General features: G+C 40.4%; 125 protein-coding genes, 2 pseudogenes and 3 riboswitches (1 of these 130 only partly in view). Of the genes and pseudogenes, 102 read left to right on the top strand and 25 right to left on the bottom strand.

The genetic code is table 11. The annotated features are described in order from the left end of the window. Positions 1–195: 195 nt before the first annotated feature. A complete protein-coding gene (locus G9U52_RS26395; RefSeq protein ID WP_166153641.1) occupies positions 196–1,554 on the top strand; it encodes a hypothetical protein in 1,359 nt (452 codons plus the stop codon). Between the two features lie 107 nt (positions 1,555–1,661). Next, entirely contained in the window at positions 1,662–3,134 is a 1,473-nt protein-coding gene (locus tag G9U52_RS26390) for a hypothetical protein (RefSeq protein ID WP_166153640.1), read from the top strand. Between the two features lie 722 nt (positions 3,135–3,856). Here G9U52_RS26390 and G9U52_RS26385 read toward each other — a convergent pair. Beyond that, on the bottom strand, positions 3,857–4,387 hold the full coding sequence (locus tag G9U52_RS26385) for a hypothetical protein (protein WP_166153639.1): 531 nt from the start codon (positions 4,385–4,387) through the stop codon (positions 3,857–3,859). A 282-nt stretch (positions 4,388–4,669) separates the two neighbouring features. On the opposite strand from G9U52_RS26385, the gene G9U52_RS26380 reads away from it, so the two are divergent. The 8 genes from G9U52_RS26380 (at position 4,670) to G9U52_RS26345 (ending at position 10,562) form a co-directional block, all read left to right on the top strand. Beyond that, positions 4,670–5,209: a hypothetical protein gene (locus G9U52_RS26380; protein WP_166153638.1), complete on the top strand. Its 540-nt coding sequence runs from the start codon at positions 4,670–4,672 to the stop codon at positions 5,207–5,209. A 535-nt stretch (positions 5,210–5,744) separates the two neighbouring features. After that, a complete protein-coding gene (locus G9U52_RS26375) occupies positions 5,745–6,215 on the top strand; it encodes a hypothetical protein (protein WP_166153637.1) in 471 nt (156 codons plus the stop codon). A 6-nt stretch (positions 6,216–6,221) separates the two neighbouring features. Beyond that, positions 6,222–6,392, top strand: coding sequence for a hypothetical protein (locus tag G9U52_RS26370; protein ID WP_166153636.1), 171 nt, complete (start codon positions 6,222–6,224; stop codon positions 6,390–6,392). Between the two features lie 366 nt (positions 6,393–6,758). Further along, a complete protein-coding gene (locus G9U52_RS26365; protein WP_166153635.1) occupies positions 6,759–7,085 on the top strand; it encodes a hypothetical protein in 327 nt (108 codons plus the stop codon). 215 nt (positions 7,086–7,300) lie between these two features. Continuing rightward, positions 7,301–7,993, top strand: coding sequence for a RadC family protein (gene radC / locus G9U52_RS26360; protein WP_243767565.1), 693 nt, complete (start codon positions 7,301–7,303; stop codon positions 7,991–7,993). A gap of 61 nt (positions 7,994–8,054) precedes the next feature. Further along, entirely contained in the window at positions 8,055–9,191 is a 1,137-nt protein-coding gene (locus G9U52_RS26355) for a GAF domain-containing protein (protein WP_166153634.1), read from the top strand. Between the two features lie 277 nt (positions 9,192–9,468). Next, a complete protein-coding gene (locus tag G9U52_RS26350; RefSeq protein ID WP_166153633.1) occupies positions 9,469–9,618 on the top strand; it encodes a hypothetical protein in 150 nt (49 codons plus the stop codon). A 440-nt stretch (positions 9,619–10,058) separates the two neighbouring features. Then, positions 10,059–10,562, top strand: coding sequence for a hypothetical protein (locus tag G9U52_RS26345; protein ID WP_166153632.1), 504 nt, complete (start codon positions 10,059–10,061; stop codon positions 10,560–10,562). Between the two features lie 6 nt (positions 10,563–10,568). Here the strand turns inward: G9U52_RS26345 and G9U52_RS26340 are convergent, their stop codons facing one another. Further along, positions 10,569–10,922: a hypothetical protein gene (locus tag G9U52_RS26340; RefSeq protein WP_166153631.1), complete on the bottom strand. Its 354-nt coding sequence runs from the start codon at positions 10,920–10,922 to the stop codon at positions 10,569–10,571. 466 nt (positions 10,923–11,388) lie between these two features. On the opposite strand from G9U52_RS26340, the gene G9U52_RS26335 reads away from it, so the two are divergent. Further along, positions 11,389–11,547, top strand: coding sequence for a hypothetical protein (locus G9U52_RS26335; RefSeq protein WP_166153630.1), 159 nt, complete (start codon positions 11,389–11,391; stop codon positions 11,545–11,547). Between the two features lie 53 nt (positions 11,548–11,600). Here the strand turns inward: G9U52_RS26335 and G9U52_RS26330 are convergent, their stop codons facing one another. Both G9U52_RS26330 and G9U52_RS26325 read right to left on the bottom strand, forming a co-directional pair. Then, entirely contained in the window at positions 11,601–12,050 is a 450-nt protein-coding gene (locus tag G9U52_RS26330) for a hypothetical protein (RefSeq protein ID WP_166153629.1), read from the bottom strand. Positions 12,051–12,228: 178 nt separating this feature from the next. Then, positions 12,229–12,636: a hypothetical protein gene (locus tag G9U52_RS26325; RefSeq protein ID WP_166153628.1), complete on the bottom strand. Its 408-nt coding sequence runs from the start codon at positions 12,634–12,636 to the stop codon at positions 12,229–12,231. A gap of 320 nt (positions 12,637–12,956) precedes the next feature. Here G9U52_RS26325 and G9U52_RS26320 point away from each other — a divergent pair, with 320 nt between their 5' ends. The 23 genes and pseudogenes from G9U52_RS26320 to trxA all read left to right on the top strand — a co-directional run bounded on the left by G9U52_RS26320 (position 12,957) and on the right by trxA (position 30,409). Next, complete coding sequence (locus G9U52_RS26320) at positions 12,957–13,121, top strand: hypothetical protein (RefSeq protein WP_207953207.1); 165 nt, start codon at positions 12,957–12,959, stop codon at positions 13,119–13,121. Positions 13,122–13,187: 66 nt separating this feature from the next. Beyond that, complete coding sequence (locus G9U52_RS26315) at positions 13,188–13,331, top strand: hypothetical protein (protein WP_166153626.1); 144 nt, start codon at positions 13,188–13,190, stop codon at positions 13,329–13,331. 608 nt (positions 13,332–13,939) lie between these two features. Then, positions 13,940–15,079, top strand: coding sequence for a DNA polymerase III subunit beta (gene dnaN, locus G9U52_RS26310; protein WP_166153625.1), 1,140 nt, complete (start codon positions 13,940–13,942; stop codon positions 15,077–15,079). A 56-nt stretch (positions 15,080–15,135) separates the two neighbouring features. Continuing rightward, positions 15,136–15,579 carry a DUF4258 domain-containing protein gene (locus tag G9U52_RS26305; protein ID WP_166153624.1) on the top strand — a complete coding sequence of 148 codons (444 nt, stop codon included), beginning with the start codon at positions 15,136–15,138 and terminating at the stop codon, positions 15,577–15,579. Positions 15,580–15,686: 107 nt separating this feature from the next. After that, positions 15,687–16,139, top strand: a complete 453-nt coding sequence (locus tag G9U52_RS26300; RefSeq protein ID WP_166153623.1) for a hypothetical protein — start codon at positions 15,687–15,689, stop codon at positions 16,137–16,139. Between the two features lie 69 nt (positions 16,140–16,208). Further along, on the top strand, positions 16,209–17,492 hold the full coding sequence (locus G9U52_RS26295) for a phosphoadenosine phosphosulfate reductase domain-containing protein (protein ID WP_207953206.1): 1,284 nt from the start codon (positions 16,209–16,211) through the stop codon (positions 17,490–17,492). Between the two features lie 45 nt (positions 17,493–17,537). Beyond that, positions 17,538–17,990: a hypothetical protein gene (locus G9U52_RS26290; RefSeq protein ID WP_166153431.1), complete on the top strand. Its 453-nt coding sequence runs from the start codon at positions 17,538–17,540 to the stop codon at positions 17,988–17,990. Between the two features lie 106 nt (positions 17,991–18,096). Beyond that, on the top strand, positions 18,097–19,032 hold the full coding sequence (locus tag G9U52_RS26285) for a hypothetical protein (protein WP_166153430.1): 936 nt from the start codon (positions 18,097–18,099) through the stop codon (positions 19,030–19,032). 240 nt (positions 19,033–19,272) lie between these two features. Further along, on the top strand, positions 19,273–20,649 hold the full coding sequence (locus tag G9U52_RS26280; protein ID WP_166153622.1) for a DUF3854 domain-containing protein: 1,377 nt from the start codon (positions 19,273–19,275) through the stop codon (positions 20,647–20,649). Between the two features lie 325 nt (positions 20,650–20,974). Then, positions 20,975–21,418, top strand: coding sequence for a single-stranded DNA-binding protein (ssb, locus tag G9U52_RS26275; RefSeq protein WP_166153621.1), 444 nt, complete (start codon positions 20,975–20,977; stop codon positions 21,416–21,418). A 141-nt stretch (positions 21,419–21,559) separates the two neighbouring features. After that, complete coding sequence (locus tag G9U52_RS26270; RefSeq protein ID WP_166153620.1) at positions 21,560–21,829, top strand: hypothetical protein; 270 nt, start codon at positions 21,560–21,562, stop codon at positions 21,827–21,829. Between the two features lie 88 nt (positions 21,830–21,917). Then, positions 21,918–22,292 (top strand): hypothetical protein, encoded by a 375-nt coding sequence (locus G9U52_RS26265; protein WP_166153619.1) that lies wholly within the window; start codon positions 21,918–21,920, stop codon positions 22,290–22,292. A 34-nt stretch (positions 22,293–22,326) separates the two neighbouring features. Further along, a complete protein-coding gene (locus tag G9U52_RS26260) occupies positions 22,327–22,605 on the top strand; it encodes a hypothetical protein (RefSeq protein ID WP_166153618.1) in 279 nt (92 codons plus the stop codon). Between the two features lie 273 nt (positions 22,606–22,878). Continuing rightward, a pseudogene (locus G9U52_RS41835) lies at positions 22,879–23,067 on the top strand (DNA cytosine methyltransferase); the annotation flags it as partial. Positions 23,068–23,172: 105 nt separating this feature from the next. Then, complete coding sequence (locus tag G9U52_RS26255; protein ID WP_243767574.1) at positions 23,173–24,618, top strand: DNA cytosine methyltransferase; 1,446 nt, start codon at positions 23,173–23,175, stop codon at positions 24,616–24,618. A gap of 86 nt (positions 24,619–24,704) precedes the next feature. Then, a complete protein-coding gene (locus G9U52_RS26250; RefSeq protein WP_166153617.1) occupies positions 24,705–24,857 on the top strand; it encodes a hypothetical protein in 153 nt (50 codons plus the stop codon). Positions 24,858–24,943: 86 nt separating this feature from the next. Continuing rightward, complete coding sequence (locus G9U52_RS26245; RefSeq protein ID WP_166153616.1) at positions 24,944–25,120, top strand: hypothetical protein; 177 nt, start codon at positions 24,944–24,946, stop codon at positions 25,118–25,120. A 205-nt stretch (positions 25,121–25,325) separates the two neighbouring features. Beyond that, entirely contained in the window at positions 25,326–25,946 is a 621-nt protein-coding gene (locus G9U52_RS26240; protein ID WP_166153615.1) for an NAD(P)/FAD-dependent oxidoreductase, read from the top strand. 90 nt (positions 25,947–26,036) lie between these two features. Next, entirely contained in the window at positions 26,037–26,885 is an 849-nt protein-coding gene (locus tag G9U52_RS26235) for a DUF8832 domain-containing protein (RefSeq protein WP_166153614.1), read from the top strand. Between the two features lie 98 nt (positions 26,886–26,983). Beyond that, positions 26,984–27,319 (top strand): metal-sensitive transcriptional regulator, encoded by a 336-nt coding sequence (locus G9U52_RS26230; RefSeq protein WP_166153613.1) that lies wholly within the window; start codon positions 26,984–26,986, stop codon positions 27,317–27,319. 25 nt (positions 27,320–27,344) lie between these two features. Beyond that, positions 27,345–27,545 carry a cation transporter gene (locus G9U52_RS26225; RefSeq protein WP_166153612.1) on the top strand — a complete coding sequence of 67 codons (201 nt, stop codon included), beginning with the start codon at positions 27,345–27,347 and terminating at the stop codon, positions 27,543–27,545. A gap of 93 nt (positions 27,546–27,638) precedes the next feature. Continuing rightward, on the top strand, positions 27,639–30,062 hold the full coding sequence (locus G9U52_RS26220; RefSeq protein ID WP_166153611.1) for a heavy metal translocating P-type ATPase: 2,424 nt from the start codon (positions 27,639–27,641) through the stop codon (positions 30,060–30,062). Between the two features lie 29 nt (positions 30,063–30,091). Continuing rightward, positions 30,092–30,409, top strand: coding sequence for a thioredoxin (gene trxA / locus G9U52_RS26215; RefSeq protein ID WP_166153610.1), 318 nt, complete (start codon positions 30,092–30,094; stop codon positions 30,407–30,409). Between the two features lie 332 nt (positions 30,410–30,741). Here the strand turns inward: trxA and G9U52_RS26210 are convergent, their stop codons facing one another. Both G9U52_RS26210 and G9U52_RS26205 read right to left on the bottom strand, forming a co-directional pair. Continuing rightward, positions 30,742–31,308: a C40 family peptidase gene (locus tag G9U52_RS26210; protein ID WP_166153609.1), complete on the bottom strand. Its 567-nt coding sequence runs from the start codon at positions 31,306–31,308 to the stop codon at positions 30,742–30,744. 705 nt (positions 31,309–32,013) lie between these two features. Further along, entirely contained in the window at positions 32,014–32,511 is a 498-nt protein-coding gene (locus tag G9U52_RS26205) for a hypothetical protein (RefSeq protein ID WP_166153608.1), read from the bottom strand. A gap of 405 nt (positions 32,512–32,916) precedes the next feature. Between G9U52_RS26205 and G9U52_RS26200 the strand changes: the two genes are divergently transcribed. Continuing rightward, positions 32,917–33,198, top strand: coding sequence for a hypothetical protein (locus tag G9U52_RS26200; protein ID WP_207953205.1), 282 nt, complete (start codon positions 32,917–32,919; stop codon positions 33,196–33,198). 270 nt (positions 33,199–33,468) lie between these two features. On the opposite strand, the gene G9U52_RS26195 is transcribed toward G9U52_RS26200, so the two are convergent. After that, positions 33,469–33,624: a hypothetical protein gene (locus tag G9U52_RS26195; RefSeq protein WP_166153606.1), complete on the bottom strand. Its 156-nt coding sequence runs from the start codon at positions 33,622–33,624 to the stop codon at positions 33,469–33,471. A gap of 393 nt (positions 33,625–34,017) precedes the next feature. Between G9U52_RS26195 and G9U52_RS26190 the strand changes: the two genes are divergently transcribed. After that, positions 34,018–34,203 carry a DUF2933 domain-containing protein gene (locus G9U52_RS26190; protein ID WP_166153605.1) on the top strand — a complete coding sequence of 62 codons (186 nt, stop codon included), beginning with the start codon at positions 34,018–34,020 and terminating at the stop codon, positions 34,201–34,203. A gap of 31 nt (positions 34,204–34,234) precedes the next feature. Here G9U52_RS26190 and G9U52_RS41830 read toward each other — a convergent pair whose 3' ends face one another. Next, a complete protein-coding gene (locus G9U52_RS41830) occupies positions 34,235–34,564 on the bottom strand; it encodes a four-helix bundle copper-binding protein (protein WP_166153678.1) in 330 nt (109 codons plus the stop codon). Positions 34,565–35,247: 683 nt separating this feature from the next. Here G9U52_RS41830 and G9U52_RS26180 point away from each other — a divergent pair. From G9U52_RS26180 to G9U52_RS26170, 3 genes are all read left to right on the top strand, one after another. Next, the gene (locus G9U52_RS26180; protein ID WP_166153604.1) at positions 35,248–35,907 is read left to right on the top strand and encodes a cytochrome c oxidase assembly protein; all 660 of its coding nucleotides are present in this window, start codon (positions 35,248–35,250) and stop codon (positions 35,905–35,907) included. A 255-nt stretch (positions 35,908–36,162) separates the two neighbouring features. Beyond that, positions 36,163–36,756, top strand: coding sequence for a TVP38/TMEM64 family protein (locus G9U52_RS26175; protein ID WP_166153603.1), 594 nt, complete (start codon positions 36,163–36,165; stop codon positions 36,754–36,756). Continuing rightward, on the top strand, positions 36,743–37,642 hold the full coding sequence (locus G9U52_RS26170; RefSeq protein ID WP_166153602.1) for a WD40/YVTN/BNR-like repeat-containing protein: 900 nt from the start codon (positions 36,743–36,745) through the stop codon (positions 37,640–37,642). Before G9U52_RS26175 ends, G9U52_RS26170 begins: the two co-directional genes overlap by 14 nt. A 31-nt stretch (positions 37,643–37,673) precedes the next feature. Here G9U52_RS26170 and G9U52_RS26165 read toward each other — a convergent pair whose 3' ends face one another. Beyond that, positions 37,674–38,516, bottom strand: coding sequence for a C39 family peptidase (locus G9U52_RS26165; RefSeq protein WP_166153601.1), 843 nt, complete (start codon positions 38,514–38,516; stop codon positions 37,674–37,676). A 76-nt stretch (positions 38,517–38,592) separates the two neighbouring features. Then, a complete protein-coding gene (locus G9U52_RS26160) occupies positions 38,593–40,269 on the bottom strand; it encodes a multicopper oxidase family protein (RefSeq protein WP_375790290.1) in 1,677 nt (558 codons plus the stop codon). A gap of 176 nt (positions 40,270–40,445) precedes the next feature. On the opposite strand from G9U52_RS26160, the gene G9U52_RS26155 reads away from it, so the two are divergent. The 11 genes and pseudogenes from G9U52_RS26155 (at position 40,446) to G9U52_RS26105 (ending at position 47,518) form a co-directional block, all read left to right on the top strand. Then, on the top strand, positions 40,446–40,880 hold the full coding sequence (locus tag G9U52_RS26155) for a BlaI/MecI/CopY family transcriptional regulator (protein ID WP_166153599.1): 435 nt from the start codon (positions 40,446–40,448) through the stop codon (positions 40,878–40,880). Next, positions 40,877–41,743: a M56 family metallopeptidase gene (locus G9U52_RS26150; protein WP_243767564.1), complete on the top strand. Its 867-nt coding sequence runs from the start codon at positions 40,877–40,879 to the stop codon at positions 41,741–41,743. Before G9U52_RS26155 ends, G9U52_RS26150 begins: the two co-directional genes overlap by 4 nt. A 58-nt stretch (positions 41,744–41,801) precedes the next feature. Next, positions 41,802–42,515, top strand: a complete 714-nt coding sequence (locus G9U52_RS26145; protein ID WP_166153598.1) for a cytochrome c biogenesis CcdA family protein — start codon at positions 41,802–41,804, stop codon at positions 42,513–42,515. Positions 42,516–42,526: 11 nt separating this feature from the next. Beyond that, entirely contained in the window at positions 42,527–43,267 is a 741-nt protein-coding gene (locus G9U52_RS26140; protein ID WP_166153597.1) for an urease accessory protein UreH domain-containing protein, read from the top strand. A 15-nt stretch (positions 43,268–43,282) separates the two neighbouring features. Beyond that, a complete protein-coding gene (locus G9U52_RS26135) occupies positions 43,283–43,795 on the top strand; it encodes a TlpA family protein disulfide reductase (protein WP_166153596.1) in 513 nt (170 codons plus the stop codon). 12 nt (positions 43,796–43,807) lie between these two features. Then, complete coding sequence (locus G9U52_RS26130) at positions 43,808–44,695, top strand: hypothetical protein (RefSeq protein WP_166153595.1); 888 nt, start codon at positions 43,808–43,810, stop codon at positions 44,693–44,695. Between the two features lie 113 nt (positions 44,696–44,808). After that, positions 44,809–45,600, top strand: coding sequence for a prolipoprotein diacylglyceryl transferase (gene lgt / locus G9U52_RS26125; protein WP_166153594.1), 792 nt, complete (start codon positions 44,809–44,811; stop codon positions 45,598–45,600). A 286-nt stretch (positions 45,601–45,886) separates the two neighbouring features. Then, a pseudogene (locus G9U52_RS26120) lies at positions 45,887–46,288 on the top strand (sensor histidine kinase); the annotation flags it as partial. Between the two features lie 186 nt (positions 46,289–46,474). Beyond that, positions 46,475–46,693: an ATP-binding protein gene (locus G9U52_RS26115; protein ID WP_311764930.1), complete on the top strand. Its 219-nt coding sequence runs from the start codon at positions 46,475–46,477 to the stop codon at positions 46,691–46,693. 91 nt (positions 46,694–46,784) lie between these two features. Next, entirely contained in the window at positions 46,785–47,000 is a 216-nt protein-coding gene (locus G9U52_RS26110) for a hypothetical protein (RefSeq protein ID WP_166153592.1), read from the top strand. Further along, complete coding sequence (locus G9U52_RS26105) at positions 46,997–47,518, top strand: DUF2269 domain-containing protein (RefSeq protein ID WP_207953203.1); 522 nt, start codon at positions 46,997–46,999, stop codon at positions 47,516–47,518. Before G9U52_RS26110 ends, G9U52_RS26105 begins: the two co-directional genes overlap by 4 nt. A gap of 506 nt (positions 47,519–48,024) precedes the next feature. Here the strand turns inward: G9U52_RS26105 and G9U52_RS40295 are convergent. The 3 genes from G9U52_RS40295 to G9U52_RS40285 are packed head-to-tail and all read right to left on the bottom strand — an operon-like array spanning position 48,025 to position 50,387. Then, complete coding sequence (locus G9U52_RS40295) at positions 48,025–48,585, bottom strand: metallophosphoesterase family protein (protein ID WP_243767563.1); 561 nt, start codon at positions 48,583–48,585, stop codon at positions 48,025–48,027. Further along, positions 48,548–49,696 carry a metallophosphoesterase gene (locus G9U52_RS41465; protein ID WP_311764929.1) on the bottom strand — a complete coding sequence of 383 codons (1,149 nt, stop codon included), beginning with the start codon at positions 49,694–49,696 and terminating at the stop codon, positions 48,548–48,550. Before G9U52_RS41465 ends, G9U52_RS40295 begins: the two co-directional genes overlap by 38 nt. A gap of 43 nt (positions 49,697–49,739) precedes the next feature. Then, on the bottom strand, positions 49,740–50,387 hold the full coding sequence (locus G9U52_RS40285; RefSeq protein WP_243767562.1) for a hypothetical protein: 648 nt from the start codon (positions 50,385–50,387) through the stop codon (positions 49,740–49,742). Positions 50,388–50,716: 329 nt separating this feature from the next. On the opposite strand from G9U52_RS40285, the gene G9U52_RS26095 reads away from it, so the two are divergent. Together G9U52_RS26095 and G9U52_RS26090 are read left to right on the top strand one after the other, a co-directional pair. Beyond that, positions 50,717–51,805 carry a C40 family peptidase gene (locus G9U52_RS26095; protein WP_243767561.1) on the top strand — a complete coding sequence of 363 codons (1,089 nt, stop codon included), beginning with the start codon at positions 50,717–50,719 and terminating at the stop codon, positions 51,803–51,805. A gap of 501 nt (positions 51,806–52,306) precedes the next feature. Continuing rightward, on the top strand, positions 52,307–53,608 hold the full coding sequence (locus G9U52_RS26090; protein ID WP_243767560.1) for a cell wall-binding repeat-containing protein: 1,302 nt from the start codon (positions 52,307–52,309) through the stop codon (positions 53,606–53,608). A gap of 136 nt (positions 53,609–53,744) precedes the next feature. Here G9U52_RS26090 and G9U52_RS26085 read toward each other — a convergent pair whose 3' ends face one another. After that, positions 53,745–54,653 carry a cupredoxin domain-containing protein gene (locus G9U52_RS26085; protein ID WP_166153591.1) on the bottom strand — a complete coding sequence of 303 codons (909 nt, stop codon included), beginning with the start codon at positions 54,651–54,653 and terminating at the stop codon, positions 53,745–53,747. Positions 54,654–54,835: 182 nt separating this feature from the next. Between G9U52_RS26085 and G9U52_RS26080 the strand changes: the two genes are divergently transcribed. The 6 genes from G9U52_RS26080 to G9U52_RS39400 all read left to right on the top strand — a co-directional run bounded on the left by G9U52_RS26080 (position 54,836) and on the right by G9U52_RS39400 (position 59,219). After that, on the top strand, positions 54,836–55,543 hold the full coding sequence (locus G9U52_RS26080; RefSeq protein WP_166153590.1) for a response regulator transcription factor: 708 nt from the start codon (positions 54,836–54,838) through the stop codon (positions 55,541–55,543). Beyond that, the gene (locus G9U52_RS26075; RefSeq protein WP_166153589.1) at positions 55,540–56,958 is read left to right on the top strand and encodes a sensor histidine kinase; all 1,419 of its coding nucleotides are present in this window, start codon (positions 55,540–55,542) and stop codon (positions 56,956–56,958) included. Before G9U52_RS26080 ends, G9U52_RS26075 begins: the two co-directional genes overlap by 4 nt. Further along, the gene (locus G9U52_RS26070) at positions 56,955–57,161 is read left to right on the top strand and encodes a hypothetical protein (RefSeq protein WP_166153588.1); all 207 of its coding nucleotides are present in this window, start codon (positions 56,955–56,957) and stop codon (positions 57,159–57,161) included. Before G9U52_RS26075 ends, G9U52_RS26070 begins: the two co-directional genes overlap by 4 nt. 21 nt (positions 57,162–57,182) lie before the next feature. Further along, a complete protein-coding gene (locus G9U52_RS26065) occupies positions 57,183–57,746 on the top strand; it encodes a hypothetical protein (RefSeq protein WP_166153587.1) in 564 nt (187 codons plus the stop codon). 305 nt (positions 57,747–58,051) lie between these two features. Then, positions 58,052–58,300, top strand: a complete 249-nt coding sequence (locus tag G9U52_RS26060; RefSeq protein ID WP_166153586.1) for an SHOCT domain-containing protein — start codon at positions 58,052–58,054, stop codon at positions 58,298–58,300. 526 nt (positions 58,301–58,826) lie between these two features. Continuing rightward, positions 58,827–59,219 (top strand): class I SAM-dependent methyltransferase, encoded by a 393-nt coding sequence (locus G9U52_RS39400; RefSeq protein WP_207953202.1) that lies wholly within the window; start codon positions 58,827–58,829, stop codon positions 59,217–59,219. Between the two features lie 607 nt (positions 59,220–59,826). On the opposite strand, the gene G9U52_RS26055 is transcribed toward G9U52_RS39400, so the two are convergent. Next, positions 59,827–60,033, bottom strand: a complete 207-nt coding sequence (locus tag G9U52_RS26055; RefSeq protein WP_207953201.1) for a hypothetical protein — start codon at positions 60,031–60,033, stop codon at positions 59,827–59,829. A gap of 110 nt (positions 60,034–60,143) precedes the next feature. On the opposite strand from G9U52_RS26055, the gene G9U52_RS26050 reads away from it, so the two are divergent. Continuing rightward, positions 60,144–60,575 (top strand): DUF2269 domain-containing protein, encoded by a 432-nt coding sequence (locus tag G9U52_RS26050; RefSeq protein ID WP_243767559.1) that lies wholly within the window; start codon positions 60,144–60,146, stop codon positions 60,573–60,575. A gap of 470 nt (positions 60,576–61,045) precedes the next feature. Here the strand turns inward: G9U52_RS26050 and G9U52_RS26045 are convergent, their stop codons facing one another. Beyond that, the gene (locus tag G9U52_RS26045) at positions 61,046–61,528 is read right to left on the bottom strand and encodes a C40 family peptidase (RefSeq protein ID WP_166153584.1); all 483 of its coding nucleotides are present in this window, start codon (positions 61,526–61,528) and stop codon (positions 61,046–61,048) included. Between the two features lie 5 nt (positions 61,529–61,533). Continuing rightward, a riboswitch (cyclic di-AMP (ydaO/yuaA leader) is annotated at positions 61,534–61,667 on the bottom strand. A 183-nt stretch (positions 61,668–61,850) separates the two neighbouring features. Between G9U52_RS26045 and G9U52_RS26040 the strand changes: the two genes are divergently transcribed. The 3 genes from G9U52_RS26040 (at position 61,851) to G9U52_RS39395 (ending at position 65,066) form a co-directional block, all read left to right on the top strand. Next, entirely contained in the window at positions 61,851–64,049 is a 2,199-nt protein-coding gene (locus tag G9U52_RS26040; protein ID WP_166153583.1) for a spermidine synthase family protein, read from the top strand. 316 nt (positions 64,050–64,365) lie between these two features. Beyond that, positions 64,366–64,737, top strand: coding sequence for an FAD:protein FMN transferase (locus tag G9U52_RS41825; RefSeq protein ID WP_166153582.1), 372 nt, complete (start codon positions 64,366–64,368; stop codon positions 64,735–64,737). Between the two features lie 173 nt (positions 64,738–64,910). Continuing rightward, positions 64,911–65,066 (top strand): hypothetical protein, encoded by a 156-nt coding sequence (locus G9U52_RS39395; RefSeq protein WP_207953200.1) that lies wholly within the window; start codon positions 64,911–64,913, stop codon positions 65,064–65,066. 778 nt (positions 65,067–65,844) lie between these two features. Here G9U52_RS39395 and G9U52_RS26030 read toward each other — a convergent pair. Together G9U52_RS26030 and G9U52_RS41820 are read right to left on the bottom strand one after the other, a co-directional pair. Continuing rightward, on the bottom strand, positions 65,845–66,705 hold the full coding sequence (locus G9U52_RS26030; RefSeq protein WP_207953199.1) for a C40 family peptidase: 861 nt from the start codon (positions 66,703–66,705) through the stop codon (positions 65,845–65,847). 28 nt (positions 66,706–66,733) lie between these two features. Next, positions 66,734–66,880, bottom strand: a riboswitch (cyclic di-AMP (ydaO/yuaA leader). Between the two features lie 413 nt (positions 66,881–67,293). Beyond that, on the bottom strand, positions 67,294–67,467 hold the full coding sequence (locus G9U52_RS41820) for a YwmB family TATA-box binding protein (protein WP_375790286.1): 174 nt from the start codon (positions 67,465–67,467) through the stop codon (positions 67,294–67,296). A gap of 1,702 nt (positions 67,468–69,169) precedes the next feature. Between G9U52_RS41820 and G9U52_RS39390 the strand changes: the two genes are divergently transcribed. Both G9U52_RS39390 and G9U52_RS41460 read left to right on the top strand, forming a co-directional pair. Further along, positions 69,170–69,313 (top strand): hypothetical protein, encoded by a 144-nt coding sequence (locus tag G9U52_RS39390; protein ID WP_207953198.1) that lies wholly within the window; start codon positions 69,170–69,172, stop codon positions 69,311–69,313. An 11-nt stretch (positions 69,314–69,324) separates the two neighbouring features. Then, positions 69,325–72,486: an FG-GAP repeat domain-containing protein gene (locus G9U52_RS41460; protein ID WP_166153579.1), complete on the top strand. Its 3,162-nt coding sequence runs from the start codon at positions 69,325–69,327 to the stop codon at positions 72,484–72,486. A gap of 986 nt (positions 72,487–73,472) precedes the next feature. Here G9U52_RS41460 and G9U52_RS41815 read toward each other — a convergent pair. The 3 genes from G9U52_RS41815 to G9U52_RS40270 form a co-directional block, all read right to left on the bottom strand. Next, entirely contained in the window at positions 73,473–73,553 is an 81-nt protein-coding gene (locus G9U52_RS41815) for a hypothetical protein (RefSeq protein WP_375790289.1), read from the bottom strand. Then, positions 73,550–73,735 carry a multicopper oxidase domain-containing protein gene (locus tag G9U52_RS40275; RefSeq protein ID WP_311764932.1) on the bottom strand — a complete coding sequence of 62 codons (186 nt, stop codon included), beginning with the start codon at positions 73,733–73,735 and terminating at the stop codon, positions 73,550–73,552. Before G9U52_RS40275 ends, G9U52_RS41815 begins: the two co-directional genes overlap by 4 nt. An 86-nt stretch (positions 73,736–73,821) precedes the next feature. Next, a complete protein-coding gene (locus tag G9U52_RS40270; RefSeq protein WP_243767558.1) occupies positions 73,822–74,241 on the bottom strand; it encodes a multicopper oxidase domain-containing protein in 420 nt (139 codons plus the stop codon). A 190-nt stretch (positions 74,242–74,431) separates the two neighbouring features. On the opposite strand from G9U52_RS40270, the gene pdaA reads away from it, so the two are divergent. From pdaA to G9U52_RS25895, 24 genes are all read left to right on the top strand, one after another. After that, on the top strand, positions 74,432–75,157 hold the full coding sequence (pdaA, locus tag G9U52_RS26010) for a delta-lactam-biosynthetic de-N-acetylase (RefSeq protein ID WP_243767571.1): 726 nt from the start codon (positions 74,432–74,434) through the stop codon (positions 75,155–75,157). A 544-nt stretch (positions 75,158–75,701) separates the two neighbouring features. Continuing rightward, positions 75,702–76,106 carry a hypothetical protein gene (locus tag G9U52_RS26005; RefSeq protein ID WP_166153577.1) on the top strand — a complete coding sequence of 135 codons (405 nt, stop codon included), beginning with the start codon at positions 75,702–75,704 and terminating at the stop codon, positions 76,104–76,106. Continuing rightward, positions 76,094–76,255 (top strand): hypothetical protein, encoded by a 162-nt coding sequence (locus G9U52_RS26000; protein WP_166153576.1) that lies wholly within the window; start codon positions 76,094–76,096, stop codon positions 76,253–76,255. Before G9U52_RS26005 ends, G9U52_RS26000 begins: the two co-directional genes overlap by 13 nt. A 680-nt stretch (positions 76,256–76,935) precedes the next feature. Further along, positions 76,936–78,780, top strand: a complete 1,845-nt coding sequence (locus G9U52_RS25995; protein ID WP_166153575.1) for a reverse transcriptase/maturase family protein — start codon at positions 76,936–76,938, stop codon at positions 78,778–78,780. Positions 78,781–78,881: 101 nt separating this feature from the next. Next, the gene (locus G9U52_RS25990; protein WP_207953197.1) at positions 78,882–79,805 is read left to right on the top strand and encodes a DUF6094 domain-containing protein; all 924 of its coding nucleotides are present in this window, start codon (positions 78,882–78,884) and stop codon (positions 79,803–79,805) included. A gap of 189 nt (positions 79,806–79,994) precedes the next feature. Next, a complete protein-coding gene (locus G9U52_RS25985; RefSeq protein ID WP_166153573.1) occupies positions 79,995–81,602 on the top strand; it encodes a hypothetical protein in 1,608 nt (535 codons plus the stop codon). A gap of 726 nt (positions 81,603–82,328) precedes the next feature. After that, positions 82,329–84,251 (top strand): reverse transcriptase domain-containing protein, encoded by a 1,923-nt coding sequence (locus tag G9U52_RS25980; RefSeq protein WP_166153572.1) that lies wholly within the window; start codon positions 82,329–82,331, stop codon positions 84,249–84,251. A 202-nt stretch (positions 84,252–84,453) separates the two neighbouring features. After that, on the top strand, positions 84,454–86,004 hold the full coding sequence (locus tag G9U52_RS25975; RefSeq protein WP_166153571.1) for a helicase-related protein: 1,551 nt from the start codon (positions 84,454–84,456) through the stop codon (positions 86,002–86,004). Between the two features lie 58 nt (positions 86,005–86,062). Further along, entirely contained in the window at positions 86,063–86,536 is a 474-nt protein-coding gene (locus tag G9U52_RS25970) for a hypothetical protein (protein WP_166153570.1), read from the top strand. Further along, positions 86,511–86,882, top strand: coding sequence for a hypothetical protein (locus tag G9U52_RS25965; RefSeq protein ID WP_166153569.1), 372 nt, complete (start codon positions 86,511–86,513; stop codon positions 86,880–86,882). The genes G9U52_RS25970 and G9U52_RS25965 overlap by 26 nt, the downstream gene beginning before the upstream one ends. 105 nt (positions 86,883–86,987) lie before the next feature. Continuing rightward, positions 86,988–87,806: a 5'-deoxynucleotidase gene (gene yfbR / locus G9U52_RS25960; RefSeq protein ID WP_166153568.1), complete on the top strand. Its 819-nt coding sequence runs from the start codon at positions 86,988–86,990 to the stop codon at positions 87,804–87,806. A 61-nt stretch (positions 87,807–87,867) separates the two neighbouring features. Beyond that, on the top strand, positions 87,868–88,644 hold the full coding sequence (locus tag G9U52_RS25955) for a hypothetical protein (protein WP_166153567.1): 777 nt from the start codon (positions 87,868–87,870) through the stop codon (positions 88,642–88,644). 273 nt (positions 88,645–88,917) lie between these two features. Then, complete coding sequence (locus tag G9U52_RS25950; RefSeq protein ID WP_166153566.1) at positions 88,918–89,298, top strand: hypothetical protein; 381 nt, start codon at positions 88,918–88,920, stop codon at positions 89,296–89,298. Further along, a complete protein-coding gene (locus G9U52_RS25945; protein ID WP_166153565.1) occupies positions 89,298–89,885 on the top strand; it encodes a hypothetical protein in 588 nt (195 codons plus the stop codon). Before G9U52_RS25950 ends, G9U52_RS25945 begins: the two co-directional genes overlap by 1 nt. Further along, positions 89,809–90,957 (top strand): hypothetical protein, encoded by a 1,149-nt coding sequence (locus G9U52_RS25940; protein ID WP_166153564.1) that lies wholly within the window; start codon positions 89,809–89,811, stop codon positions 90,955–90,957. The genes G9U52_RS25945 and G9U52_RS25940 overlap by 77 nt, the downstream gene beginning before the upstream one ends. A 14-nt stretch (positions 90,958–90,971) precedes the next feature. Continuing rightward, positions 90,972–91,607 carry a hypothetical protein gene (locus tag G9U52_RS25935; protein WP_166153563.1) on the top strand — a complete coding sequence of 212 codons (636 nt, stop codon included), beginning with the start codon at positions 90,972–90,974 and terminating at the stop codon, positions 91,605–91,607. Further along, positions 91,604–92,275 carry a Mov34/MPN/PAD-1 family protein gene (locus G9U52_RS25930; protein WP_166153562.1) on the top strand — a complete coding sequence of 224 codons (672 nt, stop codon included), beginning with the start codon at positions 91,604–91,606 and terminating at the stop codon, positions 92,273–92,275. The genes G9U52_RS25935 and G9U52_RS25930 overlap by 4 nt, the downstream gene beginning before the upstream one ends. 327 nt (positions 92,276–92,602) lie before the next feature. Further along, positions 92,603–93,472 carry a ThiF family adenylyltransferase gene (locus G9U52_RS25925; protein WP_166153561.1) on the top strand — a complete coding sequence of 290 codons (870 nt, stop codon included), beginning with the start codon at positions 92,603–92,605 and terminating at the stop codon, positions 93,470–93,472. Then, positions 93,465–93,779 (top strand): hypothetical protein, encoded by a 315-nt coding sequence (locus tag G9U52_RS25920; RefSeq protein ID WP_166153560.1) that lies wholly within the window; start codon positions 93,465–93,467, stop codon positions 93,777–93,779. The genes G9U52_RS25925 and G9U52_RS25920 overlap by 8 nt, the downstream gene beginning before the upstream one ends. Positions 93,780–93,882: 103 nt before the next feature. Next, positions 93,883–94,455 carry a YodL domain-containing protein gene (locus G9U52_RS25915; RefSeq protein ID WP_166153559.1) on the top strand — a complete coding sequence of 191 codons (573 nt, stop codon included), beginning with the start codon at positions 93,883–93,885 and terminating at the stop codon, positions 94,453–94,455. Between the two features lie 62 nt (positions 94,456–94,517). After that, the gene (locus G9U52_RS25910) at positions 94,518–94,751 is read left to right on the top strand and encodes a hypothetical protein (RefSeq protein ID WP_166153558.1); all 234 of its coding nucleotides are present in this window, start codon (positions 94,518–94,520) and stop codon (positions 94,749–94,751) included. A 24-nt stretch (positions 94,752–94,775) separates the two neighbouring features. Next, positions 94,776–95,498 carry a hypothetical protein gene (locus G9U52_RS25905; protein ID WP_166153557.1) on the top strand — a complete coding sequence of 241 codons (723 nt, stop codon included), beginning with the start codon at positions 94,776–94,778 and terminating at the stop codon, positions 95,496–95,498. Positions 95,499–95,528: 30 nt separating this feature from the next. Further along, positions 95,529–96,422, top strand: a complete 894-nt coding sequence (locus G9U52_RS25900) for a hypothetical protein (RefSeq protein WP_166153556.1) — start codon at positions 95,529–95,531, stop codon at positions 96,420–96,422. A 266-nt stretch (positions 96,423–96,688) separates the two neighbouring features. Next, positions 96,689–97,510 carry a DNA adenine methylase gene (locus tag G9U52_RS25895; RefSeq protein WP_166153555.1) on the top strand — a complete coding sequence of 274 codons (822 nt, stop codon included), beginning with the start codon at positions 96,689–96,691 and terminating at the stop codon, positions 97,508–97,510. Between the two features lie 268 nt (positions 97,511–97,778). Here the strand turns inward: G9U52_RS25895 and G9U52_RS25890 are convergent, their stop codons facing one another. Next, the gene (locus tag G9U52_RS25890; RefSeq protein WP_166153554.1) at positions 97,779–98,831 is read right to left on the bottom strand and encodes an NADPH-dependent FMN reductase family protein; all 1,053 of its coding nucleotides are present in this window, start codon (positions 98,829–98,831) and stop codon (positions 97,779–97,781) included. Positions 98,832–100,100: 1,269 nt separating this feature from the next. Next, positions 100,101–100,245: riboswitch (cyclic di-AMP (ydaO/yuaA leader) on the top strand. A 174-nt stretch (positions 100,246–100,419) separates the two neighbouring features. On the opposite strand from G9U52_RS25890, the gene G9U52_RS25885 reads away from it, so the two are divergent. The 13 genes from G9U52_RS25885 (at position 100,420) to G9U52_RS25825 (ending at position 111,180) form a co-directional block, all read left to right on the top strand. Beyond that, complete coding sequence (locus G9U52_RS25885; protein WP_166153673.1) at positions 100,420–101,514, top strand: N-acetyltransferase DgcN family protein; 1,095 nt, start codon at positions 100,420–100,422, stop codon at positions 101,512–101,514. Continuing rightward, the gene (locus G9U52_RS25880; protein WP_166153553.1) at positions 101,511–102,671 is read left to right on the top strand and encodes an alanine/ornithine racemase family PLP-dependent enzyme; all 1,161 of its coding nucleotides are present in this window, start codon (positions 101,511–101,513) and stop codon (positions 102,669–102,671) included. Before G9U52_RS25885 ends, G9U52_RS25880 begins: the two co-directional genes overlap by 4 nt. A 379-nt stretch (positions 102,672–103,050) precedes the next feature. Then, positions 103,051–103,668, top strand: a complete 618-nt coding sequence (locus G9U52_RS25875) for a GntR family transcriptional regulator (protein ID WP_166153552.1) — start codon at positions 103,051–103,053, stop codon at positions 103,666–103,668. A gap of 174 nt (positions 103,669–103,842) precedes the next feature. Next, the gene (gene ehuB / locus G9U52_RS25870; RefSeq protein ID WP_375790285.1) at positions 103,843–104,724 is read left to right on the top strand and encodes an ectoine/hydroxyectoine ABC transporter substrate-binding protein EhuB; all 882 of its coding nucleotides are present in this window, start codon (positions 103,843–103,845) and stop codon (positions 104,722–104,724) included. Between the two features lie 31 nt (positions 104,725–104,755). Beyond that, complete coding sequence (gene ehuC / locus G9U52_RS25865; RefSeq protein WP_311764927.1) at positions 104,756–105,418, top strand: ectoine/hydroxyectoine ABC transporter permease subunit EhuC; 663 nt, start codon at positions 104,756–104,758, stop codon at positions 105,416–105,418. Positions 105,419–105,421: 3 nt separating this feature from the next. After that, positions 105,422–106,075, top strand: coding sequence for an ectoine/hydroxyectoine ABC transporter permease subunit EhuD (gene ehuD / locus G9U52_RS25860; RefSeq protein ID WP_166153551.1), 654 nt, complete (start codon positions 105,422–105,424; stop codon positions 106,073–106,075). A 17-nt stretch (positions 106,076–106,092) separates the two neighbouring features. Beyond that, the gene (gene ehuA, locus G9U52_RS25855; RefSeq protein ID WP_166153550.1) at positions 106,093–106,929 is read left to right on the top strand and encodes an ectoine/hydroxyectoine ABC transporter ATP-binding protein EhuA; all 837 of its coding nucleotides are present in this window, start codon (positions 106,093–106,095) and stop codon (positions 106,927–106,929) included. Then, positions 106,926–107,462, top strand: a complete 537-nt coding sequence (ectA, locus tag G9U52_RS25850) for a diaminobutyrate acetyltransferase (protein ID WP_166153549.1) — start codon at positions 106,926–106,928, stop codon at positions 107,460–107,462. Before ehuA ends, ectA begins: the two co-directional genes overlap by 4 nt. After that, positions 107,459–108,754: a diaminobutyrate--2-oxoglutarate transaminase gene (gene ectB / locus G9U52_RS25845; protein WP_166153548.1), complete on the top strand. Its 1,296-nt coding sequence runs from the start codon at positions 107,459–107,461 to the stop codon at positions 108,752–108,754. Before ectA ends, ectB begins: the two co-directional genes overlap by 4 nt. Before the next feature lie 16 nt (positions 108,755–108,770). After that, positions 108,771–109,157 carry an ectoine synthase gene (locus tag G9U52_RS25840; protein ID WP_166153547.1) on the top strand — a complete coding sequence of 129 codons (387 nt, stop codon included), beginning with the start codon at positions 108,771–108,773 and terminating at the stop codon, positions 109,155–109,157. A 23-nt stretch (positions 109,158–109,180) separates the two neighbouring features. Then, positions 109,181–110,059 (top strand): ectoine hydroxylase, encoded by an 879-nt coding sequence (gene thpD, locus G9U52_RS25835; protein ID WP_166153546.1) that lies wholly within the window; start codon positions 109,181–109,183, stop codon positions 110,057–110,059. Positions 110,060–110,166: 107 nt separating this feature from the next. Next, on the top strand, positions 110,167–110,670 hold the full coding sequence (locus G9U52_RS25830) for a DUF2179 domain-containing protein (protein ID WP_207953212.1): 504 nt from the start codon (positions 110,167–110,169) through the stop codon (positions 110,668–110,670). A 93-nt stretch (positions 110,671–110,763) separates the two neighbouring features. Next, complete coding sequence (locus G9U52_RS25825) at positions 110,764–111,180, top strand: TIR domain-containing protein (RefSeq protein ID WP_166153545.1); 417 nt, start codon at positions 110,764–110,766, stop codon at positions 111,178–111,180. A 195-nt stretch (positions 111,181–111,375) separates the two neighbouring features. Here G9U52_RS25825 and G9U52_RS25820 read toward each other — a convergent pair whose 3' ends face one another. The 3 genes from G9U52_RS25820 to G9U52_RS25810 all read right to left on the bottom strand — a co-directional run bounded on the left by G9U52_RS25820 (position 111,376) and on the right by G9U52_RS25810 (position 113,804). Next, positions 111,376–112,773 carry a TrkH family potassium uptake protein gene (locus G9U52_RS25820; protein ID WP_243767557.1) on the bottom strand — a complete coding sequence of 466 codons (1,398 nt, stop codon included), beginning with the start codon at positions 112,771–112,773 and terminating at the stop codon, positions 111,376–111,378. Then, on the bottom strand, positions 112,757–113,422 hold the full coding sequence (locus tag G9U52_RS25815) for a potassium channel family protein (protein ID WP_166153544.1): 666 nt from the start codon (positions 113,420–113,422) through the stop codon (positions 112,757–112,759). The genes G9U52_RS25820 and G9U52_RS25815 overlap by 17 nt, the downstream gene beginning before the upstream one ends. Positions 113,423–113,555: 133 nt before the next feature. After that, on the bottom strand, positions 113,556–113,804 hold the full coding sequence (locus G9U52_RS25810; protein WP_166153543.1) for a hypothetical protein: 249 nt from the start codon (positions 113,802–113,804) through the stop codon (positions 113,556–113,558). 290 nt (positions 113,805–114,094) lie between these two features. On the opposite strand from G9U52_RS25810, the gene G9U52_RS25805 reads away from it, so the two are divergent. Further along, a protein-coding gene (locus G9U52_RS25805; protein ID WP_166153542.1) for a Na+/H+ antiporter subunit A crosses the window boundary here: on the top strand, positions 114,095–115,343 show its beginning. It continues 1,628 nt past the right edge of the window; only the first 1,249 of its 2,877 coding nucleotides appear in the window; its start codon is at positions 114,095–114,097; the stop codon falls past the right edge of the window.

Genomic DNA, 115,343 nt, shown 5'->3' with positions numbered 1-115,343 from the left:
AATCTAGTTGGACTTCACATGACTACTAGGTTAACTGGAGGTGGATCAAAGCCAGCACACAGGGTCGTCCGGATTTGCAGCTGGACATTTTTTGACGAATATAAGAAAAGCAGGCAATATGAAAAGGAATAATGTATTTCCCGTGGAATTTCTAATGTTATTAGGATACTTGATTAAGAAACGAGGGTTTATATCTTGAAAGAACTTCATGTCATTCTTTCGTTTATTTCTATTTGTATTGGCTGTAACCGGCGTACAGAAGAAATTATTGAAGATTTCGGGAAAATGGACGTGGCTGCTCTTGAGAAGAAAATGGAGGAGCGGGATATTAGTCTCTATCCCGTTACTTGTAGCCATTGCGGAAAATCGACACTTCCCACAATAATGAGGTTGTTTGATAGGCAGCAACAGCGAATTATTACGGAAGCCAAGATAGGAACCGATGTGCCTGTCATTGATGGAGAGCGTGCTGGATATGTTTATTCCCGAACAGAAGAGGAGCAGGCAGAAATTGACCGCGGGCTATCCAAGTGGCTTGATACTGTAATCGAACAAAGTGAGCCGTTTTGGGAGCAATTCGAGAATTATTCCCTGGTACATTGGAATGCCTTCATCATGGAATTATCTAAACAAGATTATGAGGATGCCTATATATCATGCGGCTGGAAGCCTCTGGATAGGAAATCAACGGTTTTTATGTATCGAAAGAACATTAACTTGTTGCTTAAATCGGAAGGCTCTAGTAAGGGATTCTGGCGTGCTGCTAACCAAAGAATGTTTCGGCATTTTGTCGACTTGGGTATCGAATCTTGGGATATTAAGAAGGACATTAAATTGTTCGGCCGTGAACGTGTTCGTTTCTTTGTTTTAAATCTTCCTATTCCCGAGGAGCTAGAAGGGCTACGATCTCGATGCATTGGTGATTTGGTGAAGAAAGAAAATAACGAACAGGCACTGCTTTATCGTCGTATTGAACAGCTATCAGATCGCTTGGAGAATTCAAATTTAAGAGCGAACCGGTTGCAGCATGAAGTGGGCAATTTGCAGGATAGGCTGGGGGCGGCCTATCGAGATATTGAGCAGTTAAAGGTAGCCCAGGTTGAGGTTATGCAGGAATCAGGACAATCAGACAAAATTAAACGTTTAAAAGCACTCATCTTCGAGCTAAAAGAAGAAAATAAAAATTTATATAATCGTTCTCCAGATATTGAACAGTCGAACACGAATAATCTTGAAATAAGTGAAACGGCGCCAATGGTCGAGGAAAGGGATAATAGTAAGCAATTAGCAGGAAAGACTGTGGCATTTTTCGGGGGATGGCGAAGTGATTTAAAAAAGGTGTTCCCCTGCAAAATAATTTTGCATGATGGCAAACGTCACGATCCCGATTTTTACTCTGCCCTAAGAACGGCTGACACCTATGTAGTATGGTGGGAATTCATATCACATGAATCAATGTGGGAGATAAAAGAGTGGGCGGCTGATCGCGGTATCAATGTGTTTTATTTGCGTGGTATGAATATTGGGAAAGCCTTACAAAGCATACGGCTATAAATGGAAAAATCATTCAAAATTTGTGAAGGCTATGATATAATTTAAAAAGGCGAAAGACGCAGATTATTGGCGTTTTTCGCCTTTTTTGCATGAGGAGGAGAGTTTATATGCGGCAAACTATTATTATCGGTACGGGAAACGAGCAGTTAGATGATTTAATAAAATCTGATTTAGAGGAAGCGGCCGTAGGATCTGTTGTTGCAACTGTGACAACACGAAATACGGTAGTCAAAAGATTTATGGAGACGGAAGCTACTTTGCTTTTTATTGGCGAGGAGCTGGTCGGTGACGAAGGAACGGATGAAGAATGGGAGCGTATTATTGAGGATATAAGGCGAATCAGTATGCAGATTCGTATTGTCTATTTCTGTGATCGGCCAGCTGATGATTTGTTTTTGACAAGATTAACTTATTCTGTTTTCGACATTTTTAACGAGGGGAAACTTCCCCCCACATATTTAGATCAATTAAAAAACCCTCCAGCTTATAAAAATATTGAAAAATTTAGAGGCAAGGTGGCTGAAGCAGCTCAAGAGATTGCTGAAAAATCACGTGAGCAGCGAGCTGAAGAAATTATACGCGAGGGTATCAAGGAGCAGCAGCCTAAAAAGACTAAACCGGCAAAAGAATCAAAAGAATCAAAAGAAGTCATTAAAGAAGTTGTAAAGGAAATTGTGGAGCGGGAAAAGTTGGTTCATGTTTACGAACGTCTATTTGTAAAACCTCAATTGATCGTTATCGCCTCTGCATTCCCAGGAGCGGGCTCATCGATTATTGCACGTATGCTATCCGAATATTTAGTGAATCTGACTCTGCAGGTTGGCGTTTGTGAATCTCCCTACAGTCCATACTCTTATTTTGAGCTCATTCAATGTTCTAAACTCATACGTGAGTTGAAGAGTGAAAACGAATGGAGGAGTTGGCACCGACAAATCCTTGAAGATGAGACGATTGAGATTGGTACGGAACTTATTACAAAAGGTGTTGGATATATAATTAAACATCGTGATGATGTACTGGATAACTGGGATATGATGCACACCGCCCATTTAGTAGGTTTTGCAAGGCACTATCCGCTTCTCGTTTATGACATGAGCACAGGGATATCTGATGAGCGGGAGAAAATCATTCTTCGGCAAGCGAATAAGGTTATCTTGGTAAGCGGTTATGACCCGCTCCGGGTGAATCGAGACTATAAGCAGTATGAAGAGACCCTTCGTACGATTCGGGATAAAGTGATCGTGATATCTAATAAATCCACAACTTGGCTACATAAGGAAAATGAAGAGGGACTTAAGAAGGCATATGGCGTAAATCGTGTTTACCCATTACCTGTTATTCCCGCTATGCCAGACATATATATGAGTGGTGAATCTTTCTGGGACAGTGCTTTTATCAAAGTGGATACCAGGGAACAAGTCAAGTCTGTATTTGCTGAAATAGCTGAGGAACTTCTTACATCCGATCTAATCAAGAAACTTATAAACAAAGATAAACAAGGATTCATGAATAAAATTATTAATAAATTTAGAAAAGACCGGAAACAACCGCCTGCAGAATTAGATGATAGTCCAGCTTAATATTTAACCAGCTGCTTTTACCATACCTGGTAACGTTACTAATCTAATATTCTGATAAGTACCTGCATGTACACAAAAAATGCTTATAACCAGCATCCTTTACCTATACTTCCTTGTCCAAAACGATTAATACAAACAAAAATTAAAATGGAAACAATCAATTATCAATATGGAAGCATGATGAATTCGGTGATCGGGAAGTGCTTTTCCATATGATGCTATTGAAAATCAATATGAATTCATTTCTGTGTCCGCGGATACTTCAATCAATAATCCAATGAATGCATTTTTATTGAGAAAAGGATTTACTTTTAGATAGAGTTACCTTCCGAAACTAAAATCAATTAAAGGACGTGTTATATTGCTAAAGGATTGGAAAACTGCAGTAAAAGGATTCTTAGAAACTAAAACGGTGGAGGAGTTGAAATTAAAGAGTTCTCTCCTTACCGTTATCTCTCATACATATATTTACAATAACTTGACTCCTCCACCAGAAAAGGAATTACTCGAATTTATCGATCTTCACATAGCTTCTTTGGAAACAAATTCGCAATAACTTAACCTAATTGACTATAGTAATCGGATCCCGGTCAAATACTTTTTTCACTGAGAAGCTACTGGAGAGTTATACCGGCGATGCCGCCGCATTAAGATTCAACATTGGGGAGTGATTGAGCGTCTAAAACTTCGGAAAGCTGCTTAGGCTAAATCCAGAGAGCAGCCTAATCCCCATTGATCAAGGTTCTTGATAGTGTTTGAAAGTTACCAATGACAGTCCCAGCATACCCTATACCGGCTCGAACTGCGTCTTCTTCTCCATACTTTTTTATCAGGTAATTTAAATCCGACCAAGCTTGTTGTATTTGTACTCGCTCTTCTTTACTGAAGTAGTCAAACAGAATATCATCATCAAAGATGGGTTCTCGTGGAATCAATTTAAAGGAATCCCAATCGATCACTGTTGGCTTCTTTGCAAACGGTGAATCAACTTGATATTTTCCGAGGACAGCATTAGCTACATCGTCACATGTTTTTGCTAGTCGCTGTTTGTACTCATTTTGCCGCTCATTCTTCATTTCTTGTTTCTTTTGTTGTTCTTCTGCGTAACGTTGCTTATTGATAGCAAGATTCTCGATGGCTGTTGCTGCATTTTTCTCAGCAGCTTTTGCACTCCTATGGGAATTCCTGAGCGCATATAAACTAACGATGAGTGCAGCGAAAGAAATTACATAGCTTATCCAATTCCAGCTCATAGTGTTCAATCACCTTTATTCAAGTTTTACATTGATTATACAGAATTTTAAATAAACCGTACATTAGTGTCCAGGAATCTTATACCATGGTCGACTAAACATATTTCAAAGCAATTAATCGTCTTTTCGTCCCTTTCGTGGAAAATAGTTACTATTTAATTGTATAATAGTCATGAATAAAAAAATGAAGAAATTAGGTGAAAATGATAGGAGTTTGACTTTTTATGTAGACATAGATAAAAGTGGGATAGCTTAATCGATTTGAGGAGGGCATATGTAGTTGTGTTTTTTGTGAATAAAGTTAAACAATATATGAAATTATTGTGTACTTGTTACCTGCGTCTGGCTGGCCAATCCTTAGATGAAATCATATTGAATAGTCTTTTAATAATTATCGCAGCAGCTTATCATTATATATTATTTGGTGAATGGGTAGGGATTTTCCATAACACATTCCTTGTTGTATTTTTATTTGAAATGTTTATACTTCTCCGTGCTATTTATTGGATTATTCGATATGGACGTAGAAAAAAAATATATGGATATCTTCGTCCTGATAATACAATTGAAATTCACATTGGTACCGCTCGTGTCAACTTTGAGTTTACTCTTATTAAATCAATTCGCTATGCTCAAAAAAATGGGCATTTAATCGAATATACTTCCGCATATTTATCATATGGGGAATTAATGCATCGGTTTGGGCACGCAGTAGTATCGGTGAAGCCTATTAGTTTACTAGCTAGGATTATCAATTCGATATTGGCTGAATCTTTTATGGGTAATAATGCTTCCTATAGCGTAGCCCATCCACTAAATTAGTATTGGATCCAAATAAATTGTTAAGAAAATAGTATCAATGTTTTTGAAGCCGCTAGTACATACCAGTTTAAGGTCATTGATGTCCGCCAAGCAATTTATATAGTTCAAACCCAATTGATGATTGCCAGCATTTATCGTCGTATGCTAAGATGACAGTGTACATTCACATTGATTAACTCTTGTTAATCGTTACACTCGAAGATAAAAGCCCTAGTGGCGGTATGGATTCCTTGGGATAGATATGTCTATTTCAAGAAGGATCACCGGCACGGGGTTTTTTTTGCGCGTTACGGTGGGATGGATTCAAAGGATTGATAAGGATGATTAGGAAAGTAGATTGTGTTGTAGGGTTAATAAAAATTATTGTATGATGAAATCCAATTTTTTAAGAAAAAGAACTAAAGTGCTGCGTGGCTATTACTCATTTCAGTTAAGCCTTGGGTATCAAATGTGCATTTATAGGCCGAGCAGGACCTTTTGAGAACAAATGAGCAATCACGCGGTTAAAACTAATTTGACTACAGGAGGAAATGGTTTGCTGTTACATAATGATAGTGGTGAATCTTATCCGGTCTCCTTCCTATCCCTTCAGCCTTATGATGTTGAGACACAGATGCTTGATTGGGAGAAAGCATTTGATTGGAAGATTTACTTCGGACGCCCTCATTTTGAAGTTTATAAGATGGTTGTTTCTGGTAATGATATCTTACAGGGAGCTATTGCCTTGGAACGAAAAGAAGATCATATCTATGTTCACCTAATAGAGAGTGCGCCACGCAATCGCTTTGATAAAGTATTTAAGTATGTCGGATTGAATCTTATCGCATTTGCTTGTAAGCGAAGCATGGATCTTGGCTATGGTGGGTTTGTATCTTTGCATTCCAAAACGCGTCTGATTTCATACTATCAGAGAAACATGTTTGCTCAGCACATAGGTGGAGGAACTATGATTATAACGGAGTCTTCTGCAAAAAGGCTTGTTATGTTATACTTAGATGAGGGGTGATTGCTTATGAAGAAAAATTTCCCGCGTGAAGATCTTGATGATGTTGCCCGCCGTTTCGCCAATGGACACTATGTTCAACAGTCGCATCCGGGGCAGAATTCAGAGCGTGATAAGATGATTAGTGAAGCTATTGCTAAAATTAAAGCTGAAAGAAATAAAACTAAGGCAACTAGATGATAGTATGACTACTCGTAGTTATCGTACAAGGTTGCTGCAGGCAATCATCGAGAATTACAAGGATGGGTTGATGTCTCTCCCTCCGCTGAAATGACTGATGGGATGATCTCGAATGTTATGAGAGATGGCAGAGCACAGATGATTGAGTAACATTGTCGTGCTTTTGTCCAGAAAGCAATAAATGAGGCAAGTGCACATATGAATCGCATTGATAACAGGGGAATCCTAGCTTGATTGGGTTCCTCTTATATTCAGCTACTTTTTCCATCAAACAAGGGACTAAATTACTTGATGGCATATTACTGACATGATAACAATATAAAAAATCTTGAGAATACTTACTAGAAGGGTAGGATGTGGGTGTACATGTCTACAATGGTGCACTTGAATCCATACGATAAAGCGGTTCTAGATGGAATATTGTCGGATACTCGCATTCCGAAGACTGAAGCTAATAAGGTATTCAAAAAGTATTACCCATTGGTGCTGAATATCTATTGTAAAGAGGTAGAACCAGAAAAATATTCAAGCATGCTTCGTGGTATTTATTTAAAAGGTTTGAACGCAGAAGAAGTATTAAAAAGAACATTGGGTGTAAGAATGATTAAAATGTATTCCCGGACTTGTGATCATAATAAAAAACATATTGTCAGTGCTACTAATAGCGTGACACATGCTAAGTATTCTTCATGAGAGTAAGTTCCATTACACTGTTTATGGGTTAATTTTAAGTAACTATCAAATAATCGTGGTTAGTTTAACACAGAAGAATAGTAACTAAAAACGTATAAAGTGAAAGAGCCGCGGCATTGCCGGGGCTCTTTCCTAATATTTCAATACAACTTCAATAATATCCCTATGCACAGGGTGAACTAATAAATCCCCCTGTGCAATCAAGGGGGCATTCTATGGAGGTTAATAAAATGATAAACTCAATATTATTATTAAATCGAACAGCGATTAAAGAAGTCAAGACTGTTTTTTACAGGAGTTGCGATACAAATAGATTAACTGATAAGGATCTTCTAATTTTGATATTGGAACCTTTAATCGGTAATCAATCACTCTCAACAGTTGCGGACGACATTCTTCAAAAAGGGCTACCCTATTTAGCGACTCTTTCTGAGTTTGAGTTATCTACATTGTTCGGTTTAACTGAAACTCAAAGCTTTCATTTAATGTCGGTCTTTGAGATTGCACGGCGAATTCATGGAGCTTCACCGGATGAAGAAATAATTATTCGTAGTCCCAAAGATGTAACAAAAATGCTTTGGGATATCACGAGCCTAGACAAAGAGCACTTCATAGTCATTTACCTAAACACTAAAAACAAAGTGATTGGACGAGAGACAATATCCATTGGATCTCTTAATGCGGCGGTTGTGCATCCAAGAGAAGTCTTTAAAGCAGCTATTCGAAGAGGAGCAGCTTCTATTATTTGTGCCCACAATCATCCCAATGGTGTACCGGATCCATCCTCTCAGGATATCGAACTTACAAAACGATTAGTGGAAGCTGGGGAGATTGTTGGTATTGAGGTTCTTGATCATGTTATAGTTGGCCAGACCACTTACAGTTTTAAAGAAGATGGGAAAATTTAATTTGGAAGTCACCAAAAAAGAGAAAATTAATAAATGAAATAATTGGGAGGAGCATCATACTATGGAAGCGCAATTAAAACCAAATCAAGAGGAAGATTATAATCTAAACCCTGAAAAAGGACTTGGAATTAGGATGTTTTTTGCATTTATCATTGCATTTGTTCTATTGGCCATAACACTGTTTGCATTCAATGCAATGATAGATACTGCATTCTCTATATTAATCGTAAAGACATATTCGATTCTTAATGATATTATGAGCTTCTTATTTGTATTAAATGGAAGTTTTAACACAAAAACAATATTCATTGCATTTATCTTTTTGTTTTTTGCAGGATTAGGTATGTACCATTATCTGGGTAAATGGGCGCTATGGTTATGCAGCCGGGACAAGGAGCGAGGGCAGCTCTATTCTTGGATGCCAAATTTTCTCTATCATGAATATGCGGTAGAAAGATACAAGCTGTCAAATAAAGAAGAGGAAATAAAAAAACTTCAAAAAGATATGGCAGCAATTGAAGCTGAAAAAAACATTACTGGTCTCCTACTTGATGAGATGCGGAGATCTGTTAAAAATTCTCTCCGAGACCGCAGGTTAGTGTTAAACTTGGATAACCTGATCGGGAAATGTTATAGTATGGCTGCTAAATCATTCACGCTTAAAGATCATGAACCGTACCGATTAAATTTATTTTTAAACAGTGTTTGTGCAGAGATTTGCAGTACTACTATGGATAGCAATAATAACAAGCATGCCTACATATTTTTAAGAGATTTTACTGAAGAAAAGATGGAACTTGTTGGTGAATGTAGAAGTGGAAGCAATCTCAGCGGTGATTTGGAATTTGAAGAGGGAATCGGGTTTGTAGGTCGAGTATGGCAGAAAAAAGAAAAAATGCTTTACACAGACATCGATACTCAGGCACATGATATAATTGTAAAGCAAGGTGAAAGAAGGTATAATAGCATTGTAGGGGTACCGATACTTCATAATACAGAAGTTATCGGCATTGTTGTCGTAGCCTCTCAATTAAAGGACGAGATAAGTGAAGTTGATTATGATAATATTGAAAGATATCTGAATATCATTCAATTAAGTATTTTAATTGAACTATCTTACAGAATTAAAAAAGGTGGTGATGAGTATGCAATCCTTTATGAACTTATTTCGGAAAAGACGTTCTTTGGAAGAAAATAATCTGGATCAGCTTCTTAAATTGACTTTAGAACTTCGGAGCATTAATGACAATCGAAACATGGACAGTGATCTTCGTTTAAAAAGTGTCTTGGATATTGCGAATAAAGCTAAAATTGCTATCTCGGATAATAAACCAAATAATAAACCAAGAAAAGTTTTAGCCCATAGCCATAGTTGATGATAAAACCCAACACTTGTTGTTGGGTTTTATTTTACATGTGTACCCTTGAGCGTTAATTTCGTAAGGTATACTATTTAGCCAAAAGGGGTAGTGTCAGTGAGAAGAGAAGATGGAAAGTTGATCGGGAGCAAATCCCGTTTGGGTGAAGATGCATTTCCTTCATTACGTGAGAAACAGGAAAAGATTATGAAAGACGTAGAGCGTATTTTAAAAAAGACAATAAAACGTAGTCAACGAACTGGTTAAGAGTAAGGTTAAGTAGATTCCTCTCTAGATTTTTCGAGTTCGAACATGATCGACGCACGTTGCTGAGGGGTATGGGTTAAAAGCAAGAAAATGCTCCGTGTTCGTCCGACTGAAGCGTGACCAATACTCTACACATGCAATCAACAGCGGGCATATTCTCTTTATCTTACTTTTAAGGAAGCTGGCGAGCCCCCTCTGATCGAAAAAATCTTTATGAACCCCTACACTGACAAGGACTCAACACAAGATAAACACTCGAACTTTGATATTATCAAAACTTTCCTGATAGGTTGTACTGCTTGTGGGCGTAGAATGGATAAAGATTGAAAATATGGTATGTATAAATCGGATGCACCAAGCATTCCTCTTTGGGATAGAGACCAACTTAACGATTGATGCTGTTCCATAATGTATTTTGATGAATAGGGGAGTCCTAAGGAATGAGTAAATTAGATGATCTTCTTTTTACTTTGGATATTTGTAAAAAATCTCTTCCGGTTGATGCGCATGCTTTTCATTATGAACGCTTGAATGAAATCGAAAATATACTAAAGATGGAGTTTCTGGAACCCAAGGACTCCAGTAAGCTTAAGCGCAAGAACATATTAGACCATCTAATGACCAGTGATAACTTCTCACAACCACTAAATGATTCAGAAGTGTTGAACCATTTATTGTTCCTGATAGCCATGTTAAAATTAGATGATCTACCTAAAATGAATAACTTACCTAAATATTTATTAGGTTTAGTAAAGAGTGCACAAAAACACTGTGTAGAAACTTGTATTGATCAAATAAGTGGTAATCAAATATTTCCAGCCTATATTCAATTGTATGAATTCATTCAGGGAAATGACGCACCATTTACAAACGAAGAAATAAATATTTTAAAATACTTAGTTGATTTGCTTAAGGATAAGCTACTTAAGAAAAAACGGGGATAGTTTTTGTCAGTCATTTGGTTGCTCTCTTACCCGGATGGCGCTGTTTTCTGATTCGTGAAATTGCTTCTCATACAACGAATGTTTCAAGTAGGTGCTATAGTAGCGGTTAACCTTTTTAATATAGTACCATCGAACTTCATGATCGGGAATCCAAATTCCCTTTTTTTTAATCTCGGTCAGCGTCTCCTCTAACACTTGTTCCCTTTCTAGGCGTGAAAGCATTCGACGCTGTTTTTGCATCTGCGTTATGCTTTTCTCACGGAGTAAGGTAGCAATCCATTCCCGTTGCTTCAATTTTAAAGCAGAAAAACTTTTATTCGTTTGCAGCAAACGGTCATTGACCCAAACATGATTTTTCAACTCTTCATCCCCCTGCTCAAGTAGTCCTTCTCCCTAATTATAAGTCAAGAAATTATTCGGATCTACAAGAAAGATAACTTTATATTCCAAATTTGCAGCATGATTGCTGAACAGTTACAGACAACAAGAGACACGGAGTGAGTTCCGTTTTTATCCGCCTCTTCGGTTTTGTAAGAAATGCAAAACCAATTGCGGAATCTGGATGATACTCATCAAAGAAACATTCTATCCTTCGCGATCAAGTTGAACAAATACGATTTACTTAGTGAAAAATGGATGAAACTATTAAAGAACAAAAGAACTTTATTGAATCATGTGAAAGGTTCGAGCTTAATGTATTAGTTAAAATTAAGCGAGGAAAGGTGTTTTACTCCTTTCCTCGCTTTTGATATTATCTTTTAGTAGTTTAATATGTTATTCATTAGACCATACTGGGTTTATTAAATCTCAGAAAGTAGTGATTCTATTGAAAGAAAGAAAAGGACAATTGATTAAAGGCGACTTTAACCGGCTTCCCTCTTACAAAGAGCAGTTAGAAGAAATAATGAAAAAAGTAGAGCAGCATGATCAAAGTATGGCTAAAGCTAAAAAAACTATCAATGATATCTTAAATAAAAAAAATTAAGGGCAGCACGTATAAACCTAAATTATCTAGAAACAATGGCTAATAGTAATGATTCATTCCGATAGTCTATCAATGAATACGCCCATAATCTCTCTATGGTCTTTCGTTCGGATTTCATGAACTATATCCCGAAGCAAAATCGTGACTATCTCTTCAACGGTCATAAAAAAGTTGGGATCATTAAGATTCAAATCCAATAATAGAAAGTTCATTCTACGCATTGCCTTTGGATGGATATGAAATGAAATTATTTTGTATTTCTGCCGCGGCTGGGAAATCTTGCTTTCAACTAAAACCCACCTGTTCTGTGATGTTTGTTTTAAATCACTTTGAATAGACTTCAGGTATTTATCTTGCTTCGCCTGCAGCGTATTTGCTAAACTCGCTAATGGAAGCCCAATGCTAATCTGTTTAAGAAAATCGGCTAATAGAATGGAAGTGAGTCCGTTGAATGTAATTGAACATTCTCCTTCTGTCGCATCGTAAATATCATCTAAAAACACACCTAGTCGCGAATATTCAGCGAATGGGATTTTAACTAATATTTCTTCGTATTATAGTGGCTTTTCAGTCTTCGATCCAAATAAAGAGGATATTAGCTGCCAAGTTAGATTCTTATGGTCCTCAATATGGGGCGTATCTGAAATTAACGGAAGCTTTGTTGCCTCGTGTTTTAACATATTAAATACTATCCTCCTTGAATGGAATTTCTAATGAAAAGTGGATCAAGCGGTAGACCATTTGACGCTCAGAAACATCATAATGGATTGCTAATTCTGCAATGATCTTGTACCATTCTTCTGTAGGTTTAACATGCATATACCTTCTTGTGTCTTCATATGGGTAACTGGGTATTCTCTGCTCTCGCAGTTGCAAGGCTAACATTAATAGATGTGTGCAGCAAGCAGTCTCGGTCAATTTCAAATGCTTTCCAATGCGCCTTAACCTCATTCGTTCATCTGGAGTTACCGGAAATCGTATGTCATGAAGTTTATCCGAACGAGTCTTTCTCTCTTTCTTTAATGGATCCTTCACCTTCTTATGAACATTTTGATTTCTTGCTTCTTCTATAATTTGATTTATGAACACCCATATTCCCCCCTGTTACATTTTATGAGCTCATTTATGAGTTTATCTCAGGACCACTTGACCACTTGACCACTCCTTAGTAGAAGTTATGAGTGGGGGAGAGGATATATACACTTTTTCAATAATAATCTATTAGGAGTGATTGATAATGAATACGAAGCAAAAAAGTCTCAAGGAACTGGCAATTGAATTTTGTAAACTTGCCCAAAAAACCCAAAAGGGATTAATGGTTCGGGAAAAGCCAAAACCACACAAGTGAATTATGAATTCCTAAGATTCCAGACCTCAGAAAAATGAAAGGATAAAGTTCCTGTCGGCTAGTGATCCCTGGAGCTTTTTTGTGTTTCTGGAATAGGGATTACCGATTTTTATCTATATTAGTTACGAGATACGGTGTATATCGTGGTATGAAAATTATTGCCGGGCTGATCGTGCCGCATACGGTAGCCGTGCTGCTGAATGAAATGAGCAGAGAATTGGGTTAAACGGCAATTCATTATCGGCTAAAGCCTGCCAAGGGTATGCGCTGCTTAAAGCCTCATTAAGAGAAGGTGGAGGATGCTTTAGCACTGCCTGGCAGTCTCGTTGCAGATGTTGGAAACGGTGGGGAAGAGATTACGCTTACTGGGGAGGACAAACAGGTGGAGGCGTTCGTCAAGTACAGCACCTACCACAAGGAAAAATCCAAGGCTTAGCAGGCAGACAACAGCAGATCGACAATTGGACCTGAAAAAACGGAAAGCGGCTATGAAATCCGCGATCACCATTGCCGAGTCCAAGCTGTGGGAGTTGCCCACTCAAACCTTCATGCACGAAAGCAACAGGCAACCGGGAAGTAAAAGTCTCAAGTACATGAGTGGTCGAACAAGAAAGTGTGTTTTAGGGATTCCGGCGGTCCTTGCTTCGTTGTTTACCTAAAGTAAGCTTGGAGGTAGGTTGGCTTTCGCTTGCCCACGAGGTAGCAGTTGTGACTAAAAACGAAAAAAGGATGGGCAGAAATAATCTTCTGTTCAACCTTCGATTACGGATATGGCTCTTCAAAATTATGAATTCCTTATATCGAGTTAAGTAATTAATTGGTAGAATGATTGCCAGCATTAAAGATCATATGTTAAAATATACATGTATAATTTCATGTTGATTAACTCTTGTTAATCGTTACACTCGAAGATAAAAGCCCTAGTGGCGGTATGAATTCCTTGGGATAGATATGTCTATTTCAAGAAAGGATCACCGACACGGGGCTTTTTTTGTGCGCGTGTATGTGAAATTAAAAACACCATTTTAGGGAGATGAAGCTCGTATGGAAACAACAGTTAAAGCAAAAGTGATTAAATTTACTGTAAAGGATGTAAAAAGGTTCACGGACAAGGTAACTAGCATTGCTGAAGCATGCTCTACAACCACGACCATTCCTATTCTTAGCTGCATGAAAATTGATGTCAAAGCTGGAAATGTAGTGTTTACAGGTGGAGATGGTGTCATAACGACATGCATAGGAGAAAGAGACCTATTTTCAACTGAACATGATGCTTCATTTGCGGTACCGGCGAAGTTATTTGCTGAAATTATTCGTAAATTGCCCGCTGGTGAGATGAAACTCACAATGAAAACAGAAAATTTGTTATTGATTGAAGCAGGAACAGCAAAATTTGATCTTGCAATATTAGACGCGAAAGAATACCCATCGATCACATTTGACCAAGAGATAACAAGTACATTTACGATTCCTGCTCAAACTTTAGTAGCTTCATTTAGGAGTACGATGTATGCTGCTGCAACAAAAGTAGAAAATCTAATTGGAGTTAATATGCAAATCGAAGCTGGTGAGACAGATCTAAAGCTGACGGCAACGGATCGGAATCGTTTGTCACGTTCATTGATCGAAAATGTGATATCAATTCCCTTCAAGGAAACTCTTTCAATAGCTTCCTGCAAGGAGATTGTACGTATTTTTGATGGATTTGAAGCGACCTTAAAAATGGAAGTATCTAAATCTGCTATTTCAATATCAGGTCCAGGTATCAAATTGATTACAAAAGTGCTGGATCAACCTTTTCCTGATACCGATAAGCTAATTCCTCGTGTATTTGAAATTGAGACTACTTTGGATAAGGATAAGTTGGAAGGAGCCTTGAATCGAGCAGCGGTTTTTGCAAAAGACAAAAAAATGGCGATTTTTACTTTAGATAATGATCAAATAACAATTGTTAGTAAGGCAGAAGTAGGGCAGGTTATGGATGTTTTGGAGGATTGCAAGACTGAAGGGAAGGAATTGCGCATAGCTCTTGATGTCTTCTATTTGTTGGCCGCATTGAATGTAATTAGTCAAAAACGAGTGCGGTTATCATTTACAAGCCCAGTTACACCTATGATCATTAGGCCGGCGGATGATGCGATTAAAACACTCGGTGTATTAATCCCTATGAGAATAAGGGAATAAAAAGTTTTGCAAGCTGAGGAGCGGGCTTTGGTCTAAAGACTTAGGAGGTGACAGGGATGAACTGCAAAAATGAATCACGTTGCAAACAAGTTTCAGAAGAACGCTTTTCCCGTATGGAGAGACATCTTGACACAGCTAATAATCGATTAAATAAATTTAGAGATGCTTATGAGCTCGGTATAGCAGATTTGGCTTTTGATGATCACGCGGAATTTCGGGTGCTTTGGCGTGCTTTTTCAGAGAGCCAAGTTCTCGAAGCTGTACTCAAAGGTGAGATTATTGAAAGCCGTTTTAAAAATGGTGAGTATGGCTTTCTGATTTGGTACAATATCAAATTAGCTGCGCGCCAATACCGGCCGATGCATGTATCTGTTACTATGTTGGAAAGTAACCCAAACTTCATGATAATTACGACGGTCTATGATCCGAGATCAAAGGAATGGGTGTGGACTGAAAATTATACACGTCGGATTTGTTTATGTGACACCAGGGAGCAGTGAGGCGGGTTCTAAAGGAAGTAATATTGATCAACAAAACAATTTTTGCACGTGCAAAAATTGTTGAGCTACGGTATAATGAGCGTACAACGTTTTGAAGGAGATGGACCATGCAAAATAAAAAAGCTGGCCGCCACAAGTCCGAGAACCCGCGTACGTTCGACTTACCGAAGACTCGTTTAACCAGGGAGGAAAGACGAATGATTGAACTTAAGGCTGTCATGCATAGTAAAGGAAATATGGCCGAGTATATTCGCGACTTGGTCTTAAAAGATACCCGCATTCCTAAACCATTGTCTACTTGCCTATGTGGAAGCACCTCACTAAAAATCATCTACAAAGATGAGGAGCGGGAGGTAAATGTGGGAGATCAGGATTTAACTCTTACACTTACTGGTGTCCCCCGAAGTGAATGCAGCACTTGCGGCCGAATTATTGGGGATATGCGATTAGCTGCAAAGTTAGAAACCGTCCTTGATGAAGAAATTTTATGGAGAGTCAATAATCACCATATCATTCCTAAACAAATCGAATTTAATGAATTAATCACCATAACACAATGAAAAAGAGGGCACTGCAAATTGCAGATGCCCTTTTATTTTGCAATTTTACTCTGGGAGGACTACTAAATTATGGGATACCGTATGCAGTTTGATTTTGATTCAGGTGGATTAATGGATATACCTGAAATAATAAGAGACATCGATTGTACCATTAATACTAAAGTTATCTATGGCGGGCCGATCAAGCCCATCTACGGAAATAACATACAGATATCGCCACAATATAAAGGGAGAACGGAGACAAGTCACGATAAAAGAAATTATCTGGCTAATCTTTTACCATTGGAAACTTATTCAAAAATTATTGTTTTATTCAGCTCAGGGAAGGATTGCCTAGGTTGTGTACTCCACCTCCTTGAACTAGGTGTACCTAAAGATAAGATAGAATTGTGGCATCATCTTATCGATAAAGGCTCGGATAAGAAAATGGACCATCCTGTGACGCTTCCTTACGCAAAAGCCTTTGCGAAAGCCTTGGGTATCCGGCTTAGGTTTAGCTGGCGTGAAGGTGGCTTCTGGTCCGAGGTGTTTCGTCTGGGATCCTCAGCCCCGGTTTCTTTTGAAGATGCTGGTGGCATTACGACAGTAGAATCTAAATTATGGCAGCGTACAATCGAATTAAAAGCATTGATGGAGCAGGCTGAACTGGAAGATAATTTGGATATGCTGGAAACATGCTTTAATGAATTAAAGCAAATTGGTTATCGGATGAAGCTGCCAGCTAAGGTGTCAGATTTATCCACAAGGTTTTGCTCAGCATATTTAAAAATTATGGTAGGTAATGTTGCAATTATTCACTCAGAGGAGACAAAGCGGGACTGCAAGATCCTGATGGTTAGTGGTGAAAGAAGGGGCGAGAGCCATAATCGCCGCGTTTATAATGAATGTGAAAAACATGGGACAAATGCAGAAACTAGAAATAATCGAACCGTGCATGTGTGGCGCCCGCTCATTGATTGGTCTTTGCGTGATGTGTGGGAAAAGATTAAGAGATTCCGCATCAATCCTAATCCCCTGTATAGGGTTGGTTTGAATAGGGTCTCATGCGCACTTTGCATATTCAATGGACCGAGTCAATGGGCAGGTGTCAAAGAGCTTTATGGCAGTGGAGAGGGCAGTATATTTCAGCAAATTGTCGATGCTGAAAAAGAGCTTGGTTTCACCCTCGACAATAAAGTGGACATCAATACTTTTATCGGAGATGCGGTTTCTTGTATTGATCATTCTAATCTCTTAGCGCTCGAACAGGTGATGAAGGGTATATTTTACCCCGAAGATGTATTTGTTCCTCTTGGCCAAGACTGGGAGTTTCCAGCTGGTGCATTCCGAGGGACTGAGGGTGGGCCTTGTTAAAGATAATTAAGGACTTGTAAAAACCATAAAAATGGAGGAAACCTAATGTGTATTGAAAGTAAGTGTAAGGTTTGTGGATGTACTGAAAATAGTGCGTGCATTGGAGCTTGCCATTGGATAAATAGCAGTCAAGATCTTTGTAGCGGATGTGCCCCTATTGTGGATTTTTATCCACAGATGCATTTCTATCAATGCTCCAGTTGTGTCGTCATTTTCGGAGTCGAAGCAGCATTGGAGGACCAATCTTCTGTAAAATGTCCAATATGCCAAAATGATGAGGAATTAGATGATGCTGGTTTTGGTTATGTAACGCTAACTAAAATTCCTGAGGAGGAAGAGGAAGAGGAAGAAAATATAGACATACAACTTTCTACTGATCTTGGACATGTACCATTTAATGGTGATGTACGGGATAGGGAATGTCCGCTTTGCGGGAAAGTTGTCCTATCTAAGAGATTTGCTGATCACGTCCTCGGGGAAGATTGCAAAAAAGTATGAAATAAAAAAATTTATAACCAAGGGTCTTCGGGCCCTTTTCCTTTGGATTTGAGGCGGAATGGTATTGAGCGAGTTATTATTATGAATTGGGGAGATAGATGCAGGTATGATAATAGAGCGATTAATTAAATGGTTCCAAAGGATAACTAGTGTGCATGAAGTGATTTTGAACTCGGATAATAACCTAATCGAAGCTAAAATTGAGCACCGAGAAGAAATACCTGAAGATATTCATATAGAGGAAGTTAACCTTGCATATTCAGAAATCACAATCGAAGATGAAGTCTTTTTAACAAAGGATGAGATGCTGGCTGCCATGGAAGAAGCCTATCAACTAGAGTTAGAAATGGACATAGACTACCAGCAAGAAGCTTCATTTGAGGAACCTTTTCAAAATATAAAAAGTACAAGATCCATGCATTTAGAAATTGCCATTTATCCAAATCAAATGAGAGAATTATTAAATTCATCGCGCTTTTGTTGTGATCGGTTGGAAGAGAAGCAAAGTGATAGGAATTATTCATTAAACATTTTAGAAAATTGTGAAATTTCAACGATTCCTCGTTTTGTAAAGCAGGGCTTACCTGTAGAAACATGTCCTTTTTGTAAAAGTGATCTGTTTGCTGATGGGGAGTATACTCTTACTTATGTTTACGACCCTCTAAAGCTAGCTGAATCCTTATCAATAGGAGATTGTGATGTCTGCAATCAAGATAACAGAATAGTCAATTATTTACACGATGAATTTGGTTTTCATGTCCTGAATACATGCAAGTTCGGTTGTGATGATGTTTGTAGCGATCCAAGTTGGCTTGATGGCAATCTTACTTTTAATGTTATTTCACTTACAAGAGTAGAGCAAGGACATATGGATAGTCGTTGGCAATTAAAATTACAAGATAGTAACTCCAATCAAATAGAAAAGTGCATAATACGAAGAGATACTGAAACTGCCGAGGAATTATTAAATGAAATTCATTCCTGTACAGCTCATCACCAGCTATCGAGATTAGATCTTAAACATAAAATCTATTACGATTGAGCATTCTCTTAAACTCTTAAAACAACGGTTGATTTTTTTAACGATGTGAATTACCATATAGGAGTAATCTTTTTTTTGTCAACCACTGAGTTGAACGTTATCTCGAAGAGTGAAACCCTATGGGTGGATGTATGTACGGCATTGCTATGCCTACAGCTTCTACACATAGGGTTTTTTTGCGTTTATTTTAAAACCCCGAAAAGGAGATGTATAGCATTGTCGAGGATTAGTCAAAGAACAATGGATCAAATTGAGGAATTGGATTTAGCGGATTTTGCGGAAATGTTGGGAGATCGTTTAAAAAAAGAAGGACGTCATTACTTCACTTATCGTAATGGTGGAGAGAAAACACCCAGTTTATGCATTACTCCAGACATGAGAAGGTGGACTGCATTTGGCTCAACAGAATCAGGTCGTAATGCAATCAGCTACTACGGTTACCGCAAATGGAATAACCCCTTTCCAAGTGGTAAAGATTTTGTTGAAGCAGTGAAAGAGGTGGCTCAAATTGCGGGTATCCTTATTGAATACGAGGATGGACGTAAGTGGACACCAACCGGTTATACAGGAATTCCAAAGATTAGACAAGCTCCTCCTATGATTCCGGAGAACGCGAAGAAGGAAATTCCAATACTTGATCGTTATTTTAGGAGATTAATGATTGAATTTCCAATTACACCCGCCCACAAAAGTCATCTTAGTTCGGAAAAAAGAAAAATGAATGATCGTCAAATTGAAGCTCGCCAGTATCGATCACTCACAGATAATAAACAGGCCAGGTACTATGCAGCATCAAAAATTAATAAGGAGTTCGGTGAACCTGAAGGCATACCTGGTTTCATGTACGTTAAAGGTACAACTACGGGTAATTATTGGACGATCGGTGGAAAGCCGGGCTTGTTAATACCATTCCGTGACATTTTCAATCAAATTGCGGGGTTTCAGCTTCGTTATGATAAGCCCCAAATTGAAATCGCGGTTAAAGGTGTTGAAAATGTTAAAATCCATGGTGCTGAAGAAATCAAAATTGTTGATGGTGATACCGGAACAATTATTTGGGATGGAAAAGAGGAGCAGTTGCCTGTCGTGCTTCCAGATGGAGTAGAGATCATTTCTAAGCGTCGCTGGTATGGTTGGTTTGCATCGAAATCAGACCTGGAGAAAGGTATCTTAAAGGGGACGAGCAGCGGAGATCCCGCTCCTTATCATTGTGCTGTTCCTACTTCTATTTTGGAAAAATGGAGGCCTGGGCAAAGCGTGAAGGAAGTAATGGATACCTCAACCATTTGGTGGGGAGAAGGTCCATTAAAGGGAGATGTAGCATCTGATTTTACGGATGATTTGCATCTGCAGGTAGCTGGTGTATCTTCATGGCGTTTTTTATTGCAGCCTACCATTAAATTGAAACCTAATCGTGTGGTTATAGCTTTTGATGCAGATGCTCAAACGAAGGAAGAAAGTGTTGGTAAAGCAGTTTTGAAGTGTATTGAAGGAGCCAGGCCATTACTTAAAGAGCATGGAATTGAGCTTGCTATTTATGTTTGGCCAGAGGAAGCAGGCAAAGGAATTGACGACTTATTTATTAATGGCTATAAAGGTCAGTTGTTTGTAATCTAGGGGATTTGAAAAGTAAGAAAACAGAGGTGTTGAGGAATGGTAAAACAAATTGAATTAATATTATTAAGTATTCAACTTAAATGGGAAAACATAATTTTGTACAGAGTAAAGAAAATATTTTTATTCAAATATTGTTTTCTTTGCGGAGATAAGAAATTAATAGCAGATATATCTGATTTATGCAATGAATGTGAAATGTGGGTTGTGAAAAATAATAGGTAGATGCTGTTCGAAAGATTATAAAAAGTTAATCAATGTTATTTCAAACAGATAGTCCAAATAAAGAGAATAATATACCCCAAAAAAAACAAAGGAAGTGTTCAATATGTTGAACCGTGTGATTTTAATAGGCAGGCTAACAAAGGATCCTGAATTGCGTTACACCCCTGCGGGCGTAGCCGTCACCACAATGGTACTAGCTGTAGACCGTCCATTTATGAATCAAAGCAAGGAAAAAGAAGCGGATTTCATCCCCATTGTAACATGGCGTCAGCTTGCTGAAACTTGCGCCAATTACTTGAGAAAAGGGCGACTTGCCGCAGTAGAAGGAAGAATGCAAGTACGGCATTATGACAACAATGAAGGTCGTCGCGTATATGTGACGGAAGTTATTGCTGATAATGTGCGTTTCTTGGAGTCCCCAAACACTAGCGGCGGGAGTGGTAATACGGGTGGATCCCAACATTCTACAGGTAATCAGGGGAATCACGACCCATTTCAGGATCATGGTAAACCGATTGACATTTCGGATGATGATTTGCCATTTTAGAATCTGACAACTTTAGTCAGCTAATATTAACCATTATACCCTTGATATGACTAGGATTATACACTGTGTAACGTGTGTCTTGGTAATCAGATGCAGCCCAGAGTGGGGATCAGTTTAAATTTCTGAAAGTGGTGAAAAAAGATGGTGGAGATATTCGGAATAATTAATAAAAAATCAGGCGAAATACTTGGATCGGAAAGCAGCCCTTTTGATGTAGAAGGAGCGAGGAATCGCGCTCAAACTTCGGCAGATAAGATAAATGAAAAATTTGGAGTCGAATGCGAAGTAAAAGTTCTCATAAACAAATGGAAATGTGATGTGTGCTCCACAAAGTTCGATTTACCCAAAGAAAGATGCTGCCCTACATGTAAAACAATTGAAATTATTCCTGTGTTGGTTGTAAAAGAATAGTAATAGGCATCCAATATACGGCATAGAGCATGAGACTACTAGACAAAGAGTTGCATTTATCAGATAAGGGCACTGGATGGTGAAGAGAATGAATATATTTATTGCTGATCCGAAAGAATTTGAAAAAATTACAAATCTTTTACGGGACGATATCGTTAGGCTAGATGATGAGATTAGGGAAATTAGTAATATCTTAAATAAATTAGATAATCCCATATCCTCTCTGGAAGCTAAACGAAATTATGAAAGTATGATGCTCAAAGCAAAAACTGAGAAAAAAGAAAGTGAGCTTTTACTTAAGAAACTAATGGATCGGTCTATAACACAAGGGATATTTGATGTTATCTTAAAGGATTTAAGAGAAATTGCTGATTTTTCATGTGATCCACATGTGAATCAAGCAATTGATCAAATCCGATTAAAAATAATTGGTGAAGAACTAGAAGCTAAATACCTATTTTAATTATAGACATAGATAGCCTTAAGGAGGCGTTTTGATGATTGCTGTTCGTGTGGTAGTTGAAATGAGATATAAGACAGAGGATGGTTTTGTTACACTAACCGATGAAACGCCAGTTGGCCAAGTGAGATTTTTATATTCAGACAATGGCAGCAAGAAGCTAGGAAAAGCAACTATACATTCAAATGGATACAACCTTCCGAAATTATACTCCTCTCAATCTGGGGAAGTAATCGAAAAAGGAAAAACATTGTACTTTACGAATGGTGCTTGGACTTATCGCTTGCGGCATATGGGTGAAGCAGTGGTAGCATAAAAAAATATTGGAAGTGGAAGGCTGCAGATAAATCTGCGGCCTTTTTTTATTCATTTATGACGAAAATTAGGAGGATATTCTATTGGGATTAAGTCGGGTATCACAGCGTAAGTTTGACAGAAAACATGGAAAATTTGTGTTTCAGCATCCTGAACACCATAAGGAGATTTTTGTCGATAATTTTGCTGGCGGGGGAGAGCTTCTACCGGCATAGAGGTAGCTACAGGACGTTCGGTTGATGAAGCAGTGAACCATGATCCTGCAGCAATCGCAATGCATATGGCTAACCATCCGAATACAAAGCATCATTGCGATTCGGTTTGGGATGTTCATCCAAGGTTAGTGGCAAGAGGTCGTCGTGTGGGGCTTGTGTGGTTTAGCCCGGACTGTAAACACTTTTCAAAGGCTAAAGGAGGTAAGCCAGTCGAAAAGGGTATTCGAGGGCTGGCTTGGGTGACAATTAGGTGGGTTGCTACTGAACACCCGAGAGTCATAATGTTAGAAAATGTAGAAGAATTTAAAACTTGGGGACCCCTACTTGCAAAAGTTGATCCCAATACTGGTCGAATGCTTAAAGTTATACGCGGGCATGAAGGTGAGGATGATGTAGTCGTTGTATCCGAGCCAGGCGAGATTGTTCCCCCAGATCAACAAATCCTTTATCCGGATCCGATGCAGAAGGGCAGGACGTTTAATTCATTTGTCAATGCACTCAAGCGTCACGGATACAATGTTGAATGGAGGGAGCTGCGGGCATGCGACTACGGAGCTCCTACGATTCGAAAGCGTTTTTTCTTGATAGCCCGCTGTGATGGAAAGCCGATTGTATGGCCAGAGCCCACACATGGCGACCCAGCGAGCCCAGAAGTAATATCCGGGAAGCTCAAACCCTGGCGTACAGCTGCGGAAATCATAGACTGGACGATACCATGCCCGAGCATTTTTGATACTTCCGAAGAAATAAAGAAAAAATACGGAATTAGGGCAGTTCGCCCGCTTGCCGAAAATACACTACGCCGCATCGATCGTGGAATTAAAAAATTTGTGATTAATAATCCCGATCCGTTTATTGCTCCTTCTAATGCAGCTGCTCCGTTCATAGCCCGGATCGGTCAAACCAAGTTTGGTCGTGATCGATTGCAATATGATCTGAAAAAGCCCCTTACAACAATTGTTACAAAAGCGGAGCACCTTCTTGTTAGTCCAACTCTTATCCAAGTCGGATATGGAGAAGGCCCGGGACAAGAGCCACGTGCACTCGATCTGAAAAGACCGCTTGGTACGGTTGTTGCTGGAGGAAACAAATTTGCTGTGGCTGCAGCTTGCTTAATCAAGCATTATGGAGGCGGCTATACAGGTTCAGGAAATGATCTGAATGATCCGCTATCTACTATTACAACAGTGGATCATAACGCATTGGTAACAGCACATATTGCTAGGCATTTTGGAGAGTCGGTTGGGAACAGAATGGATGATCCACTAGGTACGGTTACAGCCGGCGGTGGTGGAAAAAGCGCGCTTGTCACATCTAATTTGATCAAACTTCGAGGAACAAACATCGGGCAGCCTGTCACAGAGCCATTGCATACTGTTACGGCGGGCGGATTGCACCATGCTGAGGTAAGAGCCCTTCTGATTGCTTATTATGGGAGTAGTATTGGGCAGTCACTGAATGATCCTCTTGGAACGGTCACGACACATGAGAGATTCGGGCTTGTCTTAATAAAGAATGTTCTTTATCAAATTATCGACATTGGCATGAGGATGCTGGAACCACATGAGCTTTACGCGGCACAGGGATTTCCAAGCACATATATTATCTCAGGCTACCAAGTGAACGGTAAGCCTGTCACTAAATCAGCCCAAGTAGCACGCTGTGGTAATAGTGTTCCGCCGCCATTCGCAACAGCATTAGTACGCGCGAACATGCCGGAGCATTGTACGGGTTCAGGAAACGTACTCACATTTGAACGGTATAAAGAGCCAATGGGGCAATTGCAATTATCTATCTAGTGTAGGTATGAAATCTATATTTAGACCATTCAGAGCAGACCTAAAATCCATACAGGATTAAATAGAATTTTTGTAGGAGGCATGCTATGACAGCATCTGTTGTGAAAGTTATCAATGGGACAGAAATTATCTGGTTTGAATCCGTTTCTGCTTCAGTAGCGGAGCGAGTCGTAAATCAAATCAACCAATCCAATATGAAGAAAGATAGATCCTACAAAGTGATTTACCACAAATCCTAATGAAGATATGTAAGAAAAGTATAGGGGCTACTTTTACTTGATAAAATCCTGCTTGGTATCAGTAGCCCTGAAGAGGAGCAGATGAAATGAACCGCTACATATTATCTGAATTTGAAGGGATAACCTGTGTAGCCAAGAAGTCTCCCTTTACCATAGAGGAGCGGCTCTACGGTATTTCTATTATGACCTTTAGCACGATGAAGAGGATGAATATTTCCAGCTTATATCTGAAAGAAAGCCATCTTATATTACTGGGGAGATGATAAGTGCATATTGACATTATACTGTATAGGGGTATAGTATATAAATTGTTGATGAAGTACCTACCTGGGGTATACTTGTTTTATTGACGGATGTCCCAGTTGGCAACGCGATTTCTTTATTTTTTCAACGCTCCGAAAAAACGGTCATTATCTCTACATACAAGGAGCGTCGTTTAAAAAAATGCAGCAATCAGGAGGAAAAGAAATGGCTTTAATAATGCTAGCTGTAGCTCCAGCGTTCGGGATTGGAGGATCTCTATTTCAACCGAATCAATTAGTGCTGATAGGATCAATTATCGGGGAAGATGCATCGATTGAAATGACAAGTTTTAAACAACTCTATGTTCCCGTAGAAGAAGGCCAAGTGGCCGCTGTAACACAAAAACTTCTCGAAGCTGGTCTACAAGTAGTTCCAGCTGGTTTCTATACCAAAAACCTGATTACATGTAACTTCTGTAGAGGGCCAGAAGAGGCAGGATTAGATATTGCCAAATCTTTAAATGCAGCTATTTCGGGAATCGGGGTTCCTAGCCCTCTTAAAATTGGCTACGCAGGATGCGCACTCGGTACAAGTGAACCGTTATTAAAAGATATAGCTGTCGTTAAAATGAGGGATACGTTTGATTTGTACGTTGGCGGGGAGGCAAAGGGGCTTAAAGCAAACCTTGCAAAGCTCCTACTTACAGATTTAAGCCCCGACCAATTGATTCCGATTGTGAGGAGACTGATCACCATTTTTCAAGAACAAGGGAAGAAGAAAGAGAAATTTTCGAAATTTGTTGATCGAGTCACCCTAGTGAATTTACGGAAAGCCGTAGAATTATAGGCGACTAGACAAAAACTATAGGAAAAAATTTAACAATGGAATACATGTTACTAGGGTACTACACAACACTACACTAAAAGGGGAATCAATATGATTTTAAAACTGCTTGGAAGTGGCCTATTATCGATGGCTTTTTTATCAGGTTGTACAGCCACACAAACTGTGGACCATAACCAGCATAATGCTGTAAGCAGTGGGAATGAACAAGGGGAGCATGCAGGGCATGGAACAACAACACCCGCACCTAGCATGGATATAAAATCAATATGGAAACTATCTACCGACAAACCTGAACCCAATCAGAAGTCCAACATATCGATTCAAATTGATGACTCCAAGGGCGCACCCGTCGAGAAGTTTGATGTGAACCATGAAAAACAATTGCATCTTATCTTAGTAAGTAAAGACCTCAGCTATTTTGACCACATTCATCCAGAATACATGGGTAAAGGGTTATTTGAGATCAGCACTATGTTTCCGAAAAATGGGGAATATAAATTAATCGCTGATTTTATCCCTACCGGCTCTCAACAAAAGACGGAAAACCACTGGGTACAAGTAGGAAATGAGAAAGCTGCTTTGGAACCCATAATTCCAGATACAAGCCTAACTAAAACGGTCGATAATAAAGAGGTTACGCTTCAATTTGATAAACTGCAGGCAGGCAAGGAAGTTCAAATGAATTTTTCGTTTAAAGACAGCAAGACGCAAGCTCCTATTACAAACCTTCAGCCTTACTTAGGCGCTGTAGGGCATGTCGTTATCATTAGCAGCGATGTGGAACACTATATTCACAATCATCCTCTGGAGGAGAAAGCAACAGGTCCTGATGCCAAGTTTGCTACCTTTTTCCCTAAAAGCGGCGTTTATAAAATATGGGGTCAATTTCAACAAAACAGTCAAGTGATTATCGTTCCCTTCGTCGTTCAAGTGCCGTAAAAAAAGCAGCAATTATTATAAATGGTCGAGTTAATTGACATACCCATAGGGGGTATGGTATATTATTTTTATCTTATTAAGGATAGGAGGCTAACTATTTGGAAACCCTTAAAGAAGCCGAAGCTGAACACGCTGATGTTCACTGCTGCAACACAGAAAGGCAAAGCCATCATTCTGATAAAACAAAAGCAAATTTAGTTTCACGGCTCAATCGTATTGAAGGCCAGATTCGAGGCGTTAAAGGTTTAATAGAGAAGGATACCTACTGTGATGATGTATTAAACCAAATTGCTGCGGCCCAAGCGGCATTAAACAGCGTGGGTAAGTTATTGCTTGAAGGGCACATGAAAAGCTGTGTGATCGAACGCATTCAAGCTGGGGAACATGAAGTTATAGATGAGTTATTGATTACAGTTAACAAACTAATGAAATAATAATAAACATATTGGAGGAATCGATATGCAAAATGTAACCTTGAAAGTAGAAGGTATGACCTGCGGGCATTGTGTGAGCTCTGTTGAAGGTGCGATTAAAAATGTGGGCGCTACGGGACAAGTAGATCTTTCAGCTAAAACGGTACAGATTCAATTCGATGAAAGTAAGCTCACTTTAGACATAATCAAAGGTGCCATAGAGGATCAAGGATACGATGTAGGTTAAAAAAGTGAGCACAGCGACGAGAAGATCGTTGTGCTCAACCCTATATTTTTTTCAAAAAAATATACCCCCCAGTGGTATTAGGAGGAACACATAATGGAAAAAGGTTTAGAACAACAGCAGACGACCTTACAAATTACCGGAATGACTTGCGCCGCATGCGCAAACCGCATCGAAAAAGGGTTAAATAAACTGGAAGGTGTTTCCGGAGCGAACGTCAATTTTGCTTTAGAGCAAGCTTCAGTTACTTTTGACTCAACCAAGACGAACTTGGTGCAGATGGAACAAAAGATCGAAGCCTTAGGTTATGGAACCGTCAAAGATGCAGCCGATTTCCAAATTACAGGGATGACCTGTGCAGCTTGTGCCACCCGAATCGAAAAAGGTTTGAACAAAATGTCGGGTATTACAAAGGCAACGGTGAACCTTGCTTTAGAAACAGCACATGTTGAATTTACAGCCTCCCAGGTATCGGTAGCCGATATGGTAAACAAAGTAAAGCAGCTGGGTTATGGTGCGGTTCCCAAACAGGAGCAGCAGGAAACAGGTGATCATCGGCAAAAAGAACTTAGAAATCATAAAATCAAACTGATTACTTCTGCTATTCTTTCATTGCCTTTGCTTTGGGCGATGGTCAGCCATTTTTCTTTTACTTCGTTCATTTGGCTCCCGGATTTGTTTATGAACCCGTGGTTTCAATTGGCTTTGGCTACGCCCGTCCAATTCATTATCGGAAGACAGTTCTATGTAGGGGCCTATAAAGCGCTTCGGAATGGCAGTGCAAATATGGATGTCCTGGTTGCGCTCGGAACATCCGCCGCTTACTTCTACAGCTTGTACCAAACGATACAATCACTAAACAGCCCTGCTCATCATGAAGTGGCTTTATACTACGAAACGAGTGCGGTCCTGATTACACTGATCTTGCTTGGAAAGCTGTTTGAGATCTTAGCTAAAGGCAGAACTTCGGAGGCTATCAAGACACTCATGGGACTTCAAGCTAAAACAGCCACCGTTATTCGAGACGGACAAGAGATTAGTGTACCCATAGAGGAAGTCATAGTTAAAGATATTATTGTGGTTAAACCCGGAGAAAAAATCCCGGTCGATGGTGAAGTCATTCAAGGAGCTTCCTCGGTCGATGAATCCATGCTGACAGGCGAAAGCATACCCGTGGATAAGCGCACAGGTGATCCTGTTTTCGGAGCTACCATCAATAAAAATGGGATGTTAAGAATTGAAGCCACGAAAGTGGGCAGGGAAACGGCTCTTGCCCAGATTATTAAAGTGGTAGAGGAAGCGCAAGGCTCGAAAGCTCCGATTCAAAGAGTAGCAGACGCCATCTCCGGTATATTCGTTCCTATTGTGGTCGGGATTGCTATACTAACCTTTCTGGTTTGGTATTTCGCAGTGGAACCGGGCAGTTTTTCGAGCGCATTAGAAAAAGCGATTGCCGTTCTTGTTATAGCTTGCCCTTGTGCATTGGGCCTTGCCACTCCTACGTCCATTATGGCCGGATCTGGTCGAGCAGCAGAATTGGGTATTCTGTTTAAAGGTGGAGAGCATCTGGAAGCTACTCACCGTATCCAGACCATTATTTTAGACAAAACTGGAACGGTCACGAATGGGAAACCAGAACTTACCGATGTGATTACTACGAGCGGGACTCAAGAGGATAGCTTCTTGCGTTTGGTGGGGTCAGTTGAACGAAATTCAGAGCATCCATTGGCTGAGGCTATTGTGAAAGGCATTAAGGAAAGAGGAATCGAGCTTCTGGAGACCGAGCAATTTGAAGCAATTCCGGGTTATGGCGTTCGTGCTATCGTTGAAGGTAAGGAATTACTGGTGGGGACAAGAAAGCTAATGGTTCAATATGGAGTGAATGCTGAAGATGCTTTTGAAATGATGAGCCGTTTGGAGGAAGCCGGTAAAACATCCATGCTGGTAGCCATCGATGGTACTTATGCAGGCATGGTTGCTGTAGCGGATACGATCAAGGATACATCCAAAGAAGCGGTGGCTCGTCTGAAAAACCTCGGAATTGAGGTCATCATGATCACCGGAGACAATGAGCGAACAGCCAAAGCGATCGCGGCCCAGGCGGGTATTGATCAGGTATTGGCAGAGGTTTTACCGGAAGGCAAAGCGGCAGAGGTTAAAAAACTTCAGGCAGCAGGGAAAAAGGTAGCCATGGTCGGGGATGGTATTAACGATGCACCGGCACTAGCAACTGCTGATATCGGGATGGCGGTTGGAACCGGTACAGACGTAGCTATGGAAGCAGCTGATGTGACCCTAATGCGTGGCGATTTAAACAGCATACCGGATGCGATATTTATGAGTAAAAGGACAATGGCAAACATTAAGCAAAATCTGTTTTGGGCTTTAGCTTATAACGTGATTGGGATTCCGATAGCAGCCTTAGGCTTTCTGGCTCCTTGGCTTGCAGGCGCGGCAATGGCGCTGAGTTCCGTATCCGTCGTATTAAATGCGCTTAGGCTTCAGCGGATTAAATTGTAAGGGATGTCAAACCAGTTGGGGGTGTTGAGATGGTTATTGAAATTACTGACCAAACATTTCAAGAAACGACTCGAGGTGAGGGCTTAGTCATCGTGGAGTTTTGGGCTCCATGGTGTTCGCTATGCAAACTTTTGGAGCCCATTCTTGAGGAACTAAGTAGCGAATATGACAGCCAGGTGAGTATTGCAAAAATAAATGTCGAATCGAACCAAGAGGTTTCAGAAAGATTAGGTGTAAAGAGTTTGCCGGCACTTTTTATATATAAGCAGGGTGCTTTAGTCGGCCAGGTAAATGGTTTTGTACCCAAGTCTACTTTGCAAGAAGCGATCAAGCCATTCATTGAATAACAGAAAAAAGGGTAGTGTGGATAACCACCTACCCTTTACATGCTTAAAGAAAGATCACAATCCTAGGGGAATTAGGGTTACTAGGTATCCATTGATCCCCATTTTTAGATGCTTGCCTTTCTGAATGCCGAGTGATATTGCCCAAGGAAGAACAAATAAAATAACCACCAGTATGTAACCAATCGTTCCAGGGCAAGTTCCTGAATCCATCCCCAAAAGGGGCATTGGAATCCCGAGGGCCCATCGGTATACGGTAATCTATCCCATCTGCCGTATCCTATTAAACTCATTCTTGCAAGAGCGTTACCAATTAATATGTTAGCGATGCAAATCTATTTCAAAACACTTCCACCGAATAAGAAACGATATTCCCATTGCTTGTTATCTATCGTATCAATTCTGACACCACCTGATTCTTTGGAATATGTCTGAAGTATTTTTCCGTTTCCAAGGTAGATTCCATTATGAGTAATTCGTTGTTTATTTTTAATGATTCCCCTGTAATCAGAAGCATCCGATCCTCTGTAAGACATAAAGAACATTACATCCCCTGGTTTGAGTTTTCGCCAGTCAGTAGTGACATTGCCATTTTTTTTGATATATTCTGCTTGACTTCTTGAATCGGCTGGTAGCTTAATTTTTGCACCTTCAAGGTATGCTTGTCTGACAAAATCGGAGCAATCAAATGTTCGCGTATTGGAACGACTGGAACCAAATTCGTAAGGAGTGCCTAAGTATGCTTTTCCGGCGCTGATGACTTTTTGCCTCACAGATGAAGCTACACTAGTCTGAGAGAAGTTAGAATCTGTCTGAGAAGCCGCAAAAGCATGTCCTTGAAAAGAAATAGCTGATAGGGATAAAGTAATAACGATTAAGGCCGACGAAAAAGTTTTTTTCATAAAAGTAATCCCTCCAATGTTAGTATGATTATTTGCTTACCCTGTAATGGTAGCACGAACAATTGGAGGGGGAGGATGGAATAATTACCAATTCATAAATCTAAACAAAAAGACTAATTACTTTTTCTAGTGTTATCCTAAGGCGTTTTACTGTGATCCATACTACCCATATTATTGGTATCTTTTTTATTGCTAGGTTTAGAACAACCTCAATAAATTCTATATTCTCCAGACCCGGAGGCTCTGATCATCACTGGGAAAAATGAAAACGGGAATGGCTGCAATAACAGTGCATTGGGCTACGCTGCGCCATAATGATATGATTTGCAGTATTGGCTTGGGTATTATGAATGTTTGCATGTAGGTGCGTACTTAGTTCGGCACCTTTCGTACGGAGAGTCCAACGCACGCATGACATCTTCAAGGACAGCAAAGTACCTATTTCAATTGGTACCAAAAGCAGCCATACAACTGGATTTTTGTGCGATGACCAACACCGGATCATTAACGAACACATGGTCAAACGGGTCATTGAGGAGAATTATCTTGAAAATTTCGTTATATTAGAATCAATGGCGTGTATTTATGCGGCCTTCGTTTTCATCAATCTTTGGATAATATGATCCGTTAACTTTCGGAAGCTAGGCGCTAGTAGTTGCAAATATGAAGCGTTTTTTCTCCATGACTATTTTATCTTATGTATAGCTAATCTGATGCAGAAAGTTTTTTCGTCCCAAAGCTTTCTTTGATTATCTTTCCTTCATCCAGATCAAGAATGATCGCAGAATCAACATCATGATCGAAGTAAGCCTTCACATCGTTTGGAAGGCTTACCATACCCTCAATAATATATTTGGCTAATTTCTGTGTGTAATTATTGTTGATATTCTCTAGATCTGGAATATCGTTTTTTGTCTCAAAGCTATGTAAGAAACTAAGTAATTCCTGCATGTATGTAGCAAAACACTCGATAGTTCCTTCATTCAAGTAGTTGGCTAAGAAAATACCGTCGCCAATTTCCTCCGGCGATTTCCAGTTAATCAGAGTAGAGGCTTGCTTCAAGCTTGAAAGAGAATGTTTCTGGAATGCCATTTCGACGATTTCTTCTACTGGCTTTGCAATCTTTTTACGTTGTTCGTTTGTCGTTGAAATGCAACCTTTAACTTCATTATTTTCTTTAATACCTACGAAAATTTTTATCATTGATATCCCTCCAATTGTTAAAATGTGATGTGTTGAAATCCAGTCACTTCATTATATTCATTAGATGTGTTGAATTTGTGATTAAACAAAAAAGAGATCTATCCGAATACAAGACGGGCTAATACGTGTTATCCCAGGACTGAAGTTGTAATATTGTCAAAATTACTACTGATATGTGTATTAAACTATAATTAACTACATACTGTAGTTAATTTTCGCAAATAAACATAGTTGAAATAATAAATCCGGCAATTTAGGTGGGTTGTGCTTCTGATTTAATTTCATATCTATCATTCGTCATATCGGTATTAGTCCTTGCTTGGAAGATAAGATAGGCATTATTTCGTTGCTTGTATAAGCGAAGATAGCACAATGTACTGGATTTTTGTATATAAAAGGAGGACCATGATGACTATTGTAATTGTTATGGGAGTAATTGGTTTAGCACTAATTTTTCTTGGAGTGTTGAAAATGAAGACAGAGTCTGCCTACATCAAAGAAACAAGAAAGCAATACATCAATGTTTTGCAACAATTGGCAAAGGCGCCGGATAATGACCAACTGAAAGAACTAGCTTATAGTTATGGAAGGAAATACTATGTCTCCTTAAGAAAAGACGGGAATTTAACCGTGAACGATGAAAGAGCAATTAGTAATGATCTGGTTTACCATATTTGCCCACAATGATCGAACTTCTAGGGGGTGAGCTGGAGTCTGTACGATGAGGGAACCAAGATAGAATAACCTTAAGGAAGTGTATTAGTGGATCTTATTACGATTGTTATATGGTTAGTTTTATTTGATATTACTCAGTTCATTTGATGGCTAATAGGCTACTTTATGAAAGGACTAAAGTCGTGAAAAAGTTTTTTCATAAGTCCCTCCAATGTTAGTACCAACAATTTGGAGGGGATGGACGGAATAATACCAATTCATAAATCTATACAATATGAATAATTACTTTTTTGTAGTGTCATTCATAGGTGTTTTGCTGTGATCCATGTTACCCATATTATTGGGATCTTGTTTATCTGCTGGTTTAGAACAACCTGAACTTACTAACAAAATGGAGCCGCATAGAATAAGAATGCCCAAAAGTTTTTTTGATTTCACTTCATATTCACCTCCTTAAAGTCTTTCGCCCTTTTATACTACAATATGTAGTTACTAAATACAAGATTTCATAACAAAATGACCAAGACATCGGTGAGGACTCATTGGATACATAATTTACTAGTAATTTGGATTGTTAAGGGGCACCATATGGATATTCGATCAATAAATCAAAATGAATAGTAACAGGGATAGTCTAATAGAGTCTTTATCGTCGCAAGCATTATCTAGTGAGTGGTCCAATTCTGGCCTACTCAATATTCTCAATTGTTGCGCTTTTGGAGCAATCTGTTTCTGATATGATTGTCTTTCCAAAACCACATAGAAACTTCACATGATTGTAGTAAAATGTTATTGAAATACAATCCCATCTACTCAAAAAGGAGAAACAGAATGGACTGGACCTGGCTGTTCGTGCTTATATGCCCTGTGATGATGTTGTTTATGATGAAAGGTATGCATGGGGGCGGAAGCCACAAGCATAACAATCATGTAGAACATGAATTGAATGAATTGAAAAAGCTAAATGTTGAAATGAAAAAGGATCTTAATGAACTCAAAAACAGTGTTAATAAATAGGGGGCAATAAGCCCCCTATTGGTGTAACTATTTATGCAGCCATGTTACGGCATACTTCAGCACATTTTTTGCACATTTCTACGCAAGTTTTGCAGTGCTCATCTTTAAATTTGCTGCAGTGCTCTGCGCATGCTTCGCATATACTTGCACATAGGCTGCAAATTTGCTTTGCACTCATACTGTTTCGAGCCAAGTATTGAGCTGTAAGGGAGCATATATCAGCACAGTCTCTAAGCATACTGATACAATGAACCCTTGCCCCAACATCTGGTTCTTGAAGGCAAGCTGAGAAGCATTGTTCACAAGCCTTCATACATTCATTACAAGCATCAATACACTTTTGAACATTTTGTGGAATCATGTACGTGTTCATTTAATTCCCTCCTTTTAGTGGTACTACAAATTGTAGTATTTACGTTTCCTTACACAATATTCATACTAGTGAATCATTATTAAACAAGAGAGTTTGATAAAAACTTCGGTTTCCAAATGTAAAACTATCAACTACACACTTTGTTTTATATACTATTTATTGCACCCTCCTCTTATAAATGGAAAGCAATAGTACATAGTTTTAGTGGTTAAAGATGTAGTGATTAAGAGAAATGTATGCTTTCCAGAAACAATACGATTAATAGAAGGATCATACGGTAGAACATTTGGAATCACTCCTTACCAGAGATTTTGTGAATGATAATTTCCCCTAAATCAACAAGTTCAATGTAAACTAACAAGTGGGGGTGATCCTGGTATATAACCCACAACTCCGGATGCAATAGGGGATAATTTTATGTTAAATAAGCTGCTTTAGTATTGACAGAGGAGATACCATTCTAATAAAGTAGAAGAAATTATTAAATACTACATAATGTAGTTTATTGGGAAGCGGGCATCTTCTATGATCAATGTTTCTCTATTCAACAATATTTCTTTTTCGGAACTTTGGAGCCCTTGGCTGATCATGATAAACACATTGCTGGCTTTCATCTATTCGTTTATAGTGGGCCGTTTCGGCAAAAGAATATCCTTTTTACACCAGTAGGTATGCTTCAAAAAGTTTTTTTCATGTTCGGGCTTATCGCGTTTTATTTGGCTGAGGGCATCCCTCTAAATCTATTGGCTAACGAATTCATGTTCAGTGCCCATATGTTGCAACAATCGCTTTTATTGTTCGTTATGCCGCCGCTGTTGCTGTATGGAACACCGCCATGGTTTATTAGAGCGATATTGCCAAAAAGTTTTGTGGAAAAAGTACTTCCGCTAGTTATTCACCCTTTACTGGCTGTTATTGTATTCAATGTTTTGATAACGGTATACCATTACCCTGCTATTTTCGATTATATAATGTCCGACGGCGGGGGTGGTATAGTGAGTAATATTTATCATCTCATCTTATTAGTTTCTGCTTTTCAGATGTGGTGGGTCCTTGTTTGTCCGCTTCCTGAATTGGATCGAATACCCGGTATCAAGAAAATGGCGTATATAATTGTGGAGGGGCTTTTAATTTATCCTGTCTGTATATTTATCTTTTTTGCAAGTAAACTTTTATATAAGACATATGCACAAGTACCGGTGGTAGTGTCTCTTTTTAACCCTTTAGAAGACCAGCAATTCGGAGGCGTTATTATGAAGTTTATTCAAGAAGGGACTCTTATTATTGCGTTGGGATTCGTCATCCATCGATGGTACCGTAAGGAGATGTAGATTATGGCTCCCTGACTATTATGGATTGGAGCGACCACAGCGTTCACTTTTTCAGCTTTCCAAGACCGGCGACCACTTCAGTTAAATATGTCGATAGGACTCGACGATCGTGTTTTTCTAAGCCATTGATTTCGATTAAACTGATATTCGGTTACATCATGATCAAAAATACCTGGATGATTAGAGATTTGACACCTTGGAGCCAATTTACTACAATATGTAGTAATATTTGTGAGATTGGAGTGCACAAGTTCGATGGAGCTCTTTTTTGATGTAAATGAGGTTATTAATTGGCTTAGGCAATTTGGGATATGGGCTATTCTGGTTAGTTTGCTGATCAATATAGGTATCAGTATACTTGGGGTAGTCCCCTCTTTATTTCTATCTGGTGCAAATGCAGTTGTTTTTGGAATGGTTCCAGGATTTTTCATTTCTATACTCGGGGAAGTATTAGGTGCCGGCCTCTCCTTTTTCCTTTACCGATGGGGGATCCATAAGGTTAACGCCATGCATTCAGAAAAATGGAGATGGGTTCATCGAATAAATGATGCTAGTCGAGGGCGGCGTATCGTTCTGTTATTTATAGCAAGAGTGACTCCTTTGATACCTTCCGGTGTCATTACATTCGCAGCAGCTGCTTCAAACATGGTTTTTGTCGATTTTATTATTGTTACATTCCTGGGTAAGGCACCTTCAATTGTAATGGAGACTCTCATCGGCCACGATTTACTTCTCTTGAATGATAATTTTCCACGGCTGTTGATTTCGTTACTACTAATCACAGTAATCTTGATTTTCTTCAGAAAAAAACATATAAAGAAAGAGGAGTATGAGAATGGAAAAAAGTAAAAAGAATTCATCATTTGGCATGGGGCTGGCATTTTTAATTGTAATAGCATGCATTGTAGGATTAGTTGTTTGGGGGATTTTCAATAGATCAAATGGGTCTGAAGCCGAAGAGTTAAACCCAGGCGCAACTCATCCCCATACATTTAGCTATGCCCCGGATGGAAAAACGGTTTGGCTCGGAACGCATACAGGATTATATGAGTGGAAGAACAAGAAGTGGATGAAGACGTTAACACCGCTTGGTAAAAATGACATCATGGGGTTAGAAATTGATCCTTCAAAACCTGAAAATATAATGGTATCGGGACATGGTTTTGTTAAACGGACAACAGACGGAGGAAAAACTTGGACTGCCGCTGAAACAGGTTTACCAAATCAACCCAAGCCGGATCTGCCGGATGCACACCAATTCACAATGGATCCTAAAAATTCCAATCATTTATTCACTTTATTAGCCGGTAAGGGTGAAAACCTTTTTGAAAGTAAAGATGGGGGAGTGAATTGGAAAAAGGCAGGTTCTATTCCTCAAGAAACATACTCTATAGCTGTAGCGCCGGATAACGATTCCTCTGTGCTTGTTGCAACTGAAAATGGTATATTACGTTATGATATCAATAATGGAGTAGCAAAAGAGACTAAAATAAGTAACGAGCCAGCATTTCAGCTATTGAGTTTAAATAATGGTAATGTCATTGCTATGAATGAAGGGGGCTTTCTTCGTTCTAAGGATATGAAAACTTGGGAACCGATGAAAGTGGAACTGAACGGCGAAATGCCGCTCGGGATTAAAAGTTCCAAAGTTGATGCCAACCAGTTGCTCATTGTAACTGACAAATATAAGGTGTTTGAGAGCAAAGATAGTGGGAAGTCATGGTCGCAAAGATAAATAGTTATGAAAAAAGGGAAGCGTATAAATATTACGCCTCCCTTTTTTCATAAGTTAGAGACTGACGCCCCATAGCTTCCCAGGTTTTTATAAATTGTTCTTTTTCAATTTGATAATTTTTCTTGCCGCTCAATGGGTCGTTAACATAAACATGGCTCTCATCATAGCCCACTAAAAGAACAGCATGTTCCAAGAATGTCGTTCTTATCGGACCCAAAGGAGAATCCCAAGTGATCCATTGATCTTCTCGTGGAACTGTAAAAGGGATGGTTGTCCATACAACTACTGGAGTTCCAGCAGATAATTTCTCTTGTAATTTATTAAATGATGACCCGGTCAAATCAACTGCAGTCGGAATGTATGCAGCTAAAAGCTCAAAAAGGGCTTTGTGGTAAATACCGAACCCTTTTTGTTTACCTGTTATATCACCGACATAACCTAAATTTGGATTTCCCCAGTATTCAATGGTCCCATTCTTGCCCCAATGTATGGAAGTACCGTCGGTTTTCATCTCCGGCAATAAATCCATTTTCCCCTTTTTCACTCCGTAAAATTGAAGAAGCATGGTAAGCGCTGTGAGTTCACATCCTGATGGAAGTTCCGGATTTTGCAGAACTAAGGGAGCCTCGATCAATATCGATTTCTTCAGTTCGATATCTTTTGGTTGAGTATTTGTCCCTCTCCACACAGGGCTGACTTCGGCTATTGGTATTTGAATAGAAGGGGTTATGCGGTCATAACCCGCGCCAACAAGTGCTTCTTGGCCTATTATTTTTTTGTAAAGCAGGATGCCGAATAAGGCGCTTGACATAGCAAGTCCGGCGATTAATAAATAGGATAAAAAGTATTTAAATCCAGCGAGAATCATCATCATCTTCCTCAATATGATTATAGCAAGAAGGAACTCATACCTTTTCTATAGGTTATGAATTCCTTCTTGTTGGTAAGGTTTATTCCGGTTTGTTGCCAGCCTTAGGATCATTAACAAAATTTGATTTGAAATCTGAATAAACCAGATGGGTCATCATTCCTGCTGATGCGTGATGCAGGTCGTGACAGTGGAACATCCAATCACCGGGATTATCGGCTTCAAAAGCCACAACATATTCTTCTCCTGGTTTCAAATTTAAAGAATCCTTGATAATCGGCGAACCTTCCATAGGTTTGCCATTTTTGCTCAAAACTTGAAAGAAGTGTCCATGCAGGTGCATAGGGTGATCATCCGTCTTGGAGTTATTAACTAGACGTACTTTGACAAGATCCCCTTTTTTCACTTTAATGGCCTCTGTATCAGGGAATGCCTTATCATTGATTGTATAGACCTGTTCTCCATTCTTTGCTTCGGTATTCAAATTCATTGTGTATTCCAAGTTGAAATTTTGATCCAACGAGAACTTAGACTGGGAAGCCTGGCCATACTTAGTAATGTCCAGCATAGGCAATTCAGCGGTCTCATTAGCTTGATCCTTGGACCCTTCGGAACCTTCATATTGGATCATGGCTTTCATTCCTTTGACAGGCGCTTCTTTCCCGTGTTCTTCTAAATACCATTGGCCGGGGGTTGTAGCTTCAAACTCAAGATCGTATCTCTCACCGGGCGCAATTGCGATAAGTTGGTCAGTTATTGCACCAGGATTATTGATAGGTTGGCCGTCAGTTGCCGTAACCTTAAACTCTTGTCCATGAAGATGCATGTTATGAGACATGAATCCTGCATTGATTAATCGTATTCTGACCTTCTCACCCTGTTTGACAATGAGCTTATCTATGGCTTCGCCCGATTTTCCGTTAATGGTGAACAGATCATACATAGTGTTCATGTCATGTCCTGCCATTGTAGAAGCTTTTGGGCTTCCTTCTGCTGTTGTGTCCATGTTCATGTTGCCGTGGTCCATAGTGGATTGTGTTTCTTGTTTAGGTTGCTCAGCAGAACCACCCATATTCATTTTCGAATGGTCCATATTCGACATATCCATATTTGGCATAGGCTTACTTGACATGTCCATGTTTCCAACGCCCGCACTATTCCATTCATCCAATATTAACGTGTAGTCACGGTTAACCTTATCATCAGCAGTCTCTACGATGAACGATCCATAAAGACCCTTATCAACTTGGTTTACACCGTCTTGATGGGAGTGGTACCAATAAGTCCCGGGAACATCCGCTTTAAATTCATAAATAAATGATTGGCCGGGCTGTACAGCATTTTGGGTAACTCCGGGAATACCATCCATAGCATTGGGAACCGGTACCCCGTGCCAGTGAATAGTAACGGGATCCGGCAATTCATTTTTCAAATTGATTTTTGCGGTTTCACCTTGTTTTACGCGTATTTCTGGGCCTGGTACTGAATTGTTAAAGGTCCATACAGGAATGGTCTTTCCGGGCATCACATCCAAATTGCTTGTTTTTGCAGTAAGATTGATTTCTTTGCCGTTTAGGGTTTCATTTTTTGATGTAGAACCTCCAGCGGGTTGCCCTGGCTTATCTGCAGCTTTTGGATCCATAGACTGTCCCATTTTCGAATGATCCATGCCTTGCATTGTACTATCGGAATTGTTAAAACATCCAGTTAATATAGCCGCAAGTGCACCCGTAACGATTATTAACTTAAAGGGGAGAATAGTTTTCATGATAACCTCCATTACATTTTTTTTCTTAAGCACAAGCTGACGACATGATCATATAAAATTTATGTGTAGAAACTGTGAAGTGGCATATTCTATTAACTGGATAACTGCTTATGATTGACTAACTCTATCCAAATATACTACAATTCGTAGTATCAGGATGTGAGAAAATGAATATAAAAAAGTACAACGTCAATGAAGAAGGGCTTAATCGTTTTTTTGGGCCCCTTGAAGCAAAAATTATGGAGGTTTTATGGTCCTCTGATGACGGAATAGCGGCTAAGGAAGTACAAGAACTTGTGAATAAAGAGCACCCCATTACATTTAATGCAGTCATGACAGTGATGAATCGTCTGTTCGAAAAGGGGCATCTCCAAAAAAACTCGCAGGGCCGCGGGAGAGGACGAATCTCTACTTATAACGCGGTACAAACGAAGGAGCAATTCATTAACGAGCAAACCAAAGCGGTAACTCGCGGACTTATGAGTGAGTTTGGGGATCTTGTAGTCAATCACATGGTTGATGCGCTAGAAGATTCGGATCCTGAGTTATTAGCGAAGATCCAAGAGAAAATTAGTGCTATGCAAAGCAGGAAACAGCCATGAAAAAGATAGGTGCAATGTTGAAACCCAAGTTAGTCATTGTATTTCTGTTCATTTTTGTTTTGATCCTACTCTTGCAAATGGGATTTTTCGTGGCCCACGAAATATGGAAGATTGAATCAGAATGGAATATATTTCAATATTGTTTATCTATCATAGATGAGAATACAATGGGCCATCTTGTTGTAAAATTCCTCTTCAATCTGCTTATCCTATATACGACTGGGAGAATTGCATGGAGAATTTGTAAACAGTTTTATTTATCTGTAAAATGGTCCCGTATCTTTCAAAATAGAAAGCATAGGAAACTTACGAAGAAGTTGAATTACAAGTATCGTGACTGGAATGTGAAGTTTATTGTTGTAAGAGACGAGTCATTTATTGCTCTGACTATGGGATTTTTACGCCCAAGAATTGTCGTATCCACCGAAGTTCTCGCCTCTTTTTCGCCAAGTGAAATCCAAGTGATATTACAGCATGAAAGGTATCATTGTACACATTATGACCCATTAAAAATATTTTTGTCTACGATGATGGTAGATGGGCTGGGGTATGTGCCTATAATTAAAAATTTCCACCACTATTACAAAACTTGGAAGGAGCTAATGGCGGACCGTTTTGTGATAAAAAAGATGGGTACTGAATATGATCTAGGAATCGTGCTCTTGAAGCTTTCTGAAATGAACAAACTATCAAGGCCAATGATCGGCATCCCTTTTGCAGATACAGCTTTTAACTATCGTATGTTACAATTTCTTCATCCTGAAGTACCTGTAAATGTTCCGGTTTTACAGTTTAGACCGGTTATGATTTCTTTTTTTGTTCTAGTGATGATGTCTATTGTTGTTTTAGGCGGGTGTAGTTAAACCCGCTTATCTTTTACTTAAATTAACTACATGATGTAGTTATAAAGAAGGTGATCATTTGAATACAACTGACTTAACGATATGGCTTGTGTTTGGAGCAGGCTTTTTATCATTTATATCTCCTTGTTGCCTGCCGCTATATCCTTCTTATTTATCTTATATTACCGGTATTTCAGTCAAAGAATTAAGAGAAGGGAAAGGGCTTTTACAAAGACAAGCGCTACTTCACACCCTTTTTTTCATATTAGGCTTCTCGATCATCTTCTTTGCGCTCGGGCTGTCTGCAAGCATGCTTGGGGATTTGTTCTCCAGCAATCGTGATTTAATCAGGAAGCTTGGAGCCATTTTGGTCGCGGTTATGGGACTAGTGATGATGGGTATATTCCAACCTAAGCTCTTCACGAAAGAAATGAGGTATCAGTATCATACAAAGCCTGTTGGGTACATGGGATCCGTTCTTGTTGGAATCACCTACGCGGCAGGTTGGACGCCTTGTATTGGGCCGATCTTAGCGTCTGTATTAGCACTAGGCGTCAGTAATCCTGGACAAGCCGTTTACTATACAGGAGGCTATACATTAGGATTTGCTATCCCATTTTTTATTATGGCCTTTTTTATTGGAAGAATGAAATGGATCCTTAAGTATTCCAGTCTCATGATGAAATTAGGCGGCGCTTTGATGCTGCTCACGGCACTATTACTTTATACGGATAAAATGACGGTAATAACGATATTTCTGATTGATAAATTCGGGGGATTTACCGGCTTTTAGGGAGTGGGGATATGTATTCTTATTTTAGTATGATCAGTGTTTTCTTAAGTGAACCGTTCGTTAATGCAGCGAACACGGATATTGCTATGCTGGCCGCATTATTTCTTGGGTTTGTCGGATCCTTAGCCCCTTGCCAGATCTCTGCTAATGTTGCTGCCATCACATATTTTGGGAATCGGCAGTTCCAAGAGAGGCTGTCATGGGTTGAAACAACGATGTACCTTCTGGGTAAAATCGTCGTGTTTATCCTGCTTGGCACGTTATTTTGGTTATTTGGACAACAAATTACAAAGGAGTTTATCCCTTTTCTTGCTTTCGCTAGAAAAATACTGGGGCCGCTTCTTATCCTAATCGGATTATTCCTGCTTGGATGGTTAACGGTTTCTTTTCAACTAAGCAACCGTCTTTCTGAAATGATAAGAAAACGATCTGACCGGATAGGCGGGAAAAGTGGGGCCTTTCTTATGGGTTTTGCCTTTTCCCTAGGGTTTTGTCCTACGATGTATGTATTGTTTTTTGGCACGTTAATGCCGTTAGCTTTACAATCTTCTTACGGCTTTATTCTACCGATTGTATTTGCGGCAGGAACAGCCATGCCGTTCTTATTGTTTGCCGGCTTAGCCGTGGGATTTGGTTTAGACCGGGTGATGATTAAACGTACAAGGCGCTGGGGACTTTGGATTCAAAGATTAGCAGGCATATTTTTAATCATCTTTGGCATTAGTGATACGATGGCCTATTGGAACTTATAAAGGAGCTATGCGGATATGAAAAAACAATGGTTTATACTGTCGGCTATCATATTGCTAGGTTTGCTGGCGATCTATCAAACTACATCCGCCAATAAAGAGGAACTGCCTAAGGTGGGATATAAAGCGCCTGCGGTATCTCTTCAAGGATTGGATGGAAAAATCTATTCTTTTGAGACCTTGATAGGTAAGCCTGTAGTTCTTAATTTCTGGGCTTCGTGGTGTGCGCCTTGTAAAATTGAAGCTCCTGAGCTGGTCAAGCTACACGAAAAGTATAAGGATCAGGTAGAAATTTATGCAGTCAATATAACCGCAAGTGACAGTGTGGAAGGAGCCAAAACATTTGCTAATGAATACGGGTTTACCTTTCCGGTTCTAATGGATGTCGAAGCGGAAGTGGCGAAGAAATATCAAATTAGCCCTATCCCGACCACATATTTTATTAATAAGGAAGGGATCATTGTAGACAAGCTGCTAGGCTTGACAGACCCAGATTCGTTAGACAATAAATTTAAGCAACTTATTCAGTAGGTGGGGGATTATATGCCGGAAATTATACAGTTAGGCCCTTTTATGATCCAATCGAAATGGTTGCTTCTGATTGTTTCGGGATATATTGGCTATGTTATTATGCAGGCTGCATTAAAAAAAACAGCAAACAATGGTTATATTCCACTTTTGGATAAAACAATCAATGCATTGTTTATGGTGTTCCTCTGTTGGAAACTCAGCCCGCTTTTGTTCACCCCCTCCATTTTATGGACGAATCCACTCGGCTTGCTCGTATTGCCTGGCTCCATATACGGAATTTGGATAGGAATTTTACTTGCGTTCCTCTATTTATTTAGAGAACTGCGTTCGCAGAAAGTACCCGTTTTATTTTATGCGGACTTACTTTCTGTGGGTTTGGTTTCGATAATCTTTATTTATCAATTGTTAGGGTGGAGGTACGGTTCACTTACCTCTGTTGTATGGGGAATATCCATATTAAATCCGTTATTTAGATACCATCCAATCAATATATACGTTCTTTTGGTTACTCTTCCTATGTTGGTTTGGATATATAAAAACATGGCTTCACTTGGAAGAGGTAAGATATTCATTAATTTATTGTCCTATTACATGATGGGGCTTATGTTTATATCTTTTTTTGAAGTGAAAATCAATTTCCTGTTCGGTCTTTCTAAATACCAAATGGCTTACTTGTGTTTGATGTTGTTTAGCTTTATTTTATCAGCCATTTTAAATAGGTATAAGCAACATGGAAAATCGGAGGAAGAAAGGAATGGGATACAACATGATGGAATCGGGTTACTATCATCTGATTCAAGAAATGCTGCTATTGACGAAATCCGACCTGAAAATTCGAGCGAAGAAAAAAGGACAATTCTATCAGATAAAGCAGGATGCATTAATATTCATAGAGACTGAGTGGTTTGAGGCTTTGTGTATGGTCACACAATTAAATCCGGACGCTGTTAGGGAGCAGTTGATAAATCCGAGTAAAGCTCACAAGCGAAAAATATAATAAAGGGGTTTTAAGCATGAGGGTCGTTTTGTTTCATATAGGTAATTATCCTGTACGTTCTTATGGGCTCGTAGTTGCATTGGCTGTACTATTGGGTCTTGGTGTGGCCATGTATCTCGCGAGAGATACGAAATATCAGAAGCATGTCCCTAATCTTGTTATGTATTCTATCGTCGGTGCACTTTTGGGAGCGCGTGTCTGGCATGTTTTCTTTTTCCAATGGGGGTATTATTCCCAGAACCTTTCTGAAATCCCTGCTATATGGAATGGTGGCATTGCCATCCAAGGTGCATTGGTAGGAGGATTCATTGTCGCCGCTATCTATTGCCGAATCCAGCGAATATCGTTCTGGGAATTAGCGGATGTGCTGGCTCCAGCGATTATATTGGGACAAGCTGTTGGAAGAATAGCATGCTTTCTTAATGGCGATGCTTATGGTTCTCCTACAAATTCCGGCTTTGGCATCGTATACCCGGAAGGAACGATGGCCTATGAAGAATATGGTTCCCAACCGTTATGGCCAGCCGAAGTGTGGGAGGGTCAATGGGACTTCATTGTGTTCGCCATTTTGCTTATGTTGAAAAATAAAGAATGGCCAAAAGGATTTCTTTTCTTAACCTATAATATACTGTATGCGTCAGGAAGATTTATGCTTGAATTTTTGAGAGGGGACTCTCCTCGTTACGCCTTGGATTGGACAGCAGGTCAATGGACGAGTGTTGCTGTTATTCTGACGAGTATAGTTATTATGACTTACTTTACTCTACAGCATAAAATGAATCGATTGACTGTGCCATTCGGTAAATAATGTTAACATTTTAAGTGCAAATCGTTGGATGGAGTAATGAAAAGGGACAGAGTGATGATATTACGATAAAATATTGTTTCTAGTTTTCTCATATACTTGCCTACTATCTACCTTTGTTATCTGTAAAATTCTGATGATCTATACAATACTAAAGAAACATGAATAGAAAGTGAACAAGGCTGGTAGTATGTTGTTTTGTTCACTTTCTATTCATAAAAAGATGCTAATATAGATGTAAATGAATTAGGAGGCCGATGCATGAACAAGCAAGTTAAACTTCTTTCAGTTTCTGGATGATACGATACCGGGCGAACGAAAGCGCCACTATTTTACGATCATGGATGTACAAACCAAGCGAATGATTAAGCTGGTCAATGATCTTCTCGATATGGCTCGAATAGAAGCGGGGCAGTTGGAAGTCCGACCAGTAAATTGTAATTTGTCGGAACTGGTTCGCCTAGCTATGGCTCGCATGGAAGCTGAATTTGTGAAAAAACAAGTCAATGTGGAATTGATATCTGAAGAAGCACAAGACATCCACGTTTTTGCCGATCCGGATCGGATTGATCAAGTATATATCCTGGATTCCCGAATTTACATAACGAGGATTGAGCAAAAATCCAGTAATACCAAGGGATTTTTGTGGATAAAGACCTTTAAATTGATCGTTATGTACTTCTATTCATAACGAGGATCTCTTCCATTATTTGTGTGGCTCTATGAACTCAGTTTATACCTCAAAAATATAATTAGGAGATTAAAAATCTCATTTAACAGCAATTACATCCTTAAATTTGTAATTTATGGTTTGTAAATGGTTCGAAGTCTGAACTGTATCGCCTTGCATGGTGAATATTGAAAGATTCCTCGTTATGTGTGCTCGGGAATCCAGGATATATGGGAACGATTTTATAAATCAGATATTGCCCGAACTAAAAAGGTGGGTACGGGACTTGGCCTGTCTATTGTTAAGCACATATTAGATCTCCATAAAAGCCTCATTCACGTGAAGAGTGAAGTGGGAATGGGGTCAGTCTTCATTTTTACACTCCCTATAGCTCCGAACATGTCTAAAAAACCTGGAAAAGAGTGATTCTCCGGCCACGGCCATCTTCTGTTCATAAAACATTGCTATACTGGATTTTGCAATAAGAGATCATGAAAACAAAGAGGAGGAAATCTCAATGAGTAAATTACCAAACTCCAACAGCGACAACGGCGAGAGGCCGACAGAGGATCGACCACCGCGCACACCACGCTGGGTGAAGGTGTCTGGGATCATCGCAATCGTCCTGGTCCTACTGATCGTCGGTCTCATGCTCTTCGGCGGTGGTCAACACGGCCCTATGCGCCACATGCCGTCCTCCAGCGGCATAGAGCAAGGAGTGAAACAGCCATGATCATGAAACCCGGCCTCCGGAAGTTCGCGCTCACCGCGCATGTCACTTCCTCGGTCAGTTGGATCGGCGCGGTCGTTGCTTACCTAGCTCTCGTCGTCGCTACTCAGACCAGCCAGGATGCTCAGACGGTGCGTGCCGCCTTTATCGCGATAGAGCCGATCACCTGGTTCGCCCTCGTTCCGCTGGCCTTCGCCTCGCTGCTAACTGGGCTTATCATGTCACTGGGTACCCCGTGGGGCTTGTTCCGACACTACTGGGTCTTGGCGAAACTCCTACTAACTGTCCTTGCCACCCTCGTCCTGCTGTCGTACACGCAGACAGTGAGCTTCCTAGCAGGCGTAGCGGCAGACCCCAGTGCCGATCTCGGCAGGCTCGTGGGCGGGAGCCAATTCCTCCACCCCGGGGTCGGCCTGCTGGTGTTGCTCGTAATCGTGACGCTGTCGGTGTATAAGCCGCGGGGCTTGACCCGGTACGGATGGCGTAAGCAGCAGGAGCAGCGTAAGGTGTCGCAGCCGTAGAAGCAGCGACTCCTGCTCGGCCTCGACCGAGCTTACCCTGTCCTGAACTTGCTGAGGTGACGACGGCATAGGAGCGCAATCAATGCGAGGCTGAGGACCACCCGGCGGAGTTCGCTCGATTTTTCGCTGTCCATATTGAAAGAGAGCCGTGAGAATATTACCGCAAAAGAACGCAGGCAACTCTCATGCTTCGAACCGCTGGCTGTGTGCGAGGAACCAATAAGATAGTACCAGCGCAACTAACACAGCCCGCAAACGTTTGGATTACCATTGAAAACGACCGTCAAATGATCTTTCGGACGATTTTTCTTAATACACAAGCTAAGGCAAGCGCGAGTCCTCAGGGAAAGCCACGCGTGCCATCCGCCACCATACCAACATCGATCCATTAAAGGCTCTCAACTAAAGAGGATCCTGTCAGGCACGGTTAGAGAGTATCGCCAACACCCCTCACAATACGGCACTAATGAGAGTCCAGAGGGAAGCTCCCATTGAAAGTTGGGTGGTCACTCCCCTGTGAATGTCCATACCTCCGACCTGCTTAATCCACCGAATCCATCCCTTGCAATCGCATACCAAGGGTACGTTTGGCCCAGTTGAACATTCGGATAAGGGACTGTGGCGGTTTGCCCACTTGGAACCTTCGATACCTTTCCAATCAGTTCATTGGTTCTGGAATAAATCCCGACATAATCGGTCGCAACTCGCTTTTCAATCGGCTTAAGATTGAGCGGCAGAATGAATTCATCTTCCTCCGGCTTGAAAAAATTATATTTTTTCAGATAAGGCGAATACGTATTAACGAACAGTCGCTTGTTCTCCACATCGAATTGCAGAAAACGCATAAAGCCCTGTCCACCTTCGGGGCCATTCTGGTAATCACTCAGCAATTCGAGCACCGTGCGGTCACCGGTCTTTTTGATATTGTAAGCTACACCAGGATTGTGGCCGCCCAGCACCATGAACACATTGGGGTTAGGCTCTACGAGCCGCTCATATACCCATCTGCCTTGGCCGTAATAAGCACGGTTAGGCTTTAAATATTCGTGAGATCGCAATAATGACATTGCGGTCCGCATACTTTTTCAAAATATCGTCAGCCCAATCAAAAGTCTTTTTGTCGATTACCCAACCCAGATAAACGATGACGAAGTCATTGCCTTTAAAGGAAACGAGGTCATAATGGTCTCGGTTATTGTTCAGGTCTCCTCCGAATGTAGGCTGTTTCACAACTCGGTCGCGGCCGAAATATTTCCAATATTCCTCATAGTTACCGAGGTTGTAGGCTACATCATGGTTTCCTGCCACGATCCCATAAGGAATATTAGCGTCATCCAGCGTTTTCATACTTCTAGAAGCATTTTCCCACTCGGATTTACTATTCCAGTTGTTAACAATATCTCCCGTATGGACCAAGTAGTTGAACTTTTTTTCCTTCCAATTATCAACTGTACACTTGGTCATGAGATCATAAATTTTCGGGAATGACTCCGAATAATATTGGGTATCTGTCATCCATAAGAAGGCAAAGTCATACTCATCCGGCTTAGGAATCCGATCCTGGACGAGCACTTCTACTTTTCCACTACGGACCACTTGCTCCGCCTTGATCCTTCCTTTTAGCGTGAAGTCTTCAGTGCCTTTATTCGAATCGACATCCTCCCATTCCAAGGTATCGAAATTCCATATATACATCGTGACCAATCGATCAGGCAAAGAATGCCCGGTCCAGACGACCTCAGAATCGATAAGCGGGTCATTGCCGACCTCAAAAGTAAAACGATGGTAAGGAAACTTCTCTTTATTGTCATTAACCAGATACTGTTGGTCCCTGGTTGCAACGAGTGCACGTTGCTCATTGGTCATAGTGGTCTCACCCTCAGGTACTAATACAAGAGGAGGCTCACGGTCTACGGCATGGCTTAAAGCTTCATGCTTGCCAGGTCCATTCAAATCGTAGCGCCTAGCCTTATAAAAGGATACTTCCAAAAGATCCTTGGTAGCGTCACTAACCAGCTCACTAAGCTTAAGCTGTGCCGTTGATACTGTTGTTCGATCTGCCGGTGATGGTTGAATCGGAAGCTCGGGCATTTCATTCAACACTTGAAAGGAAACGGCATTGCTCGCTTCATTACCCGCTTTATCAGACGTAGTAACCTCAAGTTTATGCGTTCCCACCGGAAGCTCCGCTGTCTGAAACTCGGCCGGGAGCTCAATCAGTTTACCATCGAGCTTGCCTATTATGGAATATAATGGTCTTGGCCTTTTTACTCGTTCCTTCTTCAGCGATCAATTCCACCTTGTGGTTACCATCAGGTAATTTCTCCGTATCCCACAAATAATAAACGCTGCGGTATTTGTCTTCTTTAATTACATAATTGAATTCCTTATGGAAAGAAGCCGCCTCATGGGCAGCACCTACCGAGCTTCCTACGGTGTATACGGTCGCTGTTTTATAATTGGGATCATCCAGAACGGTTCTATCCCCCAGCTCAAACTTAAGGGCACGGAATTTCCATTGGTCATGCTCACCTTCTTTATCATCAGGCGATTTCTTAGTTCCCGAGCGAAGTGTAATTTTATTGCTTCCTAGCTGCAACAGATTGGCATTGATAGGAATAGACATCTTGGTATAAGCCGTCAAATTCTTATCGAACGTATAGGCAAGCTTGTCATTCACCCATATGCTATTCTTAAAGCCATCTCCCGACTTCATGCCATCCGCTTCAAAGGAAAGAAACGCTTGCTGCTGCATAACCGGTTTTGTCGGCATCTGAACATCGTCAATTAGCAAGCGTAGCTTGGTTTCGGGTTTATTGCCTGTAGCAATAATACCTCTGGTTCCTCTTACTATATCTCCATTATCCATCGAAAGCGTAAGGGTTTCGTCATTCGCCAAAGCCTGCGGAATGCCCACCTTATCAATGGCGACCCATCGAATAATCCAAAGTAAGCCGATAAGTGCAAGAGCTGTGAAACATATATAAGAACGATCTTTTGAAAAGGATTGAAGTGCACGTGCTTCTTCATGCTAGGGCCTCCTTGTTACGAAATCCATTATAGGCATATTCATATATTAAACTTGAAGAACTGGAAACAATCGTTAAACTTAATTTGGCAGCTACAACAGTACATATTTTAACCATGATTACCTCATAATAAATTTCGAATGATTTGACATGAAGGAGCAGAGGAATCATGGTAAAAAGAACGAGGTACTTCATAGCGGTTTTATTAGCAGTTGTGCTAATTGTTTCAAGTGCCTGCACCAATAGAAATTCGCAGGGCGTAGAAAAATCGCAAAATCAAAGCAATACAATACGCCAATTAGCTCTTTCCCCTGATGATGCGAGAATTCCCTTAGTCGAACAAAATGGAATGAAATATGTACCACTTCAGGAGCTAACTAATGTCATAGGTTTTCAAACGAAGTGGATTCCGGAAACAACTTCATTGGCTATTGGGGACATCGATGCATTTTACCAATTAACCATGAACTCTACCCAGGCTGAAATAGAAGAAAAAATCATTCAATTATCGTCAGCTCCAAACATGATAGATGGAAAAATGCATGTTTCTGTTGATGTGATGGACGATGTTTTCAAGGAAGATATGCACTATAAAGTTGTAGAAAACGAACTGATCGTTCACGGCGTATCACTAGAACCGGGTATGGAAAATTTGGATGATGCAGAAGAAACAGATACAACTGAGGTAGACTTTTTCGGGGACGATCCAAATGATCCTTTTAAAGGTGATGATCCGGAAGGTGAAACCGATCTATCGACCGAACAAAATACAATAGATGAGCAAATTAGCCAGGGACAAGGGCCGGGGCAAACAGGCGGGGGAGAAGACGGAAAGTCTTTTCAAGCCGCAGCATTGAGAAACATTAATATGAATAGTTTGATCAGGGTAGCTAGAAGATATCTAGGTGTGCCTTATGACTTTGGAACAGGGCCGTACCAGCGCACTGGCAAATTTGATTGCTCATCTTATACACAGTATGTGTTTGGGAAGTTCGGTGTTAAACTGACCAGGATTTCTCGTAATCAGGCAAGGCAAGGTGTGTGGGTCAGTAGAAGGCTGCTTCGGAAAGGAGATCTCGTATTTTTCGCTGTTCCTGGGCGGTTCAAATCAAATAGAACAGTTGGTCACGTTGGTATATATATCGGGAATGGAAAAATGATTAATACATTTTCGAACAAAAAAGGTGTGCACATTACATATGTTAACAGGGGGTATTGGTCCAAAAAGTTTCTTTCGGCAAAAAGAGTCGCTTATTAACTTTGTAAGGGAAGTCACAGGAATGAAAATTTCTTGTCGCAATACCCAATATTAAGAGGAGTGGACGCAGTTATTTTACAACGCTTTACTCTTTTTAATCAAATCTAGACACCTCTTAAAGACATTATTGATTTCTATATAAAGACTTCTGTAGGACCCGGCAAAGTTTTTATTTGGTAAAGTATTAAGCTGGCGTTTTCATTCGAGGGTTTGATTGCTCGTTAAAACATAGATAGCATGAGTTTTATATCCAAATTGTCATGGTATGAAAATCACTAGTTGCTTCCCAAACCAGATTCTCACCCTAGTCCAAACTTTTAATAATACCCAGAGGGTTTTTAAGTCTTGTCCCCGTGGCTGGATGACCACTGCTGTAAAATTCGTCCGTTGAATAAATCGACCTCAGTAAACGTTGAAATTCTCTGTACATTGGTGGTTTCAGAATTTGGGTAATATATCGTATAGAAAAGCAAAAATTATCAGAAAAGGAGAGGAAATTACATGAAAAAAACGATAAAATTGGGTATCGCTTCTCTAGTCACAGCTTTTGCAGTAACAGGTTGTTTAAATAACCAAAATAATGCACCTCCTCAAGTAACTCCCGACAAGGGGAGTGCGGGGCAGCAAACTGGGGTAGTTGCTACTTCAAATGTGCCTTGGATTGCATCTAAAAATACGACAAGAATCAATACGAGCGATCCCATTGAGGCTGCTGTGCTGGTTTCAAAAACGCTATGGATGGCGACAAGTGATGAAAATCGTCCGGGAGGTGTCATTTTAGCCGATCCTAATAATTGGCAAACGACACTTGTCAGTGCAGATTTAATCCACCACCCTAACAATGGTCCTATTTTATTTGCGAACAAAGACGGAATTCCTGAAGCCACCCTTAATGAGTTAAAGCGACTAAAGCCCAAGGGGGTAGATATGAACAATGGTGTTCAAGTCATAATAGTCGGCGATTTCGATCAAAAAGTAGAGGATCAAGTGAAAGAGGTTGGTTTAAAGCTAGATAAAATTACAGGCGGAAATGCTGCTGCAATAGCAAAACAAGTTGATGCATACTATACAAAGGTAGCTCAAGAAAACCCGCCTTCGGTGATTGTGGGTTCCATGGACAGTCAAGAATTTACAATGCCTGCATTGAATTGGATTGCTCACATGCCTGAGCCACTGCTATATGTTAAAAAGGATGAGGTCCCACAGGAGACGGCAGATGCATTAAAGACTCGCGGAGGCAAAGCGAATATTTACATTATAGGCCCCGAAACAGTTGTCTCTGCCTCCACAGAACAACAGCTTGGACAATTTGGGAGGGTCGTTCGAATTGCTGGCAACGACGCCTATGAGAATGCTATAGCTTTTGCGAAGTACAAAGATCTCGCAACTGACTTTGGATGGGGGATTACAACACCGGGACACAATTTCTCCTTTGTGAATAAAAATTCACCTGCTTTGGCCTTAGCCGCGGCTCCGTTCTCACATTTGGGTAAGCATGCACCGTTACTTTGGACAGATAAAGATAAGATGCCGGATTCAGTCATGGCCTATCTGATGTCAGTTGAGCCAAAGTACAAGAAGGCACCCACGGAAGGCCCTTACAACCATGCTTGGCTGACTGGAAGTGAGGACGTACTTACCGCTGTGGAACAGGGGGAAATTGATTCTATGTTGGAAATTGTCTCTGAATCAGGTGAAGGTCACGGAGCTCATGGGACTGGGAATACCCAAACGGAAACTCCTCCAAAGCCAGCTGAAGGGACGGGTGATAACATGCCCAATATGCCGGGGATGAAGCATTAACCGTGCTGTCTATTTGATTATTAATCACCTTGGTACCTGTTTGCATATATAAAAAGATACTCCCATCCCGGCCCGAATCAGGTCGGGATATTTTATAATCAGACGGAAAGTGTGAAATAGAAACATGTTGAACATTTTACGAGATGTTTACAATGGAAATCATGCCAGCCTCTTTATGTCCAGGCAGGGTACAAACGGCTTTATATTGACCCGGTTTTTTAAAAGTCGCTAATTTACTGCTACTCTTACCCGGACCTGCATGGACATGAACAGCTGTACCTGATATTTCAAAATCATGCTCAACCTTTCCTTTATTCTCTAAAGTGATTTTTACAGTTTGCTTGGAGTTTAAGTTAATCGTTTGAACAGAGAAACTATAATCTGTTGCTATGATAAGTAATTCCTGATCGTTTTTATTGGTGGGTGTAACAGTATTATTAGTATCAGCATGGTTATGTTCGCTAGTGCCTGTTGGTTCCGAATCTGTTTGATAGGCAAGATTATTATTTGGACTATCCTCGATTATTGTTGATTGAAACATAAGGGAAAGACCTATACAAATGATCAGGAACATGGGTAAAGGCTTTGATAATATAAACGATTTTTGACTTAAATGGTCTGCTTTGACATCACCTTGAAGCATAATCAACAAAATAAAGTTAATGCCGTAGCATAAAACGGCGATAATTTTCAAAGTCGGGTTTAAATCAGTTACTGGAACCATGACAATAAGCATTGCTCCCATCATTCCACCCATAATGCCTGCCAACATACCGTCTAATACGGCCATAATACTTATGGGCAGCCCAGCTAGAGTTCCAATTAACCCTCCGATTAACATGCTAATCATAGCCGATTGGAAAAATTGATCCGGAAGCAAAGTGGCTATAAGCGTACCCATTCCTAACCCCATGGACATGCCTAAGACCATAGCGGCCATCATGCCAGCCATGCAAGACAATCGTTTGCGTAAAATTGTGACAAAACCAATGATCCAGATTGCTAATATGATATAAGATCCCAGGAATAAATAGCTCACATACATAATGAAATCATCTCCTTTAAGGTGGATGCTTGTCTCAAATTTATTTGTATGGGGAACTTGTAGGATTTATGTGTGATAATTAGTTGCTTGTAAAACTAGCGGTTTGTCTTCATTGTTTCAACATATTTGATGGGTATGATAAGATAATATAAAGGTGTCCGTATGGATTTGAGGGTGAAATAATGGAGAAATTACAAGTGCTAGTTGTAGATGATGAGTGGAATATGCGCAACCTGCTTCGGATATTTTTGGCGAAGAATGATTTTGAAATAGTTGAAGCAAAGAATGGCCTTGAAGCTGTTAATGCAGTAGAAATACGTGATTTTGATATTATCATTTTGGATATTATGATGCCGGATATGGATGGCTGGGAAGTATGCAAAAAAATTCGGCAAAAATACAACACTCCTATCTTGATGCTTACAGCTCGAACTGATACGGCTGATAAGGTAAACGGGTTTAATATGGGTGCAGATGACTATTTGGTTAAGCCGTTCGAAACAGATGAACTGATTGCCCGAGTCCATGCATTAATCAGGAGAGCCACAGTTACACAGGCAAAGGAACATCAATCCAAAAAGGTTGAATACGCTGAATTGGTGATTTATCCGGAGGCCAGGCACGTTGAAATTCAGGGAAAGATTGTGGAGTATACCCAAAAAGAATTTGACCTCTTGTGCTTGCTGGCCGAAAATCCACAACGTGCCTATACCAGAGATATGTTGTTGGAGAAACTGTGGGGGCATGATTTTTTTGGAGATGCCCGGACTGTAGATACCCATATTAAAAACATCCGGGAAAAAGCGCAAAAAGCAGGGCTCGGCTATAACCCCATCCAAACCGTTTGGGGAGTAGGCTATAAATTTAATGCGGTTGGAGATAAAAAATGAGATGGAACAGCATAGCGTTAAAATTGGGGCTTACAATCATCTTACTATTTCTTATTGTTTTACTTTCATTGGGTTTTGTAATCGATAAAATTTTCTCGGGGTTTATCAACAATAAATTTTTAAAAGAGGCTGACGAATTGTCAACCCGGTACGAGATTATGATGGAATCCCATGGAGACGTTATGATTGGTTTAATGGATATGATGTCGGAGCTATCGAATTCTGGGATTTACATTTTGGACAAAGATGGGAAAATTATTTCTTCTACAGGTCAATTAAAGGAAAATGAAGGCATGCTGGCTACTCATCAAAATTTAAGAGAGCTTTCATTAGGACGTTCTATCCAAAAAGAGTTAAGGGTTGCTCCAGAAAGAAGGTATCTTGTATCGGCGAAGCCTTTGCGGGAAGGAAGTTCAATTACGGGGAGCGTTTTTATTTTGTCTTCGTTGGATGAAATTGATCGTTCGGTTCAACGGGCGAGGCAATTCATTGGGCTTGCCGGGTTTGGAGCATTGTTATTAGCAGTTGGCTTTACGTACATCGTTTCTCGAAAAATGTCCCAACCCTTGATTCAAATGGAGCATGCAGCGAGGCGCATGGCCACAGGTGATTTAGGAGCTAGAGTTTCGGTTGTATCGGAGGATGAAATCGGGTCGCTTTCGGTTGCTATTAATGATCTGGCCAATGAGCTTCAAAGATATAGAATTAACCGCAGTGAATTTTTTGCCAATATTTCGCATGAATTAAGGACCCCCATCACTTACTTGGAGGGTTATGCAAAGGTATTATCTGAGGGCTTGTATGAAACAGATGAAGAAAAGCAACAGTACTTCCTTGTTCTTATCCAAGAAGCATCCAGACTAAAACACCTGATCCAAGATTTGTTCGATTTATCGAAAATGGAAGAAGGTAAGGTCAATCTTGATTTGGAATGGATTGATCTCACTGAAGTTTTACAGAACGCCATTGAGAATATTAGCCTAAGAGCAAAAGAGAAAAAGATAGAAATCAGAGTGGAGGTTGAGCCTAATATTCCTTCGCTGTACGCAGATGGATTGAGGATGGAACAGGTCATTTTTAATTTGCTGGACAATGCTATACGCTATACAGAAAGAGGCTCGATCTCAATAAAACTAAACATTGTGGACGAGAATATGCAGTTAGTGGTTGTTGATACAGGTATAGGAATTTCTGCGGATGAGTTGCCTTATATATTCGAAAGATTTTATCGGGTGGAAAAATCCCGTTCACGCGAACATGGCGGCTCAGGGCTAGGACTCGCAATAGTCAAACTGTTGGTCGAACTTCAGGGAGGTACCATTGACGTTACAAGCAAACCAGAGGAAGGTACGCTTTTTCTGATATGGTTTTCGAATAATCAATTAAGCAATGGATACCAGGAGGACATTACATGAAGAAAGGAGATTGGATTATAGCCTTAAGTTTTATCGTTATGGGATTTTGTTGTTTAACTGTATCAGCCGTTTCTTGGTTTCAAAGCCCTTATACAATCCAATTTTTCACAAACAAGATGTTGATAGTGTGTTTATTTGCTGCATTGCTTATCGGTGCTGGAACAGTGATTTATTATTTGATGAAACAAAGACGGAAGAGGTAACTGTTTTGGGGATGATCGTACATGAACAACACACATGTAATAAAACGTAATTTATTCAAGGTCTTATTTATAGCAATGATTATGATATCCTCATTCGATAATGCTGCTTATGCTGATGTATCTAACGGTCTGATGGTAAGCCGAATTTCTGTTGGGCAGCCAACGGTATATGCAAAAAAATCATTTGCTGTACAAGCAGAAGTAATGGAAGTCAAGGCGAAGCAAAAGGATGGCGGCGATTTAGACCAAGCATCTTTCTTTGCGGAAGCTAAGGTTACTGCCTACTTAACGAAAGATGGACGAGAGCATAAAATTATGCTACAACATGAGGGTAACGGGAAGTATAAAGGGTTTATTATTTTACCTGATGCAGGTAAATGGAAGACTATTGTGTTCGCCGATTATCAGGAGGGACATAACGAAGATCTTAATCAAATTCATTTTCCAGCACAGAATGTACTAGATATGGTTATAGATGTCCAACCAACCTCCAAAACTAGTAATTGGATAGAGTTCATCACAGTAATCGCGGTTATCTTCCTTGGATTCATTTTTTGGCAGTATAAAAAACATAAACTTAAATAATCAAATTCAATAAAGTTTTCTTTCAAAATGGTATCAGATTCGAAAGATTGCATTATTATCGCGGGAAAAGGGCTTGAAACGCACGAACTTGTCAAAAATAAAATGATTCCTTTTGATGATGTTGAGGTTGCATCGGAAATCATAGAAAATACCATTCCAGCATCCGTATATCCAGGTAACTTGCAATTTGACTGAATAATTTATTATGAGTATTTTTTCTAACTTAACCCGTTTATAAATCGAAATTTATAGTTCACAGCGAATAATTAAAAAATGAGAATCCTAAACATGGGAGGTGTACGTTTATGATGGACGGATCAATGATGAACGGTTCTATGATGGCAATGATGTGTATCATGATGGGGATCGGTTTGCTTATTTTTGTAATTGTTGTTGGAATAACCGTTTACATGGTTGCCCGAATGTTGATGAAGAAGAGCAGAGTAGAGGATCGTCCCTTAATGATATTAAAAGAACGTTATGTTAAAGGTGAAATTAATGATGAAGAGTATAAACAGAAACGAAAATTATTAATCGATAGAGAGATACCTTAGGTAATGATTTCCTTTCAAAGGAGGATCTTAGTCTGTGCATTAAGGGGTAGTATCAGCTAAGTGACAGTTATCCCCTCTCACATTAACAGTTGGAATTGGAGCTACCCTAGCTCCCTCCCTAAAACAGTTTTGTATGCCTTATCCTCTATGGGATCTAACCTATTTAAGTAAGCAAGCATCACGTTAAATGAACAAAGCATATGTTGTATGATGGTAAATTTGAAAAAAACGGAGGTTTTATTAAATCACTTATAGATCTTTCACAGACCAGTCTCCTAGCCAGTTTCCTAGTCTGGATCCTATTCAGCATTCGGGTCAATATCCCGGCAGTATTCTGGTCAATATCCGATGGCAACTCCTTATAATAGTTTAAAGGCTTTAGTCGAAAAGAAATAAAGGGAGAAAGTAATTTAGAGCTCAATCAGCTGATCTTTATCAGGTTCATGTACAAGGAATCGGTCACGAATACTGGGAAGATTCCTATATAGGCTTTACTAAAAAGCAACAGAATGCTCTGCTCAAGCACATGCTTTCTGTAAACCATTTAGAAAGAAATGCAAATTCAGTATGCACTTTGGTGTTCTGTACGATTCCTAATCCAATTAAGGCTTTGGAAGAAATCCGCCGTGTTTGCAAACCGGAAGGTCAAATTTTGTTGTTTGAGCATGTGAAAATCAAAAACCGTTTTTTTGGTCAACTCCAGGAATGGTTTACACCTTTTTGGAAGCGAATATGCGATGGGTGTCATTTAAACCGTAATACGCTTGAATTGGTGAGACAGGAGGGATTCAAGGTCACGTCTATACAACGATATTATAAGGATATTTTTCTTGTCATTGAAGCGATTAATAAAAAACATGGACTCTTCTCAATTCCTTCAAAATCTGATCGTAATGATTACTATGAACGGAACAGATAAAATGACCGATTGTATATGCAGAAACGACTTGCTAAAGCAATCCATTGTTTTAGTAGGAAATGGGTACTCTTTTACACATTGGAACTCAGCCTCCGATGTTTGCTAATCTTTTTGCGGATTACAGCGGGCTTTTGCTTGGGAGCTAAAAGAAAAAGTTTGCGCATACCAATTTGAGGAGCTATTAACCGATGGAAGAAACAGTGGGGGAAAATTTGCTCTGTTTCGTTATGGAATCATTCCATATTGGTTCCACAGATTCATCAATGAGAGTATGATGCCTTTCGTGTTTTGCATGGCGATTCGTAACCGATGTAGAACTTCCATGTTCTAAATGATCCAGATCTTTATGAACCATTGGACGAACAATCATCTAGAACATCCCCCTTCATTCATCTTGCTTATGATCTACATTAGAGTTTTCATTTTGCGCGTTTTTTACCCCTAAAGATCCAATCCCGCAAAGACACTGTAATTTTAATGCCATCTTTTCCGTTTAAACCGGAATGTTGTTTATCTCCCATGGCCAGACTAATGGGATTCCAAAAACGTAAAGCTACGAGCATCAGACTGATAAAAACCGAGGATACAGCATAAACCGTCCACGGAATTAAAGTAGTGGTCCCGAAACTAACAATCGACCCCCAGCGTAATTTCCTGTTCCCTCCCCCAGGCCTGAAATAAAAATAGCCAATCCAAAGAATACGCCAATCATTTGTGCTGTTGCAAGCCGGGAAACGGTGCTGTCAATGGTAGGCATAATGAGCATCTCACCTATAATTAAGGGGTATTTGGTAACCACGGCTCGGGTCGCCACACACCTGGGGTCGAGCCCGCCGAGCAGATCAAGCAGGAGGCTCCTGGGGGAGACGCACCGCCCAAGGGTGGCCAGACACCGTCGGCTGGCCAGACGCGGTCCGCCCACTGATGACCATGAAATCCGGCCTCTGCAAGTTCGCGCTCACCGCGCATATCACTTCCTCGGTCGGCTGGATCGGCGCGGTCGTTGCTTACCTAGCTCTTGTTGTCGCCACTCAGACCAGCCAGGATGCACAGACGGTACGTGCCGCCTTTATCGCGATGGAGCCGATCATCAGGTTCGCCCTCGTCCCATTGGCCTTCGCCTCGCTGCTATCTGGGCTCATCATGTCACTGGGTACCCCGTGGGGCTTGTTCCGACACTACTGGGTCGTGGAGAAACTCCTGCTAACCGTCCTTGCCACCCGCGTCTTGCTGTCGCAGCTGGAGCCAATTAGCTACATGGCAAGAATAGCGGCAGACCCCAGTACCGATCTCGGCAGGCTGGGGGCGGTGGCCAATTCCTCCAACCCGGGCTCGGCCTGCTGGTGTTGCTCGTGATCATGACACTGTCAGTTTACAAGCCGCGGGGCATGACCCGGTACGGGTGGCGTAAGCAGCAGGAAAAGCGTAAGAAGCCGCAGCCGTAGATGCTTCAACTCCTGCTCGGCCTCGACCTGTCTTGTACTTCTTCAGATATCCATTCCACATTGACCTATTTTTTCACAAATTCAGGTTCCATGCGAGCCACGACTTGGCGAATCAGTTCCGCGGCCGTTGCGTTGTTGTAATCATTGCAGGCTTATAAATTGGATGGATCGGCACATTAGGTGAGAATATGGTTGAAAAAAAACGATTTCCCTAAATGGTTTTGAAAAACTGAAACGGTGAAGGTCGTTTGGATCAAAAATTAAGGGGAATTTGGATACTATATTCTGCGAGTGAAGAAATTACCATAGCCCAAAGAAAGAACTGCAAATTGATTCCATCAGGAATACATTTTGCAGCTCTTTCTTTGGGACAATGAGTAGCTATTCTGCAGTAGATGGATTTGAAATCATATGCACATAAGCATCTTCTGTAATAGCCCTACGAGCCGTGACATAACGCTTTGCATAGTAGGAATCGCTCAATTTACTAATGCTTACTCCTTTATTGCTGGCAGAGTGAGCGAATTTGCCATCGCCGACATAAATGCCAGCGTGTGAAATTCCCTTGCCATCAATGTTAAAGAACACAAGATCACCAGGGCGAAGGTCAGCCTTGGCTACCTTTTCTCCAATACTGGCTTGGGACTTTGAAGTGCGCGGTAAATCAATACCAAATTGATTAAATACGGTCAAAATGAATCCTGAACAATCAAACCCAGTATCTTTGGAAGTTCCTCCCCATTTGTAAGGAGTTCCAATAAGGTTGCCGACGTTTCCGTCTAATGATCCATTCGCAGAGACGGTTCCAGCTCCGAGGGAAAAAAGTAATACGGTGCTGGATAAAAACAGGGAAAGCTTTTTCAATTCTAAGTTGCTCCTTCCGGTGCCTACGAGGTTAGCTGAAGGGTTCGGTTGAAGGTTCCCTATGATCCCTATGATTGAGATCAATTCACCCAGGTTGGTTCCCCCGTTTTCCGTGTTGGAAATTCGGCAAACAATTTATTTTTACCGAAGTCTATAATTCGACTTAAAAAGCCAATTTCCTTCAATGTCACAAAATGTCCAAATGCCGGGATCTGTTTGATAAAACGGTGTTTTTTTATTTGTTTAAATCCTATTCTACTGTGAATACTTGGGAGTAAACGGTAAGTTGGCTATAAATGCTATAAGGGAGTGAGAGTAACCTGTGATCACAAGAAAAGCTTTCCGCAAAGATGTCATCATTACTTTTTTTATAGCTTTTACTTTAATCGTATATGAAGTCTTTTTATCGCGCTTTTTTGCAACAATTATGGATTACAACTACGTTTTTTTAGTCGTATCATTGGCAACATTGGGTATCGGTATTGGGGGATACTTTGCCTATTCTCAAATCACAAAGCACCGCTTGCTCCGAAACCATCATATCCTTGGTTGGTATGCCGTTTCCATTGCTGCAGTGGTGTTTACTATGTATATAATAACGTTTGTGGGAATTTTCTTTTATGCAGGGGTGGCTCTTATCCCGTTTTTCTTGGGTGGACTGGTCCTCGCTGAGTTCATGCAGAAACATCGTGATCATATTGGCCTTATGTATTTTTCTGATTTAGTAGGGGGAGGTTCAGGAGCTGTTTCTTCCATTTTTCTTATGGATAGCTTAAATCCGCTTCAAACTATAGGGTTAATATCTTTGATTGGTTTTGCGGTGTTTTTTGTTTGTAATGTTACCATGTGGAATCTGAGGTTAAAACTGTTCTGGGGCACAACGTTGGTTATTCTCATTATTAATTTCATAAATCCGTTTTATGGTTTTTTTCCATTCAAAGCTTTTCAGACAAGTCCCCACAATGTTTTCCTGGATGAGAAGGATGCAAGAGTTATCTTTACAAGATGGAATGCTTTCTCCCGTACAGATGTATTTGATGCAGATGATGATGATTTACTATATATAACGATCGATGGCGGGGCGGTTTCCCCCATTTCGAAATTTAATGGAGAACTGACTCAAGTAGATTATTTGCGTAATACTACTAGTTATCTGGCTTTTCAAGGCCGGATGAAAAATCGAGCATTAATTATTGGAGGAGGAGGTGGCCAAGAGGTATTACTAGCGAAAATGACAGGCTATAAAACAATTGAGGCAGTGGATATTAATGAAGGAAGCTTCTTAGCGGTTGGTGCCGTTTCCCAATTTTCAAATAATGTTTTTAAACTTCCTGGAGTAAAGCCAATCGTATCTGACGGACGAAATTATATCCGGGAGACAAACTATAAATATGATCTTATTTATTTATCCCTCGTTAAAAAGAATACAGAAAACGGATTTGGATTGTCATTAATGGAGAATTATATTTTCACGCAAGAAGCGATAGCTGAATACATGAACAAGCTGGAAGTAGGGGGGAGCCTAGGATTTTTGGTACACGATGAAGTCGAGTTATATAAAGTGGTCTACGCAGCTAAAAAATATTTTAAAAAACAAGGCGTACCGGAAGAGGATATCAATAAATATTTAGCGGTAATAGGGACTTACCAACACTTAGGGCATGTGGTCACTGGATTAAACGGAAGTGTGATTACCCGACCGCTGTTGATAATTGGCAAACGTCCGTTTGATTATCCAGAGGCTGTCAGTCTTTTGGCTTCAGCAAGACAGATTCAACAAATTCCAATTCATATTCCGTACGTAAACGACCGATTTATGCAGATTAATATCATGATGAAGACAGTGAAAGTTAATCTGGAAGCGAATAGTGATGATATGCCCTTTTTTTATAACAAAATGGTTGGGATTTCGCCAAAACTCATTATGCTGCTGGCAGCAGTTTTGTTGGTAGCCTTATTTATGGGGCGAGCATCCAAGGTATCAATAGGCACATTCACTTATTTTTCTGCAATTGCCATAGGTTTTATGATGATCGAAGTGACACTGATGCAGAAGCTTGTGCTTCCCCTTGGGCATCCCACGTTGTCCTTTGTGCTGGTCTTAGGAGTTTTATTAGTATCAGGCGGAATGGGTAGTTATTTCTCCAAGTATTGGTTTCGTCCCGAATCTAATCGATATATACCCATCCTATTTATTGGTTTATTAGTTTTAGTAATCAATGCTGCCTTGGATTGGTACAATGCGCAATCTCTTCAAATGGATGTAAATCAAAGAGTTATTGTAACCGCATTGGTTCTAGTGCCTTTGGGCTTCTTCATGGGAATGCCTTTCCCTTATGGAATGAGTCGAGTAAGAGAAAAGCATGTTGCGGCAAGTTGGGGGGTGAATGGCATTCTCACAGTAGCCGGTTCCCTTCTTGCTACCATTTTATCGTTTACATGGGGATTTTCCACAGCAATGAATGCAGGGGCTGCCATATATATCTTACTTTATATCATTCAGCCAAAGTTGAATATTTGATTCTCAATGCCTTCAACAAAAGCACAGAGGAAAGGGTCGCATACCAGTACAAGGTGGTCATAATGACCGTTTGTGGGGACTCAGATAAGTGGCAGTCTGATTTGTTTCGATCAATGAATACTGAAATATCCGTGAAATTATCATCTGCCTTTAAATAGAGACAATCTGTTCTTTCGGATCAAACCGAAGATGTGCTTTCCTTTATTAATAATTGGTTCCGAGCAAATGAACAGCGATTCAGCCGGTTTCGAGCCGAAAGTGAATTGGCTCTCATCAATCGCAATGGCCTAGTCAATGCGGGTGGAGACCTTTCTGTATGGGGAGGATCCTCATCAACGGACCATGGGTTATTGCCGTGTTAAGTCCTTGGGATCAGAATGTAACGGAGGTATTAATAAAGCTTATGAATGGAGCGGTGGCAACATCATCTGTATGTGGACGAAGATGGAGAACTGCTAATGGAGATGCGCACCATCTTATTGATCCACGTACCATGGAACCTTCGAAAAGTGACGTTGTCCAGTGTACAGTTATAGGAACAACCGTTGTGGAATGTGAAGTGGTCTCAAAGGTAGTAAGTGTGTTAGGAAAAGAGGAAGGAATGAAGTGGCTAGATCGTACATTTCCGGAATTTAGTGCGTTACTATTTTTTAAAAGACGGTACGTTATTCAAACATGGAGATGGTAGGGAGGGGGTTGATTGGTGACGGAGTCGATAATAAGCCTCCCTACATGGGTCATAACGCGAACACTGGGACTTACTTCGTACTATCTTTTATTTTTGGGAGTTGCGAGTGGTGTCCTATTCAGTATGCCGATTTGGAAGGCGTATACAAAAAAAGAATATTGAGTTTTCACAATTTGTCTAACTGGTCAGGCTTGTCTTTCGGGCTTCTTCATGCCCTGGTACTTATTATTGATTCATATCCATTTACAGCGGCGAATGAACCGTTTTGGAATGGTCTGGGTACGATTTCGATATACGGATTGATTCTTGTTTTAGTTACTACCGATTAGCGAAATAGAATTGGTCGAAATTTATGGCGAACCATACATTTGTTGGCTTACCCCATATTTGTAATTTCACTTATTCATGGAATCAGCATAGGGACCGATATTCGACTGGGTTGGATAAAAGGATTATATTGGATCACATTTGGCATCATTGTGTTGCTCATGGTACGGAGTTATTATTTTAGTGACATAAACACAAATGGTTCAACAATGACCCCTAAAGATGTAAACCCTACTATTAAGCGATAGATCAGAGTTAATAATGTCACGAAGAAAATAAGAATTACATGGGGTACAAATGACTGGGTTTTACAGGAGGATCAATTTAGAGAGGACCGGAGAGATGGCATGAATGGAATAATTATCGTAACGAGATCAAATTACTTATAAATAAAGCTATGCTCAGTGTAAACGGATCGGATAAATGCTATTTTAGGAGCAGGCAATTGCGACGATTTGGAATTTGAAGTAATTAAGCAGTATCTTTCATGAAATAATATTAGTTGATATGGATGGTAATTCAGTCCAGAAGGCAGTGAATTTGCAGGACTCGAAAGTAAAGGAAAATATACAGATAGTGAGCGATAAAGACTTCACAAAATTAGATCAAATGGACTTCTATAACCAATTTGTTGCGTAAGTTGTCAATTTTGTAATTAAAAAGTCCACGAAAAAACAGCCCTCTTTCGCAAAATAAATTGCGCAGAATGACTGTCTGACTTTGTGGACTTTTTCAGTGGACCTCCACTTGACGGCTTATCTGTATTCATTACATATTCAATTACACAACACGTTTTGTTCCTACATATCTAGGTCCCCAATACGAACTGCCCAGGGAATCGATCTTCACTCCACTGTTCGTGGCGGATATAAACGAATTGTTTCCAATATAGATTCCGACGTGAGAAATTCTGCTGCCTGTTTCAGAAAAAAAAACCAGATCACCGGTATTAGGACTGCTCGCCCATGTTCCTACGGTTGCCATTTGCGCGGACGTTCTTGGCAGACTCACTTCATTTGGGGAATAAACGTATTTCAAGAAGCCGGAGCAGTCAAAGCCGTTTGGTGTCGTTCCTCCCCACAGATAAGCAGTCCCTACATACTTTTTCGCATCCTGTACGATTTTTTCGCCTATGCTCAGAGCAGGAGCAGGAGCAGGAGCAGGAGCAGGAGTCATGGCTGTGGGCCGGTACCAAGCAGGTTCGTGATAATTGCCGTCTTTGTTAATAATGGCATTAAAATTTTTGTTGTCCCACTGAATCCTGATTCCAAATAGCTCGCTAATGAATCGAAGCGGAACATACACCCGCCCTTCCGCGAATACTGCTTTCGTTCCGAAATTCGTCTTTTGGCTGTTTACGACGGCTTCCGATGAACCGGATAAGAAAATCACCGATTTCCCTGATCCTTCAATTGTTACTTTCACCTGTTGTCCATTCATGTCCGAACTTATTTTATACCCCAATTCTTCCGAAATGAAACGAATGGGCACCATGGTGTTTTGGTTTTCATCGATGAAAGGCTGCGCATCGGGAAATGCAATCAGCTTATCGTCGACTTGAACCCGAACATCATAGTTGTAAGTTGCGGCATGGGCTGATGGGGATGGAAATAGACTGGACAACAAAATAGTGCTCGACAATGCGAGCATAGTACCGAGTTTCTTCAGATCTGTTCCTCCTATGAGCCTCCGAGGTTAGTTGACGGGTTCGGGAAGAGGTTTCCCTGGTTTGCTTGAAAAATCAAACGTTCACCCCAATAAAAAAGTCCCCCGTACCAATGAGTGCTGTGTTCATTGGATTCGGCCAAAATTTTGTCGCACATTGTTCATAAATTTAGTAATTCATAGCATGTTGCGGATTTTTGATCGTACATCCAATGGCGTGCTCCAAATGACGCAGTCAAGTCCGTTCTTATTGTCATCACATTCTGCGTTCTCTTCATTTGGTAGATGGCCGATACCTAAATTCTTTAGCATGAATGGTAAGTGATCTATATTCATACTAGATAATACAAATTGCTAATATAACTAATACAAGTACTATCAATGGCACTTTCTGACTCTTATCAAACCAACTCACCAAAATTGTGAATATTTTTGCTTTTAAAACTACTTGTTGTAGTTTATCATAATTCAAAAGATTTTTCTACTTCCTTAAAATGACAACTGAGGTATAGGGAAATATAAGCAAATCGGCTCGTCCAAATATATGCTCGTAGAAGGGCAATGTTAGTACTCAATCGTAATTATTGGAGTCCCTATAGTAACCCTCCATTGATCCGTAACTGAATTTTTGTGAATGGCCAATTGTAAATTCATTTTTTCTCCCTGATTTAATGGTAGTACGAATTTTAGGCGAAAAATACGAAACGCTGATAGTTCCTGAATCTTTATATTGATCAATCTCTTTTATATCCAGGATTTGCACCAACCAATTATTCAATCTCTATTGGTCGGAGAAACCATGCGTTAATATTCCTTGTACAATTACATTCCAATTTGTTAAAAGATCTAAAGAATCAAGTTTCTTTTCCAGTACGTTTTGGATTTGAACAATCGTGTTAATCCCTGCTCATTTTCCGTTTCCAAAATAATGATAAGATTCGATGAATGATCAACATACATTCCCATGAACAAAAGGGAGAGACGTACGTCATGTACGTCATCCGTTAAATTCATTGTTGTTTTATAAATCAAATGTTCATCTTCGTATACTTGTACGCTACTTATAGGCAAGTTGAAAGTTTTGCTTAACTCAATCCCAAAAATCTTCCTCATTACTAAATTTTTTATACGAGCTAAAATGTATAATGAAAACTTTTTTACTCCCTTCAATTAATTGGTCGGATAAGGTGAGGATCAGCCCGGAATCTTGGATAGGGTCTGCCTTTACACCAAAGGCTTTCCCAAGTATCAACAATAAATAAGTACAACTTGTATGGTTTCAAAAATTTTCCTCTCCGAAAACATCCATATGTTAATAATAGAATGACCTAATCTAGCAATTTCTATAAATAGATTCATAGGATAATTGTAAATCATAGAAATGCAAAGTTTTTTTTCGGTTAGGGCAAAAACACTACAGTGACATCACCCGGAATGACGGCGACTTGACACAACGAAAAACGTAGAACTGAGCAGAAAAATGTTTTGTTAAGATAGTGCTAAATTGTTAATGAATTAATTATTAATCTATGATAAACTACAATATGTAGTTTTTTAAATTCTGCCCTAAGAGAAGGTGTTTAGATTGAGGAAGAAAATAGGGGAATTCATTAGAGATCAGGATTTCTTAATGTATGGATTTATCCTATCTGCTTTAATCCTATCCATTTATCTGATATGGCAAATAAGTGTCTAACTAGAGTAAGGCATGTTGGATTTAGTTGTTGATTTGATTGCTGGAATAAGAAAAGATCAAATCAGTAGAGACTGGCTCCACTTTTTCTGATAGGTATACCACTTCTGGGGATATTTTATTATTTCTATGGTTCAGGTAACTCTCTTTGGTAGAAGATTGCAAATAAATTGGTTGAAAGAAATAGGCGCGTTTTCAGATGGATCAGTTTCCCATCGTTGGATTAAGCTATGGTATGGATCTATAACTGGGGCTTTGTGCTTTCTTTGTGGATTAGTCTAATATGCAGCTTTTGGACTCGAAATGTGTCCGGACATCTATTACAATTCTACAATTTAATATTACTTAGAGAAGTCTGGTGGATAAACGAGATTCCGGATTTACTGAACCGCCCTTTAGAAGGAATGACTTGTTAGTTTCAGTTATGAACGCTTTCCCAAAAGTATGCATACATCCATCTCTTTTGCTATGCTGTTGCTGGCCTTAAGGGTAAAAGATCGAATATTTAAATACATGATGGTCACCGATTGTGCCTCCAATATTATTTTTTCCACCTTATATTTTGCAGATCCATTGGGTTATCGATGTTATAGCTGGTATGTTATTTGCATATAGTTCCGTCAAATTAAGTGAATTAATGATTGGATTTGGCCCATAGACTATTGCCTGTAAAAGGAAACAGAGGTATAAGCAAAAGCTTAAAGAAAGGCTTGCTAATACTGTTCATAAGTAGAAATTATCTGCTTAATGAGGCTATTACTCCCGGAGGATAATAGGGAAAGACTTGAGCAATTGGATTGTTCAGATATGGCCAGCATGAAATGGGGTGCGGCGCAGTTTTCGGAAAATATTGCTCTGTCTTATTTACAAGTAGAAAACGAATCGATTTAGGCGGGATTTCTGTGACGGTGAAAAATAAAATTTATGTCTCTATTGTTATCATTTTATTTGTAATAATTGCCTTATTTTTCGGGATTAGAAGAAACGAAAATGTCCGGCTTATTTATGCAACAAACGGTACGGAGTTCGATAATGCGGCTTATCTTAACTTTCAACAATCCTATATAGCGAATTTGCAACTCGATTCAAAAAGTCTGGATCTGTTGAATCTTCAACAATTGCAATCGTACGACGCCATTTATCTCGACCCGTCCTTACGGAAATCAACGATGTTAAAGCAAGCGCAGAGCAATTTAATAAGTTATGTCAAGACTGGTGGAAACTTGTTCGTCGAAAATGAATTAATCGATGACTTCCCGCTTGATTTTCTGGGAGCTGCTGAAACCGTTGATATACCTTCAATGGACAACCCTATATTCTCTTATCCAGAAATTAGCGGGAACTTGCAGGGATTTCAGAAGGTGATTCAACTGTTTGATGAAAATTTTAATAAACATATAGGTATGAAAGAGCTCCCAGGTTTTCAATGGGGCAAAGGAATCATTCCATCTACAGCACAGCCAATTATTACAATCAAAGATACTGCTTTATATACGATCAATCGTTTTGGGAAGGGCAGTGTTTTGTGTTTAAGTAATTTTTTGCCGAATCGCTTTTTTATTACAGGGTTTGACCTGCAGAGCGGCTTTGATAGTACTCAGGGATTCGAATTGCTTGCAAAGGAAAGAAAACAAATCGTTCCACCTGAAGGAGCCAAATACTTCGATTTTAAACAATCGCAACCGGCCGAACCTTATTTTAACTTTGCTTTTGCCGCAGCGAATCATCAACTACGGAATGAGTATATTTCTTTTATTTCCAAAGAAAAGCTAGGCTACAGTATTGCAAAAGTATTTGGACCATACGGAAGGCCTGCGATGGCCTATCAGAATCACTTTGAAGCCCTATCGGCGATCCGTGACCGTGAGGGAATTCAATGGGCTGAACTCCTGAAAAAGTACAACCAAATACCGTCTTTTTCATTGATCCGTTCTTCGTTTGATTGGTGGCAATGGAAGGAAAGCGTCGTCGCCCATTTGAACACTGGGACCACGGACGTTCCCAAGTTTGATGTTCAACTTCCAAATTCATTTTATTCTAGTGGGACTCATCTATTAAGCGGGGGCGAAATCTTGAGCCAGGCTACTTATCCTCAGGCGAAGGAACTCGCACAGCCGATTGAATTACCTTATCGGGCTTATCCCACCTTTACAGACTTAAACGGGGATGGTTTGCAAGATCTTATTGCGGGAAGTGCAGATGGTTTTTTATACAGATATATCAATCAGGGACCGGAGGGATCTAACCAAGCAGAGACTCAAAACCTTAGCGCTGCAGATACTTTCTCCAAGCCTGACAAGATTATGTTGGAATCGGGTACTCCATTAAAAACCGAGGGCTACTCTTCTGTCTATGCCCATGATTTAAATAAAGATGGTGGTCTTCCGGATCTCCTCATCGGGAATAATACAGGCTATGTTCAGTACTCATTAAGTCGAGGAGATGGAAGCTTTGCCCCGACAGCCTCCCTTATTTCCGAGGGTAAACCGCTTAAAGTTGCATCATTTTCCGCTCCTGCAATGGGGGATGTAGATATGGACGGGATAGAAGACCTGATTGTTGGAGACGGTGAGGGGAAAGTATATTTATTTCGCGGCATGAAGGAGAGTCCTCTCTCCTTTCAACAAGGTATAGAGATTGTTCGCTTAAATGCACTTTATGCAGCACCGAATGTTAAAGATATAAATGGTGATGGAATCCTTGATCTGGTCGTCGGAAATAGCGAAGGGGATTTGCTCGTTTATATACATGAGCTTGATAACAATCGATGGGTAGAACAAGGTTCCATAACTGGCGCCACTTTGAACCAAATGGGTTCGGATGTAATTGTGGGGGGGCATAATTCCGTTCCGCTATGGTACGACATCAATCATGACGGGAAAGACGATCTGATTGTAGGACAGCTTGAATACGGAATATCTATACCGATTGATAATCCAAACTTTCCTTATAAGCAACAATTGCAGGAATTTATTGATTACACAAAGACCAATAAGTTGGAATTGTACCCGCATATTTCCGTTCATAATTATCTTAATGATGCCCAAGAGCGAGAGGAGCTTCGTCTTCACCGATCAGCTTTTGAAACTCTCGGAATTCCATGGATCCAAACGGGAGCTAACCAGCATACTTGGCGAATTAACAATCTCAATCGAGTACAGACATTACGCAATGAAAATGAGAATGGCATTTGGTTCAATTTCGGGTTTAAGCCTTCTTATGATCCTAAGGATCCCCAGTGGGGAGACGATTTTATGTGGGGTTTCCCATTTTTGATGCAAGAACAGACATTGAAAGAACCTATGGTATTGCATACGCCGACCCCAGTCCTTCGCTTACAGGGGGAATATTCAAATCGAGATGTTTATGAAGCCTTTGTTCAACAAGACATGCCGATTGACTATTTTGAACATGTGGAATACCGGTTTCCAACCGATCAAAGAGCGTCTAGAGTGAATGAGCTTCTTGAATTTGTGCAATATCTCGATGGAATCCGAACGAAGTACGATTATAATTTCATGACCGAGCCTCAAATGGCAAAATCATTCTTAACCACGCTAACCAGTGAGGTTATTGTGGGACGTTCGTGGGGAGTGTACCTGATGGATAAACTAAAGGATATATGGGGTAATGGCAAGCACTTGTCGTTATCGATGGACGGCAACATACCGAGTATGGCCGATGAATACAGAGATACTTTAGGTTTGAAGTTTGAACCAGGCGAAAAGTACGAAGAGCAGGCTTTTCAAACCGATTCAGATATTTACATGAAGAAAGATACACGATTGTATGTTGGACTTAATAACAGAAAAGCCAGTATAACGGTTGGTTGGGGTGCGGAACCGATGCATATATTACGTGCAAATGTTCCCATCCAACTCCGGAAGGAAAATGATAGATGGATTGTAGACTTGAATTCAGAAGGTATGCAGCAAATCAAGTTATATAGTCCATCACTTTTAAAAATTGAAGGGACGGACCTTAAAGTTGAATATGAATCGAAGGAAATGACTTACACAGTTACACATTACGGTGATAAAACTACAATTGTGGTGAGCAAATAGATTTTGTATACAGGAAAGTAGCAGCTTATTCCTTCCTAAGAGCCTGAATCTTATAAATTATTAATATCTTGGGTGATTCGAAGTCTTTATTGGTTATCATTTATTAACATGTCAGTGATATCGATCAGGGTAAAATTACCAGGAATAAACAATTAAAGTATCTCAAGTATAAAGAGTTTCAATAAGAGTCAACGAGGGAATCTAGCTTTTGCAAGCAAGATCTTAGTAATTTGATTTCATCGCTCCTTAGATTTGGTTCGCACTTCTATGATTGATCTAGGAAAATAAAGTTAATTAATGGTGTTAGTGCATTTGGCTACACCAATTTATGCACCTAAAGTTTGAAGCGGAATTGGCAGACGCACCAAACTTAAGATCTGGCGTTTCATTGATATCAGGAGTTTTTTAGTTGATATAGGAATCTTTATTCACACGTAATCACTCGGGAAAACATAATAGAGGGTGAGAAATCAGTCTTAAATTATGAGGAAGGGACCTATAGACCAGGAGTAGCCAACTGCAGTAGTAGCGTTTAAATTGAAGTGACGGCTATAAAATAGAGGAGAAATTAACGATATCTTGGAAATGCTTCTGTCCGAATTGACAAATGACGTGCCTGAAAAGATCATGGCACGGTTCTTCTGAGGTAAAGATTTACCGGATTTTTTCTCCACAAGTGATCAACCTTTCCTTAATGTCTTTGGCGGCTCTTCTTGATGCTTCAGCTCGTTGCCTGTAACTTTGGTTTGATTCCGCAGCCTCAAAAATCATTCCTTATAATCGCCTAGAACATGGTATGCATTCCATCGATATTCCATTCCAAATAGTAATCTTGTGCCCAGTTTCTACGGGTTACCAATTCCATTATTTGCACTTGCAGGGACTCAATACGTTTGCTTGCTTTGACAGTTGCTTCCGAGTCAACAGTGTTTTGGGTGTAAACGCCCTCCTACAATATTTCCAAGATCTCGGCAGCGAGTTTATCCTCATAAACGGAATGGCTGGAACTTGCCAGGGTTATTAGCTTGAAACTCAATATCCCACGTTTCGCCCGGTGTGACGTTTATTGTATTTTTTCTGGGTCTTGAGTAAGAAGGAATTGGGTTGCGTCAATCGCTGCCACTATGAACTCATGACCATGAAAGCGCATGGGGTTGGAGTCCATGCTTAAATTCCCCAATCGTAGACGAACACGTTCATCATACCTGACCGGAAGAGGGGAGGTGTCAGGATATGCTTTACCGTTGATTGTAAATATTCAAACATCATCGGACATTGGATCAATGTTATAAATACCCAGTGCCACTGGCACCATTGCTTGGTGTCTAGACATAGTTATTTTATGACCTGTTGGCATCCCGCTGTCTGTATCCATCTTAACGGCCCATTCTTGTAGAAGCAATACATATCTCTCTGCAACGATTCATCGAATACTCCCCTGGAAATAAACATTCCGGAAAGCCCTATTATCTCTTGTACAGCAGTATTCACATGGCTGTGGTACATTAACGTGCCCGATTGGTGCACATAAAATTCATAGGTGAAACTCTCGCCGGGCCGTATGACTGGACTTCCCCCTGGACCAGGAAAGCCGTCCATTCGGTTCGGTACGATAAGTCCATGCCAATGAATAGACGTGTTTTCAGACAACTGGTTTTTCAACGTGATTTTCACATAATCCCCTTGATTCACCAGGATTGTTGGCTCCGGAATATGGCTCGTGTATATACATTTTCTTGAACGGAAAGCCAGCAACTACGATTAACCGATTTTGAAGGCAAGTTTTCAGTATTCTTTTGAAGAATTCTAGCTCTAAATTGGATAAAGCAAAATGTATAGCGGAATATTACCTCTAGGATAAAGTTCATGAACTGGAGTGATGTATCTAATGAAACGTTATACTATGCTTTTTGCATTGTTAGTGTTATTTTTTTCGCTGTTTCCCATGACTACTGAGGCAACGGATAGTGGCAATCCATATCACTTTGGGTTTAAAAAAAGTAAAAACGGGGAACTTCCTTCCATTGACCAAGAAGGATTTAAGGACATTGTCAAGGAGCATAAGGCCATTTTTTTGGGGGATACAAGCAAAAAAGAACTTTACCTTACGTTTGATAGCGGTTATGAAAATGGTTATACAGCCAAAATTTTGGAGGTCCTAAAGGCGAGGCAAGTTCATGCTGCCTTTTTTGTTACAGGACATTTTGTAAAGGGTCAACCCGATTTAGTCGAGCGAATGGTTAATGAAGGCCATCTGATAGGAAATCATTCGTGGAGTCATCCAGATATGACCCAGATTTCAATCGATAAAATGAAAGTAGAATTGGATAAAGTAAAGGAAAAGGTCGCAAGTCTAACCAAACAAAAGGAAATGTATTTCATGCGTCCGCCAAAAGGGGTATTTAGCAGTCAGATGTTGGTGGCGAGTATGGAACTGGGGTATACGAATGTTTTTTGGTCCATTGCTTATAAAGATTGGGATGTTAATGATCATAAGGGATGGGACTACGCATACAAGAAAGTAATGTCACAACTTCACCCTGGTGCGGTAATCTTGCTTCATTCAGTCTCCAAGGATAATGCGGAGGCTTTGGGCAAAATCATCGATGATGCCAGAGATCAAGGCTATGAATTTAAAAATTTGGATAAATTGACTTCGAAAAATTATTAAAGAAAATCTTAGGAATCCGTAACAAAGATGGTGAGCATTTAGTCAGAAAAATAAAATTACAAACCTACATTTGCACCAGGTACTAGTGGCATGAGAGCGATTATAAACGCCAGTAAGGTGTGATTCAATTCTTGCTATAAAGGTTAACTGATCAAATCCGTGTCTTTTTGGTAGGCAACATGAATTTTTTGTGGTACAATTACGTTATTGTTTTTAATTTGCTCTAATTAGAGCTTGTTCTCGAAGCGGAAAACCCTATTGGGTGTAATGATTTTCTTTAATATAGGCTTGCCTATATTAAAGGAGGATCCCGTGAGAACAAGCTTTTTTGCGTTCTTAGGGCAATAAAACCAGTTGCGAATGAACCTATAAGGTTTATTTACAACTGGTTTTTTTTATTTCTTGAAGGAGGTGAGACAAATGACCCCACTAAAGTATCCACTACCGATTACGTCTGGAAAGATCGTAATCAATGGTAGGCACATCGGCTATGTCGTTGGTGATTAGAAGAGGTTAGATTCATTAAAAAATTGGAGGAATGGAAATGAGAGTGGTGAAGAAGGCAATTTTTTATGTCGGTGCAATTTTTTTAATGGGATGGCTAATGAGTTTAAATCAGGCAATTTGCAATCTGGTAGGAGCTGTCATGCTTATTTTCATTATGCGTATGGCTATTCCTATTTTAGCGCTTAATTACAAGCTGCGGAATGCGAACAAGAAGATTGAGATTAGTGTTATCCCTTCAAAAAGTCGGTTGAGGAATAAAATGTGGTTTGCTGCATGGTCATCGGGACTTATCTTGATTAGTTTTAATGATCAAGTTTTTGTTCCACTGGCTACAGTCATTTACATTGGTCTGGGTGCTTTATACATGCCGATCATAATCCGAGGTCATGTATGGGAAGAAGAAGTAATCGAAGTAAAGGAGACCAACTTATGGCGCGCTTAGCATCGGAGTCAAAAGGTGGATTTTATGCAACACCTGTAGAAGAGTTGCAGTATCTTAGTAATAAAATCCGTTTGCGTTTTGAGGAAAAGGAAATGACTAACGATGGTGAAGTGAGAATCATTGATCCGTGTTCCGGCGAATTGCGCTAGGTAGTCTAGCTCTCATTACCTGAAGAGGTTACTGACTGGGACAAAGTCGGTATAGGTACTTGCCTTACTTGGAGGGAGAAATTCCCCTGGGGACAATAGCATGGCAAGAAAGCGGAGATCGTGAATAGAACTGCGTGAAAGCGATGTTCTGCAAACCTAAGTACTGCATGGTTAAGGCTAAACTGCTTGAATTCCAGAATCCACGCCCGAAGAACAGGGGATCTCATACTCGCAGGAAAAATGAGATTGACATTGGATCATTGCTATTCCTTCGCCGTAGCATCGAAGTCCCTCCAATGTCCATTACGCAATAAGCGTTAAGGGTTCGAACGGAGACCTAAACAGTACCAGTGAGAGATAGTATGAACCTAGGATGTTTCGCTGAGAATGCCATAACAAAATGGCTATATGGATCACACACAGGTCTAAAACCTAAGTCACTGAGTCCATTGAATATCTCTTAGCGGAGCACGGAGCCGTCATAGTAATCTGAGGAACCTGAAGTAACAGGTATTGCCGTAAATCGGAAGCGGGAAAGCCGCCCACACATACACGGAAGCGTGTTTGACACTCGACTGAGAAGTCTCATAGACCGAATCAATCTGTACGGTCTATTCGAAAGGGTGCTGGTGAAGGACGGCAGGTTAATCTTGATACCAGAACTAACGGAGGTATGCGAAATGCAAATGGCTAAGGTAATTCTTGGTATCCTAGAAACAACCTCAAGAGAAAAACAGGGATATAAATTCGATCGCATCTACAGAAATTTTTTCAATCCTGATTTTTATCTGACAGCTTACGGAAAAATCCATGCAAAAGAAGGTAATATGACCGAAGGTACTGATGGTACAACGGTTGATGGTTTTAGCATGGATAAGATTAATAAGGTGATAGCAACCCTAAAATCTGAAACTTACTACTTCAAACCGGCAAGAAGGACCTATATTCCTAAGAAAAAGGGTGGAAAGCGCCCTCTGGGAATTCCCTCCTTCATGGACAAAGTAGTTCAAGAGAATGCTCGTGCCATTTTACAAGCTATTTACGAACCGTCTTTCAGTAACAACTCACACGGTTTCAGACCCGACAAAAGCTGTCATACAGCACTTAAACAAATTAAACGGGAATGGACAGGAGTTAAGTGGGTAATTGAAGGGGACATAAAGGGATTCTTTGACAACATTGATCATGTTCGAATGCTCCAAATCCTCAGCGAAAAGATTGAGGATGGAAGATTCATTGAACTTATTCGACGCATGTTGACAGCGGGTTATATGGAGAATTGGAATTTCCATAACACCTATTCGGGGACTCCGCAAGGTGGAATAGTGAGCCCAATTCTTGGAAATATCTATTTGGATAAACTGGATAAATTCATTGAAGGAGTTATTATTCCTAAATATGAGACCCGGAAAGCCAAACGGAGAAATAACCCTAAATACGAAGCTGTTAATTATGTATTGAGGAAAAAGTCAGAGGACATAAAAGGTTCAGGGATTCCAGATGAATTAAGAAGACAATGGATCAAAGAGTACAAGAATCTGAAGTTAAGTCGCAGAAGCATTAAAACACTCGATCCAATGGATTCAGATTTTATCAGAATTAAGTATGTAAGATACGCGGATGATTTTGTTCTTGGTATCATCGGTAACAAGGACCTTGCTATAAAAATTAAGCAAGAAATATCCGACTTCTTAAATACTGAACTAAAGTTGAGCCTTTCGATGGAGAAAACTTTAATTACCCACTTTCCCGACAAACACAAACCAGTTAATTTTCTCGGATATGAAATATATTCAGGCAAAGATGACTCGTTTATAGTCGAGAAAAGAGATGGTCGTAAGGCACGAGCTATCAATGAACTACCGCGGCTGAGAATGCCATCCCAAGTTGTCTACGATAAAATCGCAGGCTTTACCAAAAACGGGAAGGCAATTCATCGTATGGGCTGGACAAGCCTCGATCTGGCAGAAATCATATCTAAATTTTCTGCGGAAATTAGAGGATTGTATAATTTCTATATAATGGCTGACAATGTGGCACATCAAATGGGTAAGTTCAGATACTATCACAAAAGCAGCCTTTTAAAGACAATAGCCACTAAAATGAAAATCTCAACGAAGCAAGTAGTAAGAAAATTTCGGGTGGAAAATACTATTGGTCTAACTATTAAAAGAAACCATCCCAAGAAAGATTTGATTTTCAAATACTATAATGATGGTTTCGATAAAAATGATTGGATCGATAACGCCAATATGGATGCTGATGATACTCCCAATTTGTTGCGTATTAAAGCGAGAAATGGAATTGTCAAACGACTATTAGCAGATAGATGTGAATTCTGTGAATATGAGGGTCCAGGGCGCAAGTATGAAGTCCACCATGTCAGAAAACTAAAGGATTTGAAGAAAAAATATCAAGGCAAAAAGCAACCTCCAAGTTGGGTTCTTCAGATGATTACGAGAAATCGTAAAACCTTGGTACTTTGTGTGGAGTGCCACGATAAACTACATCATAACAAGTTGTAGACTCTTGTAGGATACTCTGGAAATGATTAACTGAGAGAGCCGTATGCTTGGAAACATGCAAGTACGGTTCGTATGGGGGGGACGGAAAAAGTAATGCAGAAATGCAGAAACTCGTCCGTCTCCTACCAAGCGGGGTTGCATTAGAAATGCTTTCCGATTCGCTTAGGGAACAAGGCGGTAATGTTAAAAGTTATGGTGTTGAACTGGAAGAGTCCAGGTATGAGGAAGCGCGGCAAGTCTTGGATCACGTCATTCATGACGGTTATGAAAATCTGAGGACTCAGCCTATGTTTTCGTTATTATGGCTAAATCCACCTTATCAAGACGGTTTTAGCGAAAGAACGGAACTAACGTTTCTACGCTCACTCACAGGTGCTAAGAATGGTGTGTTGCAGAAAGATGGATTGATGATGTTCTGCATACCACAATATGTAATAAAAGATACGGCAAGCGTATTAAGCGGTAGATTTCGGAATTTTCGGGTTTATCGATTTACTGATGCGAACTATGATGTTTTTAAACAAGTTGTAGTCATTGCCACGTTTGGCAAGACCAGCGGAGAAGATAGTAAAAAAAATTACAAATGGTTAAAATCGATTGGCGAAGGCGAAAAGGAAATGCTGCCAACGCTAGCTGAAATCAGCGAAAAAATTGATGTGAGATTTTCTGATGGTGAGCTTGGATTTTTCCGTGCTGGCAAAATGAACCCTAAAGAGATAGCTAAGGATCTTGCTGCGTCCCCCTTGTTTGAAGAATTAAAAAAGCGCCTTGAGCCAAAGAATCTTGCTGCTAACATGAAGCGGCCGATGCTTCCGTTGAAGCCTGCGCATATGGGGATTGCTATTGCGAGTGGTGCTGTTGGAGGAAACTTGGGGACACATATTGTTGCTGGAATAACGAAACGAAGGAAGGATATTACCGAAATTCATGATGATGAAGGAAGAAGAACCGGTGAGAAAACCACCGAGTATTTCCAGAGTACCGTCCGTGTATTCACTCCGGATGATATTTATGATTTGGAATGAGAGAAGGAGAGGGAGCAAAGCTTCCTCTCTATTTATTTCTAAGGAGGACGACATGGAATTTGTCGATTACCAGATCCCTGATGATGTAGGCGTAAGATGCTTTGGAAAGTCGATGGACGTTGAATCCTCGAAATTATGGCTTATTGTTCTAAACATAAGGAAATCGGAAATATAGGAGGAACGTAGTCAATGGCACTTAGAAGGCAGATGCTCACCGTTACCGATAGAGATAGGCATTTTACAGTAGACCCACATGTTCTGATTTTTGAGAATTCATCCGGTTCGAAGAGCTTAGTATTCGCCTCATATATAGGCATTCCTGAAGCGGTTCAAGCTGTTACAGCGTCTTTCTTGGAAGGACGAGTGTTACATTATGGACCTATTCAATTTGAACGTATGGATGATCCTTATAGGAGACTCGAACGCCCAATAGGGATGGGAGACGTTACTCACGGCTCTGTATTTAATAGTCTAATGACAATAGAGGGAATTGAAGCATTTCCGGAATCGCAAAAGTTGGATCGTTCTTATCTTATTGCGCCAGATGGAGATATTGATCAAGTACTCTCAAAACATCTGATCGAGCGTTTTGGTCTTCCGAGAGAATGGGAGGACCAATACCCTTTCATTTTTGGAGACGACCTGGTACCGCTCCAAATCATCCATAATCCGGAGTTTCCGATGTGGAGTGAGATTAGGGCAGTTGTATTTACAGGCTCCGAAGCTTCGGTTATCGAAACTATTCGTGGATCACTAAAGCGCGGGGAACTTATTATTCCACCAAGCAAAGTCCATGGCGATTTTGATCCTACTTGGTCTATGAGAGATTATATGCTTAATAATGCGGTCCATATGGCCAAGAAATTAGAAGAAAAAGCTCCCAGACATTCCATGAACTTATCCATCGATTCCTCCATAGCGGAGCTCAAGCGAATTCCTTTTCCTACTCAAGCCCATATGATTCAAGCCGTGGTAAACACCTTGGAGGATGAGAATCCGGCGTGTGGTGGCGATATGGGGACGGGTAAATCGATCATTGCTTGCGGAGTCACACATGTTCTTCATGAACGAAAAAAGCGAAGAGGTAGCAAGAGGGGAACGGCTGTTCTTTTGTCTGCTCCAGGCATAACATTGCCTAAATGGAAGCATAAAGAAATCGAAGGAACGATTGCAGATGTAAAGGTGAACATCTTAAGAAATGGGAATGATGCCTTGAAGCTGCTAAGAGAGATCCGCAGTGGTTACAGACCAACAGGTCTCGAGTATACATTGGTTGGTATTGATAGGGCTAAACTCGGCTCTGAAGGCTATTTTTCAGGGATCTGGAAGCGTATGAGAGGCACGAAGGAGGAGGGGCGCGGCACTTATGCCTGGCATTGTCCAGATTGCTTTGAACCCTTACTTGTCAAAAATGGTGCCGGTGATTATGAACCTGCTGTTTGGGAAGATGTAGCGGAGGACTGGGAACCATCGGATGAGCAGCTTCAAACCGCCAGAGAGCATAAAAACCTGCAGGCTAATGGTCTACCAGGAAGGTTTAAAGTCGCTTGGAAGCGGAAGAATCGAATCGAGAACTGCAGCGCAAGATTACAAAAAGAGGAAAAGGAAGTTGGGGAGTCGGAACTGGCTTCAAAGGATTGTAAAGCAAAACTTTGGAGACCTGCATTGAAAACTCGCGGAGAAACGAAAATCCGTCCCCGCGTCAATATCTCTCAGGTGTTGAAGCGCACCAAAAAGTATTTTGACCTATACATTTGTGATGAAGGTGCGCCTTGCTTACGTCAACTGAGTGCTTAATCCGCAATCAGATAATGCGTACGCCGAACTGATAAGTTCGAGGCAGTGGAACTCTGCCGAAGCGAAGCCGATTGGATGAAAACATAGGTGGAATCCCTATGCCGTAGGAGTTTATACCAAAAATAAGGTTGATAACCTTTAGGTACTACGAGGACTGAGAACTGACCCAAGGCGGAACGTTGCTATACGTACACCGTCTTAAAGCGGGTTACAAGTCGTAATCGAAAGCCTGTTCGAGTTTTATCAAGAAGGCGAGTATGATACGGGTCTCCAAAGTAATGCATGGTGAAATAAAGTCTGGTTGACAAAATTGAAGTGATGTAAGCCTCGTAAGCAGATGGCTCCAGATCGAACCTGGGGAGATTACAATCATGGTTAGTTTCTCTTCGTTGGATTAACTGTCCTATTCTTGAAAGCGAATAGGGATCATCAATATAACTTTAAACTCACATTGATGATGGGATTGTCGGGGTAGAGTCACCACCTAAACATTACTACATAAGGATAGTCCAATCGGTCACAAGGGATTGCGGGACAGCGGAGCGATAGCACGCAATGAAACTGTTCTAGCAACAGAGACGTCGTAGTAGTCCGAGTATGGGAAAGCCATGCACATGGCGAAGGGCGTCAGTCAACTGAAAGAAACCTTACATTGGAGTCGTGCGAACTCCCATATGGGTAAATCGCCAACGTATTGCTAATCCATCCGGAAGGAGGGGATGTGCCATGCGGGTTCCGAACACGGTTCAAACTGAACGAGATTTACAAAACGTTCTTGATAACCTTTATGAAGAATCTAAGAAGGGTAAGTCGTTTACTGGAATCTTAGAATTAATCAACAATGAACAGACCATCGTAACCGCGGTACACAATATTAAGAGCAACAAGGGTTCAATGACATCAGGTGTAGACGGTAAAACGATAAATTTCTACTTACAACTACCTAAAGAACAATTATTAGGAGCGGTAAGGACTTCATTATTGAATTATAATCCTAAACCAGTTAAACGGAAATTTATCCCAAAAAGAAATGGTAAGAAAAGACCTTTAGGTATCCCTACTATTTTGGATCGCATCATACAAGAGTGTATACGAATTGTTATCGAGCCTATTCTCGAAGCAAGGTTTTTCAGTCACTCCTATGGATTCAGACCTTATAGAGCCACAGGACATGCAGTAGCCCGTGTAGTATCCATCATTCATAAACAACGTTTCTGGTGTATAGAAGGAGATATCAAAGGTTTCTTTGATAATGTTAATCACCGACTCTTAATTCAGAAATTGGAAAGGCTTGGCATCATCGATAAAAGGGTGCTGGCTATCATCAAAAAGATGCTAAAAGCCAGAGTCTTAGATGGAACTGAAAGCCATTTTCCGAGTGCTGGTACTCCACAAGGCGGTGTCTTGTCTCCGCTCCTAGCAAATGCTTATCTTAATGATTTCGATTGGACTATTAGTAGGATGTACGACACTAATAAAGCCATATTGGAAGCTTCAAGTGTTGCTAATGGTAGAAGAGCATTACGAGGTAAAGGGATCGAACCTGTTTTCCTTACAAGATACGCAGATGATTGGATCATTCAAACCACTACGAAAGAGGTTTCTTCTCGGCTTTCCCACTGGCTCACAAAGTATTTCAAACATAAATTAAAATTGGAGCTTTCGGATGAAAAGACTTTACTTACAGACTGTACTTCACGACCTGTTGAATTTTTAGGTTACTGTATATCTGGAGAACTCCGAAGAAGAACGCCGAGTAAACCAATAACGAAAATAGTGGGAAAAGCCTATCCAAGTCCTAAAAGGGTTTTAGAGCAAAAACGTGATTTGATCAAGCAAGCCAATAAGCTTCTAGACCAAGACGAACATTTGCGTGCCATTCATATCGAAAGAATGAATGCAAAAATAGTCGGTATTGCAGAATATTGGCGTCAAAGTATTGCTAAGAAAATACTATGTAAACTTGATCGTGCCTTAGATGTGACCCTCTTCAAAGTTTTCAAGAAAGCTTATGGTGACAACTATCGTATGCAAAAAGTTAGAATATGCAATCTGGCGAACCGTCCAAATCGTCACAAATTTGATAATGACGGCAATCCAGTCACACGAATAGATAAATCATGGGCCGTAAAAATTGAAGACCAGTGGATAGGAGTTACAAAGGCAGCTATCACACCGATCAAATATTGTACCAAGTTTAATCCTATACTAACACCTTTTTCCGGCGCAGGAAGAATGGCTTATGCTAAATCTTCAAACGGCAGACGCTTTCCCATTTCAAGACCTGCTCTTTATGATGATACAACATTAGCTTCGTCATTAAGTGGAAAAAGGGGCATATATAACTTTGAATATATGATGAACAGAGAATATGCCTTTAACCAAACCTTGCTAAAGGGAGCTCATTCATGCCCTGCATGCAGAGCATTATTAGTTAAAGGTTATCGAAACTGCCATCATAAAAATTCGAAACTGCCAATGGATAAGATAAACAAAGTGCTAAATTTGATTTGGCTTTGTTCTGAATGCCATCTGCTTGTCGAAAATGGAATTACAGAAGGACTTGAACTTACCAAAAACCATAGAGCAAAAATCGAGAAACTAAGGACTATCAAATTCGGTTCAAATGTAGGGGATCTGCTAATTTAATTTGTAAAAATTAATATTAGTTGAGTAGAAAGAGAGTAACCTCTTTTTCTACAAATTCTGTTGATGGAAAGCCGTATACATCGAAAGGTGTCCGTACGGTTTGGGTGGGGGGAAAAGCCGGCGATCACTTCAAAGGCTTACCTATCCATTATCTCACCAATGTAAAGCAGGCGATTCGGGTCGTGGGGATGCATTTGCACAAATGGTTAAGTCTGCTAAAAGGGTGCTCATGCTGACAGGAACATTAACAAATGGGAAAAGCACATCAATCAAAGAATTGCTTTGGCGTACGGATCCGAAGTCCCTTTTGGACGCGGGTTTTACACATCAATCTGGATTAATTGAATGGGCTTCCCGCTTTGGTAAATTAGAAAAAGTCGTCCAAGTGGATGAAGGTGATGAGGGCGTTATCACACGTAGGAAGAAAACGGGTGCTCAAGTCAAGGAAGCTCCAGGGATTGCCCCGCAATTGACCGCCCAGTTCTTGCTTCATAAAAGCGGTTTTATTGAGCTCAAGGATCTGGGGTTACCCCTTGTAGAGTTGAAGGAGATCCCTGTATTTTTGGATATGGATCCGGATCATGCAGCGAATTACAGCCGTTTTCATAATAATCTATTTGACACATGCGCACGAATTTCTAGGGTTAGTGGTGCAGCTGGCGTTTGGTCGAAGTTTAATCCAGCTACAATTAATTATGGTGACCGTCCTGATCTAGGTGCTCGTGTTGCTTTTGAATCGGATTTTGTCTCTGCTCCGAAGTTATATGAGGCAGGTCAACAGCTCCATGCCAAAGAGCGATGGCTTATTGATATCGTGAAAAAGGAACTGTCAGAAAAGCGGCGTTGTACCATTTTTAATAATTACACTGGAAATTACGGCATGAATGAGCGGCTGTATGAAATTCTAACCGACAATGGAATTAGGTGCAAGATTCTGAATGAATCGAATACCGATTTACGACAGGAGCGGCTTGCTGAATTAGAAGCGGATGAAATTCCGGTCATAATAACTAATATGAAACTAGTAGAAGTCGGGCTCGACATGATGTACTGGCCCACGATCATCTACTATCAACTCAATTATGAGGTTTCTACAGTCAGGCAATCTTCACGACGTGCATGGAGGATCGGGCAAGATAGGGAGTGCCGTGTGTACTACCCTATTTATAACGGTACTCAACAGATGAAGCAATTCATCCACATCATGAATGGCCGAGGGCATGCGCTCATGGTAGAAGGCAGGTTGGATAGCTCAGAATTAGCCCAATATTCCCGCGATTCGCAATCCGCGCTTGCAAGTGACTTGGCGAGCTGTTTTGCAACAAGCGATGTTGCGCAATCCTGGACGAGTCTTGCCGCAAAAGACTTAGGTGATATTGAAATGGTAGAGGAAGGCAAGTTCAAGGATGTGCTGTCCGATCGTATGCGGGCACTTGGCGATGAAACACTACGTCTATGCGGGGTCGTTGATATTGCAGCTTTCCGTGCGGCTAAAGAACTTCGGCAGGTACAATCCGTACCCGCTAATGTTCCAGATGAAACAGTTGTTGTTGAGGAGCAGGCAGATTCTTCCTTGTTCGATTTTGACTTCCAGTCATTTGGCATTGAGAAAGCATTCCCAGGAACGAATATAGTGAAACCCGAAAAACCGGAAATTCACTACGATCCTGAAATTGTGGTCGCAATAACCAAGTATAAAAAACAACGTGGAAAGAAAGAGCCGGCAGAGGATCAACTTTGTTGGAATTTCTAAAAATTTGAATGCGGAGACCTGTATTTTAGGTCTCCTATTTTATTGGAGGAATCGACTAATGAGTTACAATATAAGCCGTCTTGAAGCGAACAAAGAACTATTTAAACATTTTACTTACTTATGGAATATTCATAGCATACAAAAGGAGGGGCTCAGACAATCGCTTGATGGTTTGATGGGCCGGGGGATCTATTGCTGCAGAGCCAATGATCATACGACGTGTGATGAGATTGTCAAATTTTTGAGTGAAGAGATTGACTGGAGAAAGGTGACTCAGTATTTCCCTGGCAAAGCGCATTCGATTACTGTAGCCAGAAGTTTAATTCACCCCCTCTATATTGAATATACGGGTCCCTACCTATATGGTGAGGAAAACAAAGCCGGCTTTTCCGATGTTGCTGGATATGTGCTGATACCTAAGATTGCTATAAAACCGAATTATTTGATTATAGGCTGCCCTGTAGATTCAGGTATTGAACCTGATTTTACGGGTGGGGAAAGCGTGAATGATGGCAAGACAGCAAGGTTATAAAGCTATTGTCCATTATTATCTTGCTAAATCGTGTTGGAGCATTCACTACAATTCCTGCTGTTATGCAGCTGAATATGTGATTATAGAAGGTCCATGGCAAACAGAGGTAAAACCTTTACGGTCAAGCAACCCGCGTGGGTGGGTAACGGCTAGGTCATTCCAAACGACTTATTTTTGTTCGGAAGATGCTAAGGGACCAGTAGTCATGGAATTGCTAAATCAGTCACAAGATCGGGTTATAAATAAACTTAAATATGATAAGAAACAAATGTATTTTAATGTCACGCAAGGCGATGGAGGGCTGTTATTCACGCCGGAGGGAGCCTTTATAATGGAGCCGGCTTAAAATCGGTCTAGTAAGGGTTTATAATTGTCAATTTCGCTCTGATGAAAAATTGTTAAGATCACAAACAGGATGCATGTTATCTACACTCCAAGGAGGAAAATTCATATGAAAAGTCATTTATTCGCTCATTTATTTAGATTAAGGCAAATTAACCGGTGGAGTTTAATAAGGGGCAAGGAGCAAGAAAATGTTGCGGAGCATACTTTGAACGTTTGCTTTATTGTCCATGCCCTGTGTTCTATTGCCAACGTCATATTCAGAAAAAACATTGATATCGAGAAAGTGATAATTTTAGCTCTGGGGCACGATACTACCCAGCTATTTACCGGTGATATCCCAATTCCATTGCAATATCATCATGAGGACATATTGACACAGATGCGTCATGTCGAGGAGCTGGCTGCAAACCGACTTATGGGAATGGTACCAGTAGAATTGAAAGCTGTTTATGAAAATATGTTTAGTACTAGAGATTCAGAACTTCATCAATGGATTAAGGCAGCAGACCTTTGTGATGCTTACTTGAAATGTAAATATGAGCTTACAGCAGGAAACAAGGAGTTTGCAACGGCAGAGGCGCAGATTCAACTAGCGATTTCTCAATTGAACATGCCCGAAGTCGAATATTTTTTAAATGTATTCGCCCCATCCTTTGACCAAACGCTCAAAGATATTTCAAATAACAGCGAGCGGCTAACTAAGGAAATGATTCCAGCCATAGCAAACGGACTTTATGAAATTAATGTTGAGAATGAAACCAATATTACACTCCATGGTTTGTGTGAGGACGGGAAGGTCATATTATATAAGGATGAGCTCACATCGGATATTCTTAATGGCGTGCAAAGATTTTTGAACGAACGTGGAATCCGCCACTTAATTATCCCACAAAGTGATGAAATACAAATCTATCTAATTGAATAGTGATTAGAGGCGTTGGAGCTATTGTTCCACGCCTTACTTTTTTTTGGGGAGGATAAATATCATGAACCATATAAACGTGAGTAATAAAGAAGAAGGGATACAACTATGCCTGGATGTACATGATGGTAAATTTGGTCCATGGTTGGTGACCCATACGATGGACCAAGATGTGCGCAGGAAAATGGATGACCACTATAGCAGGCAGTCGAGAGGTAATTCAAAATTTTGTCGCCCTGGGAGCAATTTAGTACTCCGCACCTATGATGCAAGTGCCACTTGGATAAGTTGGAGAGGAATCAGGGATGATGGGCAGGAGGATGTCTGGGAGTGCAGTGCATTTAGAAATAATTCAAATGAAAGTGGTTATTTATCATCAGAAATGATACATTGGGCGGTTTACGCTACTATCTGTGCATGGCATGATAAATTCCCAGCTAAAGGGATCATCACCTATGTGGATCAAAGTAAAGTGCTTTCTACAAATCCGGGTTATTGTTTTAAAAAAGCTGGCTTTAGAGATATTGGCCGTAGCAAAAAAAGAGGTTTATTGCTTTTATACCATCCCTTGGAACGGAGTTATTTGGCAAAAAGAGCAGCCTATGCTCTTCGTGAAGTCGACTACTGGGTGCAGCTGGCTTTAGATTCTGGTGAATTTATGGAGGCTTATTCGCTCTTTAAAGATGGTAATGGTCATACGGAGTTCCTGCATCATCTCCAACAAATGATCCAAGAGCAAAGACTTGATGCATGGGAGGGACTAGAGGGCTGTGTGATGACTTATTGGGAACTTATGGACATCTCCCCTTATGAAGAATTAACAGACGAAGAGTTATACTGAAAGGTAAGCTGCGCAGGGTATTTTTTCCTTGCGCTTCTTTCTTCTTGCATGTTAAAATAATAAAGTACATTAACTTTTGCTCTTTATTGAGCTTGACTCCGGAGAAAAATGCCCTAGTGGCGGTATGAATCATTCACAGAGAGGTCTTCCTGTCTGTAATTTGAGGATACTCGCTACCAGGGCTTTATTTGTTTGGAGCGATACATAAACCCGAAGAATTCAAGGATATCCTTGTTTTTTTCGGGTTTTTTTATTTGAAAGGAGGAAGAGGAATTGAATGGTTGGTATTTAGAACCACCTGAAAACAACGTAAGTTTTGATTCGAATCGGTTTGCTCAGTCCTTGGTTAATCGTGCACTTGATGATCAAAAAGCGGAGCAGCAAGAAAAAAAGTTGGAGATCATCGAACTGGTCTGTTATTCTGACAGATTAAAAATTTGCGAAGTCAACTTGAAAGAGTTGGATAGAAAAGTCATGGAAGACACATTTGCTGAACTGCATATGTATGAATCCGATGAACACGGTGAAGTAGATACTGATCTCAATAATGAAGGTCAGACCATTGTCGAGATCAACCGGATCGCTGGAATGGAAGTCCATTTCAACAAGTTCAAACCAAAAGGGTTGCCAAAAAAACAAAGGAGGTTTATTTAATGAAAAGTCTGTTCCTCACATCTGAGACACTTACGACCGACCTTCAGACGTTGGACAACCTTCTCGTGCTGAAAATACTGGATGATAAAGGCTATGAACTTCCACAAAATTTCATTTTTGAAGCAGACATTTGGGGTGATCATTTATTGTCGATGGCTCTAAACATTATCTTCAAATGCGAACCAGAAGAAATTGAAGTTACAAGAAAAACATCAAACGGAACATATCAAGATCGGATGATACTCCTACCTTTAGAGGGGTACGATGATTGGGCCCGATTAAAAGAAAAGTATCCGGAGATGTCAGAGTTTGAAGAGGACATGTGCATGTTGGCATTTGATTGTGATTTCACAGGAACTCAATTAAGCATACAATTCCAAGATAAGGGTATTGTTATTGATTATGTCTATGAGATTTCATATCTACATACCCTCATGGATGACTTTTTGACATTGAAGGAGATGTGGGTGGAAGCATTATTTATATGGAGGAGAAAGGAGTTTGAAGAGAATGAAAGAAGTACCCTCAATAGCAGAATGGAGAATCATTCTACCGAAACAGTACACGAAATTAGCCAGTGTGCATGATTGTCTCAACGGTATTGTTGTTGATTCAAAAAAAGTGTTAATTGGTGATTTAATTCTCTCGCTTTTGGATCAATTGGATGATCATCTGTTGATGGATTACTTATTGCGCCAAGGCGAATTGAAGGATTTGTTTGAAAGCTTGCTCAACGACGCCAAATTAAATGATTCTAAACACTTAGCTGGATTGTTTAAACTGGTGCTTGACTGCGCTGAAGACGAACCGAGCATAGCCATAATCACTTCTATTTTCCAAGCTATAGGATCCTCATATAATTTGGCAGCATTAGATGAGAAGCATCTGCTCAACGTATTTCAAGAGATATTGAAGAGCTCAAAAGGTATCGAGGATAAGAGCATACTGCAGCAAATGTATCTGGAGCTTCTAGGTAGGATTCAATTGTTTGATACCCCTGATGCGCCGCTCCTTTCGAAGGTTATTTCAGGGCTTTTGGAGCATGCATTGGTTGTAGAGCATACTGACCAAATAAATGAAATGTACAAGGCGCTAGCTAAGAAGACTTCACCAGGAGTATTGGTTGAGGCAGCTATACCCCACATGTCAAATTACAAACTATCTACCCCCATTCTCCCAAAGAATTGTGTATTCTATCAGGAGCGTGGCGATGGATCTATTGTTGCTGGAATCGAAGTAGAAAAAGGGATGCATGATATCGTTTTCGGTGACATGAGCCAGGTTGTTTATAACCAAGTCGGCTATCCCAAACTCTTATTTTGGTTCTCTTTGAACAAAGGGAAGGTATATGCGTATGTCGCTGCAGTCAAGGATACAATCATCAAAAATGATACGCAATTGTTCTTGTTTCCCTATTCAAATGTGTATGCAAGTGGACAAATTTGTTGGGGTTCACTTAATGAACTTACGATCAAGGAAGTACGCCAGCTCGAAAGCCTTCCTTCACTCTTTTTAGGGGCGACAAAGAACAATGATCTATACAGGAATTCATCAGCGATCAATTTGAGGGATTTGTTAATAACGATGCAACATCAGTCGTTTGATGATAAGACATTGGATCCGATGAATAAGACAGTAGGAAGCATTCTCAATAATTAAAAGGAGGAATTATCATGGATGTGTTTGAAGAAATGTTCGAACAAAAAGCTAGCAGCGAAACAAATGCTATATCAGTTAATCCAAATAGCTCATTGGAGGTCCGTCAAGAAGAGGAAGGTCATTCTGGAGAAAATAAGCAGAATGGGGCTGAACCCAAGGATAACGTATTTCCTTTAGATAGGGGTAGGTATGAGCCTAAAACACTCGTTGAAGAAAATTCTAAGGACACTGTTACCAACCCTTCAGAGAACGAACATAGGGACGATATTGATGCACCGAGGGATTTGTTCGGTGAGCTGATAGATTCGGCTCCAGTTCAACAAACGGTGAAGGAAAAAATTGGGAAACCTAATAATAAGGTTGTTTCCACTTCGGCAGTTACCGCTGCGAGTACAGCCAATAAAAGAGGATGGAAAGATCAGAATATTGAGGTTGGAATCGACTTTACTATTCACTACGCCATGCGTACGTTTAGAGTCGAAGAACTGATTGACGAAATACCTGAATCCGGATTGGTACCTCTTAACACCATTCGAGAAGGCCTATTTAAAGAATACTGGGATTTTTCTGAATCCCGAACGAAATGGGATTATGACCTGGATCAAAAGAAGCTTATTCCAATTATTGTCGGGGAGAAAAATAATCTATGAGAATCAAACTACGAACCTTTTTCTGGAAGCTTTCTGATTACGTTCGTTCACAAGAACAATCACCGATTTCTGTAGTGGCATCAAGCGATGGCAATCTTTACGAAATTCGCGAAAATGATTTTATGCGAATGGTAGTAAGAAAAAGTGATATCCATGAACTCGAACTCGTCAAAGAAGGTGTCTTTTTAAAAACTCCTAAAATACCCGGAAGCTATTTATCCACGATTATCGCCTTCTTTCGGCATTGGAGCAAAGCGAGGGTCGAAGCTGCTGTACACATATACTGGAATCGGAATCGCAATGATTATGAATTGGTTTGCCCTGAACAGGTGGTCAGCACCTTTCAAGTACAAGCATTCATAGAGCCAATTCTGAATGACGAGAAGGAACTGATTGTGGCGATCCATTCGCACCATGAGATGGAGGCCGTATTTTCTTCAGGCGATAACAGTAATGACCGAGGGTTTAAGGTGTATGGGGTTATCGGGAGACTACATGAAGTGAAGACGGATATTCGATTTCGAGCCCGGTATAACAATTCGGAAATTTATTTGAATGCCAGTGACTTGTTCGATTTTGCAGGAGTTATGACGACAAATCATTTTCCAGAAGAATGGTTATCACGTGTTCGGATAGAATCACATATCCGAACCCAAAAGTACTTATAAAAGAAAAACATATGAAAATATCCAAGCAATAACAATGGTGTCATAACCATCGTTAATCGCAAGGAAGTTGAGGGCGCTGATGATTAGGCGTCTTTTTTTATTGAAATTATATTGAAAATAAACAAAAAATAAAATTTCTGGAGGAATATTCATATGAAAAAACGTGATTTGGTAATCTTGGCTTCTAAAATTTATCGCCTGAAAGTATTGAAAGAAAAGAATGTATATGGACAACTTCTGAGTAGGTAAAGGCAGGCGTAGGAGAAATAGAACTTGGGTTCTGTTTCTCCTTTATTATTTTTGATGTAAACAAATAGGAGGCTTATTATGAAATCATTAACGTTTAGTGATTCTAGAAAACCTATCTTTAATTTTACGATTATTGGTACGGGAGCTACAGGAAGTCATTTCTTTAGGGGATTATGTCAAGATATCAGGTCGTATTTAAATAAGCCTGGTTTCGATAAAAACCCTACTTTCAAACTGGGCCGTGTTTTATTAATTGATGGTGACAAGGTGGAAGCTAAAAATCTCGGCAATCAATTATTTGATCATGACGATATTGGTGAACCTAAAGTAATTTCTTTGGCTGAGCGTTATGGAGAGCATTACAATCTCTCCATTTTGAGATATCCGGAGTATGTTAAAGATTTAGAAACGATGAACAGCCTGCATGGAGTGCCAGACTATAATGACAAGCACTTTGTTTTTATGCCTGTCCTTATTGGAATGGTAGATAATAATGCAACCAGAAGGCTCATGCATGACTATTTTTATCAAGATGAATTAAAGAATCTTATTTACATCGATACAGGTGTTGAAGCAGTAGCCAGCGAGGGAAATACTCAAAATATAAATCAATCGGGTTTCGGTGGCCAGGTAGTTATAGGGTTTAAATACCAAGGTCACATCTTATTAGAACCGGTTGGACACATTTATTCAAATATCTTAGAAGATGAAGAGGATGACTTTCCTGGATGCGGAGTGCAAATTCCTTCACTTCCTCAGAGAGCGGCAACAAATAAGACAGCTGCGCAGCTGGTAAATAACATCGTAAACAATTTATTACATTCCGCTACAATTTATCAGCATGTTATTAATTTCAACGCGCAGTTTGGAGGATGCAGTCCAGTATTGATCAATAAAGAGGTTAAGGAAAAGTTTGATTTGTATAAGGAGGAGCGGGAGCATGAATGAGCAAGCTACCTGGTTGCCGCACTCGGAGAAAGTCGACATCCTCATGAGCAAAAGCATGTCTTCTTATGGTCCCATGGTAAGGATTCGCCGGGTAGATGGAAGGACGTTGGAGGTACCGCGCAGTGAGTTATTGATGTCAACGGATGCTGAACTCATACTTCAACTTCAATTGATTCTGATGGCCAATAACCCAGCCCGAAATCCCGCCTATTTTTCAACAGTTAGAAATCTCTTGAAGAGGGGGGCTCCTTTACACTTAATCACCCAAAAAAAGGTGTTAGAGGGCCAACAGTTACAAATATTTTAGGTAAGGAGAGGATAACCTCTCCTTTATAAAAATTTTATTGAGGAAGATAGAGAGGATTTTGTCTCTCTTTGAACAGGGATATGAATTATGAGGAGGATGTTCAATGTTTGCGTTAATAATCTCTCAAATCAATGTATTCATGACCAAGCAACAGTTGAAACCTTTCATGAATAATATGCGAGACATCATACAAATTGCATCCGAAACGGAAATTAAGAAAGAAGGTCGGAAGACGGTTGTGAGCATCACAATTGTTACTCCTATATCCAAGTATTTGGATTCAGTAATCAGCAGGGTGAAAGAAATGGGTTTTGATGTTAATGAAAAGCGTGGCAGCGTGCGTGAAATAGAAAAATCATATGTCTCTGCCAATGAAGTATGCATCTGGCAGATTGAGGAACTCCACTTAAGTAAACTTTCATATGATGAATTCATTCAGAAGCACGGTCAAGCAGATCTATCTTGCCATAAGCGGGTATTTGGATCCACGCTTGCAGGATTGAATATCAATCAAAAGTTGAAAGAAAATAAGCTTGTAAAGGATGTCTACCATACTTTTAACTTCTTAAGGCCATCGCAGTGCTTGGGAATATTAATTCAAGTAGGTGACATTATTCAAATTAGGGATCACTATTATTATGTGAATCAATTTGAATTTAAGCTTGTGAAAATCTAATTGCTGGTGGGGAGCTCCTGGTGGGTTCCTCTTTTATTTTAAATACTAAGGATGGTGCATAAATGAGAATTTTAAAAAAAGAGACAACGTCAATTACAAAAAATGTAGAAGTACTTATTTCGCATAGAATTGATAACCAATTTGATGTAGCGGTTAAAACGAACTGGTTTCCGAATCTAAGTCCTGATGAATGGAAATTAGATGAATCAGAAGTGCCTGCAAGAGAAGGTCTAAGTAGTATGGAAGTGTATGGATATATTGAATATGAAGTAAAAGTAGCATATTTAACCAAATAGCCTTTTTTTATACGAGGAGCTGACATGAAAAATATTGAGGAGTTTAATCTTTTTAATTTTAAAGAGATTTTCTGGAATGAAGCAATGTTGTACATTAATGAGTTTCAGTGCCTATACAGTTTGAGAAGGAATGAATCAGGATACGCCGGTGATCGTAAAGCTGAGGCCAATGTTCGTCAGATAGCTAAAAAAGGGTCACAGTTGTGCGACTTGAGAATTAAAGGAATGATTCATCATGATACATTTATTCGGGAAATTGTAGAGTTGATGACGGATCTATGGTGTGTGACTGTCCGTGGGAAAGTTAGCCGTAACCTGTTCGATCAACCATCTGTAGCAAAATCGTATGCGCCTCGATTTACCCCGAACATAAAGAAGAAAATTCCCCAACAATTATTAATTCCGGAGGATGCCTTGATTAGCTTCTATGAGCATCGAAAGCATGAGAACCAGCCTAGTCATTTTGTTAGTCTTTATCGCGCACAGGAAGATCGCTGGTATACAGCTGTTGTCATGTTTGATGGCTATAAAGGTAAATGGACCGATTCCAGCATGGTACGAGATTATGGGACAACATACCGTGCCGATAAACCGAATCAGTGGTGGAATCGAGAGGGATTTCGAAAACTTTATGAGTCAAACAAAATTGATGATGGCATACCTGGAGTAACAACAGCCCGTTTTCGATTTTTTGGACGAGCTGAAGCGATAAAACGACTCAGAGTGGCAGCTATTTTAGAATTGTAAAGGAAAATCGTTTGAAAGGATGAATCAAAGATGGATAATCGAATCGCACTCATAATGGAATCAACTACTCGGAAGGATATTGCTATGGAGGCTTATAAATTTTATCAAGGTTATCGATCGCGGTGGATCAACGCAGTTATTCAATTTATGGAAACCAGGAATTTTTCTAGCGATCGTATTTTTTTTATAAGTTTGTACCATAAAAGAATAATTGGTTTCGACGAGATTGTTCACAATTACCCGGTTTCCGAATGGCATCCGCGTAAGAAAGAATGCACTATTTTTGCTTCTCGAGTCCTGGAGCTGGTGCAAACTTATAATGAGATTCCTTTTGTAGAGATCCATGCAGGCAAAACGGTTGCTGATCCGATCAAGGCACTATTGTCACAGCATAATATCTCTTGCAGGAATTTTGCAGAAGGAGTTCCACTGGGAACGAAGCCATCTTTTTATGAAGCACTTATTGAAGAAGAACTCAATAAGCGTAAGTTAAAGGATATCCAAAAGGAACGGATCACAGTAGCTGCAACCATTCATCAATGGAGTCCACAGGAAGCAAGCCTGTTAGTAGGAAGTCTAGGAACAAAGGCTCAATTATATGGCGTTGAAAATGGTGTTCAGGAATTAAAAAACTTACTCGGTGATTGGAATCAAAAGAAAAAAGACGAGAAACAGGCTTTGAAAGATTTCGAAAGCATGATTACTGAAGAAGATCATCACGGGGAGTTAGAGTGCTTTTTAAGCCGTAAGGTATCGCTTGCCTCACTTATATCGGATCCAACGGAATATGAACGCTTAAAGGGCAAATACGGACGTACAATGGCGAAATATAGAAGGTATTTGATTAAGCATTCATATGTGCAGCAGATGGAAAATCAGATTAGCGCATCTATGCTGCGAATGCAAATAGAGCTAATGAAGTAAGGAGTAAATCATGCTGAAAATCGAGAGGAAGAAGAAAAAGAAAACTCCCATATTCTAGGTGCGACGAAGGAATGCTGGGCAGAAGAGATAGGGTTATCTTCTGAACTAACCAACATTCGAGGTTCTTTGCAGCCCCCTTCACGCTGATCTCCCAACAGGGAAGAGTAGCACCCATCTGATCCCTTTTTATATGCAGATGGGAGGATAACCAAGAATCCTGCCTGTTTCCGAATCAGTTTTAATATTCGGAAAAGGGAGTTTTTAAAATGATCAAAAAAATTAATAATAAGCCGGTTGGTTCCGTTATTCGTTGGTTTGGAGGAAAACATTACCAAGCAGATGGCATTATTTCTTTGTTTCCTGAGCACCATTGCTATGTGGAGCCATTTTCTGGTGGAGCTCATGTAATGATGCAGAAACAACCTGTACCAAGTAAGGTAGAAGTCTATAATGATATTGATACCGATCTTGTGAATTTCCTAATGATACTTAGAGAAAACAAAGACAAGATGATTGAAGCGTTAGTAACATTGCCTACTAGCAGACATCTTTGTATGAAATGGCAGTGCGAGCCGCTGCCTTCAGATCCTTTTGAGAGAGCCGTGAGATGGTTCTATTTACTTCGTCAAACGATTGTTCCGGCAAATAACGTAAAAAGCGGTTGGCGAGCTAATAGAGTGAAGAACACTGCGATCGATTATCAAAATGTTTTGCAGCGGCTAACTGCCTTCGAACTAAGATTTCGTAAAATTATGATTGAGTGTCTGGATTTCAGAGAATGTATTCTAAGGTATGACACCCCCAAAACTATGTTTTATGTCGATCCGCCCTATGTTCATAGAGAAGGACTCTATAAAGGAGGGTTTACAGAAAACGACCATATTGATTTATCTAAAATTTTGAAAAACGTTTCAGGGAAAGTACTTTTGAGTTATTATGCAGACCCGCTCATTTTAGAGTTGTACAAAGGCTGGCGTATTCATACAGTCCAGGCACATGTTGGCGGTGTTTTGAAGGTTGGCCAAAATAAAAAAGTCGAGACAGAGTATTATTTTATGAATTACGATCCTCCGTCATGTCTTTGGTAAGTGATGGTTTCAAGCAAGGAAAATAAAGATCGTTACTAGAAAATAAAGTGTGTTTTTCCTCTTAGTGATCAAGGAAAATAAAGATCGTTAGTGGAAAATAAAGTCCGTTAGTGGAAAATAGAATTCGTTAGTGAGTGTTAACTTTTGTGAACATTCACTGTTTTTATTTCTGGGGAGCCACAACCAACACAACTTTTAAATTCGAATGAGTTCAATAATACAAACGGGTGCCGATTGTGGACGAAAGGCACCATGTTGGTTTTGTTATCTAGTGAATATTTTCATCTCGCAACTTCTGCTCAACATCAGCTGATTGGCTGAATCCTTCAAAAATACCGCCGATAATTCGATTTATTGGTATTAAACCTTTGTCATCTCTAATATATCTTCCCCGTGACTGTCTAACATCAAACATACACTTTAAAGCTTTGTGGATGCTATAGTTCTTAACATCCCGTTTTAGGGATTGTATCAATCTATAAATAATCCGAAGATTTTGAACTTTTATTGTGAAATTATCCGTATTGTCTTTGGAAACATACGGTCCTTCCGATTCACTACCGTCCTTGGGAAGTGTGATGAATGATCCATCGCTTGTATATTTGTACGCAAAAGTATAGTTTTCATTAATTCTAGTGTGGATCATGATCAGCTGACTTAAACTTAAATTCGTATATTTATCAAAGTCGGGGGAGGTAAAGGCGAGTTCGATTATTTCTTTCTCTTTAAGATTAAGTTGTTCCAGCCTTTCACTTTCATTGCTAAAACGCAACTCTGACAGAAAACTTAAGAGCTCTCGTGCAGCAACATGAGGTTGCAATTCACTAATGGGAATACGATACTGAGAAATACCTAGAAAACGGCTTACTACAAGTTCGATATTATGTGTAAAGATCATTTTTTCCCATTCGTAAAGTGTAACTAATCTTAATTTTTTGATACCTAATTCTGCACATAATTGGTGAAAAAATTCAACTTCGTTACCGGCGAGATCCCTGTTTAAAAGGATACACCATTCTTTTATCTCTTTATTATTTCCATTAGCAAATTGAATAGCATCCTTTGCATCTACGATGCTTTTAATCTTTATCGCTTTCCAGTCAGTTGAATTAGCTGGAGCATGTGAAGAGTATAGGGTGCGATTTTTAATGCCTTGTATCTTTATTCCGTCAACACCGTCATCTTTTGTAAATCTAGTTCCATGATATCTGTGCTCAACTAATGTGAGTATAAAATTAGCGACGTACTCAAACTCAATACCATGTAGGGCTTTTATTTTCTCTCTAATTAAACGTGCTTGTGGATTAACCATAGTACTCATCGTTTTATTCTCCCTTTGGTGTATATATAAAGACACTGTTTGGATAAATAAAGTGCACCTCAATATATAATAACGCCAATTAATGCTCTCAGTCCATACAGCTCGATAAATACAAAAAATACCCGCTCCCGGCCAATAACGGGTACAGCCGACATACGTGTAAAAATAGCTCATAGTCTGGATATCATTCCCATTATGAGCTATCTTCTTCTTTTATAGCTATCAACATGTTTCTATCAATAGGATCAGGAACGTTTTTAAGATCGATTACATAATCACCAAAACGCTAAATATGTTCTATCCATAATGGACGCTTAGAAACTCACGTGCTCATGGCAAAAATCGGCGGTACTCAAAACTGCAATAGACCAGTTTTCTGTGCAGGATATGACTCACTAAAAAGTATTCGACCTTTGATCTGCCTATCTTTATTTGCTCAAAAGATGCTTTAAATGGCAAGTTCCATTTTCATCCATCGTGGTGGCCGACAGGCCGTGGGGGTTTTCTGTGATAGTCTCGCTTTCATGCTGGGGATGTGGCGGAAAGTCATGTTTGTTTTTATTGATGATCACCTCCTTTTTTAGTAAATCAAATAGAACTAAATTTATATTATGCCTTTTTTTATCCAGATGTATATTTTAAAAGACCTAAAAATGGCAACAAGCAATATCAGGATAGTTATAAATATCCACATTCCAAGAGTATTTATGTTATTAAGGTTTGAAGGATTTGCTACAACAAATAGCATGTACCCAATAAAAGCTAAATACAGTAAAATATTAGGAATAATCCAAACTAATCTCAGTTTAATATTTTTACTGTCCACAATATTCACCTCATATCTTTTTTATATATTACCAATATATAGTAAAAGACTTTTACAAGTGCGTAAAGGGTAGACAGCCAGTTGAATGTTACCCAACTAAGCATCTACCCTTTACAATAATCATTTATTCCTACTAAAATCCACTCACAAAATAATTGCTAACAGATTGATAGACAGATCGACTAGTAAAGTTACGATTGATATTCGCAGCACTTTCTGCCCATTGTGCTACATTTTTACTAAGTTGAAGCCTAGAGTAAGAGCCATATGCTGAAGAAGTAAGTGAGTAAAATGTAGCTAATGCACCACCATAGTATGAAACGATTGAGATCCAACTAACGGGGTCATAGCATAAATTAATTCCAAAGGCTTAAGTTTCCATTTACAGGAAACCATAATGAGATATTCCAGAAATATTTGACTAATCTAATTTTTCGTATTATTCTATGAATACGCTTAATTTCCAACTGAAATAGTTGGATAGCGGGGGAACCAGTTAATTGGGGCGAGTCATTCTCTTGCAGAATGTAGGGTACCATCTTTACCCGAGTCCGTCAGCTAACCTCGTCAGCAGTAGATGGGTCTGTTTCTATGTTTATTTTGATGAAACGTCAGGACCCTTACTTGGGGTCTTTTTTCTTTTTTTATATGTCTGAACCCCTCTGCTGGCGAAGCTGTGTCCTAGCTCTCCCGCAATTTAGGGGTTTTTTATTTTGCTCTGGAGGTTTAGAAATGGAAACTAATAACGGGAGTGAAGGTAAAATGGAAAAAACGGCGATTATTTATTGTGAAGGTCAGTTCGGGACGATGGATGGCAAGACTGCAAACGGGCTGGTGCGGAATTCGAAGAAATACCTGATTAACGGAGTGATCGACAGCACGAAGGATGGTTTGGATGCAGGTAAGTGTTTAGATGGACGGGAAAACGGAATTCCTATCTTCTGCAGCCTTAGTCACGCAATAGGCAATTTGCCTGAGGTTCCGGACTATTTCATCTATGGCATTGCCCCTGCGAACGCATTTTTGCAAGTCCACGAGAGATCCATTCTGTTTGAAGCTATGGAGCTAGGCATGAATATTGTTAACCCTTTGCAAGAATTTCTGACGGAGGACGAAGACTTTATTAAGTTTGCTGCGTTACATAACGTTGAAATTCTGGATATTCGGAAGCCCCCAAGCAAAAAAGATATGGGCTTATTCTCGGGGCAAATCTTGAGTATGCCAACTCCGGTAGTTGCTGTACTTGGGACGGACGGTGCCATTGGTAAGAGAACCACCTCGGTCTTATTGGAAAAGGCATTGTTGGAATATGGGATAAAGGCTGTTCTTGTGGCAACCGGACAAACAGGGTTAATTCAAGGTGCGAAATACGGTGTTGCCATTGATGCTATACCCTTTCAGTTTATGATTGGTGAAATCGAAAAAGAGGTTATAAAAGCCTATGAAAATGAGCAGCCGGATATCATTATTGTTGAAGGCCAAGGGGCGTTAAGCCATCCAGCCTACATAAGCTCCGCAGGCATAATTAGGGGGGCGAGGCCGGGTGCCATTATCGTCCAACATGCCCCCAAAAGGGAAAATCTAGGGGATTTTGATTATTTGAAGATGCCAAAGCTTGAAAGTGAAATTGAATTGATTGAGACTTTTTCTAAGTCCAAGGTAATTGCCATTACGATCAACCATGAGCGAATGTCAGATCAAGAGATTAATAGTGCCATCCATGAATATGAGCAGCAATTTCATATTCCGGCAACAGATGTACTTAAACATGGTTGCGACAAACTGGTTATAAGTATTTTGGAAAAGTTCCCGCAATTAAAAGATAAAGTCGAAACGAATAAGCTGGTTCCGCAATGACACCTAGAATTGAGATCAATCTTGCCAAAATCGCACATAATGCAAGTAAGCTATTGCAGTTATTTGGGGCAAAGGGTATCGATATTATGGGGGTAACGAAGGTGGTTTGCGGCAACTCTATGATTGCCGAAGTACTAATAGACAGTGGCATTCATATGCTGGCCGACTCTAAATTAGAAAATTTGAAGAAAATGCGTGATGCAGGTATCCACGCACAATTCATTTTATTACGAACACCGGGTTTAAGCGAGGTGGAATCGGTCATACGCTATGCGGACATCAGCATGAATACAGAACTATCCACCATCCAATGCCTTTCAGCAACAGCAATGAAATACGATACCCAGCATCAAATTATTCTGATGGTCGAAATGGGAGATTTAAGAGAAGGCATTATGCCAGCGGATGTAAAAGGCTTTGTTCGTGAAACGATGATGCTGCCAGGAATCCAAATTGTTGGTATCGGGGCGAGCTTTGCTTGTTTTGGGGGAGTCATGCCAAGCGAAAAGAAAATGAAACAGTTGTCATTGCTTTCAAGTATAATTGAAACTGAATTTTCATTGTCTCTTCCTTATGTCTCGGGAGGAAATTCAGCTAATTACAATTGGTTTGCATCCACTGAAAGTGTTGGAAATATCAACAATTTAAGATTGGGAGAATCGATCTATTTGGGATGCGAGCCTCTCGAAAGAATACCGATCCCAGGGCTGTACACAGATGCCTTTACATTCGTTTCCGAGGTGATTGAGGCGAAATTGAAACCATCTAAACCTTATGGTGAAACAGGCCAGGATGCTTTTGGAAATCACCCCCGATTTATGGATAAGGGATATATGAGGAGAGGGATTCTGGGTGTTGGATCCCAGGATGTGCTTGTAGCCGGTCTGAGCCCCGAAATCGATGTTGAAATTCTCGGGTCTAGCAGCGACCATACTCTTCTTGACTTAAAGCAGACTCACCTGAAGGTAGGGGACGAAGTAAGATTCTCCCTTAATTACGGAGCCTTATTATCTGCAATGAGCTCCCCTTATGTATCCAAAGAATATCATGGGACACTAAGTGAATCACATGAAGATCCAAGGCCAACAGAAGAAAAGAGTAAACAGAAACCAATTTCAAAAAACTTAGATATAAGGACACACTGTGGGCTGAAATGATACTAGCAGTCTTGGTAGTTATTCAGTACAGTCCAGTCTTCTTCGTTTATTTTTAAGTTACTTAGAAAACTTTTCAGGCAATCACACAGGAATTTTAAAAAATACACGAAGATAAAATATTGTAAACTAGAGCTCTCTTTTCCCTTTCTAGGGAGGAACGGGCTCTGTTTGTCTTTCCATACTGGAGTGTTTTTACTTATTGATCCTTCGATGGACGTTCGACATCAAATGTCAAAGGAATGTTAAACCTTTTTTTAATTCCAAATATTTTGCTGAGAATTCTGGAATCCATAATTGCGTAATAGATAAAATTCTATTATTATAAGGGAATTAAGCGATATGTTGTATGTATTCGCAAGAGAAAGCGGGAGGGAATTCCATGTCTGAAATAGCAATCTACCAGTCGATTGCTTTAGATATTGCTCAGAAAATAGCCAATGGTGAATTTCCCGTAAATACCAAGATTTCCGGACGTACCTTGCTAGCTAGCCATTATCATGTTTCATCGGAAACGATACGAAAAGCAATATCATTACTTAAAGATGAACATATTGTTCAAGTATCCCAAGGCAAAGAGATTACTGTCTTATCGAAACAAAAAGCAGCTGAATATTATAACAAATATAAGTATTTGAAATCTGTGTTTTCTTTAAAGCAAGAATTGGTAATGCTACTAAAGGAGAAAAAGGAAAACGACCGCAAGTTTGAAGTGATTTTAAACGACATCATTAACTTCTCTGATCGGCTTCGGAATCTTACCCCGTATAATCCTATTGAAATTGAAATCATGGAATCCTCCCATACCGTTGGTAAAACCATTGACAATCTTCAATTTTGGCAAATGACAGGTGCAACCATTGTAGCATTGCGTAGAGGGAATCAAATCACCATATCCCCAGGGCCTAGTGTCATCTTAAGAGTGAATGATATCATTGTTTTTGTTGGTGATAGTCAAGCACATGAGCGTACGTTAGCATTTGTAAATAAAACAGTATGAGATCAAAAAAAAGTGCGCAACGGTTTATTCCGATTGCGTTTTTCTATGCATAAACTAACAACCTTAATAATATATTAGGTTGTATGTCATGTATTTTTTTGTTATGCTTAGCTAGATCTAACGAACCACTGGGGAGTTTTCCTGGAAAATATGTTAAAAAGGGAGTTTTTGCTTTTGAAGAAATTTGGGAGTCTTATGTTAAGTTTAACGTTGCTAGGTGCAGTTATGGCTGGTTGTGCTACACAGCCTGCCGATGTACTAAGAGTGGCGAATGAAACGAGTTTTGAGAAAGTAAAGCGCCAAGGGTATGTATCTGTTGGATTTGCCAATGAGAAGCCTTACGCTTACGCAACACCGGATGGAAAATTAACCGGAGAAGCTGTGGAGGTAGCTCGAACCATTCTAAAAAAACTGGGAATTAACCAAATGGACGGAGTCCTAACCGAATTTGGCTCGCTGATTCCTGGTTTGAAGGCTAAGCGTTTCGATATTATTACGGCGGGGATGTTTATTAACCCGGAAAGAAGCAAGGAAGTTGCCTTTGCCAATCCCGAGTATAGCATCGGTGAAGCGTTGGCCGTGAAGAAAGGTAATCCTTTAAAATTGCATAGCTATAAAGATATTTCAACAAACAATAAAGCAAGAGTGGCAGTGATGGTTGGAGCTATTGAAAAGGATTATTTAACCAAGTCGGGTGTTCCGGAAGTGCAAATCATTACGGTACCCGACCAGCCCTCAGCTATTTCTGCCCTGCAAGCGGGCCGGGCGGATGCGATCACGATGACTGGACCTTCCTTGCAGGCTGTTTTGGAATCTGCGAAGGATGCTGGTATAGAAAGGGTTATGAATTTTGAACAACCAGTGATCGATGGTAAGAGCATGAAGGGCTACGGTGCTGCTGCATTTCGCATTGAGGATAAAGATTTTAGGGAAGCTTATAATCAGGAGCTGGAAAAAATGAAAAGCTCGGGTGAATTGCTAACGATATTGAAAAGCTTCGGATTTACAGAGCAAGAATTGCCTGGCGATATGAAAGCTGAACAATTAGCCAAATAATCGATATGATCATCCCTATAAACAGAGGAGTGTGGACCGAATCCAGACCACTTGGGAGTACCTGGCTCCACTTCTGCAAGGAGCAATACTGACAATTGAAATTACTATTTTATCACTGTTTGCTGCTTTTTTATTATCTCTAATCGTTGGCATAGCACGCTTTTCCAAGATTAAAGCCGTTCGTTTTTGTATGGCTCTTTATGTTGAAATATTCAGGGGGACTTCCTTGCTCGTACAGCTTTTCTGGCTCTATTTTGCACTTCCGATGCTTTTTGATTTCCGGATGTCTGCCTTTACTGTAGCCATAATCGCCCTTGGGTTAAATTACGGTGCTTACGGTTCAGAAGTGGTAAGGAGTGCCATCATGGCTATTCCTAAAGGGCAAACGGAAGCGGGCATTGCGTTGAATATGACCCCTTGGCAAAGATTAAGGTATATTATTTTACCGCAAGCCTTCGTCATGATGCTTCCATCCTTTGGTAACCTGCAAATTGAATTGCTAAAAGGGACTTCCCTGGTTTATTTAATCACATTATCGGATCTGACCTACCAAGGGATGATTCTTCGGTCCTATGATATTTCTAAAGCCACATTCATTTTCTTTATGTTGTTATTGATTTACTTTATTATGGCTCAAGCTATGACATTGGGAATTCGTGCTCTTGAGCGAAAGACCTCCAAGGGGAGGTTATAAACGATGAAGTGGAATTGGAACTATGTTATCGAAATTTTTCCCGTTTTGCTTAAGGTATTGCCACTTGTTATAGGAATTACATGTTTAAGCTTCCTTGTGGCACTAATTGCTGGCTTGTTCCTGGCTTTGATGAAAAGATCAAGGAGCATGATGATTTCCTTGCCAGCTAAATGGATTGCAGAATTTATACGGAGCACTCCGTTGATTGTTCAACTCCTTGTATTGTTTTATGCATTACCGTTGTATGGGGTCTCGCTATCACCATTTGCCGCAGGGGTAATTGGTTTAGGCCTGCATTACAGCAGTTATCTCTCGGAAGTATACCGGTCGGGCATCGATGCCGTGGATCGAGGGCAGTGGGAGGCAGCAACTGCACTAAATTTTACTGATAGACAGAAGTGGTTGCATATTATTCTTCCACAAGCGGTTCCTCCTACCCTTCCAGTTATGGGTAATTATTTGATCGTGATGTTTAAAGAAACGCCTGTTCTATCTGCTATTACATTTATTGAACTACTGACAACTGCAAAAACACTGGGATCCGCTTCGTTTCGTTATATAGAGGCTTTCACCATAGTTGGACTATTATTCCTGTTCCTTAGCTACTTTTCCTCATTGATAGTCAAACGTCTGGAACAAAAGTTTCAACGCAAATAAGGAAAAGGAGTGGAAATATGAAAATACTTTTGGGAGAAGCTCCCGATTCTAAACAAGATTCAAAGGAACCAATCGTACGTTACCGCAATGTAAGCAAGTCATTTGGAGATGTTCATGTATTAAAAGAAATGGATTTGGATATCGCACCGGGAGAGAAGATTGCCGTTATTGGCCCAAGCGGATCGGGTAAAACGACTTTGGCGCGTTTGTTAATGACTTTGGAAGCTCCAACATCCGGAACCATAGAAGTAAATGGCGAGTTATTATGGCACCAAATACATGCCGGTAAAACCATGCCTGCTGATGAAAAGCATTTGCGTAAAATACGCAAAAATATCGGATTCGTGTTCCAGCACTTTAATTTATTCCCACATATGAATATTCTACGCAATGTGTCGGCAGGCCCGATACATGTATTAGGCTTATCAAAGGATGAAGCCATAGCTCGTTCGCAGGAAATGCTTCGGAAGGTTGGACTGATTGACAAAATTGATGCTTACCCCTCACAGCTTTCTGGAGGGCAGAAGCAGCGTGTAGCCATAGCTCGGGCTGTGGTTATGAATCCGAAAATTATGCTGTTCGATGAGGTAACATCTGCACTGGATCCGGAACTGGTTGGAGAGGTTTTGACGGTCATTCGTGAGCTGGCTGCTCAAAAAGAGATGGCGATGTTATTAATCACGCATGAGATGGACTTTGCAAGAGAGATTGCAGACCGAATTATTTTTATCGACCAAGGCCGGATCATAGAACAAGGTACGCCGCAGCAAATCTTTGAAAACCCGCAGAGCGAACGGCTGCAAGCTTTTTTAAATCGATTCCTGAATAAAGAACCGGATGGAGTGACTCCATGATGCCAAAAAAATATGAACAAATAGTTTTTCGAAAGCCCACTCCAATGGATGGGGCGGATATGTATCAATTAGTCAAAGAGAGCGGAGTTTTAGATACAAATTCGGAGTATTGCTACCTCATGCTATGTAAGTACTTTTCTGATACTTGCGTTATTGCTGAAAGTAATGGACAAATGGTCGGCTTTGTATCCGCTTTTCAACCACCTGCTGAGAAGGATTGCATGTTTATATGGCAAATAGCCGTTTCCACGAAGTATCAAGGCTCGGGTATTGGAACGTATTTAATCCAAGCGGCATTGTCTCAACAGGATATGGGGGTTCGATATATAGAAGCTACAATTTCTCTTGGTAACGCTGCTTCCATAGCCTTATTCGACAAAATAGCCAAGCAATTAGGAAGTATTTGCACCGTTTCGAGTGGGTTCGAAAGCCACCACTTTTCGGATAAGCTGCATGAAGCTGAATGGCTGCACCGGATTGGACCGTTTTCTTTAGAACCATCAAATCATCAATTGGGGGAATTTATACAATGAATATAGTGGAAGAGCATAAATCGTCTTTGAACATTTTTGAGCAGCACGAATCTGAAGTGCGCAGCTATTGCCGCTCATTTCCAACCTTATTTACAAAGGCTTCCGGATCCAAGATGTGGGATGAAGCTGGAAAAGAGTATATTGATTTCTTTGCTGGTGCCGGAGCTCTAAACTATGGGCATAACAACCCGTTAATGAAGCAAAAGCTGATTCAGTATTTACAAAATGACGGCGTGACGCACAGCCTCGATATGGCTACAGAAGCAAAAAGACAATTCCTGCTCCAATTTAACAAAATCATTCTGGAGCCCAGAAATATGAATTACAAGGTAATGTTTCCGGGACCAACTGGAACCAATGCCGTTGAAAGTGCATTAAAGCTGGCCAGAAAAGTAACCGGGCGTTCTAATGTTATCGGGTTTACCAACGCCTTCCATGGCATGACATTAGGCTCTTTAGCGGTGACGGGTAACAAATTCAAGCGTAATGGTGCGGGAGTGTCCTTGAATGACACTACCTCTATGCCTTTTGACGGCTACTTAGGTGCAGAAATCGACACTTTGGATTACCTGAAAAGCTATTTGGACGACAGCGGAAGCGGGGGATCACTTCCTGCCGCCATTATAGTGGAAACCCTTCAAGGTGAAGGGGGCATATTCGAAGCGAGTATACCTTGGCTGCGTGGGCTTGAACAGATTTGCCGCAGTAATGGCATTATGCTCATCGTAGATGATGTTCAGATGGGATGCGGCAGAACGGGGACATTCTTCAGCTTTGAGCAGGCCGGGATACAGCCTGATATCATTTGCCTTTCCAAGTCCATTAGTGGATTTGGAATACCCATGGCACTCACGTTAATTCGCCCGGAAATCGATATTTGGGAGCCAGGGGAGCATAACGGGACGTTTCGCGGCCATAATTTAGCTTTTATTACAGCAACCCAAGCCTTGGAATACTGGAAAACAGAGGATTTCAGTAATGATATTTTGAAAAAGGGAATGCTCGTCAATGAGGCGCTAAACGAAGTAGTCCGTGCCTATCCGGAACTAGAGGGCGAGGTTCGGGGTAAAGGTCTTATGCGAGGTATCGCTTATAAAGCTGAGGGTTTAGCGAATGAAATAAGCAAGCTTGCTTTCGCGAGCGGTTTGATTATGGAAACTTCGGGAACAGACAGTGAAGTCATTAAAATGATGCCGCCTTTAACTATCGATATCGCTGATCTTCGTAAAGGTTTAACAATTTTCAAGGAATGTATGCATTCAATGGTTGAGCAAATGGCTCTAAATAAATAATGGGGAGTGTATAGAAATGATCGTACGAAACTTATCAGAAATTGAAGGCACTGTACAGGACATAAAGGCGGAAAACTGGAGCAGCAGGCGTTTATTGTTAAGAAAAGACGGAGTTGGATTCTCGATGCACGATACACTTATTAAAGCAAACACGGAAACGCTTATCTGGTATAAAAATCACATCGAAGCCGTCTATTGCATCAGCGGGGAAGGTGAAATAGAAACGGTTGATGATGGCAAGGTTTATCCGATTCGTTCTGGAACCTTATACGTGCTTAACCATCATGAAAAGCATTTGCTTCGCGGTAAAAGCGAAATGCGTATGGTTTGTGTTTTTAACCCACCATGCACAGGGAATGAAACCCATGATGCTGAAGGTACTTATCCACTAATCGAAAATTAATTTTGAGAGGGGCAATAATCTTTATGAAATTGAAAACAACAGATGCTTATCCGTCGCGAATTTACTCCGAACCTAAGTTGATTGAACGACAAGACCCGGTAATGTATGCAAAGAATGAGGAGCAACATATACTTTCTCAAGAAGAATTAAGCTTTTATGAGCGTAATGGTTACTTGTTTTTTGATTCCTTGTTCAATGAGGAGGAAGTGCGAGAGCTTAGTAATGAATCTAAAAGGATATGGACTTTAAGTGGTGAGGAAAATACGCCTGAAGTGATTCGTGAGCCTGGAAGTAATGAAGTGCGATCGGTGTTTGAGATTCATCGAAGTAATGAAGTGATGAAGAAGCTGTCCGAGAATAATCAGCTTTTGGAACGAGTCTCGCTTATTTTGGGAAGCCAGGCCTATGTCCACCAGTCTCGCATCAACTTTAAGAAGGGCTTTACAGGAAAAGAATTTTATTGGCATTCGGACTTTGAAACCTGGCATGTAGAGGACGGCATGCCTCGTATGAGAGCGTTGAGCTGTTCGATTGCATTGGAGGATAACTATTCATTCAATGGACCGTTAATGGTAATTCCCGGTTCGCATCGTCAGTTTCTCTCTTGCGTGGGAGAAGCGCCTGATGACCATTATAAAAGCTCGTTGCGCAAACAGGAATATGGCGTCCCTGACCAGGCAAGCTTAACGAGAATGGTCGATGAAGGCGGGATTTCAGCGCCAACAGGTAAAGCAGGATCGGTCTTATTCTTTGACTGTAACCTGATGCATGGATCAAATGGCAATATTACGCCTTACTCCAGAAACAATGTTTTTATTGTTTATAACAGCGTTCATAATAAATTGCAAAGTCCCTACTCGGGTAAGCAGCCCCGGCCGGATTATATTGCTGCAAGATCATAGTTAAGTTAATTCCTGGTCCCGCGTGGTTATTACTGCGGGATCTTTTGAATGTTATGAGGGTTTAATGATGGGGAGAAAGGGTGGATTCGGTGGACCTCCTAAAAATTATGCTTACGATTTTTATAATCAATATTGTCTATGTGTCTCTGTTTACGCTTCGGATCATCATGGTTATGAAATCCAGAATTAAAACAGCTGCGTGGATAAGTATGGCCGAAGTGTTTATTTATTTGATGGGTCTCAACCTGGTTCTTAAAAACATAGATAAACCGCTTAATCTGGCTGCCTATTGCATTGGCTGGGGTGTAGGTGTTTGGCTTGGGAGTAAAATTGAGAGTTGGTTGGCGCTTGGTTATGTTACGTTCGAAATCATCGTAGATCATACCGAGGCAAGCCTTCCGGGGTTGCTGCGCAGCCATGGCTTCGGCGTTACGAGTTGGTTGGCTGAAGGACGCGATGGAACAAGGCTTGTCATGCAGGTGCTCGTCAAGCGCTCCAACGAAAAAAAATTAATGAAGCGTATTGGTGAACTTGCTCCCAAAGCATTTATTATTTCGTATGAACCCCGCTTTTTTAGGGGTGGGTTTTGGACAAAACGGATGGAGGGGTAAGTATATCGCTGTCTCTACGCATTCTTCAATTACAAACATTGAAACAAGCTGACTAGTGTATGGAAGGATAAAGTAAAGGGGATCCACGTAAATATGAAAAAGATCAAAACTTACAAATTGTACTTTAGTCATGGATGGAATCATCAAAATACGTTTGAAGAGGTGACAGCCCTTCTTATAGATAAAAAGGAGTTCAATTTTTCGCCCAGCTACGTTCCTGATCAAGAGATGTACAATCATTTAAGTGAAAATGATATGTACCAGATGATCAGAAATAAAGTGAAGTTTTGTGATATGGTCATATTGATGTGTGGAGTATATAACATACAATCTTTTAGCAGATGGATCAATAAAGAGATCATATGCGCCAAAGGTGAATTTTCTAAACCAATCATTGGGATACACCGCTCCCCAGATTTGAAGCTATCCATCGTAGAAAGACAGAATGCAGATATGATCCTTGAATGGGATGTGGATAAGCTGATCAGTACTATACAAAGCATAACCTGAGTTAACGCTTGTAAAGGGTTGGTCACAAACACAGGAAACCTTGTCCAACCCTCATCATAGTCAGCTTGGCTTTTAGAATTTAACTTTAATGTCTCCGAAAAGGGTGCTGCACAGATCAGAAATTCGAAAACAGGAAGCGCGGCTTCATTTTTGCTGTTTTGGATTACTTTATCAAAGCAAATAATTCCAAACACCTCAGCCAATCAGGATGTGGTCCTCCGGATAACCGATTCTCGAAGAACGCTTTTTCTGGGCTAGTGCAAAAGCGAGCGTAAGCGGTCCAAGTCGTCCGGCAAACATGGTGATGGAAACAATCACTTTACCCAGAGGGGATAATTCACTTGTCAATCCCATGGAAAGTCCAGTCGTACTAAATGCGGAGGTTGCTTCGAATAAAATCTCGAAAAAACGATCCTCAAGTATGCCTTCGGAAATGGTGAGCAGAAGGGCAACAGTAAGTACGCAAAGAAGTGAGCTTACAACAACAGCCAGTGCGCGCATAACGGTGTCCTCGGCTATTTTGCGTTCAAAGGCATGAATTTGTCCGCCTCCTTGAAACGTGTTAATGGTTGCAAGGATGAGCACCACGAAGGTATTGGTTTTAATTCCTCCCCCCGTACCACCGGAGGCAGCACCGATGAACATCAATATAATGATAAAAAATTGAGAAGCTGCAAGCATGCTTCCAATATCGACAGTATTGAATCCGGCACTTCGGGGTGTAGTACCTTGAAAGAGCGCCGCAAGTATACGTTCCCCCCAAGTTAATTGGCCAAATGTGGCTGGGTTCCAGCTTTCCAATAAATAAAGGAATAAAAATCCCATCAGGGATAAAATCCCCGAAGCCAGCAAAACCACTTTGGTGTGAAGGGATAGCTTTTTCCATGTCCGCTTTCGAAAAATATCCACTATGACGATATAACCCAAACCCCCGATTACGAAAAGGATAATAATCGTGATATTCACGATCGGATCGCCTACAAAAGGGGTAAGGCTATCAGACCAAAGCGCGAACCCTGCGTTATTGAAAGCTGAAATAGAATGAAAAAGAGCATAATAAGCTCCCTGTCCCCAACCTAGCTCGGCTTTCCATCGTAGCGTAAGTATAATAGTAGCAATTGCTTCGAAAGCAAATGCAATTACCACCATATAGAGTGAAAGCTTAACTAATCCCTGCACCGAGGTCGATTGCGTTGTCTGCTGTAAAACAAGCCTTTGCTTTAAACCGATTTTTTTCCCCAATACAATGGCCACCATGATCCCAAACGTCATAAAGCCAAGTCCACCGATTTGAATAAGAACCATAATAATGACTTGTCCGAATATAGAATAAACACTTCCAGTATCAACCACAATAAGACCGTTTACACATACAGCAGAGGTTGCAGTAAATACAGCATCCAGCAAGCCTACGGATTGCCCAGTCGCAGAAGCAACGGGCAGGGCAAGCAGTAGGGCACCTATCCATATTAAAACAAAAAACACACCCAATATAAGCTGTGGAGGGCTCATATTATTTTTTAGTTTGTTGACAATGGCTTCTATTTTGATATATCCTGATTGCTGTCTACCGCTCCTACCGTTTTCGCTCATAGTCACTCTCCAGATGGCGGATATCGTCATTGTTACCGATGATAAGCAGAATATCCCCTGTATAAATTTCATCCTCGGCTTTGGGTGAAATATTCATTTGGTCTCCGGTTTTAATCGCCATTATGGTACAGCCGTAGGCGGCACGGATATTCAATTGATTTAAAGAGAGTCCATTCATAGCAGGCGGAGCCATAATTTCGACCAGGTTGTAATCGGGAGATAATTCAATATAATCAATTAGGTTATCAGAGCTAAGCTGGTTGCCAAGCCGCGCGCCCATATCCCGTTCAGGATACACAATATGATCAGCCCCAATTTTACTAAGTAAGCTGCCATGCTTTTCATTTTTAGCTTTGGCCGTTACTTGGGGAACGTTTAGTTCCTTTAACAATAGTGTCGTCAATATGCTGGCTTGCAGGTCATCGCCGATGGCAACAATGGCATGGGTAAAGTTTCGAACCCCCAGCTCCAACAACGCCGCTTCGTCTGTGCAATCTGCTTGGATAGCATGCGTAGCGATCGAGGAAATTTCTTGCACGAGAAATTCATCTTTGTCCACAGCCAACACTTCGTGGCCGTTCTGAATTAATGTACGTGTAAGGCTGGTGCCGAATCGTCCCAAACCTATCACCATAAATTGTTTTTTCATGCCTCACATCCGTTCCAATTTGATAATAGGATCTATCAAATTCATATAGTTTAATTCATTCATAATGTGTGAGAAAAACCGTTATGTCAAGTTGAAAACTTGATCTTGTTAGCCATAATATGCGCAATAAGGGCTATTCAGGTATCCTCTCAGCATCATTTGTTACCTTACTAATGATTCTAACATATTCTCTCGGAGAGAAGGGATAGAACCAGGTCCTGATCCTAGTAGAATCTCCAGTTGAATAAATGGTCCATTTATAATTAGGGGGAATATAAGATTCATTAAAGCGCTGTTTACTCATTTGATGGCTCCAAGCGCCTCCTGCTATGAAGATCACAACAAATACGATAGCTGAAACGATTATTTTTCTCGTAAGCATGAGGATCGTCTCCTTTCTTAATATAAAGAGTAATCCCCAATATCACACATTTCATTCTCCCTAACCTCGTAATGGTTCAATTTCCTTTGACAACACAACGCTAGGGCGGTATACTAAGGTGAAGCTATCAATTCAACAATTACATACAATGTTTTATCGGAGGAGCCTGCCAACAGCGGGCTCTTTTTGCATTTTTTTGTTGCTTCGACAGCGCAGACTTGCTTTTAAGAAAGTTGGCAATGCTGAATACGTATGACATCAATATGCTTGGTCAATAAGGAGGTTGAACTTTGTATTTGCTGCATCTTATTATTATGTTGCCTTTTATTTTCGCTTTAGGCTGTCCGTTGCTGTATAGATTGAAGCAGCATATCCACACTGGATGGTTAATTTTACCTGCACCACTTCTTATATTTATTTATTTTCTAGTACGGCTGCCGGAGGTTCAATCGGGTGAACGGTTAACGGCTACTGTGCCTTGGATTCCCTCACTTGGAGTGAATTTTGCCGTTTATTTGGATGGGCTCAGTCTGTTGTTTACGCTTCTAATTTCGGGAATAGGCGCTCTAGTTGTTATGTATTCGATCTTTTACTTGGATAAAAATAAAGAAGCCATCGGTCGATTTTATATGTATTTGCTGCTCTTCATGGGAGCCATGCTTGGGGTGGTGCTATCTGACAACCTGATTGTGCTGTACGGCTTCTGGGAGCTGACGAGCATATCGTCCTTTTTGCTTATTGCCTTCTGGTACCAGAAGGATAAGTCGAGGTATGGAGCCTTAAAATCAATGCTTATTACCGTATTTGGTGGCTTGGCGATGCTAAGCGGCTTTGTGCTGCTCTACGTGATGACAGGAACGTTCAGCATTAGGGACATTATCGCGAATATAAGCGCTATAACCGGGCACAGCTTGTTTGTGCCTGCGATGCTGCTGGTCCTGCTGGGTGCATTCACGAAGTCTGCACAGTTTCCCTTTCATATTTGGTTGCCTGATGCGATGGAAGCTCCTACGCCGGTCAGTGCGTATTTGCACTCAGCCACCATGGTTAAGGCAGGCTTGTATTTGGTAGCACGGCTTAGTCCCATATTTGCTGGGGAAGCAGGCTGGTTCTGGCTGGTTTCCGGAACAGGAATGGTAACCTTAATCTATGGCTCTTATCGGGCACTCAAGCAGACAGACCTGAAAGCTATGCTTGCCTTTTCAACGATCAGCCAACTTGGACTTATTATGAGCTTGTTAGGGCTTGGTTCGGCAGCAGCCATTTATTCGGGAACAAGTGAATCTTTGTTTTACGTAAAAGCTACAATGGCGGGGATCTTCCACCTTATCAACCATGCAATATTCAAAGGCGCTTTGTTCATGGTAGTCGGTATCGTCGACCACGAAACTGGAACGAGAGACATCCGCAAGCTGGGAGGCTTAATGTCGGTTATGCCGGTGACCTTCTCTATCGCCTTAATTGGTACATCCTCGATGGCAGGCTTGCCGCCGTTTAATGGCTTTCTGAGCAAGGAAATGTTCTTTACGGCTGTGCTCA

The organism is Paenibacillus agricola, assembly GCF_011440305.1.
Classification (GTDB): domain Bacteria; phylum Bacillota; class Bacilli; order Paenibacillales; family NBRC-103111; genus Paenibacillus_S; species Paenibacillus_S agricola.
This window is presented reverse-complemented; position numbering and strand designations above follow the sequence as displayed.

Excerpts from the sequence above, each read along its gene's own strand:
- G9U52_RS26345 (WP_166153632.1), top strand. The coding sequence starts at position 10,059 with ATGAGTAAATTAGATGATCTTCTTTTTACTTTGGATATTTGTAAAAAA.
- G9U52_RS26095 (WP_243767561.1), top strand. The coding sequence starts at position 50,717 with ATGGTAAAAAGAACGAGGTACTTCATAGCGGTTTTATTAGCAGTTGTG.
- G9U52_RS26005 (WP_166153577.1), top strand. The coding sequence starts at position 75,702 with ATGAGAGTGGTGAAGAAGGCAATTTTTTATGTCGGTGCAATTTTTTTA.
- trxA (WP_166153610.1), top strand. The coding sequence starts at position 30,092 with ATGGTTATTGAAATTACTGACCAAACATTTCAAGAAACGACTCGAGGT.
- G9U52_RS26280 (WP_166153622.1), top strand. The coding sequence starts at position 19,273 with ATGGATCAAATTGAGGAATTGGATTTAGCGGATTTTGCGGAAATGTTG.
- G9U52_RS26050 (WP_243767559.1), top strand. The coding sequence starts at position 60,144 with ATGACCATGAAATCCGGCCTCTGCAAGTTCGCGCTCACCGCGCATATC.
- G9U52_RS25970 (WP_166153570.1), top strand. The coding sequence starts at position 86,063 with ATGAGTTACAATATAAGCCGTCTTGAAGCGAACAAAGAACTATTTAAA.
- G9U52_RS26390 (WP_166153640.1), top strand. The coding sequence starts at position 1,662 with ATGCGGCAAACTATTATTATCGGTACGGGAAACGAGCAGTTAGATGAT.
- G9U52_RS26110 (WP_166153592.1), top strand. The coding sequence starts at position 46,785 with ATGAGTAAATTACCAAACTCCAACAGCGACAACGGCGAGAGGCCGACA.
- dnaN (WP_166153625.1), top strand. The coding sequence starts at position 13,940 with ATGGAAACAACAGTTAAAGCAAAAGTGATTAAATTTACTGTAAAGGAT.
- G9U52_RS25930 (WP_166153562.1), top strand. The coding sequence starts at position 91,604 with ATGAGAATCAAACTACGAACCTTTTTCTGGAAGCTTTCTGATTACGTT.
- thpD (WP_166153546.1), top strand. The coding sequence starts at position 109,181 with ATGAAATTGAAAACAACAGATGCTTATCCGTCGCGAATTTACTCCGAA.
- G9U52_RS25995 (WP_166153575.1), top strand. The coding sequence starts at position 76,936 with ATGCAAATGGCTAAGGTAATTCTTGGTATCCTAGAAACAACCTCAAGA.
- G9U52_RS25900 (WP_166153556.1), top strand. The coding sequence starts at position 95,529 with ATGGATAATCGAATCGCACTCATAATGGAATCAACTACTCGGAAGGAT.
- G9U52_RS25955 (WP_166153567.1), top strand. The coding sequence starts at position 87,868 with ATGAACCATATAAACGTGAGTAATAAAGAAGAAGGGATACAACTATGC.
- G9U52_RS26385 (WP_166153639.1), bottom strand. The coding sequence starts at position 4,387 with ATGAGCTGGAATTGGATAAGCTATGTAATTTCTTTCGCTGCACTCATC.
- G9U52_RS25825 (WP_166153545.1), top strand. The coding sequence starts at position 110,764 with ATGAAAAAGATCAAAACTTACAAATTGTACTTTAGTCATGGATGGAAT.
- G9U52_RS26305 (WP_166153624.1), top strand. The coding sequence starts at position 15,136 with ATGAACTGCAAAAATGAATCACGTTGCAAACAAGTTTCAGAAGAACGC.
- G9U52_RS26370 (WP_166153636.1), top strand. The coding sequence starts at position 6,222 with ATGAAGAAAAATTTCCCGCGTGAAGATCTTGATGATGTTGCCCGCCGT.
- G9U52_RS26075 (WP_166153589.1), top strand. The coding sequence starts at position 55,540 with ATGAGATGGAACAGCATAGCGTTAAAATTGGGGCTTACAATCATCTTA.
- yfbR (WP_166153568.1), top strand. The coding sequence starts at position 86,988 with ATGAAAAGTCATTTATTCGCTCATTTATTTAGATTAAGGCAAATTAAC.
- ehuD (WP_166153551.1), top strand. The coding sequence starts at position 105,422 with ATGAAGTGGAATTGGAACTATGTTATCGAAATTTTTCCCGTTTTGCTT.
- G9U52_RS25975 (WP_166153571.1), top strand. The coding sequence starts at position 84,454 with ATGGTTAAGTCTGCTAAAAGGGTGCTCATGCTGACAGGAACATTAACA.
- G9U52_RS26260 (WP_166153618.1), top strand. The coding sequence starts at position 22,327 with ATGATTGCTGTTCGTGTGGTAGTTGAAATGAGATATAAGACAGAGGAT.
- G9U52_RS26300 (WP_166153623.1), top strand. The coding sequence starts at position 15,687 with ATGCAAAATAAAAAAGCTGGCCGCCACAAGTCCGAGAACCCGCGTACG.
- G9U52_RS26240 (WP_166153615.1), top strand. The coding sequence starts at position 25,326 with ATGGCTTTAATAATGCTAGCTGTAGCTCCAGCGTTCGGGATTGGAGGA.
- G9U52_RS26355 (WP_166153634.1), top strand. The coding sequence starts at position 8,055 with ATGGAAGCGCAATTAAAACCAAATCAAGAGGAAGATTATAATCTAAAC.
- G9U52_RS26220 (WP_166153611.1), top strand. The coding sequence starts at position 27,639 with ATGGAAAAAGGTTTAGAACAACAGCAGACGACCTTACAAATTACCGGA.
- G9U52_RS26155 (WP_166153599.1), top strand. The coding sequence starts at position 40,446 with ATGAATATAAAAAAGTACAACGTCAATGAAGAAGGGCTTAATCGTTTT.
- G9U52_RS25940 (WP_166153564.1), top strand. The coding sequence starts at position 89,809 with ATGAAAGAAGTACCCTCAATAGCAGAATGGAGAATCATTCTACCGAAA.
- ssb (WP_166153621.1), top strand. The coding sequence starts at position 20,975 with ATGTTGAACCGTGTGATTTTAATAGGCAGGCTAACAAAGGATCCTGAA.
- G9U52_RS25880 (WP_166153553.1), top strand. The coding sequence starts at position 101,511 with ATGACACCTAGAATTGAGATCAATCTTGCCAAAATCGCACATAATGCA.
- G9U52_RS26285 (WP_166153430.1), top strand. The coding sequence starts at position 18,097 with ATGATAATAGAGCGATTAATTAAATGGTTCCAAAGGATAACTAGTGTG.
- G9U52_RS25935 (WP_166153563.1), top strand. The coding sequence starts at position 90,972 with ATGGATGTGTTTGAAGAAATGTTCGAACAAAAAGCTAGCAGCGAAACA.
- G9U52_RS26070 (WP_166153588.1), top strand. The coding sequence starts at position 56,955 with ATGAAGAAAGGAGATTGGATTATAGCCTTAAGTTTTATCGTTATGGGA.
- G9U52_RS26270 (WP_166153620.1), top strand. The coding sequence starts at position 21,560 with ATGGTGGAGATATTCGGAATAATTAATAAAAAATCAGGCGAAATACTT.
- G9U52_RS40295 (WP_243767563.1), bottom strand. The coding sequence starts at position 48,585 with ATGTCATTATTGCGATCTCACGAATATTTAAAGCCTAACCGTGCTTAT.
- G9U52_RS26105 (WP_207953203.1), top strand. The coding sequence starts at position 46,997 with ATGATCATGAAACCCGGCCTCCGGAAGTTCGCGCTCACCGCGCATGTC.
- G9U52_RS26190 (WP_166153605.1), top strand. The coding sequence starts at position 34,018 with ATGGACTGGACCTGGCTGTTCGTGCTTATATGCCCTGTGATGATGTTG.
- G9U52_RS25965 (WP_166153569.1), top strand. The coding sequence starts at position 86,511 with ATGATGGCAAGACAGCAAGGTTATAAAGCTATTGTCCATTATTATCTT.
- G9U52_RS25905 (WP_166153557.1), top strand. The coding sequence starts at position 94,776 with ATGAAAAATATTGAGGAGTTTAATCTTTTTAATTTTAAAGAGATTTTC.
- G9U52_RS25890 (WP_166153554.1), bottom strand. The coding sequence starts at position 98,831 with ATGAGTACTATGGTTAATCCACAAGCACGTTTAATTAGAGAGAAAATA.
- G9U52_RS26140 (WP_166153597.1), top strand. The coding sequence starts at position 42,527 with ATGTATTCTTATTTTAGTATGATCAGTGTTTTCTTAAGTGAACCGTTC.
- G9U52_RS25925 (WP_166153561.1), top strand. The coding sequence starts at position 92,603 with ATGAAATCATTAACGTTTAGTGATTCTAGAAAACCTATCTTTAATTTT.
- G9U52_RS26180 (WP_166153604.1), top strand. The coding sequence starts at position 35,248 with ATGCTTCAAAAAGTTTTTTTCATGTTCGGGCTTATCGCGTTTTATTTG.
- G9U52_RS26130 (WP_166153595.1), top strand. The coding sequence starts at position 43,808 with ATGCCGGAAATTATACAGTTAGGCCCTTTTATGATCCAATCGAAATGG.
- G9U52_RS26250 (WP_166153617.1), top strand. The coding sequence starts at position 24,705 with ATGACAGCATCTGTTGTGAAAGTTATCAATGGGACAGAAATTATCTGG.
- G9U52_RS25915 (WP_166153559.1), top strand. The coding sequence starts at position 93,883 with ATGTTTGCGTTAATAATCTCTCAAATCAATGTATTCATGACCAAGCAA.
- G9U52_RS26245 (WP_166153616.1), top strand. The coding sequence starts at position 24,944 with ATGAACCGCTACATATTATCTGAATTTGAAGGGATAACCTGTGTAGCC.
- G9U52_RS39390 (WP_207953198.1), top strand. The coding sequence starts at position 69,170 with ATGAGGCTATTACTCCCGGAGGATAATAGGGAAAGACTTGAGCAATTG.
- ehuA (WP_166153550.1), top strand. The coding sequence starts at position 106,093 with ATGAAAATACTTTTGGGAGAAGCTCCCGATTCTAAACAAGATTCAAAG.
- G9U52_RS41830 (WP_166153678.1), bottom strand. The coding sequence starts at position 34,564 with ATGATTCCACAAAATGTTCAAAAGTGTATTGATGCTTGTAATGAATGT.
- G9U52_RS25990 (WP_207953197.1), top strand. The coding sequence starts at position 78,882 with ATGCAGAAACTCGTCCGTCTCCTACCAAGCGGGGTTGCATTAGAAATG.
- G9U52_RS25810 (WP_166153543.1), bottom strand. The coding sequence starts at position 113,804 with ATGCTTACGAGAAAAATAATCGTTTCAGCTATCGTATTTGTTGTGATC.
- radC (WP_243767565.1), top strand. The coding sequence starts at position 7,301 with ATGGAGGTTAATAAAATGATAAACTCAATATTATTATTAAATCGAACA.
- lgt (WP_166153594.1), top strand. The coding sequence starts at position 44,809 with ATGAGGGTCGTTTTGTTTCATATAGGTAATTATCCTGTACGTTCTTAT.
- G9U52_RS25815 (WP_166153544.1), bottom strand. The coding sequence starts at position 113,422 with ATGAAAAAACAATTTATGGTGATAGGTTTGGGACGATTCGGCACCAGC.
- G9U52_RS26295 (WP_207953206.1), top strand. The coding sequence starts at position 16,209 with ATGGGATACCGTATGCAGTTTGATTTTGATTCAGGTGGATTAATGGAT.
- G9U52_RS26085 (WP_166153591.1), bottom strand. The coding sequence starts at position 54,653 with ATGTATGTGAGCTATTTATTCCTGGGATCTTATATCATATTAGCAATC.
- G9U52_RS26135 (WP_166153596.1), top strand. The coding sequence starts at position 43,283 with ATGAAAAAACAATGGTTTATACTGTCGGCTATCATATTGCTAGGTTTG.
- G9U52_RS25945 (WP_166153565.1), top strand. The coding sequence starts at position 89,298 with ATGAAAAGTCTGTTCCTCACATCTGAGACACTTACGACCGACCTTCAG.
- G9U52_RS25840 (WP_166153547.1), top strand. The coding sequence starts at position 108,771 with ATGATCGTACGAAACTTATCAGAAATTGAAGGCACTGTACAGGACATA.
- G9U52_RS40285 (WP_243767562.1), bottom strand. The coding sequence starts at position 50,387 with ATGGATAATGGAGATATAGTAAGAGGAACCAGAGGTATTATTGCTACA.
- G9U52_RS25885 (WP_166153673.1), top strand. The coding sequence starts at position 100,420 with ATGGAAAAAACGGCGATTATTTATTGTGAAGGTCAGTTCGGGACGATG.
- G9U52_RS26175 (WP_166153603.1), top strand. The coding sequence starts at position 36,163 with ATGGAGCTCTTTTTTGATGTAAATGAGGTTATTAATTGGCTTAGGCAA.
- G9U52_RS26000 (WP_166153576.1), top strand. The coding sequence starts at position 76,094 with ATGGCGCGCTTAGCATCGGAGTCAAAAGGTGGATTTTATGCAACACCT.
- G9U52_RS26235 (WP_166153614.1), top strand. The coding sequence starts at position 26,037 with ATGATTTTAAAACTGCTTGGAAGTGGCCTATTATCGATGGCTTTTTTA.
- G9U52_RS26225 (WP_166153612.1), top strand. The coding sequence starts at position 27,345 with ATGCAAAATGTAACCTTGAAAGTAGAAGGTATGACCTGCGGGCATTGT.
- G9U52_RS26080 (WP_166153590.1), top strand. The coding sequence starts at position 54,836 with ATGGAGAAATTACAAGTGCTAGTTGTAGATGATGAGTGGAATATGCGC.
- G9U52_RS26060 (WP_166153586.1), top strand. The coding sequence starts at position 58,052 with ATGATGGACGGATCAATGATGAACGGTTCTATGATGGCAATGATGTGT.
- G9U52_RS26205 (WP_166153608.1), bottom strand. The coding sequence starts at position 32,511 with ATGATAAAAATTTTCGTAGGTATTAAAGAAAATAATGAAGTTAAAGGT.
- G9U52_RS25830 (WP_207953212.1), top strand. The coding sequence starts at position 110,167 with ATGCTTACGATTTTTATAATCAATATTGTCTATGTGTCTCTGTTTACG.
- pdaA (WP_243767571.1), top strand. The coding sequence starts at position 74,432 with ATGACTACTGAGGCAACGGATAGTGGCAATCCATATCACTTTGGGTTT.
- G9U52_RS26210 (WP_166153609.1), bottom strand. The coding sequence starts at position 31,308 with ATGAAAAAAACTTTTTCGTCGGCCTTAATCGTTATTACTTTATCCCTA.
- G9U52_RS26290 (WP_166153431.1), top strand. The coding sequence starts at position 17,538 with ATGTGTATTGAAAGTAAGTGTAAGGTTTGTGGATGTACTGAAAATAGT.
- G9U52_RS25980 (WP_166153572.1), top strand. The coding sequence starts at position 82,329 with ATGCGGGTTCCGAACACGGTTCAAACTGAACGAGATTTACAAAACGTT.
- G9U52_RS26200 (WP_207953205.1), top strand. The coding sequence starts at position 32,917 with ATGATGACTATTGTAATTGTTATGGGAGTAATTGGTTTAGCACTAATT.
- G9U52_RS26255 (WP_243767574.1), top strand. The coding sequence starts at position 23,173 with ATGCTTAAAGTTATACGCGGGCATGAAGGTGAGGATGATGTAGTCGTT.
- G9U52_RS25985 (WP_166153573.1), top strand. The coding sequence starts at position 79,995 with ATGGCACTTAGAAGGCAGATGCTCACCGTTACCGATAGAGATAGGCAT.
- G9U52_RS25910 (WP_166153558.1), top strand. The coding sequence starts at position 94,518 with ATGAGAATTTTAAAAAAAGAGACAACGTCAATTACAAAAAATGTAGAA.
- ectA (WP_166153549.1), top strand. The coding sequence starts at position 106,926 with ATGATGCCAAAAAAATATGAACAAATAGTTTTTCGAAAGCCCACTCCA.
- G9U52_RS39400 (WP_207953202.1), top strand. The coding sequence starts at position 58,827 with ATGCTTTCTGTAAACCATTTAGAAAGAAATGCAAATTCAGTATGCACT.
- G9U52_RS26170 (WP_166153602.1), top strand. The coding sequence starts at position 36,743 with ATGGAAAAAAGTAAAAAGAATTCATCATTTGGCATGGGGCTGGCATTT.
- G9U52_RS25895 (WP_166153555.1), top strand. The coding sequence starts at position 96,689 with ATGATCAAAAAAATTAATAATAAGCCGGTTGGTTCCGTTATTCGTTGG.
- G9U52_RS26365 (WP_166153635.1), top strand. The coding sequence starts at position 6,759 with ATGTCTACAATGGTGCACTTGAATCCATACGATAAAGCGGTTCTAGAT.
- G9U52_RS25920 (WP_166153560.1), top strand. The coding sequence starts at position 93,465 with ATGAATGAGCAAGCTACCTGGTTGCCGCACTCGGAGAAAGTCGACATC.
- G9U52_RS26150 (WP_243767564.1), top strand. The coding sequence starts at position 40,877 with ATGAAAAAGATAGGTGCAATGTTGAAACCCAAGTTAGTCATTGTATTT.
- G9U52_RS26065 (WP_166153587.1), top strand. The coding sequence starts at position 57,183 with ATGAACAACACACATGTAATAAAACGTAATTTATTCAAGGTCTTATTT.
- G9U52_RS26265 (WP_166153619.1), top strand. The coding sequence starts at position 21,918 with ATGAATATATTTATTGCTGATCCGAAAGAATTTGAAAAAATTACAAAT.
- G9U52_RS41825 (WP_166153582.1), top strand. The coding sequence starts at position 64,366 with ATGGGGAGGATCCTCATCAACGGACCATGGGTTATTGCCGTGTTAAGT.
- G9U52_RS25875 (WP_166153552.1), top strand. The coding sequence starts at position 103,051 with ATGTCTGAAATAGCAATCTACCAGTCGATTGCTTTAGATATTGCTCAG.
- G9U52_RS25820 (WP_243767557.1), bottom strand. The coding sequence starts at position 112,773 with ATGAGCGAAAACGGTAGGAGCGGTAGACAGCAATCAGGATATATCAAA.
- G9U52_RS26090 (WP_243767560.1), top strand. The coding sequence starts at position 52,307 with ATGAAAAAAACGATAAAATTGGGTATCGCTTCTCTAGTCACAGCTTTT.
- G9U52_RS26165 (WP_166153601.1), bottom strand. The coding sequence starts at position 38,516 with ATGATGATGATTCTCGCTGGATTTAAATACTTTTTATCCTATTTATTA.
- ectB (WP_166153548.1), top strand. The coding sequence starts at position 107,459 with ATGAATATAGTGGAAGAGCATAAATCGTCTTTGAACATTTTTGAGCAG.